122 protein-coding genes, 2 tRNA genes and 1 other RNA gene (2 of these 125 only partly in view) are annotated in these 112,165 nt (G+C 62.0%); 29 read left to right on the top strand and 96 right to left on the bottom strand.

Features of this window, described 5'->3' with window-relative positions; all coding sequences use genetic code 11:
- Positions 1–674: the end of a class II 3-deoxy-7-phosphoheptulonate synthase gene (locus tag LLJ08_RS08025; RefSeq protein WP_228208625.1), read on the top strand. The gene continues 676 nt to the left of window position 1, outside the view; 674 of the gene's 1,350 nt are visible here — the last part of the coding sequence; its start codon lies off the left edge, out of view; it ends in the stop codon at positions 672–674.
- Between the two features lie 129 nt (positions 675–803).
- Here LLJ08_RS08025 and efp read toward each other — a convergent pair whose 3' ends face one another.
- The 3 genes from efp to ffs form a co-directional block, all read right to left on the bottom strand.
- The gene (efp, locus tag LLJ08_RS08020; RefSeq protein WP_003280508.1) at positions 804–1,370 is read right to left on the bottom strand and encodes an elongation factor P; all 567 of its coding nucleotides are present in this window, start codon (positions 1,368–1,370) and stop codon (positions 804–806) included.
- 177 nt (positions 1,371–1,547) lie between these two features.
- Positions 1,548–2,702 (bottom strand): elongation factor P maturation arginine rhamnosyltransferase EarP, encoded by a 1,155-nt coding sequence (gene earP, locus LLJ08_RS08015; RefSeq protein ID WP_221104373.1) that lies wholly within the window; start codon positions 2,700–2,702, stop codon positions 1,548–1,550.
- Positions 2,703–2,896: 194 nt separating this feature from the next.
- An RNA gene (ffs, locus tag LLJ08_RS08010) (signal recognition particle sRNA small type) lies at positions 2,897–2,993 on the bottom strand.
- Positions 2,994–3,301: 308 nt separating this feature from the next.
- Here ffs and LLJ08_RS08005 point away from each other — a divergent pair.
- From LLJ08_RS08005 to LLJ08_RS07995, 3 genes are all read left to right on the top strand, one after another.
- Entirely contained in the window at positions 3,302–4,288 is a 987-nt protein-coding gene (locus tag LLJ08_RS08005) for an NAD(P)/FAD-dependent oxidoreductase (protein ID WP_228208624.1), read from the top strand.
- Positions 4,289–4,389: 101 nt separating this feature from the next.
- A complete protein-coding gene (locus tag LLJ08_RS08000) occupies positions 4,390–5,205 on the top strand; it encodes a motility protein A (protein ID WP_003299513.1) in 816 nt (271 codons plus the stop codon).
- A complete protein-coding gene (locus LLJ08_RS07995) occupies positions 5,202–5,933 on the top strand; it encodes an OmpA/MotB family protein (RefSeq protein ID WP_046622121.1) in 732 nt (243 codons plus the stop codon). The genes LLJ08_RS08000 and LLJ08_RS07995 overlap by 4 nt, the downstream gene beginning before the upstream one ends.
- A gap of 4 nt (positions 5,934–5,937) precedes the next feature.
- Here the strand turns inward: LLJ08_RS07995 and LLJ08_RS07990 are convergent, their stop codons facing one another.
- Entirely contained in the window at positions 5,938–6,870 is a 933-nt protein-coding gene (locus tag LLJ08_RS07990) for a ZIP family metal transporter (RefSeq protein WP_003299516.1), read from the bottom strand.
- 185 nt (positions 6,871–7,055) lie between these two features.
- Here LLJ08_RS07990 and LLJ08_RS07985 point away from each other — a divergent pair, with 185 nt between their 5' ends.
- The 7 genes from LLJ08_RS07985 (at position 7,056) to LLJ08_RS07955 (ending at position 15,131) form a co-directional block, all read left to right on the top strand.
- Positions 7,056–8,240: an efflux RND transporter periplasmic adaptor subunit gene (locus LLJ08_RS07985; RefSeq protein WP_228208623.1), complete on the top strand. Its 1,185-nt coding sequence runs from the start codon at positions 7,056–7,058 to the stop codon at positions 8,238–8,240.
- Positions 8,241–8,244: 4 nt separating this feature from the next.
- A complete protein-coding gene (locus LLJ08_RS07980; RefSeq protein WP_213573784.1) occupies positions 8,245–9,465 on the top strand; it encodes an ABC transporter permease in 1,221 nt (406 codons plus the stop codon).
- A complete protein-coding gene (locus tag LLJ08_RS07975) occupies positions 9,458–10,189 on the top strand; it encodes an ABC transporter ATP-binding protein (protein WP_228208622.1) in 732 nt (243 codons plus the stop codon). The genes LLJ08_RS07980 and LLJ08_RS07975 overlap by 8 nt, the downstream gene beginning before the upstream one ends.
- Positions 10,190–10,343: 154 nt before the next feature.
- On the top strand, positions 10,344–11,207 hold the full coding sequence (locus LLJ08_RS07970) for an MBL fold metallo-hydrolase (RefSeq protein WP_228208621.1): 864 nt from the start codon (positions 10,344–10,346) through the stop codon (positions 11,205–11,207).
- 23 nt (positions 11,208–11,230) lie between these two features.
- Positions 11,231–12,979 carry a bifunctional protein tyrosine phosphatase family protein/NAD(P)/FAD-dependent oxidoreductase gene (locus LLJ08_RS07965; protein ID WP_101274896.1) on the top strand — a complete coding sequence of 583 codons (1,749 nt, stop codon included), beginning with the start codon at positions 11,231–11,233 and terminating at the stop codon, positions 12,977–12,979.
- Positions 12,976–14,754, top strand: coding sequence for a SulP family inorganic anion transporter (locus LLJ08_RS07960; RefSeq protein ID WP_228208620.1), 1,779 nt, complete (start codon positions 12,976–12,978; stop codon positions 14,752–14,754). The genes LLJ08_RS07965 and LLJ08_RS07960 overlap by 4 nt, the downstream gene beginning before the upstream one ends.
- On the top strand, positions 14,751–15,131 hold the full coding sequence (locus LLJ08_RS07955; RefSeq protein WP_228208619.1) for a rhodanese-like domain-containing protein: 381 nt from the start codon (positions 14,751–14,753) through the stop codon (positions 15,129–15,131). The genes LLJ08_RS07960 and LLJ08_RS07955 overlap by 4 nt, the downstream gene beginning before the upstream one ends.
- Before the next feature lie 73 nt (positions 15,132–15,204).
- Here LLJ08_RS07955 and LLJ08_RS07950 read toward each other — a convergent pair whose 3' ends face one another.
- Genes LLJ08_RS07950 through LLJ08_RS07935 form a run of 4 tightly spaced genes read right to left on the bottom strand, consistent with a single transcriptional unit; the run spans position 15,205 to position 16,589 of the window.
- Entirely contained in the window at positions 15,205–15,405 is a 201-nt protein-coding gene (locus LLJ08_RS07950; protein ID WP_003299529.1) for a YgaP family membrane protein, read from the bottom strand.
- 13 nt (positions 15,406–15,418) lie between these two features.
- The gene (locus LLJ08_RS07945) at positions 15,419–15,838 is read right to left on the bottom strand and encodes a YeeE/YedE family protein (protein ID WP_014820815.1); all 420 of its coding nucleotides are present in this window, start codon (positions 15,836–15,838) and stop codon (positions 15,419–15,421) included.
- A 2-nt stretch (positions 15,839–15,840) separates the two neighbouring features.
- Entirely contained in the window at positions 15,841–16,275 is a 435-nt protein-coding gene (locus LLJ08_RS07940) for a YeeE/YedE family protein (protein ID WP_042926953.1), read from the bottom strand.
- Entirely contained in the window at positions 16,272–16,589 is a 318-nt protein-coding gene (locus LLJ08_RS07935; protein WP_003299535.1) for an ArsR/SmtB family transcription factor, read from the bottom strand. The genes LLJ08_RS07940 and LLJ08_RS07935 overlap by 4 nt, the downstream gene beginning before the upstream one ends.
- 181 nt (positions 16,590–16,770) lie before the next feature.
- Between LLJ08_RS07935 and LLJ08_RS07930 the strand changes: the two genes are divergently transcribed.
- Positions 16,771–17,061, top strand: coding sequence for a metal-sensing transcriptional repressor (locus LLJ08_RS07930; protein ID WP_014820817.1), 291 nt, complete (start codon positions 16,771–16,773; stop codon positions 17,059–17,061).
- A 223-nt stretch (positions 17,062–17,284) separates the two neighbouring features.
- On the opposite strand, the gene LLJ08_RS07925 is transcribed toward LLJ08_RS07930, so the two are convergent.
- Positions 17,285–17,360 (bottom strand) — tRNA-Gly (locus tag LLJ08_RS07925).
- Between the two features lie 17 nt (positions 17,361–17,377).
- Positions 17,378–17,453 (bottom strand) — tRNA-Glu (locus tag LLJ08_RS07920).
- A gap of 229 nt (positions 17,454–17,682) precedes the next feature.
- Between LLJ08_RS07920 and LLJ08_RS07915 the strand changes: the two genes are divergently transcribed.
- Both LLJ08_RS07915 and LLJ08_RS07910 read left to right on the top strand, forming a co-directional pair.
- Positions 17,683–18,438, top strand: coding sequence for a hypothetical protein (locus LLJ08_RS07915; RefSeq protein WP_042926954.1), 756 nt, complete (start codon positions 17,683–17,685; stop codon positions 18,436–18,438).
- Positions 18,439–18,474: 36 nt separating this feature from the next.
- Positions 18,475–19,152, top strand: a complete 678-nt coding sequence (locus LLJ08_RS07910; protein ID WP_228208618.1) for a glutathione S-transferase family protein — start codon at positions 18,475–18,477, stop codon at positions 19,150–19,152.
- Between the two features lie 66 nt (positions 19,153–19,218).
- On the opposite strand, the gene LLJ08_RS07905 is transcribed toward LLJ08_RS07910, so the two are convergent.
- From LLJ08_RS07905 to msrB, 3 genes are all read right to left on the bottom strand, one after another.
- A complete protein-coding gene (locus LLJ08_RS07905; protein ID WP_228208617.1) occupies positions 19,219–20,109 on the bottom strand; it encodes an ATP-binding protein in 891 nt (296 codons plus the stop codon).
- A gap of 104 nt (positions 20,110–20,213) precedes the next feature.
- Positions 20,214–20,696, bottom strand: a complete 483-nt coding sequence (locus LLJ08_RS07900) for a glutathione peroxidase (protein ID WP_041014429.1) — start codon at positions 20,694–20,696, stop codon at positions 20,214–20,216.
- Between the two features lie 26 nt (positions 20,697–20,722).
- Complete coding sequence (gene msrB, locus LLJ08_RS07895; protein WP_003299543.1) at positions 20,723–21,121, bottom strand: peptide-methionine (R)-S-oxide reductase MsrB; 399 nt, start codon at positions 21,119–21,121, stop codon at positions 20,723–20,725.
- Positions 21,122–21,311: 190 nt separating this feature from the next.
- Here msrB and LLJ08_RS07890 point away from each other — a divergent pair, with 190 nt between their 5' ends.
- From LLJ08_RS07890 to LLJ08_RS07875, 4 genes are all read left to right on the top strand, one after another.
- Positions 21,312–22,523, top strand: coding sequence for a pyridoxal phosphate-dependent aminotransferase (locus LLJ08_RS07890; RefSeq protein WP_014820822.1), 1,212 nt, complete (start codon positions 21,312–21,314; stop codon positions 22,521–22,523).
- A 3-nt stretch (positions 22,524–22,526) separates the two neighbouring features.
- A complete protein-coding gene (locus LLJ08_RS07885) occupies positions 22,527–22,997 on the top strand; it encodes a hypothetical protein (RefSeq protein WP_228208616.1) in 471 nt (156 codons plus the stop codon).
- 88 nt (positions 22,998–23,085) lie between these two features.
- Positions 23,086–23,958, top strand: a complete 873-nt coding sequence (htpX, locus tag LLJ08_RS07880; RefSeq protein WP_003299548.1) for a protease HtpX — start codon at positions 23,086–23,088, stop codon at positions 23,956–23,958.
- A gap of 81 nt (positions 23,959–24,039) precedes the next feature.
- Positions 24,040–24,684 carry a DUF2959 domain-containing protein gene (locus LLJ08_RS07875; protein WP_041014433.1) on the top strand — a complete coding sequence of 215 codons (645 nt, stop codon included), beginning with the start codon at positions 24,040–24,042 and terminating at the stop codon, positions 24,682–24,684.
- 25 nt (positions 24,685–24,709) lie between these two features.
- On the opposite strand, the gene LLJ08_RS07870 is transcribed toward LLJ08_RS07875, so the two are convergent.
- From LLJ08_RS07870 to ccmA, 15 genes are all read right to left on the bottom strand, one after another.
- The gene (locus tag LLJ08_RS07870; RefSeq protein ID WP_228208615.1) at positions 24,710–25,369 is read right to left on the bottom strand and encodes a thiopurine S-methyltransferase; all 660 of its coding nucleotides are present in this window, start codon (positions 25,367–25,369) and stop codon (positions 24,710–24,712) included.
- 61 nt (positions 25,370–25,430) lie between these two features.
- The gene (locus LLJ08_RS07865) at positions 25,431–26,819 is read right to left on the bottom strand and encodes a sigma-54-dependent transcriptional regulator (protein ID WP_228208614.1); all 1,389 of its coding nucleotides are present in this window, start codon (positions 26,817–26,819) and stop codon (positions 25,431–25,433) included.
- 5 nt (positions 26,820–26,824) lie between these two features.
- The gene (locus tag LLJ08_RS07860) at positions 26,825–28,012 is read right to left on the bottom strand and encodes a sensor histidine kinase (protein WP_104097277.1); all 1,188 of its coding nucleotides are present in this window, start codon (positions 28,010–28,012) and stop codon (positions 26,825–26,827) included.
- A gap of 169 nt (positions 28,013–28,181) precedes the next feature.
- On the bottom strand, positions 28,182–29,651 hold the full coding sequence (locus LLJ08_RS07855; protein ID WP_228208613.1) for a sigma-54 dependent transcriptional regulator: 1,470 nt from the start codon (positions 29,649–29,651) through the stop codon (positions 28,182–28,184).
- Between the two features lie 373 nt (positions 29,652–30,024).
- A complete protein-coding gene (gene fliT / locus LLJ08_RS07850) occupies positions 30,025–30,321 on the bottom strand; it encodes a flagellar protein FliT (protein WP_042926967.1) in 297 nt (98 codons plus the stop codon).
- A gap of 150 nt (positions 30,322–30,471) precedes the next feature.
- A complete protein-coding gene (locus LLJ08_RS07845; RefSeq protein ID WP_228208612.1) occupies positions 30,472–30,912 on the bottom strand; it encodes a hypothetical protein in 441 nt (146 codons plus the stop codon).
- A 17-nt stretch (positions 30,913–30,929) separates the two neighbouring features.
- On the bottom strand, positions 30,930–32,150 hold the full coding sequence (gene ccmI / locus LLJ08_RS07840; RefSeq protein WP_228208611.1) for a c-type cytochrome biogenesis protein CcmI: 1,221 nt from the start codon (positions 32,148–32,150) through the stop codon (positions 30,930–30,932).
- Positions 32,147–32,617 (bottom strand): cytochrome c-type biogenesis protein, encoded by a 471-nt coding sequence (locus LLJ08_RS07835; protein WP_042926970.1) that lies wholly within the window; start codon positions 32,615–32,617, stop codon positions 32,147–32,149. Before LLJ08_RS07835 ends, ccmI begins: the two co-directional genes overlap by 4 nt.
- Positions 32,614–33,144, bottom strand: a complete 531-nt coding sequence (locus tag LLJ08_RS07830) for a DsbE family thiol:disulfide interchange protein (protein ID WP_014820832.1) — start codon at positions 33,142–33,144, stop codon at positions 32,614–32,616. The genes LLJ08_RS07835 and LLJ08_RS07830 overlap by 4 nt, the downstream gene beginning before the upstream one ends.
- A 1-nt stretch (position 33,145) precedes the next feature.
- Entirely contained in the window at positions 33,146–35,119 is a 1,974-nt protein-coding gene (locus LLJ08_RS07825) for a heme lyase CcmF/NrfE family subunit (RefSeq protein WP_023446668.1), read from the bottom strand.
- Positions 35,116–35,583, bottom strand: coding sequence for a cytochrome c maturation protein CcmE (ccmE, locus tag LLJ08_RS07820; protein ID WP_041014444.1), 468 nt, complete (start codon positions 35,581–35,583; stop codon positions 35,116–35,118). Before ccmE ends, LLJ08_RS07825 begins: the two co-directional genes overlap by 4 nt.
- Complete coding sequence (ccmD, locus tag LLJ08_RS07815; RefSeq protein WP_014820835.1) at positions 35,580–35,756, bottom strand: heme exporter protein CcmD; 177 nt, start codon at positions 35,754–35,756, stop codon at positions 35,580–35,582. The genes ccmE and ccmD overlap by 4 nt, the downstream gene beginning before the upstream one ends.
- On the bottom strand, positions 35,753–36,508 hold the full coding sequence (locus LLJ08_RS07810) for a heme ABC transporter permease (protein WP_090521208.1): 756 nt from the start codon (positions 36,506–36,508) through the stop codon (positions 35,753–35,755). The genes ccmD and LLJ08_RS07810 overlap by 4 nt, the downstream gene beginning before the upstream one ends.
- A 93-nt stretch (positions 36,509–36,601) precedes the next feature.
- The gene (gene ccmB, locus LLJ08_RS07805; protein WP_014820836.1) at positions 36,602–37,273 is read right to left on the bottom strand and encodes a heme exporter protein CcmB; all 672 of its coding nucleotides are present in this window, start codon (positions 37,271–37,273) and stop codon (positions 36,602–36,604) included.
- The gene (gene ccmA, locus LLJ08_RS07800) at positions 37,270–37,905 is read right to left on the bottom strand and encodes a cytochrome c biogenesis heme-transporting ATPase CcmA (protein ID WP_014820837.1); all 636 of its coding nucleotides are present in this window, start codon (positions 37,903–37,905) and stop codon (positions 37,270–37,272) included. The genes ccmB and ccmA overlap by 4 nt, the downstream gene beginning before the upstream one ends.
- Positions 37,906–38,041: 136 nt before the next feature.
- On the opposite strand from ccmA, the gene fliK reads away from it, so the two are divergent.
- The gene (gene fliK, locus LLJ08_RS07795; protein ID WP_228208610.1) at positions 38,042–39,571 is read left to right on the top strand and encodes a flagellar hook-length control protein FliK; all 1,530 of its coding nucleotides are present in this window, start codon (positions 38,042–38,044) and stop codon (positions 39,569–39,571) included.
- Complete coding sequence (locus tag LLJ08_RS07790; protein WP_228208609.1) at positions 39,568–39,900, top strand: EscU/YscU/HrcU family type III secretion system export apparatus switch protein; 333 nt, start codon at positions 39,568–39,570, stop codon at positions 39,898–39,900. The genes fliK and LLJ08_RS07790 overlap by 4 nt, the downstream gene beginning before the upstream one ends.
- On the opposite strand, the gene LLJ08_RS07785 is transcribed toward LLJ08_RS07790, so the two are convergent.
- From LLJ08_RS07785 to flhA, 15 genes are all read right to left on the bottom strand, one after another.
- On the bottom strand, positions 39,881–40,321 hold the full coding sequence (locus LLJ08_RS07785) for a rhodanese-like domain-containing protein (RefSeq protein WP_228208608.1): 441 nt from the start codon (positions 40,319–40,321) through the stop codon (positions 39,881–39,883). The two genes, LLJ08_RS07790 and LLJ08_RS07785, sit on opposite strands and share 20 nt — an antisense overlap.
- A gap of 135 nt (positions 40,322–40,456) precedes the next feature.
- On the bottom strand, positions 40,457–40,870 hold the full coding sequence (locus LLJ08_RS07780; protein ID WP_041014448.1) for a DUF2802 domain-containing protein: 414 nt from the start codon (positions 40,868–40,870) through the stop codon (positions 40,457–40,459).
- 3 nt (positions 40,871–40,873) lie between these two features.
- Positions 40,874–41,353 (bottom strand): chemotaxis protein CheW, encoded by a 480-nt coding sequence (locus LLJ08_RS07775; protein WP_014820842.1) that lies wholly within the window; start codon positions 41,351–41,353, stop codon positions 40,874–40,876.
- A gap of 83 nt (positions 41,354–41,436) precedes the next feature.
- On the bottom strand, positions 41,437–42,237 hold the full coding sequence (locus LLJ08_RS07770) for a CheW domain-containing protein (RefSeq protein WP_228208607.1): 801 nt from the start codon (positions 42,235–42,237) through the stop codon (positions 41,437–41,439).
- Between the two features lie 87 nt (positions 42,238–42,324).
- Entirely contained in the window at positions 42,325–43,113 is a 789-nt protein-coding gene (locus LLJ08_RS07765) for a ParA family protein (protein ID WP_014820844.1), read from the bottom strand.
- 87 nt (positions 43,114–43,200) lie between these two features.
- A complete protein-coding gene (gene motD / locus LLJ08_RS07760) occupies positions 43,201–44,043 on the bottom strand; it encodes a flagellar motor protein MotD (RefSeq protein ID WP_023446676.1) in 843 nt (280 codons plus the stop codon).
- A gap of 5 nt (positions 44,044–44,048) precedes the next feature.
- Complete coding sequence (locus LLJ08_RS07755; protein WP_014820846.1) at positions 44,049–44,789, bottom strand: flagellar motor protein; 741 nt, start codon at positions 44,787–44,789, stop codon at positions 44,049–44,051.
- A gap of 16 nt (positions 44,790–44,805) precedes the next feature.
- Positions 44,806–45,921 (bottom strand): protein-glutamate methylesterase/protein-glutamine glutaminase, encoded by a 1,116-nt coding sequence (locus LLJ08_RS07750; protein WP_023446677.1) that lies wholly within the window; start codon positions 45,919–45,921, stop codon positions 44,806–44,808.
- A gap of 53 nt (positions 45,922–45,974) precedes the next feature.
- On the bottom strand, positions 45,975–48,167 hold the full coding sequence (locus tag LLJ08_RS07745) for a chemotaxis protein CheA (protein ID WP_042926983.1): 2,193 nt from the start codon (positions 48,165–48,167) through the stop codon (positions 45,975–45,977).
- 11 nt (positions 48,168–48,178) lie between these two features.
- Positions 48,179–48,973 carry a protein phosphatase CheZ gene (locus LLJ08_RS07740; protein ID WP_042926985.1) on the bottom strand — a complete coding sequence of 265 codons (795 nt, stop codon included), beginning with the start codon at positions 48,971–48,973 and terminating at the stop codon, positions 48,179–48,181.
- Between the two features lie 23 nt (positions 48,974–48,996).
- The gene (locus LLJ08_RS07735) at positions 48,997–49,371 is read right to left on the bottom strand and encodes a chemotaxis response regulator CheY (RefSeq protein WP_011913679.1); all 375 of its coding nucleotides are present in this window, start codon (positions 49,369–49,371) and stop codon (positions 48,997–48,999) included.
- A 74-nt stretch (positions 49,372–49,445) separates the two neighbouring features.
- Positions 49,446–50,171 carry an RNA polymerase sigma factor FliA gene (gene fliA, locus LLJ08_RS07730; protein WP_014820850.1) on the bottom strand — a complete coding sequence of 242 codons (726 nt, stop codon included), beginning with the start codon at positions 50,169–50,171 and terminating at the stop codon, positions 49,446–49,448.
- Between the two features lie 17 nt (positions 50,172–50,188).
- Complete coding sequence (gene fleN / locus LLJ08_RS07725) at positions 50,189–51,016, bottom strand: flagellar synthesis regulator FleN (RefSeq protein ID WP_014820851.1); 828 nt, start codon at positions 51,014–51,016, stop codon at positions 50,189–50,191.
- A 91-nt stretch (positions 51,017–51,107) separates the two neighbouring features.
- The gene (flhF, locus tag LLJ08_RS07720; RefSeq protein WP_228208606.1) at positions 51,108–52,400 is read right to left on the bottom strand and encodes a flagellar biosynthesis GTPase FlhF; all 1,293 of its coding nucleotides are present in this window, start codon (positions 52,398–52,400) and stop codon (positions 51,108–51,110) included.
- A gap of 15 nt (positions 52,401–52,415) precedes the next feature.
- Complete coding sequence (gene flhA / locus LLJ08_RS07715) at positions 52,416–54,536, bottom strand: flagellar biosynthesis protein FlhA (RefSeq protein WP_041014453.1); 2,121 nt, start codon at positions 54,534–54,536, stop codon at positions 52,416–52,418.
- 221 nt (positions 54,537–54,757) lie between these two features.
- On the opposite strand from flhA, the gene sodC reads away from it, so the two are divergent.
- The gene (sodC, locus tag LLJ08_RS07710; protein WP_228208605.1) at positions 54,758–55,279 is read left to right on the top strand and encodes a superoxide dismutase family protein; all 522 of its coding nucleotides are present in this window, start codon (positions 54,758–54,760) and stop codon (positions 55,277–55,279) included.
- A gap of 43 nt (positions 55,280–55,322) precedes the next feature.
- Here the strand turns inward: sodC and flhB are convergent, their stop codons facing one another.
- The 18 genes from flhB to fliE form a co-directional block, all read right to left on the bottom strand.
- On the bottom strand, positions 55,323–56,459 hold the full coding sequence (gene flhB / locus LLJ08_RS07705; protein ID WP_228208604.1) for a flagellar biosynthesis protein FlhB: 1,137 nt from the start codon (positions 56,457–56,459) through the stop codon (positions 55,323–55,325).
- A 27-nt stretch (positions 56,460–56,486) separates the two neighbouring features.
- Complete coding sequence (fliR, locus tag LLJ08_RS07700) at positions 56,487–57,263, bottom strand: flagellar biosynthetic protein FliR (protein WP_221103906.1); 777 nt, start codon at positions 57,261–57,263, stop codon at positions 56,487–56,489.
- Positions 57,264–57,267: 4 nt separating this feature from the next.
- Positions 57,268–57,537: a flagellar biosynthesis protein FliQ gene (gene fliQ, locus LLJ08_RS07695; RefSeq protein ID WP_003296594.1), complete on the bottom strand. Its 270-nt coding sequence runs from the start codon at positions 57,535–57,537 to the stop codon at positions 57,268–57,270.
- 11 nt (positions 57,538–57,548) lie between these two features.
- Complete coding sequence (gene fliP / locus LLJ08_RS07690; protein WP_041014454.1) at positions 57,549–58,325, bottom strand: flagellar type III secretion system pore protein FliP; 777 nt, start codon at positions 58,323–58,325, stop codon at positions 57,549–57,551.
- Positions 58,325–58,744: a flagellar biosynthetic protein FliO gene (gene fliO / locus LLJ08_RS07685; RefSeq protein ID WP_023446686.1), complete on the bottom strand. Its 420-nt coding sequence runs from the start codon at positions 58,742–58,744 to the stop codon at positions 58,325–58,327. The genes fliP and fliO overlap by 1 nt, the downstream gene beginning before the upstream one ends.
- Before the next feature lies 1 nt (position 58,745).
- Positions 58,746–59,219, bottom strand: a complete 474-nt coding sequence (fliN, locus tag LLJ08_RS07680) for a flagellar motor switch protein FliN (protein WP_003299587.1) — start codon at positions 59,217–59,219, stop codon at positions 58,746–58,748.
- 40 nt (positions 59,220–59,259) lie between these two features.
- Complete coding sequence (fliM, locus tag LLJ08_RS07675) at positions 59,260–60,231, bottom strand: flagellar motor switch protein FliM (protein ID WP_042926994.1); 972 nt, start codon at positions 60,229–60,231, stop codon at positions 59,260–59,262.
- 13 nt (positions 60,232–60,244) lie between these two features.
- Positions 60,245–60,778, bottom strand: a complete 534-nt coding sequence (gene fliL, locus LLJ08_RS07670; protein ID WP_228208603.1) for a flagellar basal body-associated protein FliL — start codon at positions 60,776–60,778, stop codon at positions 60,245–60,247.
- Between the two features lie 244 nt (positions 60,779–61,022).
- Entirely contained in the window at positions 61,023–62,261 is a 1,239-nt protein-coding gene (locus tag LLJ08_RS07665) for a flagellar hook-length control protein FliK (RefSeq protein WP_228208602.1), read from the bottom strand.
- A 168-nt stretch (positions 62,262–62,429) separates the two neighbouring features.
- Entirely contained in the window at positions 62,430–62,780 is a 351-nt protein-coding gene (locus tag LLJ08_RS07660) for an Hpt domain-containing protein (protein WP_042926997.1), read from the bottom strand.
- A 28-nt stretch (positions 62,781–62,808) separates the two neighbouring features.
- On the bottom strand, positions 62,809–64,500 hold the full coding sequence (locus tag LLJ08_RS07655; RefSeq protein WP_228208601.1) for an ATP-binding SpoIIE family protein phosphatase: 1,692 nt from the start codon (positions 64,498–64,500) through the stop codon (positions 62,809–62,811).
- 1 nt (position 64,501) lies between these two features.
- Positions 64,502–64,807, bottom strand: coding sequence for an STAS domain-containing protein (locus LLJ08_RS07650; protein WP_003299593.1), 306 nt, complete (start codon positions 64,805–64,807; stop codon positions 64,502–64,504).
- Positions 64,808–65,044: 237 nt separating this feature from the next.
- Positions 65,045–65,497 carry a flagellar export protein FliJ gene (gene fliJ, locus LLJ08_RS07645; protein ID WP_023446690.1) on the bottom strand — a complete coding sequence of 151 codons (453 nt, stop codon included), beginning with the start codon at positions 65,495–65,497 and terminating at the stop codon, positions 65,045–65,047.
- A 3-nt stretch (positions 65,498–65,500) separates the two neighbouring features.
- On the bottom strand, positions 65,501–66,859 hold the full coding sequence (fliI, locus tag LLJ08_RS07640) for a flagellar protein export ATPase FliI (protein WP_042927000.1): 1,359 nt from the start codon (positions 66,857–66,859) through the stop codon (positions 65,501–65,503).
- Positions 66,849–67,625, bottom strand: coding sequence for a flagellar assembly protein FliH (gene fliH / locus LLJ08_RS07635; RefSeq protein ID WP_042927002.1), 777 nt, complete (start codon positions 67,623–67,625; stop codon positions 66,849–66,851). Before fliH ends, fliI begins: the two co-directional genes overlap by 11 nt.
- Before the next feature lie 19 nt (positions 67,626–67,644).
- Positions 67,645–68,661 (bottom strand): flagellar motor switch protein FliG, encoded by a 1,017-nt coding sequence (gene fliG / locus LLJ08_RS07630; RefSeq protein ID WP_042927003.1) that lies wholly within the window; start codon positions 68,659–68,661, stop codon positions 67,645–67,647.
- Positions 68,654–70,435: a flagellar basal-body MS-ring/collar protein FliF gene (gene fliF / locus LLJ08_RS07625; protein WP_228208600.1), complete on the bottom strand. Its 1,782-nt coding sequence runs from the start codon at positions 70,433–70,435 to the stop codon at positions 68,654–68,656. The genes fliG and fliF overlap by 8 nt, the downstream gene beginning before the upstream one ends.
- A gap of 13 nt (positions 70,436–70,448) precedes the next feature.
- Entirely contained in the window at positions 70,449–70,778 is a 330-nt protein-coding gene (gene fliE / locus LLJ08_RS07620; RefSeq protein ID WP_003299599.1) for a flagellar hook-basal body complex protein FliE, read from the bottom strand.
- Between the two features lie 246 nt (positions 70,779–71,024).
- On the opposite strand from fliE, the gene LLJ08_RS07615 reads away from it, so the two are divergent.
- Positions 71,025–72,212, top strand: a complete 1,188-nt coding sequence (locus tag LLJ08_RS07615) for a benzoate/H(+) symporter BenE family transporter (protein WP_228208599.1) — start codon at positions 71,025–71,027, stop codon at positions 72,210–72,212.
- 46 nt (positions 72,213–72,258) lie between these two features.
- Here LLJ08_RS07615 and LLJ08_RS07610 read toward each other — a convergent pair whose 3' ends face one another.
- Entirely contained in the window at positions 72,259–73,020 is a 762-nt protein-coding gene (locus tag LLJ08_RS07610; protein WP_014820870.1) for an SDR family oxidoreductase, read from the bottom strand.
- 217 nt (positions 73,021–73,237) lie between these two features.
- Between LLJ08_RS07610 and LLJ08_RS07605 the strand changes: the two genes are divergently transcribed.
- Positions 73,238–74,242 carry an NADP-dependent oxidoreductase gene (locus tag LLJ08_RS07605; RefSeq protein ID WP_228208598.1) on the top strand — a complete coding sequence of 335 codons (1,005 nt, stop codon included), beginning with the start codon at positions 73,238–73,240 and terminating at the stop codon, positions 74,240–74,242.
- A 51-nt stretch (positions 74,243–74,293) separates the two neighbouring features.
- On the opposite strand, the gene pyrF is transcribed toward LLJ08_RS07605, so the two are convergent.
- Positions 74,294–74,989 carry an orotidine-5'-phosphate decarboxylase gene (gene pyrF, locus LLJ08_RS07600; protein ID WP_041014464.1) on the bottom strand — a complete coding sequence of 232 codons (696 nt, stop codon included), beginning with the start codon at positions 74,987–74,989 and terminating at the stop codon, positions 74,294–74,296.
- A 166-nt stretch (positions 74,990–75,155) separates the two neighbouring features.
- On the opposite strand from pyrF, the gene LLJ08_RS07595 reads away from it, so the two are divergent.
- Together LLJ08_RS07595 and LLJ08_RS07590 are read left to right on the top strand one after the other, a co-directional pair.
- Positions 75,156–75,323 (top strand): DUF2897 family protein, encoded by a 168-nt coding sequence (locus tag LLJ08_RS07595; RefSeq protein ID WP_014820873.1) that lies wholly within the window; start codon positions 75,156–75,158, stop codon positions 75,321–75,323.
- Between the two features lie 122 nt (positions 75,324–75,445).
- Positions 75,446–78,013, top strand: coding sequence for a bifunctional diguanylate cyclase/phosphodiesterase (locus LLJ08_RS07590; RefSeq protein WP_228208597.1), 2,568 nt, complete (start codon positions 75,446–75,448; stop codon positions 78,011–78,013).
- Between the two features lie 27 nt (positions 78,014–78,040).
- Here the strand turns inward: LLJ08_RS07590 and LLJ08_RS07585 are convergent, their stop codons facing one another.
- From LLJ08_RS07585 to LLJ08_RS07555, 7 genes are all read right to left on the bottom strand, one after another.
- Positions 78,041–78,559, bottom strand: coding sequence for a superantigen-like protein SSL4 (locus LLJ08_RS07585; RefSeq protein ID WP_023446699.1), 519 nt, complete (start codon positions 78,557–78,559; stop codon positions 78,041–78,043).
- Between the two features lie 34 nt (positions 78,560–78,593).
- Positions 78,594–80,024, bottom strand: a complete 1,431-nt coding sequence (locus LLJ08_RS07580; protein WP_023446700.1) for an aminotransferase-like domain-containing protein — start codon at positions 80,022–80,024, stop codon at positions 78,594–78,596.
- Between the two features lie 110 nt (positions 80,025–80,134).
- Positions 80,135–80,932 (bottom strand): OmpA family protein, encoded by a 798-nt coding sequence (locus LLJ08_RS07575; protein WP_228208596.1) that lies wholly within the window; start codon positions 80,930–80,932, stop codon positions 80,135–80,137.
- The gene (locus LLJ08_RS07570; RefSeq protein WP_042922615.1) at positions 80,929–81,285 is read right to left on the bottom strand and encodes a DUF4398 domain-containing protein; all 357 of its coding nucleotides are present in this window, start codon (positions 81,283–81,285) and stop codon (positions 80,929–80,931) included. Before LLJ08_RS07570 ends, LLJ08_RS07575 begins: the two co-directional genes overlap by 4 nt.
- An 8-nt stretch (positions 81,286–81,293) precedes the next feature.
- Complete coding sequence (locus LLJ08_RS07565) at positions 81,294–82,118, bottom strand: substrate-binding periplasmic protein (protein ID WP_101274868.1); 825 nt, start codon at positions 82,116–82,118, stop codon at positions 81,294–81,296.
- A gap of 126 nt (positions 82,119–82,244) precedes the next feature.
- Positions 82,245–83,174 carry an electron transfer flavoprotein subunit alpha/FixB family protein gene (locus tag LLJ08_RS07560; RefSeq protein ID WP_102832878.1) on the bottom strand — a complete coding sequence of 310 codons (930 nt, stop codon included), beginning with the start codon at positions 83,172–83,174 and terminating at the stop codon, positions 82,245–82,247.
- On the bottom strand, positions 83,175–83,924 hold the full coding sequence (locus LLJ08_RS07555) for an electron transfer flavoprotein subunit beta/FixA family protein (protein ID WP_228208595.1): 750 nt from the start codon (positions 83,922–83,924) through the stop codon (positions 83,175–83,177).
- 330 nt (positions 83,925–84,254) lie between these two features.
- On the opposite strand from LLJ08_RS07555, the gene LLJ08_RS07550 reads away from it, so the two are divergent.
- Positions 84,255–85,910 (top strand): electron transfer flavoprotein-ubiquinone oxidoreductase, encoded by a 1,656-nt coding sequence (locus tag LLJ08_RS07550; RefSeq protein ID WP_023446706.1) that lies wholly within the window; start codon positions 84,255–84,257, stop codon positions 85,908–85,910.
- Between the two features lie 63 nt (positions 85,911–85,973).
- Here the strand turns inward: LLJ08_RS07550 and LLJ08_RS07545 are convergent, their stop codons facing one another.
- The 4 genes from LLJ08_RS07545 to LLJ08_RS07530 form a co-directional block, all read right to left on the bottom strand.
- The gene (locus LLJ08_RS07545; protein ID WP_228208594.1) at positions 85,974–86,543 is read right to left on the bottom strand and encodes a DUF1285 domain-containing protein; all 570 of its coding nucleotides are present in this window, start codon (positions 86,541–86,543) and stop codon (positions 85,974–85,976) included.
- 55 nt (positions 86,544–86,598) lie between these two features.
- Positions 86,599–87,213: a DUF4823 domain-containing protein gene (locus LLJ08_RS07540; protein WP_014820884.1), complete on the bottom strand. Its 615-nt coding sequence runs from the start codon at positions 87,211–87,213 to the stop codon at positions 86,599–86,601.
- 116 nt (positions 87,214–87,329) lie between these two features.
- Positions 87,330–88,226, bottom strand: coding sequence for a radical SAM protein (locus LLJ08_RS07535; protein WP_228208593.1), 897 nt, complete (start codon positions 88,224–88,226; stop codon positions 87,330–87,332).
- 38 nt (positions 88,227–88,264) lie between these two features.
- Positions 88,265–88,885 (bottom strand): TetR/AcrR family transcriptional regulator, encoded by a 621-nt coding sequence (locus LLJ08_RS07530; protein WP_003299617.1) that lies wholly within the window; start codon positions 88,883–88,885, stop codon positions 88,265–88,267.
- A 75-nt stretch (positions 88,886–88,960) separates the two neighbouring features.
- Between LLJ08_RS07530 and LLJ08_RS07525 the strand changes: the two genes are divergently transcribed.
- Positions 88,961–90,094, top strand: a complete 1,134-nt coding sequence (locus tag LLJ08_RS07525; RefSeq protein WP_228208592.1) for an aminotransferase class V-fold PLP-dependent enzyme — start codon at positions 88,961–88,963, stop codon at positions 90,092–90,094.
- Positions 90,095–90,298: 204 nt separating this feature from the next.
- On the opposite strand, the gene LLJ08_RS07520 is transcribed toward LLJ08_RS07525, so the two are convergent.
- From LLJ08_RS07520 to LLJ08_RS07455, 14 genes are all read right to left on the bottom strand, one after another.
- Positions 90,299–91,696 carry an amino acid permease gene (locus LLJ08_RS07520; RefSeq protein ID WP_102832545.1) on the bottom strand — a complete coding sequence of 466 codons (1,398 nt, stop codon included), beginning with the start codon at positions 91,694–91,696 and terminating at the stop codon, positions 90,299–90,301.
- 108 nt (positions 91,697–91,804) lie between these two features.
- Positions 91,805–92,590 carry a TatD family hydrolase gene (locus tag LLJ08_RS07515; RefSeq protein WP_042922599.1) on the bottom strand — a complete coding sequence of 262 codons (786 nt, stop codon included), beginning with the start codon at positions 92,588–92,590 and terminating at the stop codon, positions 91,805–91,807.
- A 119-nt stretch (positions 92,591–92,709) separates the two neighbouring features.
- The gene (locus LLJ08_RS07510) at positions 92,710–93,066 is read right to left on the bottom strand and encodes a PilZ domain-containing protein (protein WP_003283656.1); all 357 of its coding nucleotides are present in this window, start codon (positions 93,064–93,066) and stop codon (positions 92,710–92,712) included.
- 31 nt (positions 93,067–93,097) lie between these two features.
- Positions 93,098–94,084: a DNA polymerase III subunit delta' gene (locus LLJ08_RS07505; protein WP_228208591.1), complete on the bottom strand. Its 987-nt coding sequence runs from the start codon at positions 94,082–94,084 to the stop codon at positions 93,098–93,100.
- Positions 94,077–94,709: a dTMP kinase gene (gene tmk / locus LLJ08_RS07500; RefSeq protein WP_014820890.1), complete on the bottom strand. Its 633-nt coding sequence runs from the start codon at positions 94,707–94,709 to the stop codon at positions 94,077–94,079. Before tmk ends, LLJ08_RS07505 begins: the two co-directional genes overlap by 8 nt.
- Positions 94,706–95,776, bottom strand: coding sequence for an endolytic transglycosylase MltG (gene mltG / locus LLJ08_RS07495; protein ID WP_023446714.1), 1,071 nt, complete (start codon positions 95,774–95,776; stop codon positions 94,706–94,708). The genes tmk and mltG overlap by 4 nt, the downstream gene beginning before the upstream one ends.
- Positions 95,773–96,588, bottom strand: a complete 816-nt coding sequence (gene pabC / locus LLJ08_RS07490; protein ID WP_023446715.1) for an aminodeoxychorismate lyase — start codon at positions 96,586–96,588, stop codon at positions 95,773–95,775. The genes mltG and pabC overlap by 4 nt, the downstream gene beginning before the upstream one ends.
- Positions 96,589–96,590: 2 nt before the next feature.
- A complete protein-coding gene (gene fabF / locus LLJ08_RS07485; protein WP_031298320.1) occupies positions 96,591–97,835 on the bottom strand; it encodes a beta-ketoacyl-ACP synthase II in 1,245 nt (414 codons plus the stop codon).
- Positions 97,836–98,008: 173 nt separating this feature from the next.
- Positions 98,009–98,245 carry an acyl carrier protein gene (gene acpP / locus LLJ08_RS07480; protein ID WP_003283670.1) on the bottom strand — a complete coding sequence of 79 codons (237 nt, stop codon included), beginning with the start codon at positions 98,243–98,245 and terminating at the stop codon, positions 98,009–98,011.
- 194 nt (positions 98,246–98,439) lie between these two features.
- Entirely contained in the window at positions 98,440–99,183 is a 744-nt protein-coding gene (gene fabG / locus LLJ08_RS07475) for a 3-oxoacyl-ACP reductase FabG (protein ID WP_042922585.1), read from the bottom strand.
- 14 nt (positions 99,184–99,197) lie between these two features.
- Positions 99,198–100,136: an ACP S-malonyltransferase gene (gene fabD, locus LLJ08_RS07470; RefSeq protein WP_041754476.1), complete on the bottom strand. Its 939-nt coding sequence runs from the start codon at positions 100,134–100,136 to the stop codon at positions 99,198–99,200.
- A 62-nt stretch (positions 100,137–100,198) separates the two neighbouring features.
- Positions 100,199–101,269, bottom strand: a complete 1,071-nt coding sequence (gene plsX, locus LLJ08_RS07465) for a phosphate acyltransferase PlsX (RefSeq protein WP_228208590.1) — start codon at positions 101,267–101,269, stop codon at positions 100,199–100,201.
- Positions 101,270–101,272: 3 nt separating this feature from the next.
- Positions 101,273–101,455, bottom strand: a complete 183-nt coding sequence (gene rpmF, locus LLJ08_RS07460; protein ID WP_003293518.1) for a 50S ribosomal protein L32 — start codon at positions 101,453–101,455, stop codon at positions 101,273–101,275.
- 12 nt (positions 101,456–101,467) lie between these two features.
- Positions 101,468–101,995 (bottom strand): YceD family protein, encoded by a 528-nt coding sequence (locus LLJ08_RS07455; protein WP_014820897.1) that lies wholly within the window; start codon positions 101,993–101,995, stop codon positions 101,468–101,470.
- A 102-nt stretch (positions 101,996–102,097) separates the two neighbouring features.
- Between LLJ08_RS07455 and LLJ08_RS07450 the strand changes: the two genes are divergently transcribed.
- Entirely contained in the window at positions 102,098–102,676 is a 579-nt protein-coding gene (locus tag LLJ08_RS07450; RefSeq protein WP_228208589.1) for a Maf family protein, read from the top strand.
- Between the two features lie 14 nt (positions 102,677–102,690).
- Here LLJ08_RS07450 and sppA read toward each other — a convergent pair whose 3' ends face one another.
- Genes sppA through rluC form a run of 3 tightly spaced genes read right to left on the bottom strand, consistent with a single transcriptional unit; the run spans position 102,691 to position 105,296 of the window.
- The gene (sppA, locus tag LLJ08_RS07445; protein ID WP_023446722.1) at positions 102,691–103,674 is read right to left on the bottom strand and encodes a signal peptide peptidase SppA; all 984 of its coding nucleotides are present in this window, start codon (positions 103,672–103,674) and stop codon (positions 102,691–102,693) included.
- Positions 103,664–104,350 (bottom strand): HAD-IA family hydrolase, encoded by a 687-nt coding sequence (locus LLJ08_RS07440; protein ID WP_023446723.1) that lies wholly within the window; start codon positions 104,348–104,350, stop codon positions 103,664–103,666. Before LLJ08_RS07440 ends, sppA begins: the two co-directional genes overlap by 11 nt.
- Entirely contained in the window at positions 104,343–105,296 is a 954-nt protein-coding gene (gene rluC, locus LLJ08_RS07435; protein WP_014820901.1) for a 23S rRNA pseudouridine(955/2504/2580) synthase RluC, read from the bottom strand. Before rluC ends, LLJ08_RS07440 begins: the two co-directional genes overlap by 8 nt.
- A 557-nt stretch (positions 105,297–105,853) precedes the next feature.
- Here rluC and rne point away from each other — a divergent pair.
- Positions 105,854–108,988, top strand: coding sequence for a ribonuclease E (gene rne, locus LLJ08_RS07430; protein WP_228208588.1), 3,135 nt, complete (start codon positions 105,854–105,856; stop codon positions 108,986–108,988).
- Between the two features lie 371 nt (positions 108,989–109,359).
- Here rne and murB read toward each other — a convergent pair whose 3' ends face one another.
- The 5 genes in view from murB to lpxK are tightly spaced (at most 45 nt apart) and all read right to left on the bottom strand, a layout consistent with a single transcriptional unit that may run on beyond the window.
- Positions 109,360–110,379, bottom strand: coding sequence for a UDP-N-acetylmuramate dehydrogenase (murB, locus tag LLJ08_RS07425; protein ID WP_041014485.1), 1,020 nt, complete (start codon positions 110,377–110,379; stop codon positions 109,360–109,362).
- Positions 110,376–110,840, bottom strand: a complete 465-nt coding sequence (locus LLJ08_RS07420) for a low molecular weight protein-tyrosine-phosphatase (protein ID WP_228208587.1) — start codon at positions 110,838–110,840, stop codon at positions 110,376–110,378. The genes murB and LLJ08_RS07420 overlap by 4 nt, the downstream gene beginning before the upstream one ends.
- Before the next feature lies 1 nt (position 110,841).
- Complete coding sequence (gene kdsB / locus LLJ08_RS07415) at positions 110,842–111,606, bottom strand: 3-deoxy-manno-octulosonate cytidylyltransferase (RefSeq protein ID WP_044316182.1); 765 nt, start codon at positions 111,604–111,606, stop codon at positions 110,842–110,844.
- Positions 111,603–111,788, bottom strand: a complete 186-nt coding sequence (locus LLJ08_RS07410) for a Trm112 family protein (RefSeq protein ID WP_003299639.1) — start codon at positions 111,786–111,788, stop codon at positions 111,603–111,605. The genes kdsB and LLJ08_RS07410 overlap by 4 nt, the downstream gene beginning before the upstream one ends.
- Positions 111,789–111,833: 45 nt before the next feature.
- Positions 111,834–112,165: the end of a tetraacyldisaccharide 4'-kinase gene (lpxK, locus tag LLJ08_RS07405; RefSeq protein WP_228208586.1), read on the bottom strand. Its footprint extends 673 nt past the window's final position; 332 of the gene's 1,005 nt are visible here — the last part of the coding sequence; its start codon lies beyond the right edge, outside the window — the gene reads right to left on this strand; it ends in the stop codon at positions 111,834–111,836.

Below are 112,165 nucleotides of genomic sequence, written 5' to 3'. Positions count from 1 at the left end.
AGACCAGCTTTTTCACGGCTCACGAGGCACTGTTGCTGAACTACGAGCAGGCTTTCGTCCGCCAGGACAGCCTCAGCGGCGGCTGGTACGACTGCTCCGCGCACATGCTGTGGATCGGTGACCGCACCCGTCAGCTCGACGGCGCGCATGTCGAATTCCTGCGCGGAGTGGGCAATCCCATCGGCGTGAAGGTCGGCCCGAGCATGGACAGCGAGGAGCTGATCCGCCTGATCGACATCCTCAACCCGCAGAACGACCCCGGTCGCTTGAACCTGATCGTGCGCATGGGCGCCGACAAGGTCGAAGCCGGCCTGCCGCGACTGGTGCGTGCGGTGCAGAACGAAGGTCGCCATGTGCTCTGGAGTTCCGACCCGATGCATGGCAACACCATCAAGGCGTCCAGCGGCTACAAGACGCGGGACTTCGAGAAGGTGCTCGCCGAAGTGCGTCAGTTCTTCGATGTGCATCGTACCGAGGGCAGCTACCCCGGCGGGATTCATATCGAGATGACCGGACAGAACGTCACCGAATGCATCGGCGGTTCGCGGCCGATCACCGAAGCCGGCCTCAGCGATCGCTATCACACCCAGTGCGACCCGCGGTTAAACGCCGATCAGTCGCTGGAAATGGCGTTCATGATCGCGGAAACCCTGAAGCAACTGCGGCCCAACTAATGGCGAGGTAGAAGCCGCAGGCTGCCGGTCACGGTGCGCGACACTTGTCGCGCACCGATCGGCAAGTGAAAGGGCATAAAAAACCCGGCGCCAGGCCGGGTTTCTTTTTCGAGCAGTCTGCGTGGCCTATCAGGCCTTGACGCGGGACTTGTACTCGCCGGTGCGGGTGTCGATTTCGATCGAGTCGCCGATTTCGCAGAACGCGGAAACCTGCAGCTCGGCACCGTTCTTCAGGCGAGCGGTCTTCATGACCTTGCCAGAAGTATCGCCACGCACGGACGGCTCGGTGTAAACGATTTCGCGAACGATGGTGGTCGGCAGTTCGACGGAAATCACCTTGTCGTTGTAGAAAACGGCCTCGCAGACGTCGGTCATGCCGTCTTCGATGAAGGTCATCACACCTTCCAGGTCGTCTTTTTCGATTTCGTACTGGTTGAACTCGTCGTCCATGAACACGTACAGCGGGTCGGCGAAGTAGGAATAGGTCACTTCCTTGCGCTCGAGGATGACCGGCTCCAGCTTGTCGTCAGCCTTGTAAACGGTCTCGGTAGCCGAACCGTTGAGCAGGTTCTTCAACTTCATCTTGACCACGGCACTGTTACGGCCGGACTTGTTGAACTCGGCTTTCTGGATGACCCAGGGTGCGCCGTTGATGATGGCCACCTGGCCGGCACGGAACTCTTGTGCGGTTTTCATACGAAATATCCGAAGGGGAATTAGAGACAAAAAACAGGCCGCGTATCATAGGGTCTGTTCCCGCCTGGTCGCAAGCCACGTTGCTGCGCCAAATGGCGCCATGCGGAGCGGCGTACAACAAGGCGCGGAGATCAGGCCACGGCCTTTCCCCACCATAATTGAAGGTGCGATCGCACGCTAAGCGTGAACAGCACCTAGCCAATCGGTGTAGAAAAACACCAGCTTTCCGGCCAGATCGCCATTGGCCACCTGCTCGTGGGTCCAGGCTTCGGCATGCTCGAGCAACGCCGGATACTCGCGGACCAGAGCCGTCCAGGCTTCGCCAGCCCCCTGCCCGGCGTTCCAGGCACGCCAGAACTCGCGCAGGGCTGCGTTGGCCGTGGGCGACAGCTCATGCGCGTACAGATCGAGAAAGGCATGGAGTTTATCCCAGTGGGCATCGTCTTCCTGAGGATAGATGTGCCACACCAGCGGTCTGCCGGCCCACTGGGCGCGGATAAAGGACTCCTCCCCGCGCACTGCGTTGAAATCGCAGCTCCACAGCAGCAGGTCGTATTCGTCTTGAGTCATGAACGGCACGATGCAAAGCTGCAGACTGCCGCGCCGATGCTGATCGCCCGCATGCAGGCTCGGCACGCCAAGCCAGGCGGCAACATCGCCAAGTACTCGCCCTTCCGGGACCAGCAGCTGGTTGCTGCGCGAATCGGCCGCGAGGGCGTCTAGCCAACCCGCGACCGCAGTGTTTTCGTAGGCGAACAAGGACAACAGGCGCGCGCCGGGCTGTCGCGCTACGCCGAGCGAGGCAAGAAAAGCGGTCTGTTGCGCCATATCGCTCTGAAATTCCGCACGGCGCAACATCAGATCGGCTTCACGGATCAGACCGCCGGTCCGGGCTTCGAAGCCCGGAAAGAAGAAGTACTTCTGCAAGCCGTTGGCCTGCAGCGAGGGCAGCGCATGGCAGCCGACGATCCAGTCCTCGGCACTCAGATACTCGAGGTTCAGCCAGAGGATGCGACGACCGCTGGCAGCCATGGCATTGATGTAGGGCTGCGGCAGATTGCAGGCGAACGCCTCGATGACCACATCGGCTGGCTCGGTAGCTGACCATTGGCCGGACCAGCGCCGGACCTCCACGCCTTCGTGCAGCTGCTGTTCCGCCTCGGCATTGGCCGCCGGGCACAGCCGAGCGAAGGTATCCAGGTCATCCACCCACAGCCGCACGTGCTGACCGTGTTCCGCCGCCAGCTGCCGGGCCAGGCGCCAGGTGACGCCGATGTCACCGAAGTTATCCACGACTGCGCAGAAGATGTCCCACTTCGCTTTTACAGACAAAACCGTGCTCCTCGAGCCGATACCGGCACTTCGTGCCTCTGGAAACGCTGCGCAGGATACAAGGTTGGCGCCAGCAACCGGTTGCCATGCCACAACAGGAACGGCAGACGCGCGTATACGCCCGAGCCTGCAAAGGCGTCAGCGGATTCAGATAAGAGAGAAAGGAAAAACGAGAAGATCGTTATGGAGGTGAACCCTACCAGCCACACCCCGGCACACAATGTCACCGCTGCGGCTGCTCCCTTCCGGGCCTGACCGGGTTCACGGCTGATCGTTGCGAGGGGACCGGCAGGGCCCACCATAACGAAACCCGCCTGGCGGCGAGCGGCGCCATTGTACCGGCTTATCAGCAACTTACAACCACAGACTGCTGCCACGCTTACGGCAGGCCGCTTGCATCCTCTTCCATGAAGCGCCAGCAACCCGACTATCAATGGATTGAACCGGCGAGCGGTATGCGCATTGCGTCGAAAGCCTCTAGCCAAAGACCAACGTCTGTCCGAGGATGGACAGGCTCAAGCGCTATCGAACGCTTGTCATGAAACCATGCTGTGCAGCGATTCGCTGTGCGGCTGATGGCAACAGCACACGAGGTAATCATGAGCAAGGCTCCAATCGCCGTCATCGGAACCGGGATCGCGGGGCTCTCCGCTGCGCGCGCCCTCCACGATGCCGGGCAGGCAGTACATCTGTTCGACAAGAGCCGCGGCAGCGGCGGCCGCATGGCCAGCAAACGCAGCGATGCGGGCTCGCTCGACCTGGGCGCGCAATACTTCACCGCCCGGGATCGTCGCTTTGGCGAAACCGTCCGCCAGTGGCAGAGCGAAGGCTGGGTCGATCAATGGTCGCCCAGCATGTACCAGTCCCATGACGGTCAACTGAAACCATCTGCCGACGAGCAGGTGCGCTGGGTCGGCACACCGACGATGAGTTCGATCACCCGCGGGTTGCTGGGCGACATGCCGGTCAACTTCAGCTGCCGCATCACCGAAGTGTTTCGCGGCGAGCAGTTCTGGACGCTGGTCGATGCCACAGGCGTAAGCCACGGACCATTCAGCCAGGTGGTGATTGCCGTGCCGGCGCCGCAGGCGGCTGCGCTGCTCTCCAGCGCGCCCAAGCTCGCCGCCGTCGCCGCCAGCGTAGCCATGGAGCCCACCTGGGCGGTCGCGCTGGGCTTCGCGACTCCGTTGAACACCATGCTGGAAGGCTGCTTCGTTCGCGACGATGCGCTGGACTGGATTGCTCGCAACCGCAGTAAGCCCGGCCGCAACGGCGAGCTGGATACCTGGGTTCTGCACGGCACCAGCAGCTGGAGCCGACAGCACCTCGACCTGCCCAAGGAGGCGGTGATCGAGCGCATGCATGGCGCATTCGCCGAGCTGATCGATTGTGTGGTGCCGGCCCCGGAGTTCACCTTGGCCCATCGCTGGCTGTATGCCCGCCCGGCCCAGGCCCACGAATGGAATGCCCTGGCCGACGCCGGGTTGGGTCTTTACGCCTGCGGCGACTGGTGCCTGTCCGGCCGAGTGGAAGGCGCCTGGCTTAGCGGCCAGGAAGCGGCGCGCCGGCTGCTTGAGAATCTGTAGAGCGACTGCCAGCGGCTGATCTGACCCAGGTCAGCCGTACGCGCAAGGCCAGCTGCTATGATCGCGCGCTTTCTGCACTGGCCCCCTTCAGCGGAGTTCCGATGAATCCCTCCACCCTGATCGGCATCGTCGCGAGCATCGGACTGCTCGCCGTCGTCATGCTCTTCGCCGCCAAAGAACCCGCGCTGTTCATCGACCTGCCAAGCCTCGGCATCGTACTGGTCGGCACCCTGGCGGCGACCTTTATCAGCTATCCGTTGCGCGAAGTCACCCGAGTGTTCGGGCTGATCTGGACCGTGATGCGCAACGAGCGCCTGTACACCCGGCAGGATCTCGATGAGCTGGTGCAGATCTCGCGACTGTGGATCAGCGGTGATCTACCTGCGGTGGAAAAAGCGGTCGAGCAGGTCAGCAATCCCTTTCTGCGCACCGGCGTGCAGCTGGTGATCGACAACACCCCGGAAGAAGACATCCTGGAACTTCTGCAATGGCGTATCGCACGACTGCGCGCCCGGGAGAATGCCGAGGCACAGCTGTTCCGGGCGATGTCCAATTATGCGCCGGCGTTCGGCATGATCGGCACGCTGGTCGGACTGATCAACCTGATGTTCATGCTCGGTAGCGGCAATATGGACCTGATCGGCCGCAGCCTCGCGGTCGCGCTGATGACGACCTTCTACGGCGTGCTGCTGGCCAACCTGATCCTCAAACCAGTGGCCGTGAAGCTCGAACGGCGTACCGAGCAACGCGTGGCGCTGATGAATCTGGTGATGCAGGGCATCTCGATGATGTGCAATCGCCGCAGCCCGGCCTACATGCGCGAAACGCTCAAGTCGTTCATCGCCCACCACGACGACGAAATTCGCGACGGCAGCCCCGCCGCACCGCGCAGCGCGCCGCAGGACGAACGCACGTGAACGGCCAGGCATCGCAGGGCAGCCGCTTCTCCCGCTGGCATATCGAGCCGCAGCGAGAGGAAGAGCAGGAAGCCTGGCTGATCACCTACCTGGACATGCTCACCCTGCTGTTGGTGATGCTGGTGATCATGCTGGCGCTGGCCGGCAAGGGCGAAGGCCAGCAGAGCGAGCCCGCGATGGTAGAAGCCACACAGCAGGCGGCTGGCGATCAGCTGGTAGCACTGCAGCCAAGCGCTTCACCCATACCATCGATCGTGCCGCTACCGGCGCCGGCGGCTGATACGCAGCAGGACGACACGAGCGAAGCGAAGCCCGATCTGGCGCTGGGCGACGACATCGAGGTCATCGTCAACGATGGCAGCATCAGCTTTCGAATCAGCAGCGAAATTCTGTTCGGCTCAGGGCGGGCGGAGCTGGAAGACGCCGGGCTGGATGTGATCGACCGATTGGTCCCGACCCTCGCCGCAGGCGGTCATCGGATCATCGTCGAGGGCCATACCGACAATCTGCCCATCCAGACTGAGCGCTTTCCGTCCAACTGGGAGCTTTCCGCCAGCCGCGCCAGCAGCGTGGTGCGCTACCTGCAGCTGGCCGGCATCGAATCGACGCGGCTGAGCGCAACCGGCTACGCCGACACGCGACCGCTCGCCGACAACGGCGACGAACAGGGTCGCGCCAGCAACCGCCGCGTCGAGCTGATCATGCAGACCGAGGCGGACAAGCCCTGACGCGTCAGCCCAGCGCGGTATCGAGGAACATCATCACCGCGAAGCCCACCATGAGGCCCAGCGTGGCGGGCGTCTGATGGCCGTTGCGGTGGGTTTCCGGGATCACCTCGTGGGATACCACGAAGATCATTGCCCCCGCGGCCAGGCCGAGGCTGATGGGATAGGCGATGGCGAAGCCGCTGGACATGCCGATACCCACCAGCGCGCCGATCGGCTCCATCAGCCCGGATGCCGCGGCGACCAGCACCGAACCCAGCGCCGACAACCCGGTGGTGCGCAACGCCAGCGCGACGGCCAGGCCCTCGGGAATGTCCTGAATGGAGATCGCCGTGGTCAGCGGCAGGCCAACGCTCAGGTCGCCATTGGCGAAGCTCACACCGATGGCCATGCCTTCGGGAATGTTGTGCAGCGCAATGGCGAGCACAAACAGCCAGACCCTGTTCAGGCGTTCGCACTCGGGACCACAGGGGCCAGTGCTTTCATGCTCGTGCGGCGTGAAGTAATCCAGACCGAGCATGAGCAACACGCCAAGACCCAGGCCGACCACCACCGTCAGCGCCGCAGCCGGGCCGTTACCGAACAATTCACGCCCCGCTTCCAGCCCCGGAAGGATCAGGGAGAAAGCGCTCGCAGCGAGCATCATGCCGGCGGCAAAGCCAAGCATGCTGTCCTGGGTGCGAGTAGAAATGTCACGCAGGCCGATCGCCAGAAACGCGCCGACCGCCGTCGCTACGAAACCGGCGCTGCCGCCCAACAGCGCGTAGCGAACGTTGCCCGCCTCGCTGCTCTGCAAAGCGTTGGCGGTACCCGCCACTAGCAGTAACAGCACCGCCACTGCAGTTGCCGCAAGACCGAAGGTGATCCAGGGGTTGGCTTGCGCCTGTGCGAGCCAGGCAGCGCGCAGAGTGGCCGCCGGGCTTTGAACGGTGGACGCCATGATTTCAGAATCCTCGATGCGGGCGGCCAGTGTACTCCGCCACGCCTGCTCCAGAGCCTATGGTCACGATAGCCGCAGACCATCGCCCGACCTGCGCGCAACGCCCGCGTTGTACCCCCATGGGTATGACCGTAAGCTTGGCGGGTTCGATGGCCCGGAGGGGCCGCATTAAGGAGTGGTCCGTCGTGCCCGCTGCAAAAACCATTCGTCGCGCGCTTTTGCTGATCATCCCGGTCCTGCTGCTGGCCGGCTGGATGATCTGGCGCCAGCTTCAAGGGCCGGAACTGAACGGCTATCGCCTGGAAACACGCCCACTGGTGCAACGCGTGGTCGCCAGCGGCGAGGTGGACAGCCAGTCGCTGGCGCAGGTCGGCAGCGAAATCACCGGCGTTGTCGCCGTGCGCCATGTGCGCGAGGGCGATGCGGTAAAGGCTGGCGATCTGTTGCTGGAGCTGCGCGACGACGAGCAGCGCGCCCGCCTGCGCGAGGCGGAAGCGGCCCTGCGGCAGCTGATCGATTCCAGCCGCCCTCAGGCACAGGCCACCCTGCGCGAGGCACAGAACAACCTCGAACAGGCCGATCGCGAACTCCAGCGCCGGGAGACACTGTTCGAACGCAAGCTCCTGGCCTCCGAGGCGCTTGAGCAGGCTCGCCGCGCAACGCTGACTGCGCGTGTGGTCCGTGATCGCGCCCGCTTCGCCGCCGCGGCCGTGGGCGAAGGCGGCAGCGAGGAACAGGTCCTGCGTCAGCGCCTGGAAGCGGCGCGCGCGAACCTGGCGAAAGCCCGCATCCACGCCCAGGTCGACGGCATCGTGCAGACGCGCGAAGTCGAACCCGGCGACCTGGTACAGCCCGGCCGCACCCTGCTGACGATCGCCCGCTCCGGCAGTAGCGAAATCCTGCTGCCTCTGGACGAAAAGAATCTGGCCCCGATTGAACTGGGCCAGGCCGCCAGGATCATCGCCGATGCCTACCCGGATCGCGTGCTGCCGGCACGCGTCAGCTTCATCGCGCCGGGCGTCGATACCGCCCGTGGGACCATCGATGTCCATCTCGACCTGCTGGAGCCAGCCGACTTCCTGCGTCAGGGCATGACCGTCTCGGTGAACATCGAGACCGGCCGACGCGAGCAAGCCCTGGTATTGCCCAACGATGCGCTGCGCGCCCGCGACGGAACACGCGCCCAGGTATTGCGCGTCAATAATGGCGTGGTCGAGCGGGTCAGCGTGCGTCTGGGAATGCTGGGCACGGCGCTGAGCGAAGTGAGCGAAGGGCTGGCCGCTGGTGATCTGGTGCTGATCGGCGACGCCGAGGAAGGCCAGCGCGTACGCGTGCGTGAGCAAGCGATTCCAACCGGCATTCAGGACTGACTGCATGCACCTGGCCGACTCGCTGTGGACCGAATGGAAGATCGCCCTGCGCTTCTTGTTGGACAACCGCATGCAGACGTTGCTGATCATGTTCGGTATCGCCGTCGGCTCGGCGGTGATCGTGTTCATCACCGCGCTGATCACCGGCCTGCAGGCCAATGTGGTCGAGCGCACCCTGGGCACCCAGGCGCATATCCGCATCCTGCCGCCGGACGAGGTCAACCGCATTCTGCCCGCCGATGACCATAGCTGGTCGCTGGTGCTGGAGAGCCCGCGGGCGCAGCGCCTGCGCTCGATCATCAACTGGCAGGACGTACGCGACGTGCTCGACCAGGACACACAGATCCTCGCGGTGTCGCCGGTGATCAGCGGCCCGGCCATCGCCCGACGCGGCGTGGCCCGCGCCTCGGTGGCGCTGCTCGGCATCGACCCGCCGCGCTATCAGCGCATCATCCCGCTGGCAGACGACCTGATCGCCGGGCAGTTCACCGTGGGCGCCGGCCACGCGGTTATCGGCAAGGAACTGGCACGCGACCTCGGCCTGGGCATCGGCGACAAGCTGCGTTTGGACGCCGGCGAAGGCCGCGAGGCGGTCGTCGATATCGCCGGCATCTTCGAGCTGGGCGTGCGCGAGCTGGATGCGCGCTACGTGTACCTGGACCTGAAACAGGCGCAGACACTGCTCGACCTGCCCGGCGGCGTCACGGTGATCGATACCACGGTCGCCGAGATCTTCGAGGCCGATCAGGTCGCCGAGCGCCTCGCGCGCCTCACCGGGCTGCGCGCCGAAAGCTGGATGGAAACCAATGGGCAACTGCTCAACGCGCTCGCCTCGCAGAGCATGACCACGGAAATGATCCGTGTATTCGTCGGTATCTCCGTGGCCTTTGGCATCGCCAGCGTGCTCGCCGTGAGCGTCGTCCAGCGCACCCGCGAGATCGGCATCCTGCGCGCCATGGGCAGCCCGCGCGGGCAGATCCTGCGCGTGTTCCTGCTGCAGGGCGGGCTGCTCGGGCTGCTCGGTTCGGCCTGCGGCGGAGGCGTCGGCTGGGGCCTGGTGCAGGTTTTCAATCTGTTTGGCCCGCGACTGTTCACCATTCCGGTCGATCCGACGCTGGTGCCGCTGGCCATGCTGGTAGCGACAATCACCGGCGTGCTGGCGGCGGCGATGCCGGCGCGGCGTGCGGCGCGCTACGACCCTGCGGTGGCGATTCGATATGTCTGAAACCCTGCCAGCCAGCCCGGCCAATGAGGTCCTGCGCCTGGAACAGGTACGCAAGGCCTTCAACATAGGCACACCACTGGAAACCGAGGTGTTGCACGGTATCGACCTGCGTCTGAGCCGTGGTGAGCTGGCCGCGCTGATCGGCCCGTCCGGCTCAGGTAAGAGCACGCTGCTGAACCTGATCGGCCTGCTCGATACGCCCAGCTCCGGCGAGCTGTACGTGCTCGGCCAGGCGACACGCGACAGCAACGACGAAGCGCGCACGCACCTGCGCAACCAGGCAATCGGTTTCGTGTTCCAGTTTCACCACCTGATCTCGGCGTTCAGCGTGCTGGAGAACGTGCTGATGCCGCTGATGATTCGCCACGGCAAGCCGTCACACGCGGATATCGACCTGGCTCGCGGCCTGCTCGACGAAGTCGGACTGGCGCAGTTCGCCGGCAAGAAGCCGACGCAGATCTCCGGCGGCCAGCAGCAACGAGTTGCCATCGCCCGGGCGCTGGTGACCCGCCCGCCTCTGTTGCTGGCCGACGAGCCGACCGGCAATCTCGATACCCGCACCGCGCAAAGCGTGTTCGAGCTATTTCATCGCATCAATGCCCAGTTCGGCTGCGCAATACTGGTGGTGACCCATGATCCACGGCTTGCGGCCGATTGCGGGCGGACCATACAGCTGGTCGATGGCCATATCGTCAGTGACGCTGCCAATCCGCCCAGTCGCTGACCCGACAGCCGCTGCGCCCCTTCCATAGCGGGTCGCGGCGAATGTCCCGTCACCAGCTAATAACTATTAAGTCTAAGCATATAACCTAAATCAGGGCTAACATCACTCCACATACATACCCCTACCGGTATTAATCTTGGAGAGGAGCGCGTCCATGAATGCCCATATCGAACCCTTCTTCGATCCCGCGACTTTCACCTACAGCTACGTGGTCAGCGATCCGCAGACACGCCAATGCGCGGTGATCGATTCGGTGCTGGACTACGATCCGGCATCCGGCCGTACCTCCCATGCTACCGCCCAGCGTCTGGTCGACTATGTACGCGAGCAGGACCTCAAGGTGCAGTGGCTGCTGGAAACCCACGTGCACGCCGACCATCTGAGCGCCGCGCCGTACCTCAGGCAGCAACTAGGTGGTCAGCTGGCGATCGGTGATCGCATCACCGTGGTGCAGGACACCTTCGGCAAGCTGTTCAACGCCGGTACTGGCTTTGCGACCGATGGCCGCCAGTTCGACCACCTGTTCCACGATGGCGATACCTTCCAGGTCGGCAACATCCAGGCGCGCGCCATCCATACCCCGGGACACACCCCGGCCTGCATGACCTATGTCATCGGTGATGCGGCGTTCGTCGGCGACACGCTGTTCATGCCCGATTACGGCACTGCCCGTTGCGATTTCCCAGGCGGCGACGCGCGCACGCTGTACCAGTCGATCCAGAAGCTGTTCGCCCTGCCGGGCGACACACGGGTATTCATGTGCCACGACTACAAGGCGCCCGGCCGTGAAGAGTTCCTCTATGAAACGACCATCGCCGCCGAACGCGAACACAACGTGCACGTGCACGCCGGCATCAGCGAGGACCAGTTCGTCGCCATGCGCACGGCACGGGATGCCACGCTGGGCATGCCGACGCTGATCCTGCCCTCTGTGCAGATCAACATGCGCGGCGGCGAGCTGCCCGAGCCGGAAAGCAACGGCACGCGCTACCTGAAGATCCCCCTGGACGTGCTGTAGCCCCAAGCGTGGAGGACGTCGACATGCAAACAATAAAACGACTGACCCCTTTCATCTCCGTCGCTGCCCAGTTGCAACCGGCGGACATGGCGCTGCTCGCCGGCAGCGGATTTCGCTGCGTCATCAACAACCGCCCAGACAACGAGGGCGAAGGCCAGCCGTCCAGCGAGGCCATGCGCACCGCCGCCGAGGCGTCCGGCCTTGAGTATCACCATCTACCGGTCGTATCCGGGCAGATCACTGATGCCGACGTCGCGGCCTTCCGAGCGCTACTGGCGCGGATCAAGGGGCCAGCACTGGCGTTCTGTCGCACCGGGACACGCTCGGCCTCGCTCTGGGCACTGGCCGAGGCCCATCACCTCGACCCGCAGGTGTTGCTGCAGACAGCCCAGCAAGCCAGTTACGACCTCAGCGGCCTGCTGCCACGCATGCAGGGTTACTGGCAGTCGACAACCGATCTGCCGCTGCCGGGCGCTTCGAAATTCGCCGTCACGCCGCGCTACGACGTCCTGGTGATTGGCGGCGGCGCGGCCGGCTGCGCCGTGACAGCCAGTTTGCTCAAGCGCGACCCCGAACTGCGCGTCGCAATCATCGAACCCCGTGAACAGCACTACTATCAGCCCGGCTGGACGCTGGTAGGCGCCGGCGTGTTCGACCGCGCCGCCACCGAGCGCGCAATGAGTCGCTGCATTCCGTCCAAGGCGCAATGGATCCGCGCGGCTGCCGAAGCCTTCGAGCCGGAGCACCAGCAAGTGGTGCTCGAAGACGGCAGCCGCATCGGCTATCGGGCGCTGGTGGTCTGCCCGGGCCTGAGCCTCGACTGGGACGCCATCGAAGGCGCCCGCGACAGCCTCGGCAAGTTCGGCGTGACCTCGAATTACGCCTTCGAACTGGCGCCCTACACCTGGCAACTGGTGCAGAACCTGCGCGGCGGCAAGGCGCTATTCACCCAGCCACCCATGCCGATCAAGTGCGCCGGCGCACCGCAGAAGGCGATGTACCTGTCCTGCGATCACTGGCGCCAGCAAGGCGTGCTGAAGGATATCGAGGTCGACTTCTGTTCGGCTGGCGCGGTGCTGTTCGGCGTCGCAGACTTCGTGCCCGCGCTGATGCAGTACGTCGAGCGCTACGGCGCGCGGCTGAACTTCAACCACAATCTGGTGGCTGTCGACGGACCGGCGCGCAAGGCCTGGTTCAAGGTGACCGACAGCGCCGGGCAAAGTACCACGGTGGAGCGTGAGTTCGATCTGCTGCACATGGTGCCACCGCAGCACGCACCGGACTTCATTCGCCACAGCGCCCTGGCCAACGCCGACGGCTGGTTCGAGGCCGAGCACGAGACGCTTCGGCATCCGCGCTTCGGCAACGTCTTCAGCCTCGGCGATGTGTGTTCCGCGCCCAACGCCAAGACCGCAGCAGCGGTGCGCAAACAGGCACCGGTGGTCGCCGAAAACGTGCTGAGTGTGCTCAAGGGCAGCGGCCCGCGGGCGATCTACGATGGTTACGGCTCCTGCCCGCTGACCGTCGAGCACGGCAAGGTGATCCTCGCCGAGTTCGGCTATGGCGGAAAGCTGCTGCCGACGTTCCCGCTCGACCCGAAAGTGCCGCGCCGCCTGGCCTGGAAGCTGAAGACCCAATGGATGCCGTCGATCTACTTCGAGATGATGCTCAAGGGCCATGAATGGCTGGCCGAGCCGAAGCATCTGGACTTCGAACCGCGCCCGGCCGAGGCACCCGACGCTTGCGACTTCACCCAGGAGAAGAAGGGATGAAGCAGCGCTTGGCTCGCTACATGCCCATATTGGAGTGGGTCAGGCACTATGATCGCGCGGCCGCGGCCAAGGACAGCCTGGCCGCGCTGATCGTAACGCTGATGCTGATCCCACAGAGCCTCGCCTACGCCATGCTCGCCGGCCTGCCGCCAGTGACCGGCCTGTACGCCAGCATGCTGCCGCTGATCGCCTATACCCTGTTCGGCACCAGTCGCACCCTGGCAGTCGGCCCGGTGGCAGTGGTATCGCTGATGACTGCGGCCGTCTTGGGACCGTTGTTCGCCCCGGGTAGCGCGGAATATGCGAGCGCGGCCATGCTGCTGGCGCTGCTCTCCGGCGCGGTGCTGCTGCTCATGGCCATGCTGCGCCTGGGCTTTCTGGCGAATTTCCTCAGCCATCCGGTGATTTCCGGCTTCATCAGCGCTTCGGGCATCCTCATCGCTCTCGGCCAGCTCAAGCACATCCTCGGCATCTCAACCGGAGGTGAAAACGCCGTGGAGCTGATTTGGGGCCTGCTCGGAACACTGTCGCAAATGCATCTGCCGACGTTCATCGTCGGCACGACGAGCCTGCTATTTCTCTACCTGGTGCGCAGCCGCCTCTCCACTTGGCTGCAGCGTTTGGGTATGAGTCCGCATATCGCCGGCACACTGAGCAAGATCGGGCCGGTCGCCGCCTTGCTGCTGGCGATAGCGGCGGTCAGCGTCTTTCAGCTCGCCGATGCCGGCGTGCGGGTAGTCGGTGCGGTGCCTGGCGGCCTACCCAGCATGAGGCTGCCGACGCTGGATATGACGCTAGCACTGCAACTGTTGCCTGCAGCGGTGCTGATCAGCCTGGTCGGCTTCGTCGAGTCGGTTTCCGTGGCGCAGACCCTGGCGGCCAAGCGCCGCGAACGCATCGAGCCTAACCAGGAACTGGTCGCGCTTGGCGGCGCCAATGTCGCCGCGGCCCTCAGTGGTGGCTTTCCGGTAACCGGCGGCTTCGCCCGCTCGGTGGTCAACTTCGATGCTGGCGCACAGACGCCGCTGGCTGGTGCGCTGACCGCAGTGGGCATCGGCCTCACCGTGCTGCTGTTCACGCCACTGTTCCGCAATCTGCCACACGCGGTACTGGCCGCGACGATCATTGTCGCTGTGCTCAGCCTGGTGGACCTCTCCGCCCTGCGTCGCACCTGGCGCTACTCCCGACAGGACGCCGCGGCCATGGCTGCCACCATGCTCGGTGTGCTGCTGATCGGCGTGGAAAGCGGCATCCTGCTCGGTGTCGGCCTATCGCTGCTGCTGTTCCTCTGGCGCACCAGCCAGCCGCATATTGCCGTGGTCGGCCAGCTGCCGGGTAGCGAGCATTTTCGCAACATCGAGCGCTTCGCCGTAATACAGAGCCCGAGGGTGCTCTCAGTGCGCGTCGACGAGAGCCTGTATTTCCCCAATGCGCGCTTCCTCGAAGACCGCGTCGCCGAGCTGATCGGGCGCTATCCGCAGGCCGAGCACCTGGTGCTGATGTGTCCAGGCGTGAACCTGATCGACGCCAGCGCCCTGGAGAGTCTTGAGGCCATCACGGCCCGCTTGCACACCGCAGGCATCCAGCTCCATCTTTCCGAGGTCAAGGGGCCGGTCATGGACCGATTACGGAACACTGATTTCCTCGCTCATTTGGGCGGTCAGGTTTTCATCAGCCAGTACGAAGCGCTGCTCGCACTGGACCCGGACACCACCCACCATGCCCGTGAACGGCAGCGTGAATGTTTTGGCAACATCAAGGAGAACGCAGGATGAAGAACGCACATGACCTCGTCGAACTGGCCCGGGCCCACGTACAGGAAGTCGCAGTCGCGGATGCCGACGCCGCGATCCAGGCAGCGGACGTGCTGATCGACGTGCGCGAGGCGGATGAGTTTCGTGAGGGCCATATCGCCGGCGCCCTCAACATTCCGCGGGGGCTGCTGGAGTTCAAGCTCAGCGGCACACCGGAACTCGCCGCGCGCGACATGAACATCGTGCTCTATTGCAAGACCAGCGGTCGCGCCGCACTGTCCGCAGCAGCGCTGCAGGACATGGGCTACCTGCATGTCCAGTCGATCGCCGGCGGGTTCGACGCCTGGATCGGCGCGAACAAGCCCGTTGTGAAGCCGAGCCTGCCCAGTTTCGAATAGCCGGATCGCAGCGCGCAGACAAAAAAAGGCCGACATCGATGTCGGCCTTTTTGCTGTGGAGCTTCGCAGACTCTCAGGACTTGGAATCGCACGCCTTGCAAGTCTTGATACCGAGCAGCGTATACGCTGGGCAGAAACGGAAGATGCCAGTCGCCAGCGGCAACAGACCGATCCAGCCCCATGCACCGATCACGCCGCCCAGGCTCAGACCGATAAGCACCAAGCCGACAACGATGCGCAGTGCCCGATCAATGGTTCCAACGTTGACTTTCATAAAGACCTCCCGGTCAGCAAGCGCGCCGGCGTTCCAGCGCGGAGAACAACAGCATTCCGCCAAGCATGGCGAGAACGAAAAGCACGACCTGCCAGTGCCCACCGAGCAGCATGGCGATGGCCGGGCCCGGACAGATGCCAGCGATTCCCCAGCCCACACCGAACAGCAGACTGCCACCGATCAGCCTGCCATCCAGCTCGCGCTTGGTTGGCAGCTGCATCGGCGCATCGAGCAAAGAGCGCTCGTGTTTCCTCGCCCAGGTGAAAGGCACCAGCGCCGTAGCGATGGCACCGACCATCACCAGCGCCAACGAGGGATCCCAGGCGCCCGCCAGATCAAGGAAACCGATGACCTTGGCCGGGTTGGCCATTCCGGAAAGCAACAGCCCCAGCCCGAATAGCAGACCAGCAGCAAATGAAGTCAACTTGCGCATGCTCAGCCTCCCAGCAGATGACGTAGTACATAGACCGTGGCGAAGCCGGCGACCATGAATGCCACGGTCGCCACGATGGAGCGCGGTGACAGTCGCGAGATCCCGCAGACCCCATGCCCACTGGTGCAACCGGAGCCGTAGCGAGTACCGACGCCGACCAACATCCCGGCCACCAGCAAACCGATCCAGCCGGACTGAAACTCCATCGCTGGCAGGGTGGCAAACAGCATCCACAGGAGCGGCGCGAGCAGGATGCCGAGCAGAAACAACAGTTTTTCGCTTCGCCCCTCGCCCCCCGTTTCCAGCAGGCTGGCAAGCAGCCCGCTGATCCCGGCGATTCGGCCATTGAGCAGGACGAACAAGCTGGCCGCGGCACCGATGAGGACACCACCAGCCAACGCCGCCCAAGGTGTGAAGTTGATCCAGTCGATGGTCATTGCTTGCCCCCTTCGCAGAACAGCTGATAAAGCGTCGTGATCACCGCCAATGCTTCAGCGCTGCTGATCCGGTAGTAGACCTGCTTACCTTCGCGGCGCGTTGCAACAAGCCCCTCCCGGCGCAATACGGCGAGCTGCTGCGACAGCGTCGGCTGCTGAATGCCCAGCAGCTGTTCCAGCTCGGAAACATTGCGCTCGCCCAGCGACAGCTGGCAAAGCAGCAAAAGGCGGTCAGGGTTGGCCAAAGCCTTCAGCAAAGCCCCCGCGGACGCCGCATTGGCGCGCAGTTGCTCGATATCCAGATCGGCAGTCATAGGTCAGCGATCAAACATTTAAGATAATGACAATATATTTTTTTATATATTGCTTGGCAAGCCCTGACCGAAAGAAGTTGGCCGCCAGCGGCGGCGTCGCTAGCATGCCCCTACCCGTATATGAGCCGCGACCCTAATCGGAATCTTCAGGCTCTCCATCCAGTCATGTCGAGGTAGCCGCATGAATGACCAGACCCTCCCCGTGGAATCCGCAGAGATGCAGGCCCAGCAGCAGGCCATGCTGAAACGTTTAGCGAGAGTCGAGGGGCAGGTGCGCGGCATCCAGGCAATGATCAAGCGAGGCGAAGATTGCGAAGCCATCGCTCAGCAGTTTTCCGCTGCTCGTAGCGCGCTGGACAAAGCCTACCGACTGATGCTGACCTGCCTGATCGAAGAGGCGCTGCACGACCAGACGCAAGATACAGGCGAGACCCTGGAGCGGGTGCGCAGCATCTTCACCAAATACACCTGAGGGGACGCCCACCACCTTGAGCCTCCTCCGGCAGCCCGCCGCGCGATGCAGTAGGCTGGCCTGAGGTAGCGGACGGCGCCAGCGCATGGCAAGCCACGCAGGCGCTGGGCATAAAGATCAGCAAGAGCTGAGATCTGAAAGGGATCGACTGAAACGAAAAAAGCGACCCTGAGGTCGCTTTTTTCTTTCTTCGATCACCTTGAAAAGGTCACCGAAGAGAATTTGGAGCGGGAAACGAGACTCGAACTCGCGACCCCGACCTTGGCAAGGTCGTGCTCTACCAACTGAGCTATTCCCGCGTTGTCTACAACAAATATGGCGTCCCCTAGGGGACTCGAACCCCTGTTACCGCCGTGAAAGGGCGGTGTCCTAGGCCACTAGACGAAGGGGACGTTGCCCGGAAACCACAAGCTTCATTCCGGCTTGCCGCGCTCTGTTTGGTGCTTCACGCTGCAAGTGGCGCGCATTCTATGGAGGCCCTCGGGAGTCGTCAAGCATAGTTTTAAAAAAAATTTGAAGGCCATATCCGGGCAGCACGCAGAGCTATCGGCCACATCATCAAGCCACTACACTCAAGCGAAAAACCAGCGGCTCGAGAGGTGCAGTCAAGTGTCTCCATTAATGATCACTGCGTTGATCCTGGTCGGTGTGTTCCTGCTGGTCGGCATCGTCTACACCATTCAGATTGTCGAAAAAGGCAATCTGGAAAAGGCCCGCAAACGGGCTGACCTCACTGACCGCTGCCGCCGCTGCGCGGACCTGTCCGAAGGACTCCCGGGACAGATGATGACACCCGCGCTCAAGCTATTGCTGACCCGCCTCGAACTTGCGCTGAGCGAACGCTTGCGGCCGGTGGACAAGGGCAATGACAAACTGAGCGCGCGAATGCAGGCGCTGCAGGCCGAGCTGGCCAAGGGCGAAGCGATCGAGATGCGCAATGCTCCGCGGCAGATCGTGACGGAAGCACAGGCCAAGGAAAGTCGCTTCATGCTCGAGGATCTCCACGCCCAGATCGTTCGCGCCACCAAGGACGGCCTGATCGATAAGGCCGAAGCCAAACGCTGGGTGCAAGACATCCAACGCATGCTGGCTATCCTGCACATCGAATTCTTCACCGGCTTGGGAAAACTTGCGCTGCAACAGAACCAGCCGCAACGCGCACGCCTGGCGTTCGAACGAGGCATTCAGCATATTCGCCGCCAACCTGCACCGGCGCCTTATCAGAGCCAGCTCAAACAGCTGGAAGCCCTCCTCGCACATGCCGACGCTCTGGTGTTGAAGAACGAGGTGCCCAAGACAGACGAGCCCAACGAGCTCGCCGAAGGCATGAAGGCGTTCGATGACGAAGATCTCTGGAAGAAAAACAACGTCTATTGATCGCTCATCAGCCCTGATCTGCTACGGAGAAATCCCATGACCTTGACCGTGTATGGCGTTCCCCTCTCCCCGTTCGTGCGCAAGGTGCGCCTGTGCCTCAGGCAGAAGGGCCTCGAGTATCAGCTAGAGACGGTCATGCCCTTCACGCCTCCGCAATGGTATCTGGCCCTCAATCCACTGGGACGCATCCCGGCACTCAAGGACGGCGACTGCACACTCGCCGACTCCAGCGTGATCTGCCAGTACCTCGAGGAGGCCTATCCCGATACGCCGGCCCTTTACGCTGGTAACGCGCAGGAACGCGGGCGGGTCCGCTGGCTGGAAAAGTACGCGGACTACGAGCTGGCGCCACTGACCACCTTTACCGTTTTCCGCAACCGAATTCTCAAGCCGACCGCCGGTCAAGCCTGCAATGAAGAGGCGGTGCAGGCCGCGCTGAAGCAGAAGCTACCGCCGCATTTCGATTACCTTGAGCAGCAACTCGCCCGGCGGGAGTTCCTCGTCGGCAACCAACTGTCGATGGCGGACATCGCCGTCGCCTGCCAACTGATCAACCTGGCGCACGGTGGCGAACAGCTCGACGCGCAGCGCTGGCCCGACCTCGCAGCACATCATGCACGCATGCTCGCATTGCCATCGGTCGCGGGCATCCTGCCGGACGAGCAGCGCATGAACGCCAAGCTCAAGGAAATGGGCAAGGCTGCTACCGCCTGAGTTCCGATCACGCCCACGGTGAGGTCACGCAGCAGGCCGCCTTGACGCGTTATCTCAGCAGATACGTCAGCCTCGCGCTTCGAGCAGACGCTTACCCACCCACTGCCGAGCGTACTGGTAGGCGCAGCGACCGTTGCGGTTGCCGCGCCCGGTCGCCCAACGAATCGCATCCTTCTCCAGGGCTTCGCTCCACGCCCAATCGAGGCTGGCCCGCCGCGCCAACGAATCGATCCAGTGGCGTACCACACTGAGGTAGTGCTGCTGGGTGAAGGGGTAGAACGACAGCCACAAACCGAAGCGATCGGACAACGCGATCTTGTCTTCCACCGCTTCGTTCGGGTGCAGTTCGCCGTCGACCATCTGCCAGTTCTCGTTGTCACTCTGACGTTCCGGGACCAGGTGCCGGCGATTGGACGTGGCGTACAACAGCACGTTCTCCGGCGCGCGCTCCAGCGAGCCATCCAGCACACTCTTGAGCACGCGATAGTCGCCCTCTCCCGCCTCGAACGAGAGATCGTCACAGAACAGGACGAACGCCTGTCGTAACCCGGCCAACAGTTCGACAACGCGTGGCAGGTCCGCCAGGTGGTCACGCTCGATTTCGATCAGACGCAGCCCGTCCGCGGCGTATTCGGCCAGCAACGCGCGAATCAGCGACGACTTGCCGGTGCCACGGGCGCCCCACAACAGCACGTGGTTGGCCGGCAATCCATCGACGAACTGCCGCGTGTTGGCGGACAGCAGATCGCGCTGGCGATCAATGCCGATCAAATCAGCCAGACTCAGATCCAGACTGACTTCCAGCGGTGCCAGAAAGCCGCTGCGAGCATCACGCTGCCAGCGCGCCGCAAAGGTACGATCCCAATCGATGACCGGTGGCTGGGCAGGTAGCAGCGGCTCGATACGCACCAGCAGTCCCTCGGCACGCTGCAGGAAGGCTTTCAACTCGACATCCATGATGACTCCAGAGACGAAAAGGCCCGGCTGGACCGGACCCGACAACAGACAATCAGGCAATCAGGCAATCAGGCAGGCGAAACGCAACCTCACTCAAGCAGCAGTCAAAGCAATGTTTCGATTTCCGCGGCCATTGCCTCCGGCGTGGTGCGAGAGGAAAAACGTCTCACCGCTCTACCCTGGTCAGAGATGAGAAACTTGGTGAAATTCCACTTGATCGCCTTGCTACCCAGCAGCCCAGGTGCGCGCTTTTTCAATTCAATGAAGAGCGGATGAGCATCCCCACCGTTCACCTCGACTTTGGCAAAAAGGGGAAAGGAAACGCCGAAGCGGCGTTCGCAGAATGCTGCGATTTCCTGCTCGCCGTCTGGCTCCTGCTTGCCGAACTGGTTACAGGGAAATCCGAGCACGATCAATCCGCGCTCGCCGTAACGCTGCCACAACGCTTCCAACCCCTTGTATTGCGGGGTAAAACCACACTGACTGGCCGTATTGACCACCAACAGCACCTTTGCATCGAAATCCGCGAGCCTCTTCTGCTCGCCCTCGATGGTGACGCAGGGAATGTCCAGCAAAGGGTCGTGCATGCGAGGCTCCTTGCAACCGACGATGCTCAGGCTTCGCGCGGTTTCAGGTTGAGAGAGGCGGAATTGATGCAGTAGCGCAACCCGGTCGGCTGCGGGCCATCGGGGAAAACATGACCGAGGTGTGCATCGCAGCGTGCGCACCTGACCTCGATCCGGTGCATACCGTGACTGAAATCATCCAGGCTGGCGATAGCGGTATCACTGACCGGCTGGAAATAGCTGGGCCAGCCGCAGCCGGAATCGAACTTAGCATCCGCATCGAACAGTGGCGTGTCGCAGCAGGCGCAATGGTAGATGCCAGGTGTCTTCGTGTCGTTGTACTTACCCGTGAAGGGACGCTCGGTGGCGCCCAGCCGGCAGATCTGGAACTGCTCATCGGAGAGTTCCTCGCGCCAGACGTCGAGCGGTTTTTCCAGCTTGTCCATCGATACACTCCTCAGCTCAAAAAAGGCCGATCTGTACCTTTTCCGGTGGTCGGGGCGCACGTATCATGCGTCCCTCTTCGACGCCTAGTCTGGCAGCGGGGTTTCCGACTGCCAAGGCGCCCGGGTTCATGCCAAGCGCGGCCAGCCATTTCCGGAACTGGCGCGTTTTCACTTCGGGACACTCAGGATCATGCAGGTCAGCAAATCGAACAAGCTTGCCAATGTCTGTTACGACATCCGCGGGCCCGTGCTCAAGCACGCCAAACGCCTGGAAGAGGAAGGCCATCGCATCCTCAAGCTGAACATCGGCAACCCGGCGCCGTTCGGTTTCGAAGCACCGGAGGAAATCCTCCAAGACGTGATCCGCAACCTGCCCACTGCCCAGGGCTACAGCGACTCCAAAGGCCTGTTCAGCGCCCGCAAGGCGATCATGCAGTACTACCAGCAGAAGCAGGTTGAAGGCGTCGGCATCGAAGACATCTACCTCGGCAACGGTGTGTCCGAGCTGATCGTCATGTCCATGCAGGCATTGCTGAACAATGGCGATGAAGTGCTGATCCCTGCCCCGGATTACCCGCTGTGGACCGCTGCGGTGAGCCTGGCCGGCGGCAAGCCGGTGCACTACCTTTGCGACGAGCAGGCCAACTGGTGGCCGGACCTGGCCGATATCAAGGCCAAGATCACGTCTAACACCAAGGCATTGGTGCTGATCAACCCGAACAACCCCACCGGCGCGGTCTACCCCAAGGAAGTGCTCGAAGGCATGGTCGAGCTGGCGCGCCAGCACAAGCTCGTTCTGTTCTCCGACGAAATCTACGACAAGATCCTCTACGACGACGCCGTACACATCTCCACCGCCTCGCTGGCGCCGGACGTGCTCTGCCTGACCTTCAACGGGCTGTCCAAATCCTACCGGGTTGCCGGCTTCCGTTCGGGCTGGGTGGCGATTTCCGGGCCGAAGCACAGGGCGCAGAGCTACATCGAAGGCCTGGATATCCTCGCCAACATGCGCCTGTGCGCCAACGTACCGTCGCAGCATGCGATTCAGACTGCACTGGGCGGCTACCAGAGCATCAATGACCTGGTATTACCGCCGGGCCGCCTGCTCGAGCAGCGTAACCGTACCTGGGAGTTGCTCAACGACATCCCGGGCATCAGCTGCGTCAAACCCATGGGCGCGCTGTATGCGTTCCCGCGCATTGACCCGAAGATCTGCCCGATCCACAACGACGAGAAGTTCGTGCTTGACCTGCTGCTTTCCGAGAAGCTGCTGATCGTTCAAGGCACTGCATTCAACTGGCCATGGCCGGATCATTTTCGCGTGGTCACCTTGCCCCGCGTCGACGATCTGGAGCAGGCCATTGGCCGCATCGGCAACTTCCTCAAGACCTACCACCAGTAAGCGATGGATTTGCAGATCGACGATTTCTACAAGGACGCAGCGGGTGGCCTGCTGATGCTCTATCAGGCCTTCCCACGCAAGGTCTCGCTGTATGTAGAAGATCTGATCGGCCGGGAAGAGCCGGATGAGTTCGGCCTTCCCTCCAAACGCCACCAGAGCTGCCTGGGTGCCCTGCTCTGGCTCGCCGAGGAGGGCTATCTGCGTTACGACAGCACAATTCATTTCCAGGCGCTGGACCAGGCGGTGCTTACCGAAAAAGCCTTCGTGCGCCTGTCACGAGCGGTGCCTGGACAGATCGCCGACGACCTCAGCCTCCCTCCCAGCGTGCTGCGCATTCAGGCCAGCCTCGCCCATCAGCTTCGCGAGGCATTGAAGTGCGCGAACAGCGAGCGCATCGCTCAGCTGGCCCGATTGATGTTCGAAAGCCAGTCCGGCGCACCACTGCATCCCAGCCTCCATGGGCAAGCGACATAGCTTGAAATAGTCGCCCGGTTGAATAGCTCAAGGGCGCACCTTATATAGCCTATCGTTCTTCAATTCCTACCCTGGAGTCTGCCGCAACATGATGCGCATTTTCTTGTTCCTGGCCACCAACCTTGCGGTACTGGTCATCGCCAGCATCACCCTGAAGCTGCTCGGGGTCGATCGCTATACCGGCCAGAACTATGGCAGCCTGCTGGTCTTCTGTGCGGTTTTCGGCTTCGCGGGCTCGCTCATTTCGCTGTTCATCTCCAAATGGATGGCGAAGATGAGTACGCGTACGGAAATCATCAGCCAGCCGCGCACCCGTCACGAGCAGTGGCTGCTGCAGACAGTCGAGCAACTGTCGCGCGACGCCGGCATCAAGATGCCCGAAGTCGGCATTTTCCCGGCCTACGAGGCGAACGCCTTTGCCACCGGCTGGAACCGCAACGACGCACTGGTGGCGGTCAGCCAGGGGCTGCTCGAGCGCTTCTCGCCGGATGAGGTGAAAGCGGTGCTTGCCCACGAGATCGGCCACGTGGCCAACGGCGACATGGTGACCCTGGCGCTGATCCAGGGTGTGGTAAACACATTCGTCATGTTCTTCGCACGTATCTTCGGCAACTTCGTCGACAAGGCGATCCTGAAAAACGAGGACGGCCACGGCATTGGCTACTTCGTCGCGACGATCTTTGCCGAACTGGTACTGGGCCTGCTCGCCAGCATTATCGTCATGTGGTTCTCGCGCAAACGCGAGTACCGTGCCGACGAGGCCGGTGCCCAACTGGCCGGCACCAGCGCCATGATTGGCGCCCTGCAGCGCCTGCGTGCCGAACAGGGCATGCCGGTTCACATGCCCGACACGCTCAAGGCATTCGGCATCAACGGTTCGCTGAAGCATGGCCTCGCCGGGCTGTTCATGACCCACCCGCCGCTGGAAGACCGCATCGAAGCGCTGCGCCAGCGCGGCTAATTGCACTGAACGCAACAGGGGCGACGCAAGTCGCCCTTTTCTTTTGTCTATGCAGACTCAACCCGCATACAAGGAATCGCCATGCGTCGTTTCATATTCGCCTGCTTCGCGCTGCTCGCGCTCGGCGGCTGTCAGAGTGCCTACTATTCAGCGATGGAGAAGGCCGGTATCCATAAGCGCGATATCCTGGTCGATCGTGTGGAGGAGTCGCGTGACGCGCAGCAGGAAGCCAAACAGCAGTTCAAGGATGCTTTGGAGCGCTATCGCAGCGTCGTCGAGGTCAAGGGCGGCGATCTGGAGAAGCGTTACGACGCACTCAACGAAGAGTACGAAGCCAGCGTAGCGAGTGCGCGTGACGTCCGCGCCCGCATCGAAGCGGTCGAAGACGTGGCCGACGCGCTGTTCAGGGAATGGGAAAGCGAACTCAAGCAATACAGCAACGCCAGCCTGAAAGCCGCCAGCGCCAAAGAACTCAACCGCACCCGCGCCGAATACCGAACGCTGATCCAGCGGATGAAAGCGGCGGAGAAACGCATCGACCCGGTGCTCAGCGTTCTGCGCGATCAGGTGCTGTTTCTCAAGCACAACCTCAATGCTCGCGCGATAAGCGCCTTGCACGGGGAATACCGCACGCTGCAGGGCAACGTCGACCAGCTGATGGCTGACATGCAGCGCGCCATCGACGAGGCCGACACGTTCATCCGCCGCTTACAGGCCGACGGCTGATCGCTGCAGCATTACAAGCGGCGGGTCAGACCCGCCGTTGCAGCCAATGGAAGTGCTCCTCGAGCCGCGTCAGACCGCGCTCGCGCATCCGCGGATTACGCTCCAGCACTTCCTTGGCTTCCAGCAGTTCCACGCCCCACTCAGCGGCGTACAGGTCGCGCACCTCGCTCGTACCCACCGCGAAGGGCGGGCCTTCCATCTCTGCCTGGTCATAATCCAGCGTAACCAGAAGCTGCTGACAGCCGGCCGGGAGGATGCTCGACATCAGTGCCGCGTACCGCTGACGCATCGCGTGCGGCAATGCGATCAAGGCGGCGCGATCATAGACCGCCTGGCACCCGAGGACATCGGCCGTACCGAGCGCGAAAAAGTCGCCGCAACGGATCTCCAGGCTATCGGAGCGATAGACCTTGAACGGCCCACGCTGGGAAATTTCAGCTTCGAGCTGCTGCTCGGAAAAAAAAGCGTCTACAGCCTTCTCACTCAGCTCCACCCCCACGACATTGAACCCTTGCCCGGCCAGCCAGGCCAGATCCAGACTCTTGCCGCACAACGGCACCAGCACCGTCGCACCATCAGGCAACGCCAGTCGCGGCCAGTGGCGACGCATGCCGGGATGAACATCGTCAAGGTGGAAACCAATCTCGTTGCGAGCCCAGCGCTCCTGCCAGAAGTCTTTGTGCACCTGGAAATCTCCATCATGAGGATGGCGGCAGCTTATCAGAGCGAGGTTGAGGGGAGCGCGCTCAGCCCGCGTAGAGCGATGCCTCGACATCCATCCCGGCGTCGCGCATCTGCGCCAGCTTGTAACGCAGGGTGCGCGCACTGATGCCCAGGCGATCAGCCGTCTCCTTGCGCCGTCCACGTTCGGCACGCAGGGTATCGATGATCAACTGGAACTCGCGGCGGCGCAGATCATCCCCCAGTCCCGAACAGGCCCCCGCCTCCCCTGCAGCGCCCTCGCACGGTTGTGCCGCGCTGCTGGCGACAGGCAAGCTGGTGACACCGCCCACACCCGCCAGGCACAGATCCTGCGGCTGGATCACGCCGCTCTGCTGAAGAATCAACGCTCGCTGTATCGCGTTGTCCAGTTCGCGTACGTTGCCCGGCCACGCGTGCGCCACCAGGCAGCGCTGCGCCTCGGCCGAAAGCCGCGCAGGCGCCTGGCGCATCTTCCTGGCGTGGCTGACCAACAGGCGTTCGGCGAGCGGCAGAATATCGGCCGGGCGCTGCCTCAGCGGCGACCACGCCAGTGGGAAGACCGAAAGACGGTAATAGAGGTCCTCACGGAAGCGACCCGCCGCTACCTCGCCAGCGAGATCACGGTTGGTGGTGGCGAGCACACGAATATCCAGAGCGATAGGCTTCCGCCCACCGACCCGCTCGACCTCTCGCTCCTGCAGCACACGTAGCAGTTTCGCCTGCAACCCCAACGGCATCTCGGATATCTCGTCGAGCAGTAAAGTACCGCCGTCGGCCTGCTCGAACTTGCCAGGCAGACTGGCAATCGCGCCGGTGAAAGCGCCCTTCTCATGCCCGAACAGGGTTGCTTCGAGCATGTTGTCCGGAATGGCAGCGCAATTGATGGCGATAAATGGCTTGCCGTGCCTCGGTGACTGCTGGTGGATATAGCGCGCCAGCACCTCCTTGCCAGTGCCTGACTCACCGGAGATCAGTACAGTGGAGTCACTTTGCGCCACCCGCCGGGCAAGAGCCAGCAGCTGCTGGCTGGACGGCTCGAGCGCCACCGGCCCTTCTGCCTCGGTAGCAGCGATGCCGTTCACATGACGCCCCAAGAGCTCAAGCAATGTGCCTGGCTCGAACGGCTTGACCAGATAATCGACAGCGCCCTGGCGCATCGCATCCACCGCCCTCGTTACCGCGCCAAAGGCGGTCATCAGCAGCACGGGCACCTGCGGGTAGCGTTGCCTAACCAGCGAGAGCAGTTCGTGGCCGTCCATGCCGGGCATGTTCACGTCACTGATGACCAGGCCGAATGACTCTTCCTGCAGCGCACACAAGGCCGCTTCGGCGCAATCGACGGCACGGTACTCGTAGCCCCCAAGCTGCAGCGTGATGCCCAGGGCTTCGCGCAGGGCGTGATCGTCTTCGACGAGAAGTATCGTGGCGGCCATACAGGTCACTCCGGTTTGTGAGTGGCGGGAATCAACGGCAGGCTCATCAGCGCACAGGTTCCGCGGCCTGGCCGCGAGCGCAACTGCAGGTCACCTTGATGGGCTCGGGCAACGGCCTTGGCCACTGCCAGACCCAGGCCGGTTCCCGTGGTTCGGGTGGTGAAAAACGGCTCGCCCAACCGGCCCAGTGTTTCGGCGTCGATGCCTTTACCGCAGTCGCTTATGCACACCCGCACCGTTTCGTCGCGGCGATACAGGTGGACCTTCAGACGCGGCGCCCCGACGCTGGCCTGTAACGCATTTTCGATGAGATTGAGCAATGCTCCGACCAACGTATCGCGATTGCACAACACCTCCACCCCCTGCACGTCACACTGCCAGCGCACGCTGGCGCCGTGCAGACGTGGCTCGCCGGCCGAACGCAGCGCCGACAACAGCGCAGCCGGACTCAGTCGGTCGTTCAGCGGCAGATCACCGCGGGCGAAGATCAGCATGTCACGGACCTGATGCTCCAGTTCGTGCAGACGAGCCTTGAGGCTACCGGCGAAGCGCTGCTGTTGCTGTTCGCTCAGCCCCCCCTGCTCGAGGTGACTGGCATATAGCAACGCGGTGGACAGCGGAGTGCGAATCTGGTGGGCAAGCGAAGCCACCATGCGCCCTAGCGACGACAGCCGTTCATGGCGCGCCAGCTGATCCTGGAGTCGGCGGGTCTCGGTAAGGTCGGTGAGCAGTACCAGCTGACCAGGTTCCCCGGCAAGCGAGCGCGTAGCGATGGATAGGCGGCGACCATTGCGTAGCGATATCTCGTGCCCGTCGTCCCGCCGCGGTGCAAAACAGCGGCCAATCACCTCGCGCCAGGGGTGCCCCACGAGTGGCTCGCTCAACAGCTCAAGAGCAACCGGGTTCGCATCGCGCACTACACCCTGCCCATCGATCACGATGACGCCACCTGGCAGCAGGTCGAGAACGCTCTGCAATCGCTGCGCGAGACGCTCTTTCTCCTCCAGCTCCTGTCGTCGAAGCTCGCCGGCCTCGGCAAGTTGCCCCTTGAGCTCGGCGACGCGTACCTGCAATAGCTCCTCGGATTCACCAAGCTGTCCGGATACCTGACGAAAGAGCTCCAGCGATCGAGTCAGCGCCAGCACGTCTAGGGCATCGAATGAACTTTCGGATGGCTTGGTGACGGAATTCACGGGTCGCTTGCGCCTGTCAAAAGAAAGTCGGTTGACGGGGACCAGCAATCTTCGTGCCCGGCGCTCAGCACTTCCCAGCGACCGCCATCGGCACGACCAGCCAAACGAAAAAAGCCACCTGATCCAGGTGGCCTTTTTGAACGTCTTTTTAGAACCGAGTAGCAGCGTGCTAGTCGCCCATATCGTCGTCGCGACGATTCATGCCGTACTTGCGCATTTTCTCGACCAGCGTGGTTCGGCGAATCCTCAACCGCTCGGCTGCCCGAGCCACCACGCCACCAGCATCTTCGAGAGCCTGATGAATAAGTCCCTGCTCAAGATTGCCGAGGTATTCCTTGAGATCCAGACCCTCGATCGGCAGCATCGCCTGAGCTTCGGGTACCACCATTGGCGCGCTGATTGCCGCGCGCTCCTCCATCTCATCATGCAGGCTGGTCGCGTACTGCTCGTCATCGTCGTCGACGTGGCGAAACTTCTTCGGCAGCTCCATTACCCCGATAACGCCATAGGGATGCATGATCGCCATGCGCTCTACCAGGTTTGCCAGCTCGCGGACATTACCCGGCCAGTCGTGCCGGCATAGCGACATGATTGCTGCCGAGTTGAAACGTATAGAGCCGCGCTTTTCATGCTCCATGCGCGAGATCAGCTCGTTCATCAGCAACGGAATATCCTCGACACGCTCCCGTAGCGGCGCCATCTCGATGGGGAAGACATTCAGACGATAGTAGAGGTCCTCGCGGAAGGTCCCCTCCTCGATCATTTTCTCAAGGTCCTTATGCGTCGCCGCGATGATGCGCACATCGGCATTCTGCGTACGGTTGCTGCCAACACGCTCGAAGGTGCGCTCCTGCAGAACCCGCAGCAGCTTGACCTGCATCGGCAACGGCATGTCGCCTATCTCATCGAGAAACAGTGTGCCGCCCTCGGCAAGCTCGAAACGACCCGCGCGAGCAGTAATCGCACCGGTAAAGGCGCCCTTCTCGTGACCAAACAGTTCGCTTTCCAGCAACTCCGCCGGAATCGCTCCGCAATTGACAGGTACAAAAGGCCCCTGACGCCGCTTCGAGTGATAGTGCAGATTTCGCGCAACCACTTCCTTGCCGGTGCCGGACTCACCAAGAATCAGCACACTGGCTTCGGTGTCGGCGACCTGTTCCATCATCTGCCGGACGTGCTGCACCGCTCGGCTGGTGCCGACCAGGCTGCGGAAAAGATTGGGCTCGCGCTGGCGACCACGGGACTTTGCCTGGTCGTACATCTCGCGATAGACCTGCGCACGGTGCAGGGAGTCGAGCAGCTTGTTATAGCTGGGTGGCATTTCCAGGCTGGTCAGCACTCGGCGTCGCAGATCGTCCGGCCAGTCCGCCGGAGCGGGCTCACCGATCAGCATCAGCGGGACATTTTCATCCCATTTGCCCATCTGCTTGATCAGTTCGACAGCGCCGCCCTTGGAGGACACGTCGCCCAGCATGACACCGTTGACAACACGGCTGGATTCGAGGCCGGCGACCGCCTCCTGCCATTCACTGCTTGAACAAGCCAGATGATCCTCGCTGAGAAAGTTCAGGATGACGGCCAGGTCGCGCCGGCGGTGGTGATCATCGTCTATCAACAAAATCTTGGTTTCACGCCACATCTTGTTTATAGGGCTCTAAAGAAGCTGAAAGAAAGCCTGCGCTCGCATCCATGGAAGAACGGCGATCACACTGATGGCAGATGGAACGTAGATTAATGAAAAAATGAACTGAGTCAAATTTATGGCGTGAATTAGCGACCAAAGAACGAGCCAAAAATCAGTACCTTGAGAGACACCTCAAGATCGATTTGAAGACTTCGGTGCACGATGACCGCGAAGATAGGTATTTACCAGGCAATAAGCGCCAATTAGCCGCTCGCCAACAAAAGGGTAGCGGCATAATGCCACATACTTTGTAATGATAAATATTGAGGAAGAATTCAGCCCCAGTGATCCTGGGAAGAATTTGAAGCTGTCGGGCCTGAGGCCACGCTTAGGCGAATAGCTGGTAGACCTTGGTACCCTGTTGAGACTGATTCAGCTGACGCAGCTCGCTTGCGACCCGTGCCTGTTCAATCTGGCAGGTCATTACCAGCTCACCATACAGATCAAGAAGCTCCTGCAACCGCTGACGAACCACGCCGCTGTCGCGCTCATGTGCCTGCATCGCCTCGTCGACGGCATTACGGCACTCGCGATCCAGCATACTGATTGCGGCCCAGTCCTGCTGCGTCAGCGCATCGCGTAGAGCGGAACCAGTTTCTTCGAGGCGCTTGACGGAAGCATTCATTATCGACTCCGGGGCATGAGCCCGATGGACGGCATAGGCCGAGCCAGCTGGGAACGTTGCAGTGCAACGGTGCTGAACCTTTATCGGCAATAGGCAAGCCGCCTTTAGGCTGAAGCGCAAAAAGTTAGCGCCTGCTGCCGAGGAGTAACATCAATAGCGGTCACGAAGACCCGGCGGAACACTGGGCGGCGCGACCGGCTCCCACGGGCCATCGGGGCGCCCAGCACAGTACCAGTCGCCATCCCACCGGTAATACAGGCGCTCCCGGTAAAAGAGATCACGCCCCTCCACGACATAGACCCCAAGACGATTGTCCCAGTGCGCAGCCACGTGCGGTGGCGGCGCATAACGCGGATGGCTCTTCTGGGTAGTTGGAGCCCTGGGTGCCGGTGGCGCCTTGATAGGAGGGGGTGAGATAACCGGCCCACTGGGCTCGGGCGCACGCGGCACCGGACTTGGAGCAGGCCCCTGAGGCGCGGAACCGTAGGGATTACCTGCGCAAGCGCCGAGCGCCAATGTCAATCCGAGCAGTACGCCCCGCGGGCCGAACCGCGCAAGCCTAAGCGGGTGTGCTGACGAATTCGTGTGCATCTCTACCTCATGGGGGTTCAGGGAGCCTCGGCGCGGTCGATCACCAGATCAATGGCGTTATCGCTGGCAGTATCAAGCGCTTCGCTTTGACCCATCCACTCACCTTTTGTTGCGTCGCCGGAACGGGAGACCCGCGCCATTATCGTGACCTGCTCGACGCTGGAGATCTTCATCGAAGGCACCATCGCATCGGCATCGCCAAGCGTGACGGTTGCAGGCAGATCGGCAATCGTCAGGCGTTTTGCTGCCAGCGGAACGGGTGGCCCCGCTACTGCGCGAGCGAATACGAAAACCGTATCCTGCGGCGAAACCGATTCCGCCACCTTCGGGTCCAGCGCAACCTGAATCTGCAGCGTGGCCCCTGCGTTATCAGCCTTCTCGCTTACCGCTGATGTCTGTTCGGTGGTGGAGCTGCCCCCCTCGATCTGCTGCCGCGCCCGCTCGATGCCGCCACGGATCGCTTCGCGCGAAGGATCTTCTTCGGGAAGCGCCGCAACCAGTTGCTCCCAGAAGCGCACTGCATCCGGATAACGCGCTTCCTCGAATGCCGCGATGCCAAGCAGGCCGAGACTGGTCACTTCCTGCGGATCGCCCTGCAGCGCTTCGTCAGTAAGGGCTTGAAGCTTATCGGACCACTGACGGTCACCAGCGAAATAGAGCGCCTGCGCCAGCTGACCGAGCAGCTCGGGCTGACGGCCCGCAATTTCCACCACGCGCCCGAAAGCCTTGGCTGCGTCGGCTGGACGCTCCTGGTTCATATAAGTACGACCCAGGAAGTACCAGGCTTCGGCAGAATCCGGCTGCTCCTGTACGGCCTGCTCCAGATGAGCGGTCATTTCTTCGACTGTGCGAGGCTGCTCCGAAAACTGTCGAGCCATCTGAACTTTGTCGCTGGCGCCCCAATACATATAAAGCCCGTAGCCCATCAGGGGCACCAGAACCGCCGCAATCAGCGGAACGCTGCGACCAAGCTTGGCGATTCGCGGCTTGTCGCTATTCTCGGTGTCCTCCAACAGCTCGCGTGCAGCATCTGCTCGCCCAGCCTCCAACTGCTCGGCGGTCAAGGTTCCGGCAGAGTGCTGAGAGGTCAACTCGGCAAGGCGCTCTTCATACAAGGCAACGTTCAGCGCCGTACGATCTTCTTCGGCCTGGGCTCGACGGCCACGCAGGATGGGTAACAACAAAAAGGCCAATGCCACCAGCAGCAAGGCGCCGGCGGCTATCCAGAAATCGATCATGAGTCTTTTTTATCCAGAAGCTGGGCGAGACGTTCGCGCTCGGTCTCGGAAAGGGTTGATGCAGGTGCCTTTTCGACCCGGCGACGACGCACCAGAATCACGGTCAGCACGCCGAAGCCGAGGACCAGCAAACCAACCGGCCCATACCAGAGCAGCATGGTTTTCGCGTTTACCGGCGGCTTGTAACGAACGAAATCGCCGTAGCGATCGACGAGATAGTCGACGATCTGGTCATTGCTTTGGCCCTCTTCCAGCATGCGGAAGATTTCCTGGCGCAGGTCCATGGCGATCGGCGCGTTGGAATCGGCGATGTTCTGGTTCTGGCACTTCGGACAGCGCAGCTCTTCGGTTAGGGTGCGGTAGCGCTCACGCTCGGCTTCGTCCCTGAATTCATAGGTATCGATTGCTGCCTGGGCGGTCGTGACCAGGAACAGACCAAGCAGCGCACCGCGGATCAGTCGTTTCATTCGTCCACCAGCTCCTGATAGAGCGCTGCCAGCTGTTCTCGCCAGACCCGATCGTCGATCACGCCGACGAACTTGTGGCGGATGATGCCCTGCTTGTCGATGAGGAAGGTTTCAGGAGCGCCATAGACTCCCAAATCCAGCCCAAGACTGCCGCGTTCGTCGCGGATGTTCAGCTGATAAGGATCGTGGAACTCGTTGAGCCACTTCAACGCCGCGGCGTTGTCGTCCTTGTAGTTGACTCCATGAATCACCACACCCTGAGCTGCAAGACGGTTCAGCACTGGGTGCTCGACCTTGCAGGCGACACACCAGGTCGCCCACACGTTGACCAGCGCCGGCTTGCCCTTGAGGTCCTCGGCGGTGATGACGCGCTGCTCGTCTTCCACCGACGGCAGCGAGAACGCCGGGAGTGGCTTGCCGATCAGCGCCGAAGGCAGCTCGGAAGGATCGAGGAACAGGCCGCGATAAAGGAACACTGCAACCACCAGGAAAATCACCAGCGGCAGCAACATCAGCAATCGTTTCACATCAGGCTCCTTGTGCGGCCATGCCCAGCGCTTCGCGCACGCGGGTCTTCACCTTGACTCGATAACGACGATCACTCGCCGCCAGCACACCGCCGAGCCCCATCATCAGCGCTCCGAGCCAGATCCAGCGAACGAAGGGCTTGATGTGAACACGCACGGCCCACGCCCCATCACCCAGCGGCTCACCCAGCGCGACATAAAGGTCGCGGGTGAAGCCCGCATCGATACCCGCCTCGGTCATCGGCATCTGCTGCACGGTGTACAGGCGCTTTTCCGGGTGCAGCGTGGCGATCTGCTTGTCGCCGTCGAGCACGCGAATGGTCGCCTTGTCCGACGTGAAGTTCGGTCCTTCGTGATGCACCGCGCCTTCGAAGACGAACTCATAGCCGCCAAGCGACAGCGACTCCCCAGGAGCCAGGCGCAGATCGCGCTCCGCACTTTGGTGGCTGGTGAGTACCACGCCAATGGCACAGACCGCCAGCCCGAGGTGCGCCAGATGCATGCCCCAGTAGCTTGGCGCGAGGCTGCGCATGCCCTTGAACAAACCCTTGTGGCGCGTCTTGTCCAGCAGATCACGGACGCCAGCGATCACCACCCAGGCCGCCAGCAAGGACACCGCAAGTACCGCCCAGTTGAAGTCACCGAACAGCAACGAGCCCAGGCCACCAAGCACTACGCTAGTGATCAGCACTGGTGTGAGCATGCCGAGCAACCACTTCAGCGGAGTGTCCTTCCAGCGCACCAGGATTCCGACACCCAACGTCAGCATCAGCGCGCCAATCAGCGGAACGAACATCGCATTGAAGTACGGTGGGCCGACGGAAAGCTTGGCACCGGACAATGCGTCCAGCAGCAGCGGATAGAGCGTGCCGAGGAGAATCATCGCCGTGGCGACGACCAACAGCAGGTTATTGACTAGCAGCAGAGTCTCGCGCGACCACAGGCCGAACCCGACCTGGCTCTTGACCACAGGCGCGCGCATGGCAAACAGCGTCAGCGAGCCGCCTACCACCATCAGCAGAAAGATCAGAATGAACACGCCACGCTCGGGATCGGTAGCAAACGCATGCACCGACGTCAGCACGCCGGAACGGACCAGGAAGGTCCCAAGCAGGCTCAGCGAGAACGCCGCGATTGCCAGCAACACGGTCCAACTCTTGAACACGCCGCGCTTCTCGGTCACTGCCAACGAGTGAATCAGCGCCGTACCGACCAGCCAGGGCATGAAGGAGGCGTTTTCCACCGGATCCCAGAACCACCAGCCGCCCCAGCCGAGCTCGTAATAGGCCCACCAGGAGCCAAGGGCGATGCCCAGGCCGAGGAAGGCCCAGGCGACGAGCGTCCAAGGACGCGACCAGCGCGCCCAGGCCGCGTCAAGGCGTCCCCCCAGCAACGCGGCGATCGCAAAGGCGAACGCCACCGAGAAACCCACGTACCCCATGTAAAGCATGGGCGGGTGGACGATCAAACCGAAATCCTGCAGCAGTGGATTGAGGTCGCGTCCATCCATTGGAACCTGCGGCAGCAGCCGCTCGAAGGGGTTCGAGGTGACGATAAGAAAGAGCAGGAAACCGATGCTGATCAAACCCATGACGCCGAGCACGCGCGCCAGCATGTCTTCCGGTAGCTGGCGGGAGAAGATCGCCACGGCAAAGGTCCAGCCGGCCAGGATGAAGGCCCACAGCAGCAAGGAGCCTTCGTGAGCACCCCAGACTGCGCTGAACTTGTAGTACCAGGGCAAGGCACTGTTGGAGTTGTGGGCGACGTAGGCAACGGAGAAATCGTCGACCATGAAGGCGTAGGTCAGGCAGGCGAAGGAGAAACCGAGAAAGGCGAACTGACCCCAGGCGGCTGGTTGGGCCAGGCCCATCCACTGTCGGTCACCGCGCCAAGCACCGATCAGCGGCAGCGTGGCCTGGACCACTGCCAGGCACAGCGCCAGAATCATCGCCAGATGGCCGAGCTCGGGAATCATTTCGCGTACTCCTGCTTACCGCCCTCGTAGTGCTTCATCATGCCGCTCTTCTCCAGCGCCTGAGTTACTTCGGGCGGCATGTAGTTTTCGTCATGCTTGGCCAGCACTTCGTCGGCAACCAGAACGCCCTCGGAATTGACCCGACCCAGCGCGACGATACCCTGCCCTTCGCGGAACAGGTCCGGGAGAATTCCCTGGTAAGTGATAGTGATCGCCTGGGCGCCATCAGTGACACGGAAGGCGACGCTGAGTGAGTCGTTGGTACGCTTCACCGAACCCTCTTCGACCAGGCCGCCTGCTCGAATCCGGGTGCCCTCAGGAGCCTCCCCCGCTGCGATCTGGGTCGGCGTGTAGAACAGGTTGATGTTCTGCTGCAGAGCGGACAACGCCAGCGCCACGGCGATACCGACACCGGCGAGGATCGCCAGGACGATGAAAAGACGCTTCTTGCGCACCGGATTCACTTCGACTCCTCCCGGCGCAAACGACGCGCCTCATCTTGCAGGTAACGCCGGCGTGCCAAGGCTGGCAGCGCGACGTTGAGAATCAGGACAGCCAGGCTGATGCCATAGGACGTCCAGACGTACACGCCATGATTGCCCATGGCGATGAAGTCCGCGAAGGATGAAAAGTTCACGAGTTGTTTCCTACCAGGGCCTTGACCTCATTCTTCACCCAGCTGGCGCGCGATTCGCGACGCAGCACTTCCAGGCGCATGCGCATCAGCAGCACCACGGTGAAGAAGCAGTAGAAGCCGATCACCATCACCAGGAGCGGCAGCCACATTTCCGCTGGCATCGCCGGTTTTTCGGTGACGGTGAACGTTGCCGGCTGGTGCAGCGTGTTCCACCACTCCACCGAATACTTGATGATCGGGATGTTCACCACTCCGACGATGGCCAGCACAGCGCACGCCTTGGCCGCGCTGTCACGATTGCTGATCGCCTGTCCGAGCGCAATGATGCCGAAGTACAGAAACAGCAGGATGAGCATCGAGGTCAGCCGCGCGTCCCATACCCACCAGGCACCCCAGGTTGGCTTGCCCCAGACCGCGCCGGTCAACAGGGCGATGAAGGTCATCCAGGCACCGATGGGGGCAGCCTGCTGCAGAGCCACATCGGCCAGCTTCATCTTCCAGACGAGCCCGACCACCCCCGCCACGGCGAGCATCACGTAGATCGACTGAGCGAGAAACGCAGCCGGCACGTGGATATAGATGATCCGGAAGCTGTTGCCCTGCTGGTAATCCTCAGGCGCGAACGCCAGACCCCAGACCATACCGACGCTGACCAGCAGCACGGCTGCCCAGGCAAGCCAGGGCAGCCAGCGGCCGCTGATCTCGTAGAACCATTTGGGTGAGCCCAGCTTGTGAAACCATGTCCAGTTCATCGGATGACTCGTCGTCCAGCGGGACCTTGCAAATGCAGGCCCCGAGATTCGTTACATCGACCGGGTGTGAGCGCCGGCCATCTGGGTGTGTCGCTATTCGCCAACGCTGATCTTCAGCCCGGCAGCTATCGCAAAGGGTGTAAGGGTAACGGCCAACGCAGTCAGACTGGCCAGCCAAAGCAGGTGACCGACTGCCGGTAGACCTTGCAACGACGCTTGCAGGGCGCCGCTGCCGAGAATCAGTACCGGGATGTAGAGCGGCAGGATGAGCAACGCCAGCAGCAAGCCACCCCGCTTCAATCCTACCGTCAACGCCGCGCCCACCGCACCGAGCAGACTCAGAATCGGCGTCCCCAGCAACAGTGAAACCAGCAGCACCGGAATGGTCCCAAGCGGCAGACCCAACATCAAGCCCAAAAGCGGCGCCAGCAGCACCAGCGCCAACCCGGAAAAAGCCCAGTGCGCCAGTACCTTGGCGAGAACCAGGAGCGCGAGCGGGTGCGGCGAAACGACCCACTGCTCGAGCGAGCCATCTTCGAAATCACTGCGAAAAAGACCATCCAGTGACAGCAGAACGGCCAATAGTGCTGCCACCCAGACCAAGCCGGGAGAGATGGTTTGCAGAAGCTGAGTCTCCGGCCCTACCGCAAGCGGGAACAACGCGATAACGATGGCGAAGAACACCAGCGGGTTGGCCAGCTCAGCCGGGCGACGGAACAGCAGACGCGTCTCGCGCGCCAGCAGAAGAGTGAATACGCTGCTCATGCGGCTCGCTGTCCCAGATCGAGCTCACAGTAGCCGGTAGGCTTTTCCGTCAGGCTGTGGTGAGTGGTCAGTACGACCAGTCCGCCCTGCTCGCAATGCGCTGCGAGATGCCTCTCAAGCTGCGCCACGCCATGTTTGTCGAGCGCGGTAAATGGCTCATCGAGAATCCACAGCGGCGGTGGCGAGAGATACAGACGCGCCAACCCGACGCGGCGCTGCTGGCCAGCAGAAAGGGTATGACAGGGCACGTCTTCGAACCCGCGCAGTCCCACTTCGGCAAGTGCATGCCATATCGCCTCGCGGCTGGCCGGCTGGTGCAACGCACAGAGCCAGGTGAGATTCTCCTCAGCTGTCAGCAAGCCCTTGATGCCAGCAGCATGGCCGATCCACAACAGGTTGCGTGCCAGTTCACCACGCTGAGCGCTGAGCGACCGGCCCTTGAGCAGCACCTCGCCTGCGGTTGGTTGCATCAGGCCGCATAGCAGGCGCAGCAGACTGGTTTTGCCGCTGCCATTGGGCCCGGAAATCTGCAGCATTTCCCCACTCTCGAGACGCAGATCCAGCTTGTCGAAAAGCAGCCGCCAATCCCGTTCGCAAGCGAGGGCTACGGCTTCGAGAAAGGGAGTTGACACGGCTGGCGACACCTCAAGATGAAAAAGGCCTGGCCGCTATACTCAGGAAGCAGGGCCAGGCGGGCGGAATTATACATGGCAACCTTTGGTGCCGAGGGCCGCGAACGCGAAAGGTTGTAAGAGCATTTGAGGAAAGATGACCGAGATCAAGAGTACCACTGCCCTGCCCCCAAGCAGCGCGCCGCGCCAGGCGGCAGCGGCGAATGACCTCGCTTTGAAACTGCTGCAACCGATGCAAGGCCTTCTGGCGGCTGGCGAAAACGCCGAAGCGGAGGTAGTCAGCATCAGGGAAGCGGCGCAGGCATTTCGGCTGGTGCTGCGGCTGACCATGGGCAGCGGGCGCCAGGCGACCGTCGAGGTCAGCAGCAACAAGGCGCCGCCACCCGGCACCGCATACGTCATCACCGCCCTGTCCGACACCCGGTTGCTGGCCGCTCCACAGATCGCCGGGCGCCAGCCCGCCTCGATGATCGACCTTCAGCAACTGCCGGTCGGCAGCATCATCCAGGGCCGTGTCGTGGCGACCAGTCAACAGCAGTCGGAGGACGGGCAGAAGATCTTCAAGGCGGTCATCAGCCTGCTCAACAGCCCCGTCGCTGGACAGAAGCTGAATATCGAATCAGCCAACCCGCTGGCACTCGGCAGCCTGCTGACAGCGCAGGTCAAGGGCGACCAATCCCTCGCATTCCTTCCGCTGAGCGGGCGCCTCGATCAGCTGCATCTCGGCGAGCAACTGAGCGCCCAACACAACCGCCAGGCCTCGCTGGAAGGCCTGTTCAAGGCTCTACAGGGTGGTACTGGGGTTCTCCCCGAGGGGCTGCGCGGCGCCGCCGAAAAACTGCTGGGGCTGATACCCGAAATGCAGCAACTGGGCGATGCCAAGGCACTCGCCGCAGCGCTGGCCAGGAGCGGCGTGTTCCTTGAGGCGCGCTTGCTGGCCGGGCAAACCGAAGGACTGCAGGGCGACCTCAAGGCTGGGCTGCTGCGCCTACTGGCGCAAATGCCCAATCTTCCAGGTAGCACGCCGCTGGCCAGCGCCCAGGCCAGTGCTGCCATGGGCCAGGCGTTGCCTGCATTTGCGCGGCAAGCGCTGGGCTCCCTGGCGCAAAGCAATGTCCGTCAGCTCGCGCTGGGGTTCCCGCTACCAACCCGACTGCCGCCTGGCCTGGAAGAAGAAGCCGACCTCGAAATTCTGCTCAAGCTCGCAGCCGCCGCGGTATCCAGGCTGCAGACCCATCAACTGTCCAGTCTCGCGCAGACACAAATCGGCCCGGACGGCGCCCTCCTCACCACCTGGCAGCTGGAGCTGCCAATGCGCGACCAGCGCGATATCGTGCCGCTGCAAATCAAGCTGCAGCGCGAAGAAGAGCCGAGAAAGCAGGAAAAGGAGCGTGGCGAGCCGCTCTGGAAGATCGAACTCGCATTCGATGTCGCACCACTCGGGCCACTGCAAGTTCAAGCACAGTTGACGCGCGGCACCCTCACCAGCCAGCTGTGGGCCGAGCGCAGTGCCACGGCCCAGTTGGTGGCGACGGAACTTACCCATCTGCGTGAGCGCCTACAGGCAGCCGGGCTGAGTGTCGGAGAACTGAGCTGCAGGCAAGGCACGCCACCGCAGGGTCCGAGCACCAATCTGGAGCAACGCTTCGTGGACGAAAAGGCATGAGCGACAAGCAGCCACGCCAGGCAATCGCGCTCAGCTATGACGGTGTCAACGCGCCGAGTCTGAGCGCCAAGGGTGATGACGAACTGGCCGAGACGATCCTCGCCATCGCTCGGGAACATGAGGTGCCGATCTACGAGAACGCCGATCTGGTGAGATTGCTGGCGAAACTTGAGCTGGGCGACGAGATCCCGGAAGCGTTATACCGCACCATCGCGGAGATCATCGCCTTTGCCTGGTATCTCAAGGGCAAATGCCCACCAGGGTTCCACGAACGGAGCGCAGGCGAACCAGCGCCGCCCCTGCCGCGACTCAGTGGGCCTGCGCGTTGAGCACGACGGTTGCATGATCTTCACCAGTGACCTGAGGGAGATCATGCAGCTGCCAGGCGAAATAGCCGGCACGGAAATAGAACACCCGCTGGTAGCCCCAGGCCACGGCCATTCTTGCGGCTTCCGCGCTGCGCGGGCAGATTTCGCTGTCGCAGTAAATCACCAGCGGAAGCTCACGCGGCCACTCCGCCCCGGCCAGGCTGACGAAATCACTGGCCAGATCGAAGTGCACGGCGCCTTCCACGTGGCCCCATAACCATTCGCGGTCGGCACGCACATCGATGAAAACGGCGCCCAGTTCATGAAGGCGCTTGGCTTGAAAGACGTTTACGGTCATTGCGCCGTCCACATCGTCTGGCGCCTCGACGGCCTGAGCGCCAAGCGAAACCATGAACAGCAACAGAATGAGAGTAAGCCGCATCATTGCCCTCCTCGCCCCAAGCATGGGACCTGGACAAGCTCAGCAATGCCAAGCTGATACGGATTGGAATGTGCAGGGTGTGGGAGGTTCCGGCACAAGCTCCGAAGGGACGACCAGTCGACGGAAAAACTGCAATCAGGGTTTCTTGCGAGCCTGATGCAGCTTGCTCATCAGCTCCGCTTCGGATTGCGACAGGCCACAGGACTGCGTCAGGTCGTCGACGCTTGCGCCCATGCCGACCAGTTTGGCCGCCTGGGAGAAGGAGAAGTTGTTGGGGTCGCGCTGTTCCAGCTGGGTGAGCTTGTCCGGCAACGGCGCCAGCGTGCGACTCAGCTCACGCAACTCATCACCCATGCGCAAGCTGCCTTCCAGATAGGCATCCAGGCGGCTGCTCAGCTCCTTGATGCGCTTATCCCTGTTCGCATCGCGTTGCTGCTGTTGTTCGGCCAGAAACCGCTGCCGCCTGAGCAGCCACAGGCAGAAGCCCAGCAGCCCAAGACAGCAGAAGGCCAGCGCAACCAACGATGCGACCAGCGACGCGATCAGCATGTATCAGATGCTCTCAAGCTCGGCCCATTCTTCTTCGCTCATCATCTTGTCGAGTTCGACCAGAATCAGCAGCTCGCCGTTCTTGTTGCAGACGCCCTGGATGAATTTGGCCGACTCATCATTACCGACGTTGGGCGCAGTTTCGATCTCGGATTGGCGAAGATAGACCACCTCGGCAACGCTATCGACCATGATGCCGATGACCTGACGATCCGCCTCGATGATCACGATTCGAGTATTGTCCGATACCGACGCGGTTTCCAGGCCGAAACGCTGACGCGTGTCGATCACCGTCACCACATTGCCGCGCAGATTGATGATGCCGAGCACATAGCTCGGAGCACCCGGTACCGGCGCGATCTCGGTATAACGCAACACCTCCTGGACCTGCATCACGTTGATACCGTACGTCTCGTTGTCCAGACGGAAGGTCACCCATTGCAGTACAGGATCTTCGGAACCCTGCGCAGACGTCATCTTCATAGCCCCACCTTCTTCAGTTACCGCAATGGCGGTCGATTCTATCGCCGGGCCGCGCAACAGGCGCGACCGTCAATTGTTTGCTTTCAATGCGTCCGCGGCTTCGTCGCGCCCTGCATCTGTTTCACAGCGCCACTGGCGATCAGCTCGGCCAGCGCAGTCACGTCGACCAGCGCGCACATATGCTCGATTACCGTACCGGCCAGCCATGGACGCTGGCTGCGCTGCGTACGCCACTTGACCTCACTGGGGTCGAGGCGAATCGAGCGACTGACCTGATGGACCGCCAGCCCCCATTCGTAGCCCTGAACCGAGATCACGTACTGCAACCCCTCGCGGAAGTCGTCACGATACCGATCAGGCATCACCCAGCGCGCGGTGTCCAGCACCTTCAGATTGCCTGACTGGCTCGGCAGTATGCCAAGAAACCAGTCGGGCTGACCGAACAGCGGCGTCAGCTCCTGCCCGGCCAGCGGATAGATGGAGCCCAGACACACCAGCGGCACCGCCAGGGTCAACCCGGCCACATCGAACAGCAGACACTCGAAAGGCTCCTCACCCCAACCCGGATGGGCGTCAGGCACGGCTTCGACTGGCTCGCTGGGCAGCTGCGGCGCAACCTCGAGCTCCACGACCGGCTCAAGAGTCAGCACCGACGGCATCGTTAGAAGCGCTTCCACCATGGGCGGCGGCGCCGGCTGGACTATTTCAAGGCGCGGCGGTTGGCTCTGCCGCGTATCACGCAGTTGCTCCTCGAGCACGGCCGCCTGGAATTCGTCCTGACTGACCGAGTCGGCCAGTTCGATGGCAGCGTCCTGCAACAGCCCATCGAGATAGGACTGCAGTGCCTGCTGGGATCGGGTTTCGGTTAGGACGGTGCGGCTCATGGAACGAACTCGTTATGAGAATCTGAACAGGCTATCGGCCACTGGCGCGACAAACTTGAGCTGGCAGGCGCCGAGCGGCATGGCACTTCACGCCACCTGCGGAGACACTTGCGAGGCCAGCAGATGCTTGAGCAAGGCCCGATAGGCAAGAACCGCACGACTGGTCGGATCGAACTGCGAAGGCGTCAGGCCGGCGCGGCTGGCATCGCGCAGCCGTGTATCGACCGGGATGAACGCTGGCCAGAGATGATCGGCATAACCGGCTCGCAGTACCTTGAGCGTATTCATCGAGGCCTGGGTGCGGCGGTCGAACAAGGTCGGCACGATGGTGTAAGGCAGCGCTTGCTTGCGCGAACGGTTGATCATCGACAGCGTGCTAACCATTCGCTCGAGACCCTTCATCGCCAGAAACTCCGTCTGCACCGGAATCACCAGCTGCTGACTGGCAGCCAGCGCGTTGACCATCAGCACACCGAGCAGCGGCGGGCTGTCTATGATGGCGTAATCGAAGTCCTGCCAAAGCTGCGACAGGCTCTTGGCAATGACCAGCCCGAGGCCGTTCTGCCCGGGCGACTGGCGCTCGAGTGTCGCCAGCACGGTACTGGAAGGCATCAGCGAGATACGCTCGTGACTGGTGGCCAGCAGCAGCTGCCACGGCAGGCCATCCGGCACGGTACCCTGGTGCTGGAAGAGATCGAAGACGCTATGGTCCAGGTTATCGGGATCATGCCCGAAATAGCTGGTCATCGACCCATGCGGATCCAGATCCAGCACGACGACGCGCTTGCCGGAATCGGCCAGCAAGCCCGCCAGCGCGATCGACGTAGTGGTCTTGCCCACCCCACCCTTTTGATTGGCTACAGCCCAGACTCTCATTGATCTTCCACCCGGCGAAGCTGACCGGAACGGCATTGCCTGAAAACGGCAAAGCGACGGTGTTTTGACGACTGCGCCCTGAAGCGCTTACATGGACACAGCCGGTGCAGATTGTGTGCCAGCCCGACGCAACGCATCGTCAGGCCGTACATTGCTGCTGCCCATTCCGGTGACACTCCGGCGCACATCGAGATTGCGCGAAACCACCAGAATCACCCGCCGGTTGCGCGCCCGGCCTTCGGCCGTCGCGTTGTCAGCCACGGGCTGAAATTCGCCATAGCCCACCGCTGCCATCCGCGAAGGGTCCACCCCCTGCGCTGCAAGCATCCTCACAACGCTGCCAGCGCGGGCTGCGGACAGCTCCCAGTTGGTAGGGAACTGGCTGGTGCTGATTGGCAGATTGTCGGTAAACCCTTCGACATGGATCGGGTTGTCGAAAGGGGCCAGAATTCCGGCGACCTTGTCGATCAGCAGAAATGCCTGGTCGTTGGGAAGCGCATCGCCGCTGGGGAACAGCAGGCTGGAGTTGAGTTCGATCTCGATCCACAGCTCATTGCCACGGATCGTCAATTGCTCGTTGGCGATCAGCTCGCCGAACGTCTCGCGCATGCTCTGCGCAATCCGCTCCAGCGGATCGAGGGTCGGCTTCCCCGCCGACGAAGCCGGGCCCGACAGATCCTCGACCTGGGACACATCCGCCTCGGTGGTCCGAGGTCGCTCCTCACCGATGGGGATGGGCTTGACCGAACGATCGACCTGATTGAACACGCCGACCAGCGAATCGGAGAGGATCTTGTACTTGCCCTCGTTGATCGAGGAGATCGAGTACATCACCACGAAGAAGGCAAATAACAACGTGATGAAGTCGGCGTAGGACACCAGCCATCGCTCGTGATTCTCGTGCTCTTCCGGTGGTCTGCGTCTGGCCATGGCGGTCAGTCCATGAAGCCTTGCAGCTTCATCTCGATGGAACGCGGATTTTCGCCCTCGGCAATGGACAACACGCCCTCCAGCAGCATCTCGCGATAGGCGGTCTGCCGCTGGACGACGCTCTTCAGCTTGTTGCCGACCGGCAGCACCAGCAGGTTGGCGAAAGCGACGCCATAGATGGTCGCCACGAACGCAACGGCGATGCCGCTGCCCAGCTGACTGGGATCGGCCAGATTGCCCATCACGTGGATCAACCCCATTACCGCGCCGATGATGCCGATGGTCGGCGAGTAGCCACCCATGCTCTCGTAGACCTTGGCCGCGCGCAGATCACGCCCCTCCTGGGTATACAGATCGACCTCGAGGATGCTGCGGATCACTTCCGGCTCGGCGCCATCGACCAGCAACTGCAGGCCCTTGCGCGCGTATGGGTCGGGCTCCGTCTCGGCGACTGGCTCGAGGCCGAGCAACCCCTCCTTGCGCGCAGTATTGCTCCAGGTAGTGACCATGAGGATGCCGCGCGCGAGATCGATCCGCGGCGGAAAGAATATCCAGCGACCAATACTCATCGCCCGCATGAACACGGCGATGGGCGTCTGCAGCAGGACGGCACCCAGGGTACCGCCAAGCACGATCAACGCGGCCGGCCCATTGAGCAGCGCCGAGATATGGCCGCCCTCGAGAAAATTGCCCCCAACGATGGCGACGAACGCCAACAGCAGCCCGATCAGGCTGAGCACGTCCATTAGAGGCGGGCCTCCATCAGATGCACGCCTCGGCCAGATTGCGACCGATATCGTCGAGCCCGTAGACCGCATCACTCAGGTTGGCTTTGACCACCGCCATCGGCATGCCATAGATCACGCAGCTGGCTTCATCCTGCGCCCACACCTGGCTGCCGCTCTGCTTGAGCAACCGTGCGCCTTCGCGACCATCGGCACCCATGCCGGTCAGCACTACCGCCAGCACCTTGTCGTGAAACGACTTGGCGGCCGAACCGAAGGTAACGTCGACGCAAGGCTTGTAGTTGAGGCGATCATCGCCCGGCAGGATGCGGACCGCACCGCGGCCATCGATCATCATCTGCTTGCCACCCGGTGCCAGCAAAGCAAGCCCCGGACGCAGTACATCGCCGTCTTCGGCTTCCTTGACACGAATGCGGCAAAGCTTGTCCAGACGATCGGCGAAGGCTTTGGTGAACGCGGCCGGCATGTGCTGGATAAGCACGATCGGCGCGGGGAAATTCGCCGGGAGCTGAGTGAGCACACGCTGCAGCGCCACCGGACCGCCAGTAGACGTACCGATGGCCACCAGCTTGTACGCCTTGCGCTTCGGCGCCGGCGAACGAGCTGCCGGCGCAGCGGGCGCTGGCGCTGTAGCGCCGGTCCGAGGCGCTGCAGTAGCCAATGTCGAGGCAGTGCCACGCGCGGATACCGGCGGCGTACTTACGCTCGAGGTACAGAACGTGCTGTAGCGCCGGTTGCTGCGCGAAACGGTATGTACCTTCTCGCACAGCAGCTGCTTGACCTTATCCGGGTTACGCGAAATGTCTTCGAAGTTCTTCGGCAGGTAGTCGACGGCGCCGGCATCCAGCGCATCGAGGGTGACCCGAGCGCCTTCGTGCGTCAGCGAGGAAAACATCAACACCGGTGTGGGGCAGCGCTGCATGATCTGCCGCACCGCCGTGATGCCGTCCATCATCGGCATCTCGTAGTCCATGGTGATGACATCCGGCTTCAACGCCAGCACCTGGTCGATCGCCTCGCGTCCGTTGGTGGCGGTGCCGACGACCTGGATATTCGAATCAGAGGAAAGGATTTCCGAGACGCGCCGACGAAAGAAGCCGGAATCGTCGACGACCAGGACCTTGACTGCCATACATCACTCCTAGCGGCAGCGCTCCCATCCGAGGTAAGCGCTGCCTGACTGAATCAAATCCTGCGTGCGTAGCGCTTGAGCATGCTGGGAACATCGAGAATCAGCGCGATGCGGCCATCGCCGGTGATCGTCGCACCGGACATGCCAGGCGTACCCTGCAGCATCTTGCCAAGCGGCTTGATGACCACTTCTTCCTGGCCCACGAGCTGATCGACGACGAAGCCGATGCTCTGATTGCCGACGCTGAGAATTACTACATGGCCTTCACGCTGCTCTTCCTGAGCCGCATCGTTGACCAGCCAGCGCTTGAGGTAGAACAGCGGCAGCGCCTTGTCGCGGACGATCACCACTTCCTGGCCATCGACGACGTTGGTCCGCGACAGGTCGAGGTGGAAGATCTCGTTGACGTTGACCAGCGGGAAGGCGAAGGCCTGGTTGCCGAGCATGACCATCAGGGTCGGCATGATCGCCAGGGTCAGCGGCACCTTGATCACCACACGCGAGCCCTGGCCCTTGGTGGAGAACACGTTCACCGTGCCGTTGAGCTGGGAAATCTTGGTCTTGACCACGTCCATACCGACACCGCGGCCGGACACGTCGGAAATCTCGGTCTTGGTCGAAAAGCCCGGCGCGAAGATCAGGTTGTAACACTCCAGATCGCTCAGGCGGTCGGCGGCATCCTTCTCCAGCATGCCTTTCTCGACGGCCTTGGCGCGCAGGACGTTGGCATCCATACCCTTACCGTCATCACTGATGATCAACAGGATGTGGTCGCCTTCCTGCTCGGCGGAAAGCACTACCCGCCCGGTACGCGGCTTGCCGGCGGCTTCGCGCTCCTCGGGCATCTCGATACCGTGGTCGACAGCGTTGCGCACCAGGTGCACCAGCGGATCGGCCAGGGCTTCGACTAGGTTCTTGTCGAGGTCGGTTTCTTCACCGACGAGCTCAAGGTTGATCTCTTTCTTCAGGCTGCGAGCCAGGTCGCGGACCAGGCGCGGGAAGCGACCGAAGACCTTCTTGATCGGCTGCATGCGGGTCTTCATCACCGCACTCTGCAGATCGGCCGTCACCACGTCGAGGTTGGAGACGGCCTTGGCCATCGCCTCGTCGCCGCTGTTGGAGCCCAGGCGTACCAGACGGTTACGCACCAGCACCAACTCGCCGACCATGTTCATGATCTCGTCCAGGCGTGCGGTATCGACGCGCACGGTGGTCTCGGCCTCGGCCGGAGGCTTTTCCGCCGGAGCAGCAGCGGCCGGCTTGCTCACCGCAGCTGCCGGAGCGGCCTTGGCCGGAGCAGCAGCAGGGGCAGGCTTGGGCGCCGGTTTGATCGGCACAGCCGCAGCAGGTTCAGCCGGGGTCTCTACGACCGCAGGCTCGAACTTGCCCTTGCCATGCAGTTGATCGAGCAGTGCTTCGAACTCGTCGTCGGTGATCTCATCAGCTGCACCAGCTGTACCACCGCCCTTTGCCGGTTCAGCGCTTGCTGGCGCAGCGGGTTCAGCCGGGGCCGCTTCGAACTTGCCCTTGCCATGCAGCTGGTCCAGCAAGGCTTCAAATTCGTCATCGGTGATTTCGTCACTAGTCGGCGCAGCAACGAACTCGCTCTCGGCAGGCATCGAGGCACCCGCAGCGGCAGAGAATTGTCCCTTGCCATGCAGCTGGTCGAGCAGCGACTCGAATTCGTCGTCGGTAATCTCGTCGGTGGCAGGGCCAGTCGCTACTTCGGCCGCAGCCGGCTCGCTGGCGGACGGCTGAATGGCATCGAGCATCTGTTCGAATTCGCTATCGGCGCCCTCGGACCGGGATTCGGCCACGACCTGCGGTTCGACTGCCGGCGCTGGCTCATCAGCCGAGGCTGGCTCCGCCAGACGTGCCAGCGCCGCAAGCAACTCACGCGAGGCTGGCGTCGGCTCGACGCGCTCGCGGACCTGGCTGAACATCGCGTTCACGGCGTCGAGCGCCTGCAGAACGACATCCATCAGTTCGGAATCGACTCGACGCTCACCCTTGCGCAGGATGTCGAAGACGTTTTCGGCGATATGGCAGCACTCCACCAGCTCATGCAGCTGGAGGAACCCGGCACCGCCCTTGACCGTATGGAACCCGCGAAAAATCGCATTGAGCAACGCCATGTCATCGGGGCTGCTTTCCAGCTCCACGAGTTGCTCGGACAATAGTTCGAGAATCTCGCCGGCCTCTACCAGGAAGTCCTGGAGGATTTCTTCATCGGCGTCGAAGCTCATATTCACTTCCCCTAAAAGCCCAGGCTTGAAAGCAGATCATCGACATCGTCCTGGCCGGAAACGACGTCTTCACGCATATCGGCATGCATCTGCGGACCTTCACCCTTGGAAGGCTCTTTTTCTTGTTTTTTCTTTTCCTGCTCGGCGCGCATCGCCTCGCGGTCATGCTGGATGCCTGCCACGCGATCAACCTGCCCCGCCATCAGGACAAGATTGAGCAGGTTGCTTTCGAGGTCACTGATGAGGCGGGTCACTCGCTTGATCACCTGCCCGGTCAGATCCTGGAAGTCCTGAGCCAGCATTATTTCGCTGAGGTTCTGCGACAACTGGCCGCCGTCGTTCATGCTGCGCTGCAAGTACTGGTCGATGCGCTTGACTAGGTCGCGGAACTGATCGGCGTTCATTTCACGACGCATGAAGCGCTGCCAGTCGGCTGTCAGGCTCTGCGCCTCATAGCTCACATAGTTCACCAGCGGCGCTGATTCTTCGACCAGGTCCATGGTGCGGTTGGCAGCCTTCTCGGTCATCTCCACCACGTAGGACAGGCGATCGGTCGCGTCCGTGATCGGCGACGGGTCGCCGCCGGTGGCGCAGGTGTCCATCTCGAGCTTGACGATGGCGTTGTGCAGCTCTCGGGTGAGCTTGCCAACTTCCAGGTAAAGCCCGTGGTTGCGCACCTGATTCAGCTCATTGAACATCTGCGTCGCTTCATCGAAGCGGCCCTGCTGCAGACTTTCGATCAACTTGGGTGCATGCGCCTTCAGAGTCGCTTCGAACTCTGCCAGGCTTTGGTCTGCTTGCGTCATAGTGCCCTCGCGGCGTTGCTGCTTCAGCCGTTGACGCGCTCGAAGATCTTCTCGATCTTCTCCTTGAGCACCTGGGCAGTGAAAGGCTTGACCACATAGCCGTTAACCCCGGCCTGGGCGGCTTCGATGATCTGATCGCGTTTCGCTTCGGCCGTCACCATCAGCACCGGCAGGTGCTTGAGGCGCTCATCGGCACGCACAGTGCGCAGCAGATCGATGCCGCTCATTCCCGGCATGTTCCAGTCGGTCACCAGGAAGTCGAAGCTGCCGCTCTTGAGCATCGGCAGCGCGGTAGTACCGTCATCCGCTTCGGCGGTGTTGGTGAACCCCAGATCACGCAGGAGGTTCTTGATGATTCGTCTCATCGTCGAGAAGTCATCGACGATGAGGATTTTCATGTTCTTGTCCAAGTCGACCTCCGTAAGTCCCAAAATGCCTCAGCAAACCGAGCACGTCATACCGCAAACAATCGTCAATTGGCGCGCCATTCGCCGAGGCGCGCGCGCAAGCGCGCAGCGCACTGGCTATGCAACTGGCTCACACGCGACTCGCTGACCCCCAGCACCTGACCGATTTCCTTCAAATTCAATTCTTCGTCGTAATACAGCGACAGCACCAGCTTTTCACGCTCGGGCAGGTTGGCGATGGCGTCGGCCAGCGCCTGCTGAAAACGTTCATCCTCGAGATCACGGAACGGCTCCGGGTGGAGACTGGCAGCGTCTTCCTCGAGCTCGCCATGATCGCCTTCCTGCAGCAGATCGTCGAAGCTGAACAGGCGACTGCCCAGCGTATCGCCCAGAATGCCGTAATACTCGTCGAGACTTAGCTTAAGTTCGGCCGCAACCTCGTGATCTTTAGCGTCGCGCCCGGTTTTCGCTTCGATCGCCCGGATCGCCTCGCTGACCATCCGCGAATTGCGATGCACCGAGCGCGGCGCCCAGTCACCCTTGCGGACTTCGTCCAGCATGGTGCCGCGAATGCGGATACCTGCGTAGGTTTCGAAGCTGGCACCCTTGCCCGCGTCGTATTTCTTAGCTGCTTCCAGCAGTCCGATCATTCCAGCCTGAATCAGATCGTCCACTTGCACGCTTGCAGGCAGACGCGCCAACAAGTGGTAAGCGATTCGCTTGACCAATGGGGCGTACTGATCGATCAGGCGGTACTGCGCATCCTTTGCCTGAGCCTTGCTGTAATACATAGCGGATCCGGCACCTGTCATTCGTGGCTGGGTGAAGCGGGGCTGATGAGGCGCTCTACGAAGAACTCGAGATGACCCCGCGGCGTCGCCGGCAGCGGCCAGGTATCAACCTTCTGCGCGATCGCCTTGAAGGCTAGTGCACATTTCGAGCGCGGGTACGCTTCATAGACAGCGCGCTGCTTCTGCACGGCCTTGCGCACCGCTTCGTCGTAAGGAACCGCACCGACATACTGCAGCGCCACGTCGAGAAAGCGCTCGGTAACCTTGGTCAGCTTGGCGAACAAATTGCGGCCTTCCTGCGGTGCGTGAGCCATGTTGGCCAACACGCGGAAGCGGCTGATGCCGTAATCGCGGTTCAGCAGCTTGATAAGTGCATAGGCGTCGGTGATGGACGTGGGCTCGTCGGTGACCACCAGCAGCACTTCCTGAGCTGCGCGCACGAAGCTCACCACGGAATCGCCGATGCCAGCCGCGGTGTCGATGATCAGCACGTCGAGCTCGTCGCCAAGCTCGCTGAACGCCTGGATCAACCCGGCGTGCTGCAGGGAAGACAGCTGCACCATGCTCTGCGTGCCGGATGCGGCCGGCACTACGCGGATGCCGCCCGGCCCCTGGATCAGTACGTCGCGCAGATCACATTCGCCAGCGATGACGTCAGCCAGGGTGCGCTTGGTGGTAAGCCCCAGCAGCACGTCGACGTTGGCCAGGCCAAGGTCGGCGTCAAGCAACACCACACGCCGGCCGAGGTCGGCCAGCGCCAGTGCCAGATTGACCGACACGTTGGTCTTGCCGACGCCACCCTTGCCGCCAGTCACCGCAATCACCTGTACGGGATGCATACCCATGTTCACATGCCTATATCTTGCTGGGGCCTTGCGGCCGGCGATGCGTCCGCATGGCACGCATCTGATTCATTCGAGTACCGCTGTCGCAGCATCATCCAGCCCGCCGTGACGAGCCGTTGTACAACCCGGCGAACATGTCGGCCATGGTTTCTTCGCTCGGCTCCTCGCCGGACTGCAGGCTCACCGCCCGACTGACCAGCTGATGGCTGCGCGGCAGATGCAGGTCGTCAGGAATCCGGGGACCATCGGCGAGGTAGGCTATCGGCAAATGCTGGCTGATCGTGAGACCGAGTACATCGCCAAGGCTGCCCGCCTCATCGAGCTTCGTCAGGATACAACCGGCCAGCCCACAACGACGATAGTTGTGCCATGCGGCCTTAAGCACCTGGCTCTGGCTGGTTGCCGCCAGCACCAGGTAATTCTTCGATTTGACGCCCTTGTCCGACAGCGCTTCGAGCTGCATGCGCAGCGTCGGATCGCTTGCCGGCAAGCCGGCGGTGTCGATCAGGATGATCCGCTTACGCGCCAGCGAGGCCAGCGATTTGCTCAGCGGCTGGCTAGGATCGATCTGCACCACCGGCACGTCGAGGATCCGGCCCAGTGTCTTGAGCTGCTCCTGCGCACCGATCCGATAATTGTCCATGCTGGCCAGCGCAATGCTCTGCGCGCCGTGTTTCAGCACGTAGCGAGCAGCCAGCTTGGCCAGCGTAGTGGTCTTGCCGACGCCTGCTGGGCCGACCAGAGCAATCACACCGCCCTCTTCCAGCGGCTCGTTCTTGGTGACCTTGATTGCCTGCGCCAGATACGCCAGCACCATGCGCCAGGCCTGACGCGACTCGTTAATGCCGGCGACCTTTTCCAGCAGGCTACGCGACAGCTCGGCCGGCAGGCCCAGGCGCTGCAGACGGCGCCAGAGGCCTGCCTGCTGCGGGCGACGGCTCTGCTCCTGGCCCCAGGCGATCGAGCCGAGCTGCACTTCGATCAGCTCGCGCAAACCGTGCAGTTCCGAGTACATCGCTTCGATGGCACGGGAGTCGGCCGCGGGGGAAGGCTCGGCGACCGTATCGGGCTGTGCCTTGCTGGCCGCGACGGCAGGCTTCTCGTCAACCAGTTGACGATCCTGCATCTTCGCGCGCGGCGCAGCGCTCAGCTCGGCATGTGCATTGGCCAGGCGCGACTGCGTCTTGCGCAATTCGGCTTCCAGCGCCGGGTTGGGCTTGTTGGCCGCCGGCGCGGACTGCATGGGGTAATCGAGCACAGCGGTCAGCTCGACGCCACCGGCCACCCGGCGATTGCCGATGATCACGGCATCGGCGCCCAGCTCGTCGCGAACCATTTTCATGGCGATGCGCATATCGGCGGCGAAGAAACGTTTGACCTGCATGGCCTGTACCCTCGGTTAATTCTGACCCACCGTCGAGACGATGGTGACCTGCTTGTTGTCCGGTATTTCCTGGTAGGCCAGAACATGAATGTTCGGTACAGCCAGACGCGCGAATCTCGACAGCATCGCCCGTACCGGGCCGGCTACCAGCAGTACCGCCGGCTTGCCGAGCATTTCTTGACGCTGTGCTGCTTCTACCAGAGACCTTTGCAACTTTTCGGCCATTCCCGGCTCCAGCAAAATGCCGTCTTCGGAGCCTTGACCAGCCTTCTGCAGGCTATTGAGCAAAATCTGTTCCAACCGAGGCTCCAGAGTGATCACAGGCAGCTCCGGCTCTAGTCCCACAACGTTTTGCACGATTGCGCGAGACAATGCGACGCGTACCGCAGCAACCATTGCGGCGGGATCTTGACTCTTGGCGGCCGCATTGGCGATGGCCTCGGCGATGGTCCGGATGTCGCGCACCGGCACCTGCTCCTGCAGCAAGGCTTGCAGCACCTTGAGCAGCGTGGACAGCGAAACCATCCCAGGCACCAGCTCCTCGGCCAGCTTGGGCGAGCTCTTGGCCAGCAGCTGCAACAGCTGCTGGACCTCCTCATGGCCAAGCAGTTCGTGGGCGTGCTTGTGCAGCACCTGATTGAGGTGGGTGGCGACCACGGTACTGGCATCCACCACGGTATAACCAAGCGACTGCGCCTGATCACGCTGGCTCGCTTCGATCCAGACCGCCTCCAGCCCGAACGCCGGGTCTCTGGCGGTAATGCCATTGAGCGGACCGAACACCTGGCCCGGGTTGATCGCCAGCTCCCGATCCGGATAGACCTCAGCCTCGGCCAGACTCACCCCCATCAGCGTCAAGCGATAGGCGTTGGGCAACAGATCGAGGTTGTCACGGATGTGAACCGAGGGCATGAGAAAACCCAGGTCCTGCGAGAGCTTTTTGCGTACGCCCTTGATTCGGGCCAGCAGCTGGCCACCCTGGTTGCGATCCACCAGCGGAATCAGACGGTATCCAACTTCCAGCCCCACCATGTCCACCGGGGTTACATCGTCCCAACCCAGCTCCTTGGTTTCGGCCGCACGCTGGGCCGGGAGCAGATCCTGCTGTTTCTGTACTTCCTGCTCGGCCTTCTTCACGACCTGCTTCTGCCGATGCCAGATCCAGTAGGCACCCGCTGCAGCCGCGGCGCCAAGGCCGAGAAAGGACATGTGCGGCATGCCGGGAACCAGACCCATGGCAATCATGATTGCCGCGGAAACGGCCAGCGCCTTGGGCGAGGCGAACATCTGCCGCTGCACCTGCTGCCCCATGTCCTCGGAACTGGTAACGCGGGTAACCATGATGGCCGCCGCGGTGGACAGCAGCAGCGAAGGAATCTGCGCAACCAGGCCATCACCGATGGTCAGCAGTGCATAGACCTGGCCGGCATCGCTGAAGCTCATACCGTGCTGCGCCATGCCGATACCGACGCCGCCGATCAGGTTGATGAAGAGAATCAGCAGACCGGCGACGGCGTCACCACGGACGAACTTCGAGGCACCATCCATGGAGCCGTAGAAATCAGCTTCCGACGACACTTCACTACGACGCTTCTTGGCTTCTTCCTGGTCGATCAGGCCGGCGTTGAGGTCGGCGTCGATCGCCATCTGCTTGCCGGGCATGGCATCAAGGGTGAAGCGCGCACTCACTTCCGAGATGCGGCCGGCACCCTTGGTCACCACGACGAAGTTGATGATCATCAGGATCGCGAACACCACGATACCGACGACGTAGTTGCCGCCGATCACCACATTACCGAAGGCCTCGATCACATGGCCGGCAGCGGAGCCGCCTTCATGGCCGTTGATCAGCACCACCCGCGTCGACGCCACGTTCAACGCCAGACGCATCAGTGTGGCAACCAGCAGAATCGTCGGGAACACTGCGAAATCCAGCGGGCGCAACGCATAAACGCTGACCAGCAGCACGACGATCGACAACGCAATGTTGAAGGTGAAAAGCAGATCCAGCAGGAACGGCGGCACCGACAGCATCATCATGCCCATCATCACGAGCAGCAGCAGCGGCACGCCGAGGTTGCCGCGCCCCGCACCCGTCAGGCCATTGCGAATATTGATGAGTTGCGTGCGATCCAACGTAGCCCCCGGGGATACAGAACGAATTCTTGACGCGACAAGCGTCCTGCCCGGGTTATAGCAAGAAGGGGTCCAACTTCTGCGGCCCGTCGCAGAGCCCGCCGCACGGTCTGTCCCCAGACAGACCTGCGAGCCGCCGCGCCAGCGAACGCCACCGACAACTGGCAGTCACACTAGCAACCGGCGACAGCCCGTCGCCGTTCGTACAAAGGAGCTTCCAGATGAAACAGTGGATCATCGCCGCGCTGGCCGGCTGCACTGCGGTCGCCGTTCAGGCTGATACATTGAACGTCAAGGTGAACGCCGTGACGGCCCAGGGCGTCGGCGAATCGGTCGGCAGCGTCAAGATCGAAAACAGCGAATACGGGCTGGTGTTCCGCCCCGAGCTATCTGGCCTGCAGCCTGGCGCCCACGGCTTTCACGTTCACGCCAAGGGCAGTTGCGAGCCGGCCGAGATCGATGGCAAGCAGACCCTGGCTGGCGCAGCGGGCGGTCACTGGGACCCGAAGAACAGCGGAAAGCATGGCGAACCCTGGGGTGACGGCCATATGGGCGACCTGCCGGCGCTGTACGTCGACAGCGAGGGCAAAGCCAGTCAGCCAGTGCTGGCGCCGCGCCTGAAGAGCCTGGGCGATATCAAAGGCTTGGCGCTGATGGTTCACCAGGGCGGAGACAATCATTCCGATCATCCGCAACCCCTGGGCGGTGGCGGTGCGCGGGTCGCCTGCGGCGTCATCGAATAACGCTGGGTCACGCGGCGAGCCGGCGATCGCCGCGTGATGCGCCTCAGTCGTCGCGGCGCAGATTCGGCGGGATGGGCACATCATTCAAGGGGTCCGGCCGCCGCCCCTTGCCCGCGCGGTACTGGCGCAGCTGATAGACGTACGCCAGTACCTGCGCCACTGCCAGGTAAAGGCCGGCAGGAATCTCCTGGTCCAGTTCGGTCGAGTAGTACACCGCCCGCGCCAACGCCGGTGATTCCAGCACCGTCACCTTGTGCTCCTGGGCGATTTCGCGAATCTTCAGCGCGACGAAGTCGCCGCCCTTGGCCACCAGCCGAGGCGCACCGCCCTTGTCGCCGTCGTATTTCAGGGCAACGGCGAAGTGCGTCGGGTTGGTGATCACCACGTCTGCGTCGGGCACAGCCTGCATCATGCGGCGCTGCGCTGCCTCACGCTGCAACTGGCGAATGCGCGACTTGACCTCCGGCTTGCCCTCGGAATCCTTGTACTCGTCCTTGACCTCCTGCTTGGTCATCATCAGCTTCTGCTTGTTGTCCCAGAGCTGGAACGGCACATCCACCGCCGCGATGAGGATCAAACCGCAAGCCATCCACAGCGCGCACCAGCCAACCACCTCGGCGCTGTGCATGATGGCCAGATCCAGTGGCTGCTTGGCGATTGAAAGCAGATCGTCCTGATAGGCCGAAAGCACCGCCAAAGCGACGCCGAGCACCACCAGAAACTTGCCCAGCGCCTTGAGCAGCTCGACCAGCGCCTTGGTGGAAAACATCCGCTTGAGCCCGGCAGCCGGATTCATCCGGCTCATCTTCGGCGCCATCGCCTTGGCCGAGAACAACCAGCCACCGAGCGCCACCGGGCCAACGATCGATGCGATCAGCAAGGCGATCAGCAGCGGCATGATCGCCTCCAGCGCAAGCATGCCGCTGCCCATCAGCAGTCGAACCATGGACCCTTCATCGAGCAGCGTTTCCCGGCTCAGCTCGAAGGTGCCCTGCATCATCGCCATCAGGCTCTGTGCCAGACCTGCGCCCGACGCCAGCAAACCGCCGATGCCGCCGAGGGTCACGGCGACCGTGCTGAGTTCGCGGGAACGGGCCAGCTGCCCTTTCTCGCGGGATTCGCGCAGGCGTTTCTCTGTGGGTTCCTCGCTTTTGTCGGCGCCGCTTTCGCTCTCAGCCATGCGCGACCTCCTGCCCTGCCGCGTTCATCAGCGCGCCCCCGCCAGCTCACGCAGCATCGCCAGCGCCTCGCTGACGAATATCTGGTACTGGGCGAAGATGTCGGCCATGCCGATCCAGACGATGATCAGACCCAGCACCAGGGTCAACGGAAAGCCAATGGAGAAGATGTTCAATTGCGGCGCGGCCCGCGTCATCAGACCGAACGCCAGGTTCACCACCAGCAGTGCGGTGATCGCAGGCAGCACCAGCAGCAACCCGGCGCCCAAGACCCAACCCAGCTTGCCCGCCACCTCCCAGTAATGATTGGTCGACAGACCACCACCTACCGGCAGCGTCACGAAGCTCTCGGCAAGAATCTCCAGCACCACCAGATGACCGTTGACCGAGAGGAACAACAGGATCACCAGCATGTTGAAGAACTGACCGAGCACCGGCACCGAGATGCCGTTGGCAGGATCGACCATCGACGCGAAACCCAGGCCCATCTGCATGGCCAGCAACTGGCCGGACACGATGAATACGTGGAAGAAAAGCTGCAGGACGAACCCCAGCATCACACCGATCACCAGCTGCTCGGCGATCAACAGCAACGAGGCCAGGCTGAGCGACTCGACCACCGGCATGGGCGGCAACGTCGGCACCAGTACCAGGGCGATGGCCAGCGACAGGTAAAGCCGCACCCTCATCGGCACCAGCTGCGTACCGATCAGCGGCATGCTCATCAGCAAGGCGGCGATGCGGAACAGAGGCAGCAGAAACTGCCCTACCCAGCCGCCGATCTGCGCATTGCTCAGCTCAAGCACGCGCTTACCCGATCAGCAACGGAATGTTCTGGACAAGGTTCTGGGTGTACTCCATCAGCTCGCGCACCAGCCATGGCCCAGCCCAGATCAGCGTCAGCAGCATCACCAGCAGGCGCGGCAGGAAGCTCAGGGTTTGCTCGTTGATCTGCGTCGCGGCCTGGAACATCGCCACCACCAGGCCGACCAGCAGGCTTGGCACCACCAGCACGCCGACGATCATCGCCGTCATCCACAGCCCTTCGCGAAACAGGTCCACCGCTACTTCTGGAGTCATATGCGTGGTTCCTAAAGCGTGCCGAAGCTACCGGCCAGCGTGCCGATGATCAGACCCCAGCCGTCCACCAGCACGAACAGCATGATCTTGAACGGCAACGAGATGATCAGCGGCGACAGCATCATCATGCCCATCGCCATGAGCACGCTGGCCACCACCATGTCGATGATCAGGAAGGGAATGAAGATCATGAAGCCGATCTGGAACGCCGTCTTCAGCTCGGAGGTGACGAACGCTGGCACCAGGATGGTCATCGGTGCAGCTTCCGGCGATGCGATATCGGTGCGTCGTGACAGCCTGACAAAAAGCTCAAGATCGCTCTCACGGGTCTGCGCCAGCATGAAGCCCTTGAGCGGTACTTCGGCGCGGGCAATCGCTTCCTGCGCCGGGATCTGCTCGCTGAGGTAAGGCTGCAGCGCTTCCTGGTTAATCCGCTCGAACACCGGCGCCATGATGAATAGCGTGAGGAACAGGGTCAGGCCGATGAGGATCTGGTTCGACGGTGTCTGCTGCAGGCCAAGCGCCTGACGCAGGATGGAAAACACGATGATGATGCGGGTGAAGCTGGTCATCAGCATGACGAACGCCGGAATGAAGCTCAGCGCCGTCATGATCAGCAGAATCTGCAGGCTGACCGAGTATTCCTGCTGCCCTTCCGCGTCGGTGGTCAGCGTGATCGCCGGAATCGAGAGCGGGTTGTTTCCCTGGGCCAGGATGCCGGAAGGCTCCTGCGCCATGGCGAGCGGGCCGAGCAACATCAGCGCGACCACCAGCAGAATGCGCAACATCAAGGCTTGTCCTTGTGGTCCTTGCCGAGCAGCTCCATCAGACGCTGGGCGAATTCAGGGTTGGCCGGCTCGGCGTCCGGCAGATGTACCGGCTCCTGCATCACGTGCAATGGCGTGATGCGGCCGCCACTGAGGCCGATCAGAATCTGCTCGCCGCCAACCTGGACCAGCACCAGCCGCTCGCGAGGCCCCAGCGCCTGGGTGGAGATCAGCTTGATCACCTGAGTGCCGCGGGGGTTCAGCTGCTGAACTCGACGCAGCAGCCAGGCGAGCAGGAAGATCAGCCCGATCACCAGCAACAGGCCGAGCATCAGCTTGCTCAGCTGAGCGCCCATGCCCGCGCTGCTCATGCTGGTTGCCGGCTCTGCGGCGAAGGCTGGCAGCGCGACGAACACTGCCAGGAATACGAGCGCGCGCACGTCAGCGCAGCTTCTTGATGCGTTCGGTCGGGCTGATCACATCGGTCAGCCGGATGCCGAACTTCTCGTTGACCACCACCACCTCGCCGTGGGCGATGAGCGTGCCGTTGACCAACACATCCAGCGGTTCGCCGGCCAGACGATCAAGCTCCACCACAGAGCCCTGGTTCAGCTGCAGCAGGTTGCGGATGCTGATTTCGGTACTGCCGACCTCCATCGAGATGGAAACCGGGATGTCGAGGATCACGTCCAGATTGGGGCCGTCCAGTCCCAGCTGCACGCCATTGGACTTGGGTGCGCTGGCGAAGTCCTCCAGCGGTGCCCGCGGGGCGGCTGGTGCAGCCGCTTCCGGCCCCTGATTCAGCAGCGCATCGATGTCGTCCTGGCTGGCGTCGCCAGCTTCGGCCAACGCCGCAGCCCATTCATCGGCCAGCGCCTGTTCCTCGGGGGAGGTGTTGTCGTGTTCGTCTGCCATCGCTAATCCTCGATCGGCTCGAATTGAGTAAAGGGCTGGCTCAGCGTGGGCGGACCACGGGTTCCAGCACCTGCAATGCCAGGTTGCCCTTGTGGGCACCCAGCTTGACCTTGAAGGACGGCATGCCATTGGCACGCATGATCATGTCTTCTGGCATTTCCACCGGGATCACGTCGCCGGGCTGCATGTTCAGAATGTCGCGCAATTTCAGTTGCCGCCTGACGACAGTTGCGCCCAGCGGAACGCTGACGTCGAGAATGTCTTCACGCAGCGCCTTGACCCAACGCTCATCCTGGTCACTGACGTCCGACTGGAAGCCGGCATCCAGCATTTCGCGGATTGGCTCGATCATCGAATAAGGCATGGTCACGTGCAGATCGCCACCGCCACTGTCCAGTTCGATGTGGAAGGTGGAAACCACCACCACTTCGCTGGGGCTGACGATGTTGGCCAGGGCCGGGTTCACTTCCGAGTTGACGTACTCGAAGTTGACGTCCAGTACTGCGTGCCAGGCTTCCTTGAGATCGGTGAAGGCCTGATCGAGCACCATGCGTACGACGCGCAACTCGGTCGGGGTGAACTCGCGCCCCTCGATCTTGGCGTGGCGACCGTCGCCGCCGAAGAAGTTGTCCACCAGCTTGAACACCAGCTTGGCGTCGAGGATGAACAGCGCCGTGCCACGCAGCGGCTTCATCTTCACCAGATTGAGGCTGGTGGGTACATACAGCGAATGCACGTACTCGCCGAACTTCATCACCTGGACACCACCGACCGACACATCGGCCGAGCGACGCAGCAGGTTGAACATGCTGATGCGGGTGTAACGGGCGAAACGCTCGTTGATCATTTCCAGGGTGGGCATGCGCCCACGCACGATGCGGTCCTGACTGGTCAGGTCGTAGCTCTTGATGGACCCCGGCTCGGAATCGCTTTCGGTATCCACCAGACCGTCGTCGACCCCGTGCAGGAGCGCATCGATCTCGTCTTGCGAGAGCAGGTCTTGAACAGCCATCTGCGGCAGCCTTCTATTGCAATACGAAGTTGGTGAAAAGCACTTGCTCGACGGCAAGCTTGCCAATTTCCTTCTGCGCCAGTTCCTGCACGCTGGCAGTCGCCTGCTGACGCAGCATTTCCTTGCCCACGGGCGTTTTCAACGCCTCGAAGTCCTGACTGGAGAACAGCATGACCAGTCGGTTGCGCAACAACGGCATATGCACTTTCAGTGCATCCAGCGCAGCCTGATCACGTGACATCAAGGCGATACTGACCTGCATGTAACGCTGGCGTCCCTTGTTGCTGAAATTGACCACGAAAGCCGGCATCAGGACTTCATAGATCGCCGGCTGCTTGCCCGAGGCGGTGCTCGCGGCCACTTCGGCCTTGTCGTCACCGAGGTCGCCGCCCTTGTTCATGAAGTAAAGCGTACCGCCGATGGAAAGCCCTACGGCCACCAACATGGCGACCACGATCACCAGGATGAGTTTCAGCTTTCCCTTGCCTGCCGGTTCCGCTTCCGGTCCGGTTGGCGGCACTGTTGGTGGAGCCTGTTTCTTAGCCATGCCAAATATCCGTCATCAACAGCGTTCGATTCTGATTTCAGGAGTTAGGAGCAACAGCTGTGCCAACGTCAATGCACGCCGGTACGGCGCAGCCTCGGGCTCCAGGCAGTGCGCTCACAAGGTATCAGGAAAAGGATGGAGACAACGCCTGGATAGGCGACGCGAAAGCGATTGCAGCGACGGGCGGCGGAAAACCGGCGCGCACCTGAACGGCGGCGCCGGATTATCCCTCAAAGCGGATGGCTCAGGCGTAGTAGTCGACGAGTCCGCGATCACCGGCGACACGACTGGAGGCAATTTCCGTCACGCCGAGCTCCACCTCATCGCCTGCCAGATCGCCCTCACCCGACGCTCCACCCCGCGAGGAACCACCATCGGCTCCGCCTTGCCAGCCACGCGCCAGCGACTGATCGGATACGTTCACGTCCATCAGGTTCATGCCCTGCTGGGTGAACATTTCCCGTAGTCGCTGCATCTGTCCTTCCAGCGCGTCGCGCACCCCCGCATGCGGGCTGAGGAAGGTCACCTGCGCCTGGTCCTTGGTCAGGTCGATGCGTACTTCCATACGACCGAGTTCAGCCGGATCGAGCTGGATTTCCGCCGACTTTAGGTTCTGGCTGGACAGCCACATCACGCGGTCGACGACCGCCTCGCTCCAGCCGGACTGCTGCATCTGTACCGGTTGACCCGGCACCAGTTGCGGACGCTGCGACTGCTGCACCTGCTGAGCGATGGCCTGGCTCAAGGGGTTGAGGCGTCCCGCAGCCAGTTCGCTGGCGCTGGCACGACTCTCCTTTGGCGCCTCCACGCTTTCCAGCAGGTCCTTGGTCAGCAATTCCACATCGAGCTCTTCGCCCTCACCCGCTTCCTGACTCGCCAGCAACGCGCTGGCAAAGCCATCGTCTGCCGTGGCCTTCGTCTGCGCATCGGCCAGCGGGTTCTGCAATTGCTGCTGGGCCGTCTTCTGCATGGCTGCCGGGGTTTCGGTCAGCGCACGCATGCCGGCCAGTGTTGCTTCGTCCGCATCGACAGCCTCATCGCCGGCGATGCCGGCAGCGGTCGTCGGCAGCCCCGGAAGCAGGGAGACAGCATCGACCTCGGCTTCAGGCAGGGCTTCGGACTCCGCCACGAACTGCGTGCCAAGGCCAAGCAACAGCATTGGATCGAGCTCCGTCTCCGGCATCTCCTCCGCCGGCGTTTCGGGAGGCAAGGTATTGCCGCTTTCGGCAACCGCCGGCTTCTCGTCGGTGGTCGCCTCCGCCGTTTCCTGCTCGCGCTTGTCCTCGACCGGCTTGTCACGGCCGGCCTCATTGCGCACCGGACGCTCGGCTGGTTTCGTCTGACGCTCCTTGGCGTAGACGTCGGAGAAGCTGGAACTGCCGCTGTCTCGCCCTTCACGCGGCGCCTCCGGCGCTTTGGCCGCCGCTTTGGGACGTGCGTCGACGGATGGGGATCTAAGCAACAGGTCGGGGGAAACAGCCATGAGGTCATTCCGCTACGGATGGATCGTAGCGGAAGCAGAGCAAGTTCCGGGCCAGCAGCATGTTTGCCGGAAAAACACCGTGGATACGCGCTGGCATTGCCAGAAATGATGGCCCGACGGGCCGCGGCTCAGCCCTCAGAAGCGCTTACGCGTCAGAGATTTGGCCACTCAGCCGTAGCGCTGGCGCTCGGCGCGGAAGAGGATGCCGACGATGGCGAACTCCCGCTCGATGGATTCGATGAGCGCCGGGGCCTGGGCGAGGTTCTCCTCCCGAGCGGCACTCTCGAGCTCCTGGCAGAGGTCGGCCAGCAGCGTCGCGCCCATGTTGCTGCAGCTGCCTTTGAAGCTGTGCGCAGCACGCCGCAAGGTTTCAGACTGGTCGGCGAGACAGGCCTGGCGGAGCAGCCGAACGCGCTCCTCGGAGTCGGCAAGAAAGGTATCCAGCAGCGCCGGATACTCACTCTCCATCACGTCCTGCAGCGTGGTCAGCACGGCGCTGTCGAGATGAGTGTTGGACACCGATACACCCCTGAATGAAAGCGGACGATTATGCCTCAGCCTGCCAGATGAACTCTACGCTCAGCCCGCGTCCATCCGACTGCCAGTCGAATCGGTCGCTCAACTGGCGCACCAGATGCAAACCGCGACCGCTGAAGCGATCGCTGCCCAACTGCGCCTGCAACGCGCGCGACACGTCGAAGCCCGAGCCGCTGTCGCTGATACCGATACGCAGCCGACCACCATGCGGGGCGGTCTTGATGTTCAGCTGCAGGTGCACATGGCCGTCGACCAACGCCTGCAGGCGTTGCTGGCGCAGGTCGTAGTAATGCTTGAAACCGTCGGCATCGCACTTGAGGCTTGAATCGAGGCCGAGCACGCCATGCTCCAGGGCATTGGAATAGAGCTCGCCCAACACGGTGTAGATCTCGCCGACACGCGAGCGCAGCTGATTGACCTGCAACAGTATCTGCAGCAGCGAAGGTAACGGATTGCCACTGCGCAGGCTGTCGGCACGCAGCTCGAGCCGAATCGACCAGTCCATCGGCCGTGAGCGGTGCGCGGTGGCCGGGGCAATCGACGGCATCGTGATCACCTCCGGGCTGATCACGACCTCGACCAGACTCAAGTCGTCGTGCTGCTGGCCGTGGAAATCCAGCAGCGCCTGCTCGATCTCGTCGAACAGCCGTGCCGGATCGTCGTTGGCGTCCAGAGTGGCTAGCAGGCGCTGTTCGCCGAACAGCTCGTCATTGGCATTGCGGCTCTCGACCACGCCGTCGGACAGCAGCAACAGCCGGTCGCCGGGGGCCAAGGGGTAATGCTCGAACTTGTCGTCCAGCGCCGCCGGGGAGACGACGCCGAGCGGCAGGTGACGGGACACCAGCGCCGTGCGCCGGCCATCCGCGCCGATCAGGTAGCCATCCGGCAACCCGCCATTCCACACCCGCAGACTGCCCTGCTTGGGATCGATATCGAGCAACGTGGCACAGCAGAACATCTCCACCGGGAGGATCTGCTTGAGCTTGGCATTCATCTCGCGAAGGATGTCGGTGCTCGAATACCCCTTCGCCGCCATCCCGTAAAAGGTTTCCGCCAGCGGCATGGCCCCGATCGCGGCGGGCAGGCCGTGGCCGGTGAAATCGCCGAGCAGGACAAACATCTGCCCCGCCGGAGCCTGCGCCGCCAGCAGCAGGTCGCCGTTGAACAGCGCCTGCGGCGACTGGCGGAAGCGGATGGTCGGCGCGCTCAGGCAACCAGCATGTGCGACTTTGTCGAAGATCGCCTTGGCGGCCCGATGTTCGTCGAGCAGCTGCTGATTGCGCCTGGCGATCAGGTCGCGCTGCTCGAGCACGGTCGCCTGCAGGCGGCGCAGGCGATGCATGGCCTGAATCTTGGCTTCGAGAATGATCGGGTTGTAAGGCTTGGCGATGAAGTCGTCGCCGCCAGCCTCGAGGCAGCTGACCAGCGCTTCGTGCTCGGTCAGCGAGGTGAGAAAGATGATCGGGACCAGCTCATCGCCGGCCAGTTGCTTGATGCGCCGCGCCGCCTCGAAGCCGTCCATCACCGGCATCAGCGCGTCCATCAGCACCAGCTGCGGCCGCTCCTCCTGAAACAGCTCGACCGCCTCCTGCCCATCGGCTGCCGTCAGCACCCGGTGGCCCTGCTTGGCAACGATGGTGGAAAGCAGCATCCGATCGACCGGGCTGTCCTCGGCGATCAGGATCGACAGCCGCATGGGCATGTCAGGCGATCACGAACAATTGTTCGAAATTCGACACCGACAGGATCTTGCGCACGTCGCCATTGCAGTTGAGCAGGCGGATGTCCGCCTCGTCGCCACCGGCGTGATCGCGCAACAAGAGCAGCATGCCCAGCGCCGAACTATCCATGTAAGTGGTGCCTTGCAGATTGACCACATAACGCTGCGGATTCACGTCCTGACGTTGGTAAGCATCACGGAAGGCCTGATGCGCATTGAAGTCGAAGCGTCCGCTGATGGATATGGTCAACTCCTGGCCATCCGTCGAAGGCTGCGAGGTAATGGTCATGTGGCACTCCTGATCCGGTACGTCTTGAAAGCGGCTTGCGAGCAGCCGTCGCGATAAGCGAAATGAACAGCCGTGTACCGGCTGAAAGGCGGCCATCCGGTTCTGAGACTTATCCTCGGAAGAGCCAGATGGCAGCTGAAACGATCTGTTGGCGGTCGCCGCGCTGAAACGCGGTCAAGATTTATCATTCAAGCAGCGGTACGGCAAGCACGAATCCGGCCTGAGACCGTGGCTGGATCACTGCTCACGCGTTCTCCCGGACAGCCGCTGGGCGTACTCGTCGAGCAACTTCTGCTCGCGCTTGTCCGCCGCGATCCGCGCCTCCTTCTGATAGCTTTCGACCAGCTTGCTCAGGCCTTCGACACGCGCATGGCGCTGGTGCCACTGCTGGCGCAGTTTCTTCAGGTTGTCGCGGTACCAGTTGACGCTGCGCTGCTGCTGCCCGATGGCCGACTCCAGCTGCGACAGGAAGCGCTGGTAATTCATCAGCCACTGCCCCGAGACGCCTTGACTGCCCTGCTGCATCCACTGCTGCTGGTAGTCCCTGAAGTACTGCTCCAGCTCACCGAGCTTGGCCTCGGCCTGATTCAGCTGAGTCTGGCCCTGGCCCAGCAACCGCGCGGCCTCCTGCTCGGCCTTTTCGGCCATCTCGATGACCGGCGCCAGGCGCGCCGCCCGACTAGCCGCCATCGGTTAGCCGCCCTGCCGTGGATTGAACACCGCTGCGAGCTGCGCGGCACTGCGCGTCAGGTCCTCGCTCTCATCGAGGCCCTGGCGCAGGTAACTGACCATCTCGGCCTGGCGTGCGATGGCCATATCCGTTTCCGGATCGCCACCTGGCACATAGGCGCCGACACTGATCAGGTCGCGGCTCTGCTGGTAGCGCGACCAGAGCTGCTTGAAACGCTGCGACGCGCGCACATGCTCGGCGCTCACCACTTGCGGCATGACCCGGCTGATGGAGGCTTCTATGTCGATGGCCGGATAGTGGCCTTCTTCGGCCAAACGGCGCGACAGCACGATGTGGCCGTCGAGTACACCGCGAGCGGCATCAGCGATCGGGTCCTGCTGGTCGTCACCTTCGGAGAGCACGGTGTAGAACGCCGTGATCGAGCCGCCGCCCTGCTCGGCATTACCGGCGCGCTCGACCAGACTCGGCAGCTTGGCGAACACCGACGGCGGATAGCCCTTGGTCGCTGGCGGCTCGCCGATGGCCAGGGCGATCTCGCGCTGGGCCTGGGCATAGCGCGTCAGCGAATCCATCAGCAGCAACACGTTCTTGCCCTGATCGCGGAAGTACTCCGCAATACGCGTGCAGTACTGCGCGGCGCGCAGGCGCATCAGCGGCGCTTCGTCAGCCGGTGATGCCACCACCACGGAGCGCTTGATGCTCTCCTCGCCGAGGATGTTCTCGATGAATTCCTTGACCTCACGCCCCCGCTCACCGATCAGCCCGACCACGATGATGTCGGCCTCGGTGAAACGGGTCATCATGCCCAGCAGCACCGACTTGCCAACCCCGGTACCGGCGAACAGGCCGAGACGCTGACCGCGCCCGACCGTGAGCAACCCGTTGATACTGCGGATACCGACATCCAGTGGCTCGCTGATGGGATGGCGCTTGAGCGGGTTGATCACCGGGCCGACCATCGGCACCCAGTCCTCGGCTTTCATGCCGCCCTTGCCGTCCAGTGCACGCCCTGCGCCATCCAGCACGCGGCCGAGCATGGACATGCCCATGGGCAGCCGTCCGGTATTGACCAGCGGCACGACCCGCGCGCCCGGGGCGATTCCGGCAAGACTGCCGACTGGCATCAGATACAGCTTGCCGCTGGAAAAGCCCATCACCTCGGCCTCGACCTCGGTGGGGTGATAGCTGTCGTCGTTGATCACCAGGCAGCGACTGCCAACGGCTGCGCGCAGCCCTTCGGCCTCCAGCGTCAGTCCGACCATGCGCAGCAGGCGCCCTTCGAGCATGGGCTGGCTGGGCAGTTTGATCGCTTCGCCATAGGCTTCGAAACGCTTGGCGAAACTGGTTCGCTCAAGGCGCATCGGGCATGTCCAGATCGATGGTCAGATCGGCGGCAGGGGGACGGGTGGCATTCTCGCGCTGCTGTTCGAACAGTTGCTTGATGGCCTGGGTGAGACGCGTCTCGATGCTCGCATCGATGCGACTGTGCTCGGTTTCGATATGACAGCCGCCAGGCAGCAGGCTGCTGTCCTCGAGAATTCGCCAGCTTTCCTCGTGCCGCTCGCGCAGCGCCTTGATCAGCTCGAAGTCCTGCGGATTGACGTGGATTCGCACATTGCTGGCGCCCATTGGCAGCAACTTCAGCGCCTCACGCAGCACCTGACGGATCTGGCTGGAATCGATCAGCAGATCACGCTGGATCACTTCGCGCGCCATGTGGCTAACCAGGGTCGCCATGGCGTGCTCGAGATTGCGATCCTGATCGGCAATCGGCTCGAGCAACTGACCCATCAGCTGCTCGAGGTTTTCCAGCCGCGGCGCCAACGCGGCCTCGGCCTCCTGCCGCGCCTTGAGCTGGCCGGCATGGAAACCATCCTTCTCGCCGGTGGCGAAACCTTCGTTGTATGCCTGCTGGCGGATCGCTTCGAGTTCGTCGAGCGTCAGCGGTTTGACTTCCTCGACCGGGACGTCCTCGCTTCGCGCCAACTCTTCGGCGGGCTCTTCCACAGCCCCTGCGGCAGGCAACTCGTCTTCTTCGCCCTGCGGGTCGAAGCTGGGCAGCGACCAGCGATCGAACAGGCTGACGTCTTTCGCGCGTATGACGTCGCTGGGGTTGTCCTTGGCCATGTGTGGAATTCGTACCTGGTTAGATCATCTCTTCGCCGCCCTTGGAACCCAAGACGATTTCACCGGCCTCGGCCATGCGGCGAGCAATGGTAAGGATTTCCTTCTGCGCATTCTCGACATCGCTGACGCGCACCGGGCCCTTCGCCTCCAGGTCGTCACGCAGCAGCTCGCCGGCGCGCTTGGACATGTTCTTGAAGACCTTTTCCTTGATGCCGTCGTCGGCACCCTTGAGCGCCATCACCAGCACGTCGGAGGATACCTCACGCAGCAGCACCTGAATGCCGCGGTCGTCGACTTCGGCGAGGTTGTCGAAGACAAACATCAGGTCTTCGATCTGGCTCGACAGGTCCTCGTCCACATCGCGGATGGCATCCATCAGCTGGCCTTCGATGGAGCTGTCCAGGTAGTTCATGATGTCCGCCGCGCGCTTTACGCCGCCCAGGCTGGCGCGGGTGGTGTTGGTGCTGCCGGAGAACTGCTTTTCCAGGATCAGGTTCAGCTCTTTCAGCGCAGCCGGCTGCACGGTGTTGAGCGAGGACACGCGCAGGACGATGTCCAGGCGCACCTTGTGGTCGAAATGCGAGAGCACCTCGCCAGCCTGGTCCGGGTCGAGATAGGCCACCACGATGGCCTGGATCTGCGGGTGCTCGTAGCGGATCACATCCGCCACCGCACGCGGCTCCATCCATTTCAGGCTGTCCAGACCGCTGGTGTTGCCGCCCAGCAGGATGCGGTCGATCAGGCCGCCGGCCTTGTCCTCGCCGAGCGCCTGGGTAAGCATCTTGCGGATGTAACCGTCGGAGCCGACGCCGAGGCTGGTCTGGTCGCCGACGATCTCGACGAACTCGCTCATTACCTGTTCGATCTGTGCCTTCTGCACGTTGCGCATCTGCGCCATGGCAGTACCGACGCGCTGCACCTCTTTCGGACCGAGGTGACGCAGGACCTGCGCAGCGTCGGTTTCACCCAGCGAGAGCAACAGGATGGCGGCCTTGTCGACCTTGTTGAGCTTGGCTTGAACTCGATTGTCATTCATCGGCGTTGATCCACTCTTTCACCACCTGGGCTACCCGTCCCGGGTCATCGGCCACAAGGTTCTTGATCGCGTTCAGCTGGGCTTCATATCCCTCGCTGGGGCTCGGCAGCAGAATGTTCTGCGGGCCGCTCAGACTGACCCGGTCGCTGGCCAGGCCGGAATCCAGTCCATCATCGTCACCCAGTTCGCCCGGACCGCTGGCAACCTGCAGCTCCTTGCCGCTGGACGGATTGGTGAGGCTCTTGAGCACCGGACGCAGCACACCGAACACCAGCACCAGGATGAACAGCACGCCGAGGACCTGCTTGACCACATCCCAGAACCACGGTTGCGAGTAGAACGGTATTTCTTCGAAGGTCTCACCGGCGCTGTCGGCGACGAACGCGGTGTTGATCACGCTGACGCTGTCGCCGCGGCTGGCATCGAAACCCACCGCGTCTTGCACCAGCCGGGTGAAGCGCGCCAGATCATCGGCGTTCCACGGTACGCGAACCATCTCGCCGGCCGCATTGAGCGTCATCTGATCGTCGACCACTACTGCCACCGAGAGCCGGCGCAGGCGACCCTGCTGCTGCTTGGTATAGCTGATCGAGCGATCGAGTTCGTAGTTGCGCGTAGCCTGCTCACGCTTGTCGGCCGGATAAGGCGCGAGCATCGGCTGACCGGTCACGGGATCCATGACCTGCTGACCATTGGCATCGAGCAGAGGCTGACCAGGAGCCACGGCACCCGCAGCGGCTGCGGCCTGATTGGCCTGCTCGGGCGCGGCCGCCGGGCCAGGAGGCTGATTGCTCAGGGCGCCCGGCACACCTTGCGGCGGCAGGCTGCTCTGGCGCTGCTCATTGACGCTCTGTTCGCTGCGCAACGCCGGCTGATCGGGGTTGAAGGTTTCCGAGGTGGATTCGACGGCGCTGAAATCCACGTCCGCGGAGACTTCGGCCTTGTAGCGGCCGCTGCCCAGCACTGGCTGCAGAATATTGTGCACGCGCTGGGTGTAGAGGCCTTCCATGCGGCGGCTGTAGTCGAACTGCTTGCCGGCCATGCTCAGCTCGGTCAGCTCCTGCTGATCGGACAGCAGGTTGCCCTTCTGATCCACCACGGTGATCTGCGATTTGCCCAGTTCCGGCACGCTGGTGGCGACGAGGTTGATGATCGCCATCACCTGGCTCGGCTCCAGCGCGCGGCCCGGGTAAAGCTCTACCAGTACCGAGGCACTGGGCTTGCGCTCGTCGCGAACGAACACCGAGCTCTTCGGGATCGCCAGGTGCACACGGGCGCCCTTGACGTTGTTCAGGCTGGAAATGGTGCGGCCCAGTTCGCCCTCGAGACCACGGCGATAACGGGTCGCCTCCATGAACTGGCTGGTACCCAGCCCCTGTTCCTTGTCGAGGATTTCGAAACCGATGTTGCTGTCGGCCGGCGCGATACCCGCACCGGCGAGCTTGAGACGTGCGCGAGCAAGATCATCCGCCTTGACCAGCAGGGCGCCGGAGTTCGGTTCGACGGTATAGGCGATATCCGCAGCGGCGAGGGTTTCCATCACCTGATTGGCATCCATCCCCGCCAGGCTGCCGAGCAGCGGGCGGTAATCGGGCTGCTGCGACCAGAGCACCACGGCAAAACCGATCGCCACGCTGGCCGCCAGCCCGACCAACAGGCCGACCTGCCGCAGCATGGACATATCCGAAAGGTTTTCCAGAAAGGACAAGCCCAGCAGGGGCTTCTTGACACCCTCGGGAGTAGCCGGCACCGGAACGTTCACCGCTTCAGCCATGATTCAATCCGCCTCACACCGGCATCTGCATGATGTCTTGATAAGCCTGAACCAGTTTGTTGCGCACCTGGGTCATGGCTTGAAAGGAAACGCTGGCCTTCTGGGAGGCGATCATCACTTCGGTCAGGTCGACACCGCCCTGCCCCATCTCGAAGGCAGATGACAGCTGGCTCGAAACCTGCTGGGTTTCGTGCACTTTATTCACCGCCTGGCCAAGCATGTCGGAGAAGCTCGGAGCGCCGACCTCCTGGGTCTTGACCTCCGGCTTGGCGCGCGCCATTGCATCGGTCTGCATGGCCCGCATTTCCAGCATCAAGCGATTGAATTGAACACCCTGACTCATCTAACCCTCCAACAGCCGCGGTTTTTTTGACGCATCGCGGCAGGCAAAGACTAGATAGCAACAAGGGTGCCAGATCGAATACCAGCGGCCAGGCGCGGCGATGACCTGCACTTACGCCCGTCGCAACTGTTACGTCCAATACGCGGGCGGCTGTACCGCGACGCTACCCGACCACGGCCAATAGGCTTTGTACGATAGGCTGCCGCAGCCGCGCGACGTCATACCTTGCACAAGTAGAAATCAGCAATGAACGAAATAAGCCGTACCGCCCTGCGTCCCCTCTGTGATAGCTCGCCTTCGACCGTCGTCGCCGGCTTCATCGCCATGCTCACCGGCTATACCAGCTCGCTGGTGCTGATGTTCCAGGCCGGCCAGGCAGCAGGCCTGAGCACGGCGCAGATCTCTTCGTGGATCTGGGCACTGTCGATCGGCATGGCGATCTGCAGCATCGGCCTTTCGCTGCGCTATCGCACGCCGGTGGTGGTTGCCTGGTCGACGCCCGGCGCGGCCCTGTTGATCACCAGTCTGCCCGGCGTGCCGTACGCCGAAGCCATCGGCGCCTTCATCTTCGCCTCGGCGCTGATTGCCCTGTGCGGCCTGACTGGAAGCTTCGATCGGCTGATGCGACGAGTACCGGCATCGCTGGCTGCCGCGCTGCTGGCGGGCGTGCTGTTCAATATCGGAAGCGAGATTTTCCGTGCCGTCGAGGTTCAGCCGGTGCTGGTGCTCGGCATGTTCTTCAGCTACCTGCTGGCCAAGCGAATGCAGCCCCGCTACGCCGTGCTCGCTGCGCTGCTGGTCGGCTGCCTGATCGCCGGTATTTCCGGCCTGCTGGACTTCCAGCGCTTCAGCCTGCAGGTCGCGGTGCCGGTGTGGACCACACCGGCGTTTTCCCTCGCGGCGATCTTCAGTATCGGCATCCCGCTGTTCGTCATCGCCATGGCTTCGCAGAACATGCCAGGCCTGGCCGTGCTGCGTGCCGAGGGGTATCAGGTGCCGGCTTCGCCACTGATCTCCACCACCGGCATCGCTTCGGTACTGCTGGCGCCGTTCGGCTCCCACGGCATTCATCTGGCGGCGATCACCATGGCCATCTGCGCAGGCCCAGAAGCTCATCCCGACCCGCAAAAACGCTATACCGCAGCTGCCTGGTGCGGGGTGTTCTACGGCATTGCCGGCATCTTTGGCGCAACCCTGGCCGCGCTGTTCGCCGCCTTCCCGGCGGCACTGGTGTTGTCCGTCGCCGCGCTGGCATTGCTCGGCTCGATCGGCTCGGGGCTGACCCAGGCGATGCAACAGCCCGACGAGCGAGAGGCAGCGCTGATTACCTTCATGGTCACCGCGTCGGGGCTGACGCTGTTCGGCATCGGCGCAGCGCTGTGGGGATTGATCGCAGGTGTAATCACCTTGCTGATTCTGCGCCGCCGTAACTGAGCGGCGCTGAAAAGGGGTGCCCGGCCAGACAGCGCCGGGCGCGCCGTCAGATCGCCGTCGCCCCGCCATCTACCGCCAGCGCATGACCGGTAGTGAAGGCGGCGCTGTCGCTGCACAGGTACAGCACCGCGGCGGCAATCTCTTCGACCTTGCCGATGCGCCCGACTGGGTGCATGGCCGCAGCGAACTCCGCCTTGCGCGGGTCGGCCTCGTAGGCACGGCGGAACATGTCGGTGTCGATCACCGCCGGGCATACCGCATTCACGCGAATCTGCTTCTTGGCGTACTCGATCGCTGCCGACTTGGTCAGGCCGATCACCGCATGCTTGGATGCCGCGTAGATACTCATCTTCGGCGCGGCACCGAGACCCGCAACGGACGCGGTGTTGACGATGGCGCCACCACCCTGCGCCAGCATGACCGGCAGCTGGTGCTTCATGCACAGCCAGACGCCCTTGACGTTGACGCCCATGATCGCGTCGAACTCCGCCTCGCTGCCTTCGGCCAGGCGTCCCTGCTCGATCTCGATGCCGGCATTGTTGAAGGCGTAATCGAGCCGCCCGTACTGCGCCAACGTCTGCTCGATGAGCGCCTTGACCTCCGCATCGCGCGTCACGTCGCAGCGCACGGCGATCGCCTGGCCGCCAGCAGCACGAATGCTTTCTGCGCCATCGCGGATGCCCGCTTCGTCAATGTCGGCCAGCACCACCTTGAGGCCCTGCTCGGCGAACGCCTGCGCGGTGGCGCGACCGATTCCTGCTGCTGCGCCGGTAACCAGGGCAACCTGCCCGGAGAATGTCATGCTCATGATTGTTCTTCCCGAAGAATTCGACTCACCTTGCGCCCGCAAAATGACCGCACAAGGCCTCCCGGTCGAACTTATACCGCTATGCGCTCGCGCATTTAACTGCCGGCACGGTCATATCACCGAACTGGATGCCCGTTCATTCCAGCCTGCTGACGTAGCTTGCGGCGCGGCGCTGGCCGGGCTAAACCAAACCTTTCGCAAACACGAGGCTTATTCCATGACCCTGCTCAACCAGCAATTCCTGCTAGCCCAGCGGCCGATCGGTGCGCCGACCCGGGAGACCTTCGACTACGTCGAGAAGCCGGTGAGCGAGCCTGGCCCCAATCAGATTCTGGTCAAGGTCGAATACCTGTCCATCGACCCGGCCATGCGCGGCTGGATGAACGATGCCAAGTCCTACATTCCACCGGTGGGCATCGGCGAAGTGATGCGCGCCCTCGGTGTCGGCAAGGTGATCGCCTCGCAGCATCCTGACTACAAGGAAGGCGACTATGTAAACGGTGCGCTGGGCGTGCAGGCGTACTACCTCGGCGAGCCGAAGGGTTTCTACAAGGTCGACCCGCAACAGGCTCCGCTGCCGCGTTACCTGTCCGCGCTGGGCATGACCGGCATGACCGCCTACTTCGCGCTGCTTGCGGTTGGCCAGCCCAAGGCCGGCGAGACCGTGGTGATCTCCGGCGCCGCCGGTGCGGTCGGCAGCGTTGCCGGGCAGATCGCCAAGATCAAGGGGTGTCGTGTGGTGGGTATTGCCGGCGGCGCGGACAAGTGCCGCTTCCTGACCGAGAAACTCGGTTTCGACGGCGCCATCGATTACAAGAATGAAGACCTGGCAGCGGGCTTGAAGCGTGAATGCCCGAAAGGCGTGGACGTGTTCTTCGACAACGTCGGCGGCGACATCCTGGATATGGTGCTGCAGCGCATCAGCGTCGGCGCTCGCGTGGTGATCTGCGGGGCCATCAGCCAGTACAACAACAAGGAAGCGGTGAAGGGCCCGTCCAACTACCTGTCGCTGCTGGTCAATCGCGCGCGCATGGAAGGTATGGTGGTGACCGACTATGTCACGCGCTATCCCGAGGCGATGCGCGACATGGCCGAATGGCTCGCGAGCGGCCAGCTCAAGAGCAAGGAAGACATCATCGAGGGACTGCAGACCTTCCCGGACACGCTGATGAAGCTGTTCACCGGCGGCAACTTCGGCAAGCTGGTGCTCAAGGTCAGCTGAGCAACTGCCCGCTGCGAAAAAGGCTGAGCCGTGAGGCCCAGCCTTTTTTCGTCATGCCAGCTCGGCCACCACGGCTGCCAGCGCTTGCGCCGGATCGGCTGCCTGCGCGATCGGCCGGCCGATCACCAGATAATCGGAGCCTGCAGCCATGGCCTGGGCCGGAGTCAGGATGCGGCGCTGATCGTCCTGCGCACTGCCGGCCGGACGAATACCCGGTGTGACCAGCTGTAGCGCCGGGAACTGCGCCTTGAGCGGCACTGCCTCCTGCGCCGAACAGACCAGTCCATCCAGCCCAGCCTGCGCAGCCAGCCCGGCCAGCCGCAACACCTGTTCCTGCGGTGCGATATCCAGCCCGATGCCAGCGAGATCGTCCTGCTCCATGCTGGTCAGCACGGTGACACCAATCAGCAGCGGCGTGGGTCCGGCCATACCAGAAAGCGTGTCACGACAGGCCGCCATCATCCGCAGACCGCCGGAGCAGTGCACGTTGACCATCCACACGCCCAGCTCGGCAGCGGCCTTCACCGCCATCGCGGTGGTGTTGGGAATATCGTGAAACTTGAGGTCGAGAAACACCTCGAAGCCCATTCCCTGCAATGCCTCGACCACCGCCGGACCGCAACGCGTGAACAGCTCCTTGCCGACCTTGACCCGGCAAAGCCGCGGATCGAGCTGGCGCGCCAATGCCAAAGCAGCATCGCGGGAGGGGAAATCGAGCGCTACGATAATCGGAGTCTGGCAGGTCATGACACGTCCTCGGAAAAGTCGGCGCGCATTGTCGCAGAAAACACCACGCGCGACGAAAGCCTCCCTGCGGGGTCAGAATAGCTATCGCAACGCCGATAGTGACCACCCTGACGCAGCCACGTAGAGTGCGGCTCGTCACTGCCGCCCAACCGCCCGGAGGAAAAACATGCCCTGGTATTTCTGGCTTATTCTGCTCGTCGCGCTGGGCTCGATCGTCGGTAGCCTGCTGATGCTGCGCTCGACGGCAAAGAAGATTCCCCTGACCGAAGAACAGAAAAAACGCATCGCTCAACGCAATGCCGAGGCGGACGCACAGGACTCCCGCGACCGCTAAAAGTCGATAGAGCGCAGTCGCTCAAACCAGTGGTCCGCGCAATTTACGATGATTTTGCCGAGCGGTAGTGGCACCATGCCGCCATTGCCGCGATCCAATGCAGTGCTGGCAGGAATCCCCTCATGCAAACTCTCCTTCCCGACGATGGCCCGGTAAAACCGAAGGCCAGATCGATTTTCGCTCGCCGCATTCTTCCTGGCATGGTCGCCCTACTGGTCATCGCCCTCATTGTGGCCGCTGCCGCACTCATCCACATTGCCCGGAAAATCGATCAGGATGCATTGCAGCAAAGCCACTTCCTCGTAGGCAAGGCGCTGCAGGCACAGCACGACTGGATGAACCGCTCCATCGTCGACTATGCGTTCTGGGGCGATGCCTACGCGCATCTCAACAGGCAGGTCGACCTCGACTGGGCTTATACCCAGGCCAATCTCGGTCCATCCTTGTACAAGGACTTCGACTACGAGGTGGTGCTGATCATCTCTCCGGCAGGCGATACGGCCTATTCCGTAGTTCGCGGCGAACTCCAGACAATCGACGGTTCCGAGTTTCTCCAGCACGGTTTACCGCAACTGCTGGCGCGGGCCCGGGAAGCTGTCGAGGAGGAATCGGGCGTCTCTGCCCTGCTCTGGGCTGACGGTCAGCCGGCGCTGGTCGCCGCAGCCGCGCTGACCACCGGTGGTACGGATATCGAAGAGGACGAAGGGCCGGCGTCGATTCTGTTGTTCGTCGACCTGCTGGACGCCGAGCGGCTGGCGGAGATCGGTGAGCAGTATGCGATCGAGGATCTGCGCCTGGCTCCAGACTCAACGCCAACCGATGATCCGCGCATCGAGCGACCGCTGGAGGATGGCTCGACCATCCAGCTCACCTGGACGCCGGCGCAGCCGGGGCGCCTGCTGCTGTGGGTTACCCTGCCAATCCTCGCGGTCGTGGCCCTGGGGCTGGGGCTGCTCGCCTGGTTGCTCATTCGCCATGCCTTGCGCAGCCTGCACTTGCTCGACATCAGCTATGCAAGGCTGGCCGCCAGTCGCAGCGCGCTGGCGGAAAGCGAGGAGCGGTTTCGCGATGTCGCCGAGGCCGCTTCCGATTGGATCTGGGAAACCGACGCGCAAGCTCGGCTGACCTTCCTTTCCAATCGCTTTCGCCAGATCACCGGACACGAATCCAGCCAGTGGCTGGGCCGCCCGTTGCTGGAACTGTTGATCAGCGACAGTGCCGCGCTGCAGAACTGGCTCCAGGCACCACAGGTCGCACCACTGCGCAGCAGCTATCGTGCCGCCGATGGCTGCGAGCGTTTCTGCCGGCTGGCTGCCCGCGCCATCCATCAGGACGACAAGCTGGTCGGCTATCGCGGCACCGCCAGCGACATCACCGAGGAAACCAAGGCGCAGGCTCGCGTTCAGTACCTCTCTCAGCACGATGCCCTGACCGGCCTGCCCAACCGCAGCCGGCTGCGCGACTACCTAGAGCAGAATCTGGCGGCGCTTCGTAGCGGCTCGGCGCTGACACTGCTCTACGTCGACCTGGACCGCTTCAAACCAGTGAATGACACCCTCGGTCACGCCGCTGGCGACGAAGTACTGATCGGCGTGGCATCCCGCCTGCGCCAACACACCCGCGACGGCGACCTCGTGGCGCGGCTGGGTGGTGACGAGTTCGTCGTCGCGCTCCACCGGATGAGCGAAGACACCGATATCGACCGTCTCTGCAACCGCATCATCGAGGCACTCAGCGCGCCCTTCGTCTACGAGGACCAGCAGATCAATATCGGCGCCAGCATCGGCGTAGCCCTGGCGCCCGACGATGCCAACCAGGCCAACGAACTGCTGCGTTGCGCCGACATTGCGCTCTACCAGGCAAAGGATGCAGGCCGGGGAACCTGGCGTGCCTATGGCCGCGAGATGGATCAGCGGCTGCACGAGCGGCTCCAGCGCGAAGAGGCACTGCGCATCGCGATTGCCGAGCAGCAGTTGGAGGTCTACTACCAGCCGCGCTACCTGAGCCAGGGCATGCAGATCATCGGCGCCGAGGCGCTGGTGCGCTGGAATCACCCCGAGCGCGGGCTGCTACTGCCAGAGCAGTTCATTCCACTGGCCGAAGAAACCGGACTGATCATTCCACTCGGGCGCTGGGTACTGCATCAGGCCTGCAGCCAGGCGACCCGCTGGCCCGCCGGTACGGTCGTCTCGGTCAACCTCTCGCCATTGCAGCTGCATGATGATCGGCTGCTCGATGAGATAGCCCATGCGCTCGGCGAGAACGGCCTGCCAGGGGAGCGGCTGGAGCTGGAGGTTACCGAGAGTGCACTGCTACGGGAAACGCAGGGCACGCTGGACCAGCTCAAGCGGATCAAGGCGCTCGGCGTACACCTGGCCGTAGATGACTTCGGCACGGGCTACTCGTCGCTGACCAGCCTGCGCCACTACCCCTTCGATGTGATAAAGATCGACAACAGCTTCGTCGCCGGTATCGGGCAGTCGATGGAAGATCATTCGATCGTACGCGCCTTGATCGAACTGGGCCGCGGCCTGCAGATGCGCGTGACGGCCGAGGGCGTGGAAACCGAGGAACAGCTGCGGCTGCTGAAAGACGACGGCTGCACCGAGGTGCAAGGCTTCCACATGAGCCACCCGATGCCGGCCGATGAACTGCAGCGGCTGCTTTCGCAGCTACCAGCCAGGGACTAAAGCGCAGGGCCGGGGAACACATGCACCTCAGCGCTTGAATTCGAGGCGAATCTCCGCGCCCTCGATGAGCTCCTCGTCTTCTGCCTCGCCGGAAATCAGCCGGCCGCCGATCTGCATCGATCGCGACGGCCCGCCACCCTCGAAAAGCGGCGGCAGCAGACGCATCGATTCATCACCCGGCCCTGGCGCCAGCTCCTCGACCAGTTCCTCGGGCAAGCGCAGATCGAGTTCAGGCTCGGGCAGTTCGACCTTCGCTGGCGGCGGCGTGGAGCGCTTGGCCGTCGAGGGCTGCGGCGCCGGGTCAGGTGCCTCGTCCTCGGGAACGGGTTCGGGCAGGCTGATCTCCACTTCCGGCGGCTCGGCATCGGAGGTTTCTTCGATCGGCGCCAGCTCGATATCGAGATCCGGCGGCACCTCTTCCTGCTCGACGATATTCCCGGGTTCCGAGTGCTGCTCCGGCGCGGGCGCACGCGATGAGGTCGATTCGTCGTCCCCGCACCCGCCCAGCAAGGCCAACGACAGCAATAACAACAGCGGCCTTCGCATCCGAAACGCTCCTTACAGCGGCAGGTTTGGGGCGCTACTTGGCATCCCGACACAGTTCCGAAGCCAGCTGCCCGAGTGTCCGCAGCGCCCGCTCGGTCTCGTTATTCCAGGGGAGTCCACAGTTGAGACGAATGCAGTGGTTGAATTGTTCAGTGTTGCTGAAGATGAGTCCCGGCGCGATGCTGATGCCCCGCTCCAGCGCCCTGACATGCAGGTCCTGGGTATTGACCCGCACCGGCAAGCTGACCCAGAGAATGAAGTTGCCCTTGGGGCGCGTCATCTGTGTGCCTTCCGGGAAGTAGCGCTGTACCGCCAGCTGAAACGCGCTGAGATTCTTGCGGTACTCCTGGCGGATGGCACGCAGGTGTCGATCGTACCCCCCGTTCTCCAGATAAGCCGCCACACCCATCTGAGTGACGCTGCACGCCGAATGGGTGCTGAAGGTCTGCAGGCGCTCGATCTCGGCCTGATGGCGCCCGGCGATGACCCAACCGATCCGCACCCCCGGCGAAAGCGTCTTGGAAAAGCTGGAACAGTAGATGACACGTCCGTCCCGATCATTGGACTTGAGCGCCTTGTACTGGCCCTGGTCGAACATCAGTTCGCCATAGATATCGTCCTCGACGATCTGGATGTCGAAACGTGCCGCCAGGCTCAGCAGCTGCTTCTGGCGGTGGTCAGGCATGCTCACGCCCAGCGGATTGCTCAGGCGTGCGGTCAGCACCAACGCCTTGATCGGCCACTGCCCTGCTGCAAGCTGCAGCGCCTCAAGGCTCATTCCGGTATCCGGGTCGCTGGGGATCTCGATGACCTTCAGACCGAGCAGATCGGCCAGTTGCAGCAAGCCGTAATAGGTCGGCGACTCGGCGGCGATGAGATCGCCCGGCTTGGTCAGGACCCGCAGTGACATCTGCAGCGCGTCGACGCAGCCGTGGGTGATGACGATCTCGCTCGAATCCACCACCACACCGGCATCGCGCATGCGAATCGCCACCTGGCGGCGCAGCGGCTCGTAGCCCGGACTGAACATGTAGCTGAATGCCCGCGGGCTGTGAAACCGCGTGACCTTGGCCAACTGCTGGTGCAACGCCCGCACCGGCAGGTAATCCACATGCGGCACGGCCGCCCCCAGCGGAATCAGCCCCTCGCGGCGCGACTCGCTGAGCACCTGATTGATGATGCTGCTGCGGGTGACCAGTTTCGGCCGCTCGACCTGGGCAATATCCGGCGTCGGCGCAGTGAGTACGGGCGTCTGGTGGACGTAGAAGCCGGACTGCGGGCGCGCACGGATCATGCCCTGATCTTCGAGATTGGCGTACGCCTGCAACACCGTGGCGTGGCTGACACTCAGCTGTCGGCTCATCTTGCGTACCGACGGCACGCGCTCACCGGGGCGATATACGCCGCGCCGAATATCTTCGGCAAGCTGCTGGGCAATGCGCTGATAGAGCAACAGATTGGTCATCTCGCCGGTCTCCTGCCAACTGAACCGTAACAGTAGCGCACTGCTGGAGACCCAGACCAATACAGTTAGGTCACGTCTAGGCGAAACAGTCTGCTCAGATGGCCGCGCGACTAACGGTCGGGACCGAGATTGCCTTCCGCGTCGGAGAACAGGATCTCAACGCGACGGTTCTGCGCGCGACCGCGGGCCGAGGCGTTCTCGGCCAACGGAAAGCGCTCACCATAGCCGCGCACCTCTACCCGCTCGGCAGCGACGCCAAGATTGATCAACAGATCCGCCACCGTTTGCGCCCGCGCCTGCGACAGCGCGAGATTCTCCTGGGCATCGCCGCGGCTGTCGCTATACCCCTCGATGCGAATCTTGCGCTGCGGATTGAGCTGGAGGAAATGCACCAGCTTGAGCAGGGTGCGATTGGCCGTGTGGCTGAGCTCGGCACTGCCGGCACGAAACAGCACGTCGCCAAGCGTCATGACCATGCCGCGATCGGTTTCGCTGGCAGCCAGGCTCATCATCTGGTCTTCCAGCCAGCGACCCTGTTGCTCAGCGGTCATCAACCTGGCGTCCTGCAGCATGCGCCGCAACCGGTCGCGCTCCATCTCCAGGCGCGCGACCTGTTCCTGATGCTGCAGAAGCTCACCCTGCCTCGCGGCGATTTCGCTGTAACGCTGACTCAGGTAGGCGTAATGCCGGGCGTCGGCGGCGCCCCCCCAGTACTGGTTGAAACGCTCGGCGCGTTGCTGCGTCTCGAGCGCACGCTGAACATCTTTCGGCGCGCTGCGCTGGACCATACTGTCTGCCTGAATGCGTTGCAGCGCCGCAGATGCGCGGTTCAATTCGAGCTCGGTCTGCGGCGTCGAGCAACCAGCCAGTATCAGCCCAGCCAGGGCTATCGCAAATCCCCTTCTCACCTGGCCTCCCCCAGCAACTGCCGTAGCCGCTGAATGCGACGATTCAGATCGTCGATCTGCGCCTCGCGCTTGTCCTTCAGAACCCTGCTCTCCGCCAGACGAGCATCCAGCTCCGCTTGCTCGCCCAGCAGCCGGGCTTTGCGATTATCGCCTGCCTCGAGTGCCTCCTGGGCCTTGCTCAACTTGCTTTCGGCCAGCACAAGCTCCTCGTACGCATCGGTTGCGCCTACGGAGCGTGCCTGCGCCACGGCCTGCGAGCTCAGGCGCAGTTGTTCTGTCGGGGCGGGATCACTGGCACAGCCAGTCAGGAAAACCAGGACCAGAAATGGGCTGGCGAAAAGTCTTTTCAACACGGCGAGTCCTACTTTTTCGAAGCCTTTGCCCGCTCTGACTGCTGGTTCTTCCAGACGGTCAGGTTGTGCGCCACCAGTTGCTCAGGTACACCGGCGGCGCGCAATTCTGTCATCTTCCGCGCCAGTTGTCCGCGCAGCCAGGGATCATTGCAGGCCGAGTCGTGCGAAATGGCCAGGTGCATATCCCGGCCTACCACTGGAGGTTCGAGACGCTGCACCTTGTCCAGCAGCCCCAATGCATCAGCCGCCGCGACTGCACTGTACCGCTCATGCAGCAAGTAGTCGCCATTGCCCGCCACGATCCGCTTCAGCCCCTGAGCGAGGTCGGCGACCGGCTGCAATTGCAGGTGTTTTTTCGCGAAGGCGTCGAACTCGCTACCGAAGCGGCTGGTGCCAACGATCAAGCCGGCGTGACCTCCAAGATCTTCACGGCTGGCATAGAAGAAGCCGGGCTCATTGCGTACCCAGGCGACGGTCTGCAATTGCAGGATGGCCGGGTGGACGAAATCCAGTTCTTCGAGTCGCTGCACCGTCAGTGTCGCATCGGCCAGTACGTCGACCCGACCACTGCGCACCTCTTCGAGCGCTTTGGTTCGGTCACCGGTGTAAAGCAGGTCCAGTTTCAGATCGAGCGAGTCGGCGATCTGCCCGAGCAGGTCCGCATTGGCCCCGATCAGACGCTTGGGGTTCTGCGGATCGCGCCAGAGAAAGGGAGGGTTGTCCGCTGCGCCAGTCGCCACCAGACGGTCGCACTTCCCCGCTGCCGCTGCCGTGAATGGCGTTGCCAACACCAGCGCGACCATGGCCAATTTCAACGGAAAAGCGAAACGCATGAAGATCCCCTTATTGCGCGAGTTAACTGATGCTGATCGAAGTTCGCCGATGGTACACCGGCGAACCCGCCCATCGCCCATGAAAAAACCCGCTACATGAGCGGGTTTCTTCAACAGCGATCAGCTTCAGACGAGCTTTTCCAGCTCCGGCACGATCTCGAACAGATCGCCCACCAGGCCGTAGTCGGCGACCTGGAAGATCGGGGCTTCCTCGTCCTTGTTGATCGCGACGATCACCTTGGAGTCCTTCATGCCTGCCAAGTGCTGGATGGCACCGGAGATACCCACCGCGATGTACAGCTGCGGTGCAACGATCTTGCCGGTCTGCCCGACCTGCATGTCGTTGGGTACAAAACCGGCATCGACCGCGGCACGGGAGGCACCAACAGCCGCGCCGAGCTTGTCGGCCAGCGAGTACAGGTGCTTGAAGTTGTCGCCATTCTGCATGCCACGACCGCCGGAAACGACGATCTTGGCAGCGGTCAGCTCGGGACGATCCGACTTGGCCAGCTCTTCGCCAACGAAAGCCGACTTGCCGGCATCGCCAGCGCCTGAGATCTGCTCGACCGCAGCCGAGCCGCCGGTGGCATTCACGGCATCGAAGCCGGTGGCACGCACGGTGATGACCTTGATGGCAGCGCTGGACTGCACGGTAGCGATGGCGTTACCGGCATAGATCGGGCGCTTGAAGGTATCGGCGCTTTCAACGGCGATGATCTCGGAGATCTGATCGACATCCAGTTGAGCAGCAACGCGCGGCAGGAAGTTCTTGCCGTTGGTGGTCGCTGCAGCCAGCACGTGGCTGTAGTTCTTCGCCAGGTCGGCGATCAGCGGCGCGACGTTTTCCGGCAGCTGATTGGCGTAAGCCGCGTCGTCAGCGACCAGTACCTTGGCCACGCCTTCGATCTGCGCGGCTGCTTCACCGATGGCACCGCAGCCACTGCCGGCTACCAGTACGTGGATGTCGCCACCGATGGCCTTCGCGGCGGCAACGGTGTTCAGGGTAGCGGCCGCGAGGACGGCATTATTGTGTTCAGCGATAACCAGGATAGTCATTTAGATTACCTTCGCCTCGTTCTTCAGTTTCTCGACCAGTTCAGCCACGGACTTGACCTTGATACCGGCGCTGCGAGCAGCCGGCGCTTCGACTTTCAGGGTCTTCACGGTAGACGTGGTGGTGACGCCCAGTGCATCCGGGGTCAGCGTCTCCAGCGGCTTCTTCTTGGCCTTCATGATGTTCGGCAGCGACGCGTAGCGCGGCTCGTTCAGACGCAGGTCGGTGGTGACGATCGCCGGCAGGCTGAGCGCGACGGTCTGCAGGCCGCCGTCGATTTCGCGGGTCACGTTGACCTTGTCGCCAGCCACTTCCACCTTGGAGGCGAAGGTGCCCTGGGCATAGCCAGTCAGTGCACCGAGCATCTGCCCGGTCTGGTTGTTGTCGCTGTCGATCGCCTGCTTGCCGAGAATGACCAGCTGCGGCTGCTCCTTGTCGACCACGGCCTTGAGCAGCTTGGCGACCGCAAGGGAGTTCAGTTCGTCGTTGGACTCGACCAGCACGGCGCGGTCGGCGCCCAGCGCCAGCGCGGTGCGCAGCTGCTCCTGAGCAGCGGCCGGACCGATGGAGACGACAACGATTTCGCTCGCCACGCCCTTCTCTTTCAGGCGTACGGCTTCTTCCACGGCAATTTCGCAGAAGGGGTTCATCGACATCTTGACGTTGGCGAGGTCAACGCCCGAATTGTCCGCCTTGACGCGAACCTTGACGTTGTAATCGACCACTCGTTTGACAGCTACAAGAACCTTCATGGATTCCTCGTTACTCTCCGGTGAATAGAATTCCGCCGAGGCGAACCGAGCCTTGCTCGTGGCTTGGGTTTTGATAGCCGCTGCCCTGTTCGGCGAGTGCAAACCGTCCGTATCTTGACCGCAGGCCGCGGACGGGGTCAACAACGCATATGACCCGTCATAACGACGCGGTTCGGGCGATTCTAACAGGCTTCCAGAAAATTCAAACAAACGTTTGTATTGGACCGATTCGAGCGTCTATATATAATGCGCCGGCCCGGCTCGGTCAGGGACCGATCACAGCCCTCCACCACTTATATAACAACCAAGCCCTGAGTAGGAGAAAGCCCAATGGAACGCGAATACATGGAATTCGACGTTGTCATCGTCGGCGCCGGCCCTGCAGGCCTATCCGCAGCCTGCCGCCTGAAGCAGAAAGCCGCCGACGCTGGTCAGGAAATCAGTGTATGCGTCGTTGAGAAAGGCTCCGAAGTAGGCGCCCATATTCTATCCGGCGCAGTCTTCGAGCCGCGCGCACTGAATGAGCTGTTCCCTGACTGGAAAGAGCTCGGCGCCCCGCTCAACACGCCGGTCAAGCGTGACGACATCTACCTGCTCAAGACCGCCGAAGCCGCCAGCAAGCTGCCCAACGCACTGGTCCCCAAGACCATGCACAACGAAGGCAACTACATCATTTCCCTCGGCAACCTGTGCCGCTGGCTGGCCCAGCAGGCTGAGAATCTGGGTGTCGAGATCTACCCAGGCTTCGCCGCTCAGGAAGCGCTGATCGACGAGAACGGCATCGTGCGCGGTATCGTCACCGGTGACCTTGGCGTCGACCGCGAAGGCAATCCGAAGGAAGGCATGTACACGCCAGGCATGGAGCTGCGCGCCAAGTACACGCTGTTCGCCGAAGGCTGCCGCGGTCATATCGGCAAGCAGCTGATCAACCGTTTCCAGCTCAACGCCAACGTCGACCCGCAGCACTACGCCATCGGCATCAAGGAACTGTGGGACATCGACCCGGCCAAGCATGAGCAGGGTCTGGTCGTGCACACCGCGGGCTGGCCGCTGAACGACGAAAACACCGGCGGCTCCTTCCTTTATCACCTGGAAAACAATCAGGTGGTCGTCGGCCTGATCGTCGACCTGTCGTACAGCAACCCGTATCTGTCGCCGTTCGACGAATTCCAGCGCTACAAGCACCATCCAGTGATCAAGCAGTACCTGGAAGGCGGCAAGCGCGTTTCCTATGGCGCACGTGCGATCGCCAAGGGCGGCATCAACTGCCTGCCGAAGATGGTATTCAACGGTGGTGCACTGATCGGCTGCGACGCCGGCACCCTGAACTTCGCTAAGATCAAGGGCAGCCACACGGCGATGAAGTCCGGCATGCTGGCGGCCGAAGCCGCTGCGGACGCACTGCTAGCCGGACGCGAAGGTGGCGACGAGCTGACCGCGTATGAAGAGGGCTTCAAGTCCAGCTGGCTGTACGACGAGCTGTACAAGAGCCGCAACTTCGGCGCTGCCATTCACAAGTGGGGCGCAATCAAGGGCGGCGCGTTCAACTTCATCGATCAGAACATCTTCGGTGGCAAGATCCCCTTCACCCTGCACGACACCAAGCCGGACTACGCCTGCCTCAAGACGGCTGCAGAGTCGAAGAAAATCGACTACCCCAAGCCGGACGGTAAGCTGAGCTTCGACAAGCTCTCCTCGGTATTCCTCTCCAATACCAACCACGAGGAAGAGCAGCCGGTTCACTTGAAACTGACCGACCCGAGCATTCCGATCGAAAAGAACCTGCCGATGTACGACGAGCCGGCACAGCGTTACTGCCCGGCCGGCGTTTACGAGGTCGTGAGCAACGACGATGGCAGCAAGCGCTTCCAGATCAACGCGCAGAACTGCGTGCACTGCAAGACCTGCGACATCAAGGACCCGGCGCAGAACATCACCTGGGTCGCGCCCGAAGGTACCGGCGGGCCGAACTACCCCAACATGTAAGACCAGCAAAAAAGGCTCCCTCGGGAGCCTTTTTCGATCATGGGTAACGAAACAGCCGGCGCACTACTCAGCGACGCCAATCGGGAAGAACGTCCCGCCACTCCACACACCGAGGTAATCCTTGCCATCTACCTTGCCGGGCACCGCCAGCTCCACAAGCTCATAAAACACATTGCGATGGATCAGTGCCTCGAGGTTGGCACGCACATGCACATATGGCGCCGGCTCCTGCGTTTGCGGGTCGGTGACAACGCGCAAAGGGTGCTCTTCACCAGCCTCGACCTCGTCCTCGACATTGGTGATAAAGCGCAGGCTTTGCGTATCACCCTCGCCACTGACTTCCAGCCGGACCGCAACGAAAGGCGCATCTTCGACCTGGATACCGACCTTCTCTACCGGCGTCACCAGGAAGTAGTCGTCGCCGTCGCGGCGAATCACCGTGGAAAACAAACGCACCATTGCCGGCCGCCCGATCGGCGAACCCTGATAGTGCCAAGTCCCGTCGCGCGCGATGCGCATGTCCAGATCGCCACAGAACGGAGGGTTCCACAGATGCACCGGCGGCAACCCTTTCTTCTTCCCGCCAGCGGACAGCTGCGCAAGCAGATCCCCAGCCTTGCCTGTATCGGTCATTCGGTCCTCCTCGATTGAATGAGGTAATCGCCTGTTCCCGATACTGCCACATCGCTCAACGTGACAGGCCCAACAACCGACGAGCATAGTCCTGCAGTGGCGGACGCAAGAGTTGCTCCGGCTTTGCATCGTAGATGCCGAGCACGCCGCCACGATTACGAATGCGAGCGGTATCGACCAGATAGCGAGTTCCGGTCTCCACCAGCATCAACTGCACCACGCCGGAATCGACACCAAGGCGATCCAGTGCGCGCTGATCGTTCAGCTCGTCGAAACTGCCGATGCGATCATCAGCCGCGGCAAACCGCAGATACAGCAGATAATGCGCGCCCATTGCCGACGCTTCGGCCATTGCCTCCTCGAGCCCGAGCGGGCCACGGGCTCGACGAACCATTGGGAAGTACTCGACAAACCCGCTGAAGGCCTCTTCGGCCACGACGTTCGGCCGCGGGTATGCGTCTCCGGGTGGCACGAAATGTCCCTGCGCGATATAGATGAATGAGTCCGGCTGCAGGCGCCAGGAGTTGGAACGACGGGTTTCGCTGTGATCCAGAATTCCGGCATCGCGAAGGTGATAACGGGTACCCTCCGCCATGTCGCTGACCTTCATGCAGCCAGAAAGCATGAGCAATGCAAGCAAGCCAGGCACTGCCAGTAACAGAAATCGCATGGAACTCACCTCATAGGGCCGGCGACGAAAAACCGACGATTCGACAGCCAATGCAGCATCCACGCCACTTCCAGCACCGAGGCGAGCCGGTTCAGCTGGATGCTCGAACGAGGCGGCTAGAGCCCTCGCTGCCACTCCTGACGCAACGGAGCGTTACGCGGGTCTTCGATGGCCTCACGTACCCGACGCAGCAGGCCCGGTTTATCGACACCCAAAATGCCCTTGAGCACCAGATAATTGGACGCGTGATCGCTGCGAAAAACCGTATCGGTCAGCTGCAGATCCTCCAGCAACCACTCCAGCTCGCGAAACAGATCGGCCGGCACCAGCGGCTCGAAACCCTCGAAGGTTTGCCGAAAACGCGCTTTACCCTGCGGAAAACTGACCACCAGCGTGGACAGAAACTCGGGCTGCGCTGCATTCATCAGCCGCGCCGAATTGCGTGCGTGCTGGCGACTCAGTTGGCGACCACCAAGCCCGTTGAGAATCATCACCGAGCGTGCGATGCCCGCCGCCCCCAGCTTATCCAGCGCGCTGAGCGTCGATTCGTAGGTCTCCCCCTTGTTGACCAGCGCCAGCACCTCATCGTCGCCGGACTCGGCGCCGACATAGGCCATGCCGAGCCCCGCATCCGCCAGTTCCTGCAGCTCGGCAACCGACTTCTTGCGCAGGTTGCGTGGCAGGCAATAGCTCGAGACACGTTGAACTTCGGGCAGGCACTGGCGGATCTGTTCAAGGATTCTCAACAGCCGGTGGGTCGGCAACACCAAGGCGTCACCATCGGCGAGGAATACGCGTTGCACGATCAACTGCTCGCCGCAACGACGGATCTCGTCGAGCACCTCCGCCTCATCGCGAGCACGAAACTTCTTCTGTGGCGAGGTATACATCTCACAGAAGGTACAGCTGTTCCAGGAACAACCATTGGTCACCGGCAGGATCAGCGAATGCGCCTCGCTGGGCGGCCGAAATACCGGCTCGATGTAGCGGATGGGAAACTCGCTCGCGTTCATTGCGTCCACGCCTGTTCGATCTTCACGCTGCCGCCGATTCAGTCACGCTTGCGCTTGTTGCCCATGCGTACGCCGATATCCATGAGGAACTGGAAGAAGCCGTCCTGATCTTCCAGCACGTTGCTCCAGAACGGCGAGTGGTACAGCGCCACCGCACCATGTACCAGCGCCCAGGCGGCACAATAGTGGAAATACGGCGGCACGTCTTCCAGCTTGCCTTCGGCGATACGGCCTTTGATCAACTGGGTCAGATGTTCGAAGTTGGAGGCGCGGATGCTGTGCAGCTGCTCGACCATTTCCGGCACCTGATTGCCCTTGACCACTTTCTCCTCGAGGCGGTCGAACAGCCGATAGCGCTGCGGGTCGCGCATGCGGAACTCGAAGTAGGCGCGCGAAAGCGCTTCCTTGTCGCGGTCCAGGTCGGGAGAGTGGAGGATCTGGTTCAGGTCGCGCTCGTAGTCCAGCATCAGCCGCAGGTAGATTTCGGCCTTGGACTTGAAGTGCTTGTAGATCGTGCCTTTGCCGATACCGACCGCATCGGCAATCATCTCGACAGTAACGCTGTCCTCTCCCTGGTCGAGAAAAAGCTGCAACGCGGTATCGAGGATTTCCTGTTCGCGGCGACGAAATTCGCGGACCTTACGAGGTTCATTCTGCATAGGAAGGCTGCTTGAGGTGAAAAACGAGGCAGCCATTATGCCTAACCGGTCATGAAATGCACGGGACATCCAACCATGATTCAAATAAATGACGAATTCCCGCAAATAGTCGGTTTGCGATATCTGAACCATGCTGCCGTCGCTCCCTGGCCCAGGCGGGCCGCTCGGGCCGTTAGCGCCTTTGCCGAGCAGAATGCAACCTTGGGCGCGCGCGACTACCCCGAATGGCTCACAGTGGAACGCAGCCTGCGCCAACGCCTGACGCGACTGCTCAACGCGCCGAGCAGTGCCGATGTGGCGCTGGTCAAGAACACCTCCGAAGCGCTCTCATTCGTCGCCTTCGGGCTGGACTGGAAAAGCGGTGATCAGATCGTGATCAGCGACGAGGAGTTTCCGTCCAATAGGGTGGTCTGGGAGGCATTGCGGCCGCTCGGCGTGGAAGTCATTCAGGTCAGTCTCAAGGGTGTCGATCCCGAGGCTGACCTCCTTGCAGCGTGTGGTCCTCGGGTACGCCTGATGTCGATCAGCGCCGTGCAATATGCGAGCGGCATGCGGTTGGATCTTCCGCGCCTGGGCGAAGGCTGCGAGCAACGCGGCGTGCTTCTGTGCATCGATGCAATCCAGCAATTGGGCGCCCTGCCCTTCGATGTCCAGCAGAACCGTTGCGCCTTCGCCATGGCGGATGGTCACAAGTGGATGCTCGGCCCGGAAGGACTCGGTGTTTTCTATTGTCGCAACGACCTACGCGAGCAACTGAAACTGCACGAGTACGGCTGGCACATGCTGGAGCACGCCGGCGACTACGACCGTAGCGACTGGGAGCCCGCACGCAGTGCCAGGCGGTTCGAGTGCGGCAGCCCGAACATGCTGGGGGCAATGGCACTCGAAGCCAGCCTGTCGCTGCTGGAGGAAGTGGGGATGAAGCAAGTCGCCAGATCGCTGGACGAACGAATCGAATGGCTGACTCACGGGATCAGCAAGCTGAAAGGAGTAGAAACCCTCTCGCCAGGCCAAGCGGAGAGACGCTCCGGCATCGTCACGTTCCGCCTCGACGGCTGGCCCAATGCCGCTCTGTTCGAGCGACTCAAGACTGAACAGGTGGTGTGTGCACAACGCGGCGGCGGCATCCGCTTCTCGCCACATTTCTACACGGCGGAGCACGTCATAGACGAAACGCTAGGCGTTTTGCATGACCTGGCTGCGCACTGAAGGCGATCAGCCAGCGAGACATGTATTCCAAATGCGTTTAAAAATCAGCGAAATCCGCCGGCAAACCCGCGGAGCAGCGTTAATACTTGAGTAACTGGCCGGGCAATCCCCCCACTGCCCAGCCAGATGAGGTCGCTAGGATTGCGATTTCATACTCCTAATGGTCTTGGCCCGGCTTCCCTGGAAACCGGGTTTTTTTTGCTCTCAGGTCTGGGGCTGCGCCAGCAAACGAGTCCGCAGCCGGTAGCACAGCCAGAGAAACCCGACCCAGACCGGAATCGCGAACACCGACATGCGGATGCCGGGTAGCCACAGCATGATGACCAGGATCCCGCTGACGAAGGCCAGGCACAGGTAATTGCTCAGCGGGAACCAGAACGCCTTGAAGCTCGGCTCAACGCCCTGGCGCTGCATGGCGCGACGAAATTTCAGGTGCGCAAGGCTGATCATCGCCCAGTTGATTACCAGCGCAGCCACCGCAAGGGACATCAGCAGTTCGAGCGCGCCCTGCGGAAACAGGTAGTTCACCGCCACGCAGAGCAGGGTTACCAGGGCCGACACGCCCACCGCTAGCACCGGGACACCCCGGGCATTGATCTTCATCAGGCTGCGCGGCGCATCGCCCTGCTCTGCCAGGCCGTACAGCATGCGGCTGTTGCAATACACGCCGCTGTTGTAGACCGAAAGCGCAGCCGTCAGCACGACGAAGTTCAGCAGATGCGCCGCCGTATCGCTGCCGATCAGCGAAAATATCTGCACGAAGGGGCTGCCGCTGTAGGGGTCGCCCGCGGAGCCCAGCGTCTGCAACAGCGCGTCCCAGGGATACAGCGCCAGCAGCACCGTCAGCGCGCCTATGTAGAAGATCAGAATGCGATAGACGACCTGATTGATCGCCTTGGGAATCACGGTTTTTGGCTCCGCCGCTTCTGCCGCCGTGATGCCGACCAGTTCCAGTCCACCGAAGGAGAACATGATGATCGCCAGCGCCAGCAGCATGCCGCTAAAGCCGTTGGGGAAAAAGCCACCGTGCGTCCACAGGTTGCTGATGCTTGCCTGCTCGCCCCCCTGGCCACTGACCAGCAGGAAAAGCCCGAGCAGGATCATGCCGACGATGGCGGCAACCTTGACGATGGCAAACCAGAACTCGGCCTCACCGAAAGCCTTGACGTTGCTGAGATTGATCAGATTGATCAGCACGAAGAACGCAGCGGCTGTGGCCCAGGCGGGAATATCAGGCCACCAGAACTGTACGTACTTGCCGACCGCCGTCAGCTCGGCCATGCCCACCAGGACGTACAGCACCCAGTAGTTCCAGCCGGAAAGGAACCCCGCATAACCGCCGCCATATTTGTGTGCGAAATGGCTGAACGACCCTGCGACCGGCTCCTCGACGATCATCTCCCCCAGCTGGCGCATGATCAGAAAAGCAATGAAGCCACCGATCGCATAACCCAGGATCATCGACGGGCCGGCACTTCTCAGAACTCCGGCCGAGCCCAGGAACAGTCCCGTTCCAATCGCTCCGCCCAGGGCGATCAGCTGGATATGGCGATTCTTCAGACCGCGCTGGAGCGGTCCGGTGTGCAGCGTTTCAGCGGTCATACGCCACCTTGTGGATCTTCAGGGCAAGAAAAGCGCCGCTCGTGTCGGCGAGAAAGAAGACAGCGCACCGGACGTGCTGGAAAGCACCAATCCTGCGCGGCGGCGACGTCAGCTGCGCACCCTGGCCAGCGGGAACAATGTCTTGAAGTTGGCAGTGGTTTGCTCAGCCAGCGCCTCGAACGGAACGCCACGCAACTCCGCAACAAACTCGGCGACCTCCCGCACATACTGCGGCAGGTTGGCTTTGCCACGGTGGGGAACCGGCGCCAGATACGGCGAATCGGTTTCGACCAGCAAGCGATCAGCCGGCACTCTGCGGGCCACATCGCGCAGCGCATCGGCATTGCGGAACGTGACGATCCCCGACAGCGAGATATAGAAACCGAGATCAAGCGCAGCCTTGGCCATGTCCCAGTCCTCGGTAAAGCAATGCAATACACCCGCCTGCGGCAGCGCCGCTTCACGCAGCAGATCCAGCGTATCGGCGCGGGCAGCCCGGGTGTGCACGATGACCGGTTTGCCGGTCAGCCTGGCTGCTTCAAGATGCAGCCGGAAGGACTGCTGCTGCATCTGCGCGGCTTCGGGCTCGTAGTGGTAATCCAGACCGGTTTCACCAATGGCAACCACATGCGGGTGCTGGAGCTCGCCAAGCAACCAGTCCAGCACCGGCTGGCTCGTCGGCTCGAGATCCAGAGGATGAACACCGATCGAGCAATCCACATCGGCATAGCGCTCGGACAGCGATCTGACCGCCGCTGCGTTGTCGGCGCTAACGCCGATGCAGAGGAAATGTCCGACGCCGCGCGAGCGCGCAGCGTCCAACGCGGCATCCAGTGAACCGTCATGTGCGGTCAGGTCGAGTCGGTCAAGGTGACAGTGGGAATCTACCAGCATGAAATGCACTACTTGCTATCGCGAAAAAGGGGCGATTGTAGAGCAAATGGCCGGTTGTCAGGAAAGGCCAACGAACACCCTGCCGTCTGGCGAGGGATGACGTTCAGTGACTCAGAGCGTTACATCGTGTGGGTCGGGCGGTCGGATTTGAGCGCACCGGCCAGATAGGTTTCGATCTTGTTACGTGCGGTACTGTCGCCTTCGTTGAACTGCACGCCAATTCCCGCGGCGCGACTGCCCTGGGCACCCTTTGGGGTGATCCAGACGACCTTGCCGGCAACGGGAATCTTTTCCGGCTCGTCCATCAGGTTGAGCAGCATGAACACTTCGTCGCCAAGCTTGTAGCTCTTGTTGGTCGGGATGAACAGACCTCCATGCTTGATGAAGGGCATGAACGCGGCGTAGAGCACCGACTTGTCCTTGATGGTCAGGGACAGAATGCCATTACGCGGACCAAGATTTGCTGGCAGGCTCATGCGGTGTTCCTAACGAAAATTCCAGTCGATTCTAGCCCGCGCCGGGCAGCGTTGCCCACTGCACCAGCAGCGCTTCGAGAAGCAACACACGGTTGAGGTTGGCTTTGCCTAGCACTTTTTGCCGATGTTCGAGTAGCCAGTCCTGCAGCGCCATCACTTTGTGTTGCGCTGACTTCTGCGCAAGGTACTGCAACACCTTCTGCATATCGGCTGCACCGAGCTCAGCATCATCACCGGCCATCTGATACCGCAGGATCAGATGCGTCCACTCGCAAAACCAGTCGAACAGCAGGATCAGCGGCAGCGAATTCCAGCCCTCAGCCAGCTGACTGGGTGACTGTTGCTGCTTGAGCAGCTTCTTCACGCTGTCGACAACCTGCGCGCGCAAGTCCAGTACTTTCTGCTCATGCATCTTCAAGGCGGCCAGAGGTGACCCCGCCGCCAGTGTCAGTAGCTGCTCACGCAGCTCCGCTGCCAGCTCGGTGAGCTGTCCAGCCAGCCAGTCGAGACTCTGTTGCCGTCCCGGCAGAGGGCAGGCCTGCTGCACGCAACGGCTCTTGATGGTCGGCAACAGGCGACTCGGCTGGTGGCTGATGAGCAGCAGTACCGTATCGCCGGAGGGCTCCTCAAGGCTCTTGAGCAATGCGTTGGCCGCATTGAGATTCATCGCCTCGGCGGGCTCCAGCAGTATCACCTTGCGCCCACCCAGCTGCGCAGTCTGGGTGACGAAGCCGACCAGATCACGCACCTGGTCGACCCGTATGGCCTTGTCGACCTCTTCCGGCTCGAGGATGTAATGGTCCGGGTGCGTATGTGCAGCCAACAGCTGACAAGCCTTGCATTCACCACAGGCCGTGGCGTTCACGGGCCGCTGGCAAAGCAGCAGCGCCATCAATTGCTCGGCCAGCTGCCGCTTGCCGATGCCGCCAGGACCGTGCAGCAGGTAAGCGTGAGCATGCTGCGTACGACCTGCCAACTGCCGCCAGAGCTCCGCCTGCCAGGGGAGGACGTCAGCCATCGAGGCGCCCCATCAGGTCGGGAATCAGGGCCTGTACATCCTGCTGCACGACATTCAATGGCTGCCCTGCATCGATGATTCGATAACGCGACGGCGCAGCCTTGGCGCGCTCCAGATAGGCGCGCCGTACCGATTCGAAGAAGCGGAGGCCTTCCTGTTCGAAGCGATCCAGACGACCGCGCGCCGCAGCACGGGCCAGCCCCACCTCGACCGGCAGATCGAAGATCAAGGTCAGATCAGGTCGCAGCTCGCCCTGCACGAAGACTTCCAGCTGGGCGATCCGCTCGATAGAAAGCCCTCGACCCCCGCCCTGATAGGCATAGGTGGCATCGGTGAAACGATCGCAGAGCACCACCGCCCCGCGCTCCAGTGCCGGACGTATGACCTGCGCGAGATGCTGAGCACGTGCGGCGAAGACCAGCAGCAACTCGGTATCCACCGCCATCGGCTCGTCGGCCGGGGTGAGAAGCAGCTCGCGGATACGCTCGGCCAGCGGCGTCCCGCCGGGCTCACGGGTCAGCACGACATCCACGCCACATGCGCGCAGGCGCTCGGCGAGATATTCACGATTGGTGCTCTTCCCGGCCCCTTCAGGGCCTTCGAGGGTCACGAAGAGTCCTTTCATTGTACGCTTCCGTTGTCCGCCGGTGCCTGCCGTGGCGGCGGGCTGGAGCGGTAGTCGGCGCGGCGCTTGAGCTGATACTCGCGCACCGCACGGTTGTGCTGATTGAGCGTATCGCTGAAAACATGGCTGCCATCGCCACGGGCGACGAAGTAGAGACTGGTGCCATCCGCCGGATTCAGCGCGGCGTGGATCGCCTCGCGCCCGACCATCGCGATCGGGGTCGGCGGCAGGCCGGCATTGGTGTAGGTATTGTAGGGTGTCGGCGTGCGCAGATCGGTGCGGGTGATCCGGCCCTTGTACTTCTCACCCATGCCGTAGATAACGGTTGGGTCGGTCTGCAGCAGCATGCCCCGCGCCAGCCTGCGCACAAAGACGCCGGCAATCTCTCCACGCTCACCGGGCACGCCGGTTTCCTTCTCGATGATCGAGGCCATGATCAGCGCCTGATAGGCGTCCTTGTAAGGCAGGCCTTCGGCGCGCTGCTGCCACTCCTCCTCGAGGACCTGCTCCAGCCGGGCGTAGGCACGGCGCAAGAGGTCTGCATCGGATGTGCCGCGGGTGAAACGATAGGTATCTGGGAAGAAGCGCCCTTCCGGGTGCTGGCCAGATGCACCTATGCGCGACATGATTTCGGCATCAGTCAAACCATCCAGGGTTTGCTCCAGCTTGGGCTGATTTTGCAGGGCGCTACGCAACTGGCGGAAATTCCAGCCCTCGACCAGGGTCAGGCTGTATTGCACCACTTCGCCACGCTGCCAAAGCCCAATCATGTCCCGCGCCGTCATAGTGGGGGACAGGCGATACTCGCCGGTATGCAAGCTCTGCCCGGACAGGTTCAAACGCCAATACAAACGCAACCAGAAGGCATCCTCCAGTACGCCTTCGGCCTCCAATCGCTGAAGCACGCCACTGGGCGTATCGCCCGGACGCACGTCGAGCAGCAGGGCCTCGTCGGGAACGGCCAGAGGCTGCTCGAGCGCAGCATGCTGTTTCCAGGTGAACAGCCCGAGCGCAATCGCCGCCAACAGCAACACTGTCAGCAGCAGAACAAGAATTTTACGGATCACGAATCACTCAACAGGTCGGCGACAACGGACTGCAGTTTACGGGTCAGCGGACCGACGGGCCAGACGCACTCGGCCAAAGCTGTCACGGGCCAGATGCCGTAAAGGCTGTTGCAGAGGAATACCTCATCGGCCTGCACAAGCTCGGCATAGCTGATGTCGTCGATCACGACCGGGAGCCCGTGCTGTGCTGCGCGCGCAATGATCTCCGCACGCATGACCCCAGCGACTCCGCAACGAGTCAGCGGCGCGGTACGCAGTTTGCCGGCTTCCACGATGAACAGATTGCTGAAAACGCCCTCCACCACCCGGCCGGACATATCGCGCATCAACCCTTCCGCGTAGACCGGATCATGCCACTCGGCACGCGCCAACACCTGTTCCAGGCGATTCAGATGCTTGATGCCGGCGAGTCGCGGTTGCTCGGCAAGCCGGGTCTCGCACGGAAATAGCCTGATGCCGGTTTCAGCATGCTGTGGCGGATAAGCTGGAGAGGACGAGCCTAACAGCAGACGCTGCGGCTGACACGGCTGTGGCGTTGCATAACCACGCTGTCCGGCGCCACGCGTGACGATGAGCTTGGCGACGCCCTGCCCCAGTGCCCGGCAGAAGCGCATCAGCTCATTGCGCAGCAGATTTGCATCAACGGGAATGGCAAGGCGCTCACAGCCATCTTGCAGCCGCTGCAGATGGCGTTCAACCAACCGCGCCTGGCCACCTGCGACGCGAATAGTCTCGAACAGCCCATCGCCGTAGGCCAGTCCTCGATCATGAATGGGCAGCCCATCACAGGGCTCCCCGTTCAGCCAGCTCAATGTCACTCGGCGAACCGGCGGAATACCAGCGAACCGTTGGTTCCGCCAAAACCGAACGAGTTGGACACCGCCACTTCGATCGGTCGGGGCTTGGCCTCGTGCGGAACGAAATCGAGGTCGCAGCCTTCATCCGGCTCATGCAGATTGATGGTCGGCGGCGCGACCTGATCACGAATAGCCAGAACACTGAAGATCGCTTCCACCGCACCGGCAGCACCCAGCAGGTGGCCGACCATGGATTTGGTGGAACTGACCGACAGCTCATAGGCGTGATCACCAAATACGCTGCGAATAGCAGCAGCCTCGGCCTTGTCACCTGCGGGAGTCGAGGTGCCGTGTGCATTGATGTAATGCACCTGATCGACATTCAACTGGGAGTCCTTCAGCGCATTGCGGATGCAGCGCGCAGCACCGGCGCCGTCGTCGGGTGGCGAGGTCATGTGGTACGCATCGGCGCTCATGCCGAAACCGATCAGTTCGGCGTAGATGTGCGCCCCCCGGGCCTTGGCATGCTCCAGCTCCTCCAGCACCAGCGCACCGGCACCATCGGAGAGGACGAAACCGTCGCGCCCCTTGTCCCAGGGCCGGCTCGCAGCCGCCGGGTCATCGTTGCGGGTGGACAGTGCGCGTGCTGCCGCAAAGCCTCCGATACCAAGCCCACTGGCAGCCATCTCGGAACCGCCGGCCACCATGACATCCGCCTCGCCATAGGCGATGTTGCGGGCGGCCATGCCAATGCAGTGGGTGCCCGTGGTACAGGCGGTAGCGATCGCATAGTTGGGGCCCTGCAATCCCAGATGGATCGACAGGAAACCAGACACCATGTTGATGATGGAGCCCGGCACGAAGAAGGGAGATATACGCCGCGGACCTTGCTCGATAAGTGCCTTGCAGCTGTTTTCGATATTGGTCAGGCCGCCGATACCGGACCCCATCGCGACGCCGATGCGCTCCCGATTGGCGTCAGTGACCTCCAGCCCGGAATCACGCACCGCCTGGAAACTCGCGGCAAGGCCGTACTGAATGAAGAGGTCGAGCTTGCGTGCCTCTTTTGCCGGCAAATACTGCTCGACATCGAAGCTTTTGATCGACCCGCCAAAACGAGTGGAATAGGCAGAAAGATCCATGTGCTCGATCAGGCCGATACCACTGCGGCCGGCGAGAATTCCCTGCCAGCTGCTTGGCACATCGTTACCCAGTGGCGATAGCATGCCCATCCCGGTGACTACGACGCGTCTACGCGACACAGCGATTACTCCTATACCTAAACGTACTTGGCTCGGTTCCCGCCAAGACAGGAACCATCCCCGGTTGGGTGCAATGGAGCCCCCGCGACCTGGATGAATCCCTCTCAAAGAAAAGCCGCACTACCTCGTTCAAAGGCAGTGCGGCTGTTCCTGTTTCTGAAGCAGATTACAACTTACTGCGCGTGCGCGTTGATGTAATCGATGGCTTCCTGAACGGTGGTGATCTTCTCAGCTTGCTCGTCCGGGATCTCGGTCTCGAATTCCTCTTCCAGAGCCATCACCAGCTCAACGGTGTCAAGAGAGTCGGCACCCAGGTCTTCGACGAAGGAAGCGCTGTTGGTTACTTCCTCTTCTTTAACGCCAAGTTGCTCGGCAACGATTTTCTTGACGCGTTCTTCGATGGTGCTCATACCTTGTTTTCACTCCTATGGAAAAATCAGGCAGCTGGTTTGCGCGGTAGTGTATAGAAAGCGTTTTCCGCATTTCAAGCTGGAAGCAGGCAAGCATGACGCCGCCTTCAACCTTCTGTCTATAAACCAGCTGCGGTTTTATAGCTAATTTAAAGACAGCCTCTAAGACTGTCCTCCTGCGTAGGGCGTCACACTCAGCTCATGTACATGCCGCCATTCACCGGAACGGTAGCACCGGTGACGTAGGCAGCGCCGTCCGAAGCGAGAAACGCAACGACCTTTGCAATTTCTTCGGCCTGACCGAGACGTCCCAGGGGAATCTGCCCCACGAGCGCATCACGCTGGGCTTCCGGCAACTCGCGAGTCATGTCGGTATCGATGAAACCAGGCGCCACGGAATTCACCGTGATACCACGAGAACCGACCTCACGAGCCAATGCACGGCTGAAACCCTCCAGACCGGCCTTGGCTGCCGCGTAGTTTACCTGTCCGGCGTTGCCCATGGCACCAACCACCGAACCGATATTGATGATTCGACCCCAGCGAGCCTTGGTCATGCCGCGCAGCACGGCCTTGGAGAGGCGATACAGGCTATTCAGGTTGGTGTTGATGACGTCATGCCACTCATCATCCTTCATGCGCAGCATCAAGTTATCGCGGGTAATACCGGCATTGTTGACCAGAATTGCCGGCTGTCCGAGATGCTGCTGAATGTGCTCAAGAGTGCTGCTGACAGATTCATCGTTGCCAACATCGAGCACCAGCCCAGCGCCTTCGATACCGTTTTCCTTCAGTGTCTCGGCGATGCGCTCGGCGCCGGTTGGCGTGGTCGCAGTACCAATTACGATCGCGCCCTGGCGGCCCAACTCAAGGGCAATGGCCTGGCCAATACCGCGGCTCGCGCCGGTTACCAACGCCACCTTACCTTGCAGATTCATAGCATTCTCCTTGTTCAAGCCAATGCGGCACGAGCGGCCGCGAAGGCCTCGGGGGTATCCAGATTGTAGGTGCTGACGCCCTTGACGCAGCGTTTGTTGAGGCCCGACAGAACCTTGCCGGGTCCGCACTCGACCAGCGAGGTGACGCCACGGTCTCCCAGAGCAACCATGGACTCGACCCAGCGCACCGGACTGTAGAGCTGTGCCAGCAGATCACGCTTGAGCACTTCTAGATCCGCGACGACTGCTGCGCTGACGTTCTGCACCAACGGAATCTGCGGCGCTTGCCATTCGATCGACTCCACCGAGGAAGCGAAGCGTTCGGCAGCCGGACGCATCAGATCGCAATGAGAGGGGACACTCACCGGCAAAGCCATCGCACGCTTGGCACCTTTGGCCTTGCACGCTTCGATCGCGCGCTCTACCGCCGCCGCACTGCCGGCAATCACCACCTGACCCGGAGCGTTGAAGTTGACCGCACTGACCACCTCACCTTGCGCGGCCTCGGCACAGGCGGCCAATACATCGGCATCTTCCAGCCCGAGAATGGCGGCCATGCCGCCCTGCCCGGCCGGCACTGCCTGCTGCATCAATTGACCGCGCAATTCAACCAGCTTGATGGCGTCAGCGAACGGCAGGCTGCCCGCCGCCACCAGAGCGGAGTACTCACCGAGGCTGTGTCCGGCAACGAATGCGGGCTGCGCGCCGCCTTCTGTCTGCCACAAACGCCAGATTGCAATGGAGGCGGCAAGAATCGCCGGCTGGGTCTTGTCGGTCTGATTCAGCTGTTCTTCCGGACCGGTCTGGGTCAACGCCCAAAGGTCGTACCCGAGCGCCGAAGATGCCTCGGCAAAAGTATCGACGACCACGCTTTGCTGGGCACCCAACTCGGCCAGCATGCCAAGGGACTGAGACCCCTGACCGGGAAAGACGAAAGCAAGTGATGCGGACATGAAACGACTCTCTTGTGGTTCTGTTCGTCTGAAGAATACGCCAGGGACCGGCGTCGCGAATTTCAGTTGGATGGCTGGCCACCACCTGCGGTCACATCATCCACATCATCGTACGGATGAGGCGGCCGCAGAAAATGCCCCAGCCTGCTCCTCAGTTGCCCAGGGAGATCATGCTCGACATCCAGCGCCGCGCGCCGGATCGCTGCTTTGAAGCCGTCCGCGCCGGCACTACCATGACTCTTGACGACAATTCCCTGCAGCCCGAGAAAGCTCGCACCGTTGTACTGAGCCGGATTGAGATCCGCCCGCAGACGGCGCAACAACGGCAATACGACAGCACCGACAATGCGCGCGCCAAGCGAACGTTTGAAAAGCGCCTCGACTCTGGCGACCAGCATCCCAGCCAAGCCCTCGCTGGATTTGAGCAATATGTTGCCGACAAAGCCATCGCATACGACCACGTCGGCTTCACCGCGATACAGCCCATCCCCCTCGATGAAGCCCTGATAGTTGAGATCAGCGGCCTGCTGCAACAGCAGCGCGGCTTGCTTGACCTGCTGATTGCCCTTGATCTCTTCGGTACCGACATTCAGCAGCGCGACCCTAGGCTGCTGTCGCCCCAGCGATTCGGCCGCCACAGCCCCCATGACAGCAAACTGGAAAAGCTGCTCGGGCGGGCAATCGACATTTGCGCCCAGGTCCAGCAGCAGGCATGGGTCAGCCTGCGTAGGGAGCGCTGTCACCATCGCCGGCCGATCGATACCTGGCAGCGTTCTCAGAACCTGGCGCGCCAATGCCATCAGCGCGCCGGTGTTACCGGCGCTTACACAAGCATTGGCTTTACCGTCGCGAACCTGCTCGAGGGCAATACGCATGGAAGAGCGTGGCTTGCCACGCAATGCCTGAGCCGGGCGTTCAGCCATACCAATGATTTCAGGCGCATCGACGATTTTCAGGCGCGAACGATCGACCCCAGGATGCTGGGCGACAAGCTGTTCGATAAGGGAAGATTGGCCGACAAGGGCCAGATGCAGCGAGGGGCTTTCAGCCAGACAGGACAGACTGGCCGGAACAATGCAGTGGGGACCGAAGTCCCCACCCATTGCATCGATCGCGATGACCGGAGCGGACAAGGATTACTCGTCAGCGCCCTTGTCGATCACCTTGCGACCACGGTAGAAACCGTCCGGGGACACGTGGTGACGCAGGTGAACTTCACCGGTGCTCTTTTCCACGGACAGAGCGTTCGGCTCGAGAGCGTCATGGGAACGACGCATGTCACGGGCGGAACGGGATTTTTTGTTCTGCTGAACAGCCATTTGGATCAACTCCTAAACGTTTGGGTCACGCTTTAACTGCGCCAGTACGCTGAACGGGTTGGACCGCGTTACCTCGTCCTCACTCGGTTCAGGCTCATCTGGCCCAACCGGCGGCTGGCAAATTTCAGGGTCATGGAGTGGAACAATCGGCAGAGCGAGCAACAGCTCGTCTTCGACCAGCGCCAGCAGATCCAGAGGATCCTCTCCCACTTCCAGCACGTCATACCCTTTGGGCAGGTGCTGGCTGCTCGCCCCTTCATTCACAACCGCGTAATCGCACTCGCTGTGAATCGGCAGAACAACCGGCTCCAGACAACGCTGGCAAATCATTTTGACTTCAACGTCGAGCTGACTACGGATAACCGCAGTACGCTGCTCGTCGCGCCCAAAGGCAAAACTGGCGCGCACCACACCCTGATCATCCTCAAGAGGATCGGCGAGCCGCTTCAGCTGCGACAATTGCAGCTCACCGGCTAGGGTGGCCGCTCGGTCGGCGAGCTTGCGCGGATCAACGTGCGGTGGTATCGGTCCTTTCAACATAAGCGCGGCATTCTAGGGACGCGCCCGCAGCCTGTCAAAGGAATTCCGCCCAGCTTCACGACGCAACGCATACAATCTCGCACCTTATATAAAGGAGGAATCATGCGCCGCCTGCTGCTTGCATCCAGCTCACCCTATCGACAGGAATTGCTCTCCCGGCTGGGACTGCCGTTCGAAAGCTGCACCCCGGATATCGATGAAACCCATCTACCCGGAGAAAGCGCCGAACAACTCGTAAACCGACTCGCCGAGCAGAAGGCCAGAGCACTTGCCGAGCAGTATCCGAATCACCTGATTATCGGCTCCGATCAGGCTGCAGTATTGGACTCGAAGATTATCGGCAAACCGCACACGCTCGAACGGGCAAAACAGCAACTGCAATCCGCCAGCGGCAACAGCGTCCGATTTCTGACCGGACTGGCGCTCCTCGACAGCGCGACAGGCAGAATTCAGACCGACTGCATACCGTTCACCGTACACTTCAGAGAACTAGATGAAGCCCGAATCGAGCGCTATCTGAGAATTGAAAAGCCCTACGATTGCGCGGGCAGTTTCAAGGCTGAAGGATTAGGCATCAGTCTTTTCCGCGCCACCGAAGGCGAGGACGTTACCAGCCTGGTAGGCCTTCCGCTCATCCGCCTGGTGGACATGCTACTGACCGCAGGCTACGACGTTCCGTGAGCGCGAGCCGGCTGCTATCGCAACACCGGCCCCTGCACCCCAACCAGAACAGCCAAGCGTTCGGCGACGCCAGCACCAAGTTTCTTGGTAAAACGATCCAGCGGCGACTCTTTGACAGTGAAGTCCACCAGTTCGGGCTCACCGATCACCTCGCGCGCGACATGCGCCGTACTTCCCAAACCATCGATCAGCCCGAGCTCCAATGCCTGCTCCCCAGACCAGATCAGACCTGAGAACAACTCCGGATGCTGCTCCTCCTGAAGGCGATCGCCGCGACCACGCTTGACGCTGTCGATGAACTGCTGATGGGTGGTAGCCAGCACGCCTCGCCAGAACTGGGTCTCCTCAGGCTTTTCCGGCTGGAACGGATCCAGAAAAGCCTTGTGCTCACCCGCCGTATAGACACGCCGCTCGACGCCGAGCTTTTCCATGGTTTCAACGAAGCCAAAGGTGGCCGCGGTTACACCGATCGACCCCACTAGACTGGACTTGTCAGCATAAATCTCGTCCGCGGCGCTAGCGATGTAGTACGCACCCGACGCCCCCAGGTCGGTAATTACCGCATAAACCTTGATGGCCGGATGTTCGCCGCGCAAACGCCGGATTTCGTCATAGATATAGCCCGACTGCACCGGACTGCCCCCCGGGCTGTTGATTCGCAGCACCACACCCTTGGTATTGGCGTCCTCGAAGGCCGCCCGCAAGGCACCGACGACGTTATCGGCGCTGGCAGGCTCTTCATCCGCGATCATGCCGCGCACATTGATGACCGCCGTATGACTACCCTCCGCGCCCTTGCTGGAACCAAACTGCAGCGCCGGGGAAAACAGTGCCAGCGCGCCGAACAGGTAAATGAAGGTCAATAACTTGAAGAAGATACCCCAGCGCCTAGCGCGCCGCTGCTCCTGAACCCCTGCAAGCAGCGTCTTCTCCAGCAGCTTCCAGCTGTTACGATCACCCTTGGACTCGTCTACCGGAGCCTTCCACTCATCCGACATTTGCATTCACCTCAGAAACCGCCAAGGAGCGCAGCCAATCACCAAGCTCCGAAAAATGATTGATCGCAGTGCGCGGCTTACACTGCTGCAAGATGTGCAGTGGCTGTGCGCCATAAGCGACAGCTACGCCATCCACACCCGCGCGATGAGCCATCTGCAGGTCAAACACCGAATCACCGACCATCAGCGCCTGCTCCGGACGAGCACCGCAGTGAGAAAGAATCTGGTGGATCATCAGTGGATCGGGCTTGCTTGCCGTCTCGTCCGAACAACGGGTGATATCGAAGAAGTCCTCCCACCCCTGCCCAGCCAAAACGCGATCAAGGCCGCGACGCCCCTTTCCAGTCGCGACAGCGAGCATATACCCGGCGTCACGGAACTCGGATAACGCCTTGGCGACTCCCGGATAAAGAGCTGAAGGCTGGGTCTCCAGGGACAGATAATACTCGCTATAGCAGTGACGAAAATCCTCGATCAGCGCGACATCCGCCTGATCCGGATACAACACGCCAATCGCTTCCGGCAAGGCCAACCCGATGATGCCCTTGACCGAGGCATCATCGACCTGCGGCAAACCACAATTTTGCGCCGCAACATGTATCGATTCGACAATACGCCCGATCGAGTCGACCAGCGTGCCATCCCAATCAAATATCAGAACCCGGTACTCACTCACCGAGACGCTCCAGCGTTCGCGCCCACATTTCGTCGACGGGCGCCTCCAGGGATAACTCACCGCCATCAGGCAAGGGAACCTTCAGCGCGTATGCATGCAGGAACAATCGCTTGCCGCCTAGTTCGCGAATCTCGCGAGTGAACTCCTCATCACCGTACTTGCTGTCGCCGGCGATGCTGTGCCCGGCATGGCGCGCGTGCACACGAATCTGGTGCGTGCGACCGGTAACTGGCTTGGCCTCCACTAGCGTTGCGAAGTCACCAAAGCGACGAAGCACGCGAAACAATGTCAGCGCTTCCTTGCCGTCTTCGGTCACCTCGACCATTCGCTCACCAGAGCGCAGTGTGTTCTTCAGCAACGGCGCATTGACCTGCTTCTTCGACGTTTCCCAGCGACCACGCACCAGAGCCATATAACGCTTGTCTACACCGTCACCGCGCAACGCCTGATGCAGGTGGCGCAACATGCTGCGCTTCTTGGCGACCATCAGCAGACCGGAGGTATCGCGATCCAGTCGATGCACCAATTCAAGCTCCTTGGCATCAGGACGCAGTTGCCGCAAAGCTTCGATCACCCCGTAGCTGAGCCCGCTACCACCATGCACAGCTATGCCGGCCGGTTTATTCAGTACGATGAGCGCCTTGTCCTCGTGCACGATGGCCTTTTCCAGCCTTTCCAACAGTCCTTGAGCAAGCGGCTCAGGCTCGTCGCGCTCGGCCAGGCGCAGCGGCGGCACGCGCACCAGATCACCGGCTTGCAACTTGTACTCAGGCTTGATGCGCCCTTTGTTCACACGCACCTCGCCCTTGCGCAAGATGCGGTAGATCAACGTCTTGGGCACGCCTTTGAGCTGGTTGCGGAGAAAGTTATCAATGCGCTGGCCGGCAAGTTCCGGCGCGACCTCGAGTATTTGCACACCGGAGGTCTGGGAGGGGGTATTGGTCATCGCGGCATCATATCAATTTTCATGGAATTGAAGCACTTAAACATTGCTGTTATAGTCGCGAACGCCGCCAAAAGCGGTCAGGTCCAGGGATGCCAGCGATACCGCCAACCCAGACCGGCAAAAAAATGTTCTAGGACGTGAGGCCGTCCGACGGAGCTTCCCTCAAGTAGCGGAGAAGTTGCGAAACAAGCCTTGAAGACATGATGCGTGCCCCCTATGGGAATCGCGATAATCGACAACCCGCTCCCCGGATTCTGCGAGCGGCACCCGATTTTCAAAGTATGCGTGTTGGGTGGAGATGCACAGCATCGGATTGCGTAGCAAAGGCTTTCACAGACGCTTCATTCCGTCCGCTACCGATGCCTGATTCCTCCTCCCGAACCATTGCTTCTGTTCCGACAGCAAGCAGGAGACGTCGTCGCGACGCCGGCCCATTTGGCCGCACATCGCTGGACACTGGAGTGCTTTACAACCATTCCTGACTCACCTGACACCGACCGCGAGAGTCGTGTGTGCCGAACGCCGTTTCCGGATGCCACGGAAACCGACGGTACTACATGAAAAGAATGCTAATTAACGCAACTCAGCCCGAAGAGTTGCGTGTCGCACTGGTCGACGGCCAACGTCTGTTCGATCTGGACATCGAATCAGGTGCCCGCGAGCAGAAGAAAGCCAACATCTACAAGGGCAAGATCACCCGCGTCGAGCCCAGTCTCGAAGCTGCTTTCGTCGACTTCGGCGCCGAGCGCCATGGCTTCCTCCCCCTCAAGGAAATTTCTCGCGAATACTTCAGCAAGTCGCCTGAAGGCCGCGTGAACATCAAGGACGTCCTGCGCGAAGGCCAGGAAGTCATCGTTCAGGTCGAAAAAGAAGAGCGCGGCAACAAAGGCGCTGCACTGACCACCTTCATCAGTCTGGCCGGCCGTTATCTGGTCCTGATGCCGAACAATCCGCGTGCTGGTGGCATTTCGCGCCGCATCGAAGGTGAAGAACGCAATGAATTGCGTGAAGCCCTGAACGGTCTCGATATCCCCGCTGACATGGGTCTGATCGTCCGCACGGCAGGCCTGGGCCGCTCCAGCGAAGAGCTGCAGTGCGACCTCGACTATCTGTTGCAGCTCTGGACCGCAGTCAAGGATGCGTCCCAGGATCGCCCCGCGCCATTTCTGATCTATCAGGAATCCAACGTCATCATCCGCGCCATCCGCGACTACCTGCGCCAGGACATCGGCGAAGTGCTGATCGACAGTGTCGAAGCACAGGACGAGGCATTGAGCTTCATCCAGCAGGTGATGCCGCAGTACGCCAGCAAGATCAAGCTGTACGAAGATTCCGTACCGCTGTTCAACCGCTTCCAGATCGAAAGCCAGATCGAGACGGCCTTCCAGCGTGAAGTAAAACTGCCTTCCGGCGGCTCTATCGTCATCGATCCGACCGAAGCATTGGTATCCATCGACATCAACTCGGCTCGCGCCACCAAGGGTGGCGACATCGAAGAAACCGCCCTGCAGACCAATCTGGAGGCGGCCGAGGAAATCGCCCGCCAGCTGCGTTTGCGCGACATCGGCGGACTAATCGTCATCGACTTCATCGACATGACCCCGGCTAAGAACCAGCGCGCCGTCGAGGAGAAGATGCGCGAAGCACTGGAAGCCGACCGTGCACGTATCCAGGTCGGCCGCATCTCGCGCTTCGGCTTGCTGGAAATGTCCCGCCAGCGTCTACGCCCCTCTCTGGGCGAGACCAGCGGCATCGTCTGCCCACGCTGCAACGGCCAAGGCATCATTCGTGACGTCGAATCGCTGTCGCTGGCGATTCTGCGCCTGATCGAAGAAGAAGCCCTCAAGGACCGCACCGCCGAAGTTCGCGCTCGCGTGCCGTTCCAGGTTGCAGCGTTCCTGCTCAACGAGAAACGCAACGCGATCACCAAGATCGAGCTGCGCACCCGTGCGCGCATCTTCATCCTGCCGGACGATCACCTGGAAACGCCGCACTTCGAAGTTCAGCGACTGCGTGACGACAGCCCAGAAATCATGGCAGGCCAAGCCAGCTACGAAATGAGCCCGACCGAGGCCGAAGAAGCTCAGCCGGTCAGCTCCACACGCACCCTGGTTCGCCAGGAAGCGGCGGTCAAGACCGCACCGCAGCGCACCGCACCGGCGGCAGCCGCCGCAGCGCCAGCCGAAACACCCGTTGCCGCGCCGGTGCAGGAACCAAGTCTGTTCAAGGGCCTGATCAAATCCTTGGTCGGACTGTTCGCAGGCGAGACGAAAGAACCGCAGGCCACAGCCGAAGTCGAGAAGAAGCCCGCCTCGCCGCGCCCGCAGCGCAATGACGAGCGCCGCAGCGGACGCCAGCAGAACCGTCGCCGCGATTCGCGCGGTGGCCGTGATGAGGAGCGCAAGCCGCGCGAAGAACGTCAGCCCCGTGAGGAGCGCCAAGCTCGCGAAGAGCGCCAGCCCCGCGAAGAGCGCCAGCCGCGCCCACCACGCGAGGAACGCAAACCCCGTGAACAGGCCGAAGTTGCCGAAAGCCAGCCGCGCCGCGAGCGAGCCCCACGCGAGGACCGCAAGCCCCGCGAGGAGCGCAAGCGCGAACTGCGAGCACCAATCGACGAAGCTCCGATCGCTGTAGCAGCAGAAGAAGAGCAGGCCGAGCGGCAACCACGCGCCCCGCGCGAAGAGCGCAAGCCGCGCGCCGAACGGCAAGCCCCGGTAGCCGCCGATGAGCTGCTGCAGCAAACCGAGGATGCGAACGAAGCCGAGGACGCCCAGGACTCCAACGAGGGCAGCGAAGGCAACGACGGCGACCGCCCACGCCGCCGCTCCCGCGGCCAGCGTCGTCGCAGCAATCGCCGTGAGCGTCAGCGTGACGCCAACGGTAACGAAATCGACGAGGTCGACGAGAGCAACGCCCCGGTGAAAACCGAGGAAATCGCCGTCGCAGCAACAGCCGCCGCCCTGGCCGCGAACACCGCCGACACCGAAGCGGCTCCACAGGCCAAGCTCGCTGATGACGCCGTGATTCAAACCAGCACCGAAGGTGTAGCGACGATTGTCGAGCATGCGCCAAGCGTGGAAAGTACGGACGAGCAGCGCACTGTGGCCGAGCAGTCGATAGCTATCGAAGCTGCAGACGAGACATCGACACACGCTGCCGAAGTTGCGCCGAGCGAAGCACCACAGGTCGTCCAAGCCGACGCCACCCCGCAGCCTGCCCCGGAGCCGGTGGCCGAGAAAGTCGAAGTCGCACCGGCCGTGGCGCCAGTACTGACGCCTAGCGGACGCGCGCCTAATGATCCGCGCGAGGTCCGTCGCCGTCAGCGTGAAGCCGAGCGTCTGGCCAAGGAAGCGGCAGAAGCCGACTCCAAGGCCGCAGCGGAGCAACCTCTGGCCAGCCCGGAGATCGTCGCCAGCGAGCCAGTCGTCGAAGCGCAAGTTGAACAAGTTGCGGAACCAGTGCCTGCCGACGCCCAGCCTGAGCAGTTCGCCGAGCCAGTCACCACCCTCCACGAGCAGCCGCTCGCCGAGGCCGACGAGCCCGCCGAACAAGCACAGGTGTCGACCGCTGAAGTAGACGAGCAGAAGCCAGAAGCACCGACAACTGAGGAAGTGGTTCAGCCATCACCCCTAGAGTCGGAACAAGCTGTAGAAGGTGACCAGCCAGATAACCGTGAGAAGCCGCAAGGCTAAACAGCTGGCCTAAAAAAGGGATGCTTCGGCATCCCTTTTTTTTTGCATTGTCCCGTCCTGAATAAGGTTTACACCTTCGTCTTATTCATCGGGAGAACGCTCATGGCAGAAGGGGTGCGGCGCAGTCGGCAAGGCTATTCACTGCCCCATCTCTCCCCGAAAAAGCCGTCACTGCAAGCTTGAGAAGCCGGACCGGCTGCAGGTCGAAATTGAGCTCGCTTACATCCGACGCACATCGCAGGTTCTGCTTGGTTGCCGCGCTAGGCGAACCGAAGTGCGAGATCAGTACAACTCAAGCGACCGGAACCATATATCTACACCACCGCACGGCCTGGCTTTAACGCAGCCAGAGCTGGCCGTACGAGTCGTAGTCAGAGCACATTTGGCTCGATCTCAAGGCTGACGCCGAAGCGCTCCAGCACATCGACCTGGATACGTCGCGCCAGGTCCAGCAGCTGCACCCCCGTGGCCAGGCCATGATTGACCAGCACCAACGCCTGCAGCCGATGAACCCCTGCGTCGCCGTCACGAAATCCCTTCCAGCCAGCCTTCTCGATCAGCCAGCCAGCCGCCAGTTTCACTTGACCGTCGGCTTGCGGATAACCGACCAGCTCGGGGTAACGGTCGCGCAGCGTCTGAGCAGCGGCAGCCGGCACCAGCGGATTCTTGAAGAAACTCCCAGCATTGCCCAGCTGCTGTGGATCCGGCAGCTTTTCACTGCGGATGGCACAAACAGCTCGGCTCACATCCTGCGCGGAAGGTACGGTAATCCCCTGCTCCGCCAAACGCTGGCGGATCGGCCCATACTCAAGATGCAGCGCTGCCTGGCGACGCAACGCGAAACGCACTCGCAGAATCAGAAAACGCCCTGGCTGCTGTTTGAACAGACTGTCGCGATAACCGAATGCGCAGTCGTCCTGGCTGAACTCACGGAGGATCCCAGTTTCACTATCCAGTGCAGTGAGTCCTGCAAATACGTCCTTGATCTCGACACCGTAGGCACCGATGTTCTGGATTGGTGATGCACCAACGGTACCTGGTATCAGGCTCAGATTCTCGAGGCCCGCCAAGCCTTGATCCAGCGTCCAGAGCACGAATGGGTGCCAGGGCTCGCCTGCCTCGGCCTCGACCAGAACCTGCTCGGCAGACTCATCGATGATGCGTTTGCCACGGCTGGCCATATGCAGGACAAGCGCCGGCACGTCACGAGTCAGCAGCAAGTTGCTGCCTCCACCGATCGGCAGCAGCGGAACGTCGAGCCGACGCGCCTGGGCGAGCGCGTCACGAACATCCTCATCGTTATGAGCGGCCGCGAAGTAGCGCGCACGCTGATCGACAGCGAACGTGTTGAATGCCTTGAGTGATCGGTTTGATTCGAGGGTCAGGCTCACAGTCGTCCCTTCAATTCCACGAGCAGCACATCACAGGCCTCCTCGAGGAGATCCAGTACTTCCTCGAAGCCATCTGTCTCGCCGTAGTAAGGGTCTGGTACCACGCCACGCGCCAGGTCGTAACGGCGTAGCAACAGATCAAGCTCCGCCCTGCTCGCTTCGGGGCGCAAGGCCTCCAGTCGAGCCAGGTTGTCGTGATCCATCGCCAGAATAAGGTCGAAACGCAGGAAGTCTTCCGGCTGCACCTGGCGCGCGCGCAGCGCTGTCAGCTGATAGCCGCGTTTGCCGGCCGCGGCGCAAGCACGCGAGTCCGGAGCCTTGCCCACATGCCAATCGCCGGTCCCAGCAGAATCGATCTCGATCCGACTGCCGAGCCCAGCCTGCTCGACGCGCTGGCGAAACACGCCTTCGGCGGTGGGCGAGCGGCAGATGTTGCCCATGCAGACGAACAGGATTCTCATCTCAGCCGCCCAGCAGACGACGGACCCGCTCGAGGTCTTCCGCGGTATCCACTCCCGCAGGCGGTGCCTGTACCGCGTCTGCAACGTGAATACGCTGGCCGTGCCAGAGCGCGCGCAACTGCTCCAGACACTCGGTATCCTCGAGCCAGCAAGGGCCCCAGGAAACGAAATCAGCGAGGAAACCGGCGCGATAGGCGTAGATACCAATGTGCCGGCGGTACGGCACGCCAACAGGCAGTACGCTGCGATCGGCGGCAAACGCATCTCTTGCCCAGGGCAGCGGCGCCCGGCTGAAGGTCAGCGCCAGGCCATTGGTGTCCGAGAGCACCTTTACCACGTTTGGATTGAACAGCGCCTGCACATCGCTCAATGGTTCGGCGAGCGTGGCGATGGCCGCCTCGGGGTGCGCAGCCAGATTAGCGGCAACCTGATCAATGACTGCCGGGGGAATCAGCGGCTCGTCGCCCTGCACGTTGACCACGATGGCGTCACTCGGCAGACCAAGCTGCTCGCACACCTCAGCCAGCCGGTCGGTGCCGGAGTTGTGGTCGGGGCGGGTCAAAACAACCTGCGCACCGAATGCCGAGCAGGCATCGACGATGCGCGAGTCGTCGGTGGCGATGACCGCGCGCTGAGCCGTGCTCTTGCTTGCCTGCTCCCACACGTGCTGGATCATCGGCTTGCCGGCGATGTCCTGCAACGGCTTGCCAGGCAGGCGGGTTGAGGCATAGCGGGCGGGAATCACGACAGTGTAGGCAGTGCTCATTTGTCGAGGCGCTCATCCACGTCCAGCGTACGGGCCTCGCTCTCGAGCATCACCGGGATGCCATCGCGCACGGGAAACGCCAGGGCGTCGGCCTTGCAGATCAGTTCCGACTTGTCATCGGTCAGCTTCAGCGGCCCCTTGCATAGCGGGCAGGCCAGTATGTCGAGCAGTTTGGTATCCATGCGCAGTCCTTGGAAGCGTTCGACTGCGATGGCAGTGCGAGCGGCTTAAGAGTGATCGGGCAGCAATCGCGCCAACTGGCCGTCGAACCAGGTGACGAAAGCCGCAGAAGGTACGGCGTGCACCTGAAGATATGACCAACCCGGCGGTGCGAATGCCCGGCATTTCACCGCATCCTTCTCGGTCATCACCAACGGCAGAGCGGGGCTGAATTCCAGCTGCTCCTGGCTGTAGGCGGCGTGATCGGCGAAGGGGTGCGGAATCGGACGCCAGTGTAGCGTTTCGAGCGTGGTGAAGAAACGCTGCGGGTTGCCGATGCCAGCCACCGCGTGCAGCCGCTGGCCGGCGGGAAAGTGATCGAGAGGCCAGCGCTCGCCGG

Origin of the sequence: Stutzerimonas chloritidismutans, from assembly GCF_020783375.1 — a bacterium.
Classification (GTDB): Bacteria; Pseudomonadota; Gammaproteobacteria; order Pseudomonadales; family Pseudomonadaceae; genus Stutzerimonas; species Stutzerimonas kunmingensis.
Note: the sequence above shows the minus strand (reverse complement) of the source record. Positions and strands in the feature narration are given on the sequence as shown.

Coding starts and splice junctions, on each gene's coding strand:
- efp (WP_003280508.1), bottom strand. CDS start 1,370: ATGAAAACCGCACAAGAGTTCCGTGCCGGCCAGGTGGCCATCATCAAC.
- LLJ08_RS08005 (WP_228208624.1), top strand. CDS start 3,302: ATGAGCAAGGCTCCAATCGCCGTCATCGGAACCGGGATCGCGGGGCTC.
- LLJ08_RS08000 (WP_003299513.1), top strand. CDS start 4,390: ATGAATCCCTCCACCCTGATCGGCATCGTCGCGAGCATCGGACTGCTC.
- LLJ08_RS07990 (WP_003299516.1), bottom strand. CDS start 6,870: ATGGCGTCCACCGTTCAAAGCCCGGCGGCCACTCTGCGCGCTGCCTGG.
- LLJ08_RS07980 (WP_213573784.1), top strand. CDS start 8,245: ATGCACCTGGCCGACTCGCTGTGGACCGAATGGAAGATCGCCCTGCGC.
- LLJ08_RS07975 (WP_228208622.1), top strand. CDS start 9,458: ATGTCTGAAACCCTGCCAGCCAGCCCGGCCAATGAGGTCCTGCGCCTG.
- LLJ08_RS07970 (WP_228208621.1), top strand. CDS start 10,344: ATGAATGCCCATATCGAACCCTTCTTCGATCCCGCGACTTTCACCTAC.
- LLJ08_RS07965 (WP_101274896.1), top strand. CDS start 11,231: ATGCAAACAATAAAACGACTGACCCCTTTCATCTCCGTCGCTGCCCAG.
- LLJ08_RS07960 (WP_228208620.1), top strand. CDS start 12,976: ATGAAGCAGCGCTTGGCTCGCTACATGCCCATATTGGAGTGGGTCAGG.
- LLJ08_RS07955 (WP_228208619.1), top strand. CDS start 14,751: ATGAAGAACGCACATGACCTCGTCGAACTGGCCCGGGCCCACGTACAG.
- LLJ08_RS07950 (WP_003299529.1), bottom strand. CDS start 15,405: ATGAAAGTCAACGTTGGAACCATTGATCGGGCACTGCGCATCGTTGTC.
- LLJ08_RS07945 (WP_014820815.1), bottom strand. CDS start 15,838: ATGCGCAAGTTGACTTCATTTGCTGCTGGTCTGCTATTCGGGCTGGGG.
- LLJ08_RS07940 (WP_042926953.1), bottom strand. CDS start 16,275: ATGACCATCGACTGGATCAACTTCACACCTTGGGCGGCGTTGGCTGGT.
- LLJ08_RS07935 (WP_003299535.1), bottom strand. CDS start 16,589: ATGACTGCCGATCTGGATATCGAGCAACTGCGCGCCAATGCGGCGTCC.
- LLJ08_RS07930 (WP_014820817.1), top strand. CDS start 16,771: ATGAATGACCAGACCCTCCCCGTGGAATCCGCAGAGATGCAGGCCCAG.
- LLJ08_RS07915 (WP_042926954.1), top strand. CDS start 17,683: ATGATCACTGCGTTGATCCTGGTCGGTGTGTTCCTGCTGGTCGGCATC.
- LLJ08_RS07910 (WP_228208618.1), top strand. CDS start 18,475: ATGACCTTGACCGTGTATGGCGTTCCCCTCTCCCCGTTCGTGCGCAAG.
- LLJ08_RS07905 (WP_228208617.1), bottom strand. CDS start 20,109: ATGGATGTCGAGTTGAAAGCCTTCCTGCAGCGTGCCGAGGGACTGCTG.
- LLJ08_RS07900 (WP_041014429.1), bottom strand. CDS start 20,696: ATGCACGACCCTTTGCTGGACATTCCCTGCGTCACCATCGAGGGCGAG.
- msrB (WP_003299543.1), bottom strand. CDS start 21,121: ATGGACAAGCTGGAAAAACCGCTCGACGTCTGGCGCGAGGAACTCTCC.
- LLJ08_RS07890 (WP_014820822.1), top strand. CDS start 21,312: ATGCAGGTCAGCAAATCGAACAAGCTTGCCAATGTCTGTTACGACATC.
- LLJ08_RS07885 (WP_228208616.1), top strand. CDS start 22,527: ATGGATTTGCAGATCGACGATTTCTACAAGGACGCAGCGGGTGGCCTG.
- htpX (WP_003299548.1), top strand. CDS start 23,086: ATGATGCGCATTTTCTTGTTCCTGGCCACCAACCTTGCGGTACTGGTC.
- LLJ08_RS07875 (WP_041014433.1), top strand. CDS start 24,040: ATGCGTCGTTTCATATTCGCCTGCTTCGCGCTGCTCGCGCTCGGCGGC.
- LLJ08_RS07865 (WP_228208614.1), bottom strand. CDS start 26,819: ATGGCCGCCACGATACTTCTCGTCGAAGACGATCACGCCCTGCGCGAA.
- LLJ08_RS07855 (WP_228208613.1), bottom strand. CDS start 29,651: ATGTGGCGTGAAACCAAGATTTTGTTGATAGACGATGATCACCACCGC.
- fliT (WP_042926967.1), bottom strand. CDS start 30,321: ATGAATGCTTCCGTCAAGCGCCTCGAAGAAACTGGTTCCGCTCTACGC.
- LLJ08_RS07845 (WP_228208612.1), bottom strand. CDS start 30,912: ATGCACACGAATTCGTCAGCACACCCGCTTAGGCTTGCGCGGTTCGGC.
- ccmI (WP_228208611.1), bottom strand. CDS start 32,150: ATGATCGATTTCTGGATAGCCGCCGGCGCCTTGCTGCTGGTGGCATTG.
- LLJ08_RS07835 (WP_042926970.1), bottom strand. CDS start 32,617: ATGAAACGACTGATCCGCGGTGCGCTGCTTGGTCTGTTCCTGGTCACG.
- LLJ08_RS07825 (WP_023446668.1), bottom strand. CDS start 35,119: ATGATTCCCGAGCTCGGCCATCTGGCGATGATTCTGGCGCTGTGCCTG.
- LLJ08_RS07810 (WP_090521208.1), bottom strand. CDS start 36,508: ATGAACTGGACATGGTTTCACAAGCTGGGCTCACCCAAATGGTTCTAC.
- ccmB (WP_014820836.1), bottom strand. CDS start 37,273: ATGAGCAGCGTATTCACTCTTCTGCTGGCGCGCGAGACGCGTCTGCTG.
- fliK (WP_228208610.1), top strand. CDS start 38,042: ATGACCGAGATCAAGAGTACCACTGCCCTGCCCCCAAGCAGCGCGCCG.
- LLJ08_RS07790 (WP_228208609.1), top strand. CDS start 39,568: ATGAGCGACAAGCAGCCACGCCAGGCAATCGCGCTCAGCTATGACGGT.
- LLJ08_RS07785 (WP_228208608.1), bottom strand. CDS start 40,321: ATGCGGCTTACTCTCATTCTGTTGCTGTTCATGGTTTCGCTTGGCGCT.
- LLJ08_RS07780 (WP_041014448.1), bottom strand. CDS start 40,870: ATGCTGATCGCGTCGCTGGTCGCATCGTTGGTTGCGCTGGCCTTCTGC.
- LLJ08_RS07775 (WP_014820842.1), bottom strand. CDS start 41,353: ATGAAGATGACGTCTGCGCAGGGTTCCGAAGATCCTGTACTGCAATGG.
- LLJ08_RS07770 (WP_228208607.1), bottom strand. CDS start 42,237: ATGAGCCGCACCGTCCTAACCGAAACCCGATCCCAGCAGGCACTGCAG.
- LLJ08_RS07765 (WP_014820844.1), bottom strand. CDS start 43,113: ATGAGAGTCTGGGCTGTAGCCAATCAAAAGGGTGGGGTGGGCAAGACC.
- motD (WP_023446676.1), bottom strand. CDS start 44,043: ATGGCCAGACGCAGACCACCGGAAGAGCACGAGAATCACGAGCGATGG.
- LLJ08_RS07755 (WP_014820846.1), bottom strand. CDS start 44,789: ATGGACGTGCTCAGCCTGATCGGGCTGCTGTTGGCGTTCGTCGCCATC.
- LLJ08_RS07750 (WP_023446677.1), bottom strand. CDS start 45,921: ATGGCAGTCAAGGTCCTGGTCGTCGACGATTCCGGCTTCTTTCGTCGG.
- LLJ08_RS07745 (WP_042926983.1), bottom strand. CDS start 48,167: ATGAGCTTCGACGCCGATGAAGAAATCCTCCAGGACTTCCTGGTAGAG.
- LLJ08_RS07740 (WP_042926985.1), bottom strand. CDS start 48,973: ATGACGCAAGCAGACCAAAGCCTGGCAGAGTTCGAAGCGACTCTGAAG.
- LLJ08_RS07735 (WP_011913679.1), bottom strand. CDS start 49,371: ATGAAAATCCTCATCGTCGATGACTTCTCGACGATGAGACGAATCATC.
- fliA (WP_014820850.1), bottom strand. CDS start 50,171: ATGTATTACAGCAAGGCTCAGGCAAAGGATGCGCAGTACCGCCTGATC.
- fleN (WP_014820851.1), bottom strand. CDS start 51,016: ATGGGTATGCATCCCGTACAGGTGATTGCGGTGACTGGCGGCAAGGGT.
- flhF (WP_228208606.1), bottom strand. CDS start 52,400: ATGCAGGTCAAACGTTTCTTCGCCGCCGATATGCGCATCGCCATGAAA.
- sodC (WP_228208605.1), top strand. CDS start 54,758: ATGAAACAGTGGATCATCGCCGCGCTGGCCGGCTGCACTGCGGTCGCC.
- flhB (WP_228208604.1), bottom strand. CDS start 56,459: ATGGCTGAGAGCGAAAGCGGCGCCGACAAAAGCGAGGAACCCACAGAG.
- fliQ (WP_003296594.1), bottom strand. CDS start 57,537: ATGACTCCAGAAGTAGCGGTGGACCTGTTTCGCGAAGGGCTGTGGATG.
- fliP (WP_041014454.1), bottom strand. CDS start 58,325: ATGTTGCGCATTCTGCTGGTGGTCGCGCTGATGTTGCTCGGCCCGCTC.
- fliN (WP_003299587.1), bottom strand. CDS start 59,219: ATGGCAGACGAACACGACAACACCTCCCCCGAGGAACAGGCGCTGGCC.
- fliM (WP_042926994.1), bottom strand. CDS start 60,231: ATGGCTGTTCAAGACCTGCTCTCGCAAGACGAGATCGATGCGCTCCTG.
- fliL (WP_228208603.1), bottom strand. CDS start 60,778: ATGGCTAAGAAACAGGCTCCACCAACAGTGCCGCCAACCGGACCGGAA.
- LLJ08_RS07665 (WP_228208602.1), bottom strand. CDS start 62,261: ATGGCTGTTTCCCCCGACCTGTTGCTTAGATCCCCATCCGTCGACGCA.
- LLJ08_RS07655 (WP_228208601.1), bottom strand. CDS start 64,500: ATGCCCATGCGGCTGTCGATCCTGATCGCCGAGGACAGCCCGGTCGAT.
- LLJ08_RS07650 (WP_003299593.1), bottom strand. CDS start 64,807: ATGACCATTACCTCGCAGCCTTCGACGGATGGCCAGGAGTTGACCATA.
- fliJ (WP_023446690.1), bottom strand. CDS start 65,497: ATGGCGGCTAGTCGGGCGGCGCGCCTGGCGCCGGTCATCGAGATGGCC.
- fliI (WP_042927000.1), bottom strand. CDS start 66,859: ATGCGCCTTGAGCGAACCAGTTTCGCCAAGCGTTTCGAAGCCTATGGC.
- fliH (WP_042927002.1), bottom strand. CDS start 67,625: ATGGCCAAGGACAACCCCAGCGACGTCATACGCGCGAAAGACGTCAGC.
- fliG (WP_042927003.1), bottom strand. CDS start 68,661: ATGAATGACAATCGAGTTCAAGCCAAGCTCAACAAGGTCGACAAGGCC.
- fliF (WP_228208600.1), bottom strand. CDS start 70,435: ATGGCTGAAGCGGTGAACGTTCCGGTGCCGGCTACTCCCGAGGGTGTC.
- fliE (WP_003299599.1), bottom strand. CDS start 70,778: ATGAGTCAGGGTGTTCAATTCAATCGCTTGATGCTGGAAATGCGGGCC.
- LLJ08_RS07615 (WP_228208599.1), top strand. CDS start 71,025: ATGAACGAAATAAGCCGTACCGCCCTGCGTCCCCTCTGTGATAGCTCG.
- LLJ08_RS07610 (WP_014820870.1), bottom strand. CDS start 73,020: ATGAGCATGACATTCTCCGGGCAGGTTGCCCTGGTTACCGGCGCAGCA.
- LLJ08_RS07605 (WP_228208598.1), top strand. CDS start 73,238: ATGACCCTGCTCAACCAGCAATTCCTGCTAGCCCAGCGGCCGATCGGT.
- pyrF (WP_041014464.1), bottom strand. CDS start 74,989: ATGACCTGCCAGACTCCGATTATCGTAGCGCTCGATTTCCCCTCCCGC.
- LLJ08_RS07595 (WP_014820873.1), top strand. CDS start 75,156: ATGCCCTGGTATTTCTGGCTTATTCTGCTCGTCGCGCTGGGCTCGATC.
- LLJ08_RS07590 (WP_228208597.1), top strand. CDS start 75,446: ATGCAAACTCTCCTTCCCGACGATGGCCCGGTAAAACCGAAGGCCAGA.
- LLJ08_RS07585 (WP_023446699.1), bottom strand. CDS start 78,559: ATGCGAAGGCCGCTGTTGTTATTGCTGTCGTTGGCCTTGCTGGGCGGG.
- LLJ08_RS07580 (WP_023446700.1), bottom strand. CDS start 80,024: ATGACCAATCTGTTGCTCTATCAGCGCATTGCCCAGCAGCTTGCCGAA.
- LLJ08_RS07565 (WP_101274868.1), bottom strand. CDS start 82,118: ATGCGTTTCGCTTTTCCGTTGAAATTGGCCATGGTCGCGCTGGTGTTG.
- LLJ08_RS07560 (WP_102832878.1), bottom strand. CDS start 83,174: ATGACTATCCTGGTTATCGCTGAACACAATAATGCCGTCCTCGCGGCC.
- LLJ08_RS07555 (WP_228208595.1), bottom strand. CDS start 83,924: ATGAAGGTTCTTGTAGCTGTCAAACGAGTGGTCGATTACAACGTCAAG.
- LLJ08_RS07550 (WP_023446706.1), top strand. CDS start 84,255: ATGGAACGCGAATACATGGAATTCGACGTTGTCATCGTCGGCGCCGGC.
- LLJ08_RS07545 (WP_228208594.1), bottom strand. CDS start 86,543: ATGACCGATACAGGCAAGGCTGGGGATCTGCTTGCGCAGCTGTCCGCT.
- LLJ08_RS07540 (WP_014820884.1), bottom strand. CDS start 87,213: ATGCGATTTCTGTTACTGGCAGTGCCTGGCTTGCTTGCATTGCTCATG.
- LLJ08_RS07535 (WP_228208593.1), bottom strand. CDS start 88,226: ATGAACGCGAGCGAGTTTCCCATCCGCTACATCGAGCCGGTATTTCGG.
- LLJ08_RS07530 (WP_003299617.1), bottom strand. CDS start 88,885: ATGCAGAATGAACCTCGTAAGGTCCGCGAATTTCGTCGCCGCGAACAG.
- LLJ08_RS07525 (WP_228208592.1), top strand. CDS start 88,961: ATGATTCAAATAAATGACGAATTCCCGCAAATAGTCGGTTTGCGATAT.
- LLJ08_RS07520 (WP_102832545.1), bottom strand. CDS start 91,696: ATGACCGCTGAAACGCTGCACACCGGACCGCTCCAGCGCGGTCTGAAG.
- LLJ08_RS07515 (WP_042922599.1), bottom strand. CDS start 92,590: ATGCTGGTAGATTCCCACTGTCACCTTGACCGACTCGACCTGACCGCA.
- LLJ08_RS07510 (WP_003283656.1), bottom strand. CDS start 93,066: ATGAGCCTGCCAGCAAATCTTGGTCCGCGTAATGGCATTCTGTCCCTG.
- LLJ08_RS07505 (WP_228208591.1), bottom strand. CDS start 94,084: ATGGCTGACGTCCTCCCCTGGCAGGCGGAGCTCTGGCGGCAGTTGGCA.
- tmk (WP_014820890.1), bottom strand. CDS start 94,709: ATGAAAGGACTCTTCGTGACCCTCGAAGGCCCTGAAGGGGCCGGGAAG.
- acpP (WP_003283670.1), bottom strand. CDS start 98,245: ATGAGCACCATCGAAGAACGCGTCAAGAAAATCGTTGCCGAGCAACTT.
- fabG (WP_042922585.1), bottom strand. CDS start 99,183: ATGAATCTGCAAGGTAAGGTGGCGTTGGTAACCGGCGCGAGCCGCGGT.
- fabD (WP_041754476.1), bottom strand. CDS start 100,136: ATGTCCGCATCACTTGCTTTCGTCTTTCCCGGTCAGGGGTCTCAGTCC.
- rpmF (WP_003293518.1), bottom strand. CDS start 101,455: ATGGCTGTTCAGCAGAACAAAAAATCCCGTTCCGCCCGTGACATGCGT.
- LLJ08_RS07455 (WP_014820897.1), bottom strand. CDS start 101,995: ATGTTGAAAGGACCGATACCACCGCACGTTGATCCGCGCAAGCTCGCC.
- LLJ08_RS07450 (WP_228208589.1), top strand. CDS start 102,098: ATGCGCCGCCTGCTGCTTGCATCCAGCTCACCCTATCGACAGGAATTG.
- sppA (WP_023446722.1), bottom strand. CDS start 103,674: ATGTCGGATGAGTGGAAGGCTCCGGTAGACGAGTCCAAGGGTGATCGT.
- rluC (WP_014820901.1), bottom strand. CDS start 105,296: ATGACCAATACCCCCTCCCAGACCTCCGGTGTGCAAATACTCGAGGTC.
- rne (WP_228208588.1), top strand. CDS start 105,854: ATGAAAAGAATGCTAATTAACGCAACTCAGCCCGAAGAGTTGCGTGTC.
- LLJ08_RS07420 (WP_228208587.1), bottom strand. CDS start 110,840: ATGAGAATCCTGTTCGTCTGCATGGGCAACATCTGCCGCTCGCCCACC.
- kdsB (WP_044316182.1), bottom strand. CDS start 111,606: ATGAGCACTGCCTACACTGTCGTGATTCCCGCCCGCTATGCCTCAACC.
- LLJ08_RS07410 (WP_003299639.1), bottom strand. CDS start 111,788: ATGGATACCAAACTGCTCGACATACTGGCCTGCCCGCTATGCAAGGGG.